The 94,348-nt window shown below is 48.9% G+C and carries 85 protein-coding genes and 2 pseudogenes (1 of these 87 only partly in view); 13 read left to right on the top strand and 74 right to left on the bottom strand.

The window, feature by feature from the left end; all coding sequences use genetic code 11:
• Window positions 1-464: 464 nt before the first annotated feature.
• The 3 genes from EV294_RS19640 to EV294_RS30915 form a co-directional block, all read right to left on the bottom strand.
• Window positions 465-881: a GlcG/HbpS family heme-binding protein gene (locus tag EV294_RS19640; RefSeq protein ID WP_132309803.1), complete on the bottom strand. Its 417-nt coding sequence runs from the start codon at window positions 879-881 to the stop codon at window positions 465-467.
• Window positions 882-922: 41 nt separating this feature from the next.
• A complete protein-coding gene (locus EV294_RS19635) occupies window positions 923-1,993 on the bottom strand; it encodes a sulfite oxidase (RefSeq protein WP_132309801.1) in 1,071 nt (356 codons plus the stop codon).
• Window positions 1,994-2,145: 152 nt separating this feature from the next.
• Entirely contained in the window at window positions 2,146-2,268 is a 123-nt protein-coding gene (locus EV294_RS30915) for a hypothetical protein (protein ID WP_279513593.1), read from the bottom strand.
• A gap of 704 nt (window positions 2,269-2,972) precedes the next feature.
• On the opposite strand from EV294_RS30915, the pseudogene EV294_RS19630 reads away from it, so the two are divergent.
• Window positions 2,973-3,152: pseudogene (locus tag EV294_RS19630) on the top strand (SDR family oxidoreductase); the annotation flags it as partial.
• Between the two features lie 272 nt (window positions 3,153-3,424).
• Here the strand turns inward: EV294_RS19630 and EV294_RS30370 are convergent.
• The 8 genes from EV294_RS30370 to EV294_RS19595 all read right to left on the bottom strand — a co-directional run bounded on the left by EV294_RS30370 (window position 3,425) and on the right by EV294_RS19595 (window position 9,356).
• Entirely contained in the window at window positions 3,425-3,601 is a 177-nt protein-coding gene (locus EV294_RS30370) for a hypothetical protein (protein ID WP_165930745.1), read from the bottom strand.
• A 299-nt stretch (window positions 3,602-3,900) separates the two neighbouring features.
• Window positions 3,901-4,275, bottom strand: coding sequence for a hypothetical protein (locus EV294_RS19625; RefSeq protein WP_132309797.1), 375 nt, complete (start codon window positions 4,273-4,275; stop codon window positions 3,901-3,903).
• 234 nt (window positions 4,276-4,509) lie between these two features.
• Window positions 4,510-4,797, bottom strand: a complete 288-nt coding sequence (locus EV294_RS19620) for a barstar family protein (protein WP_165930744.1) — start codon at window positions 4,795-4,797, stop codon at window positions 4,510-4,512.
• Window positions 4,798-4,942: 145 nt separating this feature from the next.
• Window positions 4,943-5,503, bottom strand: a complete 561-nt coding sequence (locus tag EV294_RS19615) for a class I SAM-dependent methyltransferase (RefSeq protein ID WP_132309793.1) — start codon at window positions 5,501-5,503, stop codon at window positions 4,943-4,945.
• A gap of 327 nt (window positions 5,504-5,830) precedes the next feature.
• Window positions 5,831-6,772, bottom strand: a complete 942-nt coding sequence (locus tag EV294_RS19610) for a hypothetical protein (protein ID WP_132309791.1) — start codon at window positions 6,770-6,772, stop codon at window positions 5,831-5,833.
• A 218-nt stretch (window positions 6,773-6,990) separates the two neighbouring features.
• Window positions 6,991-7,302 (bottom strand): hypothetical protein, encoded by a 312-nt coding sequence (locus EV294_RS19605; RefSeq protein WP_132309789.1) that lies wholly within the window; start codon window positions 7,300-7,302, stop codon window positions 6,991-6,993.
• 781 nt (window positions 7,303-8,083) lie between these two features.
• A complete protein-coding gene (locus EV294_RS19600) occupies window positions 8,084-8,623 on the bottom strand; it encodes an NADPH-dependent FMN reductase (protein WP_132309787.1) in 540 nt (179 codons plus the stop codon).
• Between the two features lie 319 nt (window positions 8,624-8,942).
• Entirely contained in the window at window positions 8,943-9,356 is a 414-nt protein-coding gene (locus tag EV294_RS19595; RefSeq protein WP_132309785.1) for a carboxymuconolactone decarboxylase family protein, read from the bottom strand.
• An 833-nt stretch (window positions 9,357-10,189) separates the two neighbouring features.
• Between EV294_RS19595 and EV294_RS19590 the strand changes: the two genes are divergently transcribed.
• A complete protein-coding gene (locus tag EV294_RS19590) occupies window positions 10,190-10,465 on the top strand; it encodes an MBL fold metallo-hydrolase (protein WP_207918168.1) in 276 nt (91 codons plus the stop codon).
• A gap of 250 nt (window positions 10,466-10,715) precedes the next feature.
• Here EV294_RS19590 and EV294_RS19585 read toward each other — a convergent pair whose 3' ends face one another.
• From EV294_RS19585 to EV294_RS19570, 4 genes are all read right to left on the bottom strand, one after another.
• Entirely contained in the window at window positions 10,716-10,922 is a 207-nt protein-coding gene (locus tag EV294_RS19585) for an SDR family oxidoreductase (RefSeq protein WP_132309783.1), read from the bottom strand.
• Window positions 10,923-10,961: 39 nt separating this feature from the next.
• The gene (locus EV294_RS19580; protein WP_132309781.1) at window positions 10,962-12,026 is read right to left on the bottom strand and encodes an Atu2307/SP_0267 family LLM class monooxygenase; all 1,065 of its coding nucleotides are present in this window, start codon (window positions 12,024-12,026) and stop codon (window positions 10,962-10,964) included.
• Between the two features lie 2 nt (window positions 12,027-12,028).
• Entirely contained in the window at window positions 12,029-12,508 is a 480-nt protein-coding gene (locus EV294_RS19575; protein WP_243711716.1) for a MarR family winged helix-turn-helix transcriptional regulator, read from the bottom strand.
• Between the two features lie 405 nt (window positions 12,509-12,913).
• The gene (locus EV294_RS19570; protein ID WP_132309779.1) at window positions 12,914-13,249 is read right to left on the bottom strand and encodes a hypothetical protein; all 336 of its coding nucleotides are present in this window, start codon (window positions 13,247-13,249) and stop codon (window positions 12,914-12,916) included.
• A gap of 470 nt (window positions 13,250-13,719) precedes the next feature.
• Between EV294_RS19570 and rpmG the strand changes: the two genes are divergently transcribed.
• Window positions 13,720-13,869 (top strand): 50S ribosomal protein L33, encoded by a 150-nt coding sequence (gene rpmG / locus EV294_RS19560; RefSeq protein ID WP_015844858.1) that lies wholly within the window; start codon window positions 13,720-13,722, stop codon window positions 13,867-13,869.
• 207 nt (window positions 13,870-14,076) lie between these two features.
• Here the strand turns inward: rpmG and EV294_RS19555 are convergent, their stop codons facing one another.
• Complete coding sequence (locus EV294_RS19555) at window positions 14,077-15,108, bottom strand: aldo/keto reductase (RefSeq protein ID WP_132309777.1); 1,032 nt, start codon at window positions 15,106-15,108, stop codon at window positions 14,077-14,079.
• A gap of 229 nt (window positions 15,109-15,337) precedes the next feature.
• Here EV294_RS19555 and EV294_RS19550 point away from each other — a divergent pair, with 229 nt between their 5' ends.
• Both EV294_RS19550 and EV294_RS19545 read left to right on the top strand, forming a co-directional pair.
• Window positions 15,338-16,255: an AraC family transcriptional regulator gene (locus EV294_RS19550; protein WP_132309775.1), complete on the top strand. Its 918-nt coding sequence runs from the start codon at window positions 15,338-15,340 to the stop codon at window positions 16,253-16,255.
• Window positions 16,256-16,382: 127 nt separating this feature from the next.
• A complete protein-coding gene (locus tag EV294_RS19545; protein WP_132309773.1) occupies window positions 16,383-17,357 on the top strand; it encodes a tRNA dihydrouridine synthase in 975 nt (324 codons plus the stop codon).
• 248 nt (window positions 17,358-17,605) lie between these two features.
• Here EV294_RS19545 and EV294_RS19540 read toward each other — a convergent pair whose 3' ends face one another.
• The 19 genes from EV294_RS19540 to EV294_RS19445 form a co-directional block, all read right to left on the bottom strand.
• Window positions 17,606-18,001, bottom strand: a complete 396-nt coding sequence (locus EV294_RS19540; protein ID WP_132309771.1) for a hypothetical protein — start codon at window positions 17,999-18,001, stop codon at window positions 17,606-17,608.
• Window positions 18,002-18,292: 291 nt separating this feature from the next.
• Window positions 18,293-20,224 carry a fructose-1,6-bisphosphatase gene (locus tag EV294_RS19535; protein WP_132309769.1) on the bottom strand — a complete coding sequence of 644 codons (1,932 nt, stop codon included), beginning with the start codon at window positions 20,222-20,224 and terminating at the stop codon, window positions 18,293-18,295.
• 204 nt (window positions 20,225-20,428) lie between these two features.
• The gene (locus tag EV294_RS19530; RefSeq protein ID WP_132309767.1) at window positions 20,429-20,935 is read right to left on the bottom strand and encodes a GNAT family N-acetyltransferase; all 507 of its coding nucleotides are present in this window, start codon (window positions 20,933-20,935) and stop codon (window positions 20,429-20,431) included.
• 338 nt (window positions 20,936-21,273) lie between these two features.
• Window positions 21,274-22,455, bottom strand: a complete 1,182-nt coding sequence (locus EV294_RS19525) for an MFS transporter (protein WP_165930742.1) — start codon at window positions 22,453-22,455, stop codon at window positions 21,274-21,276.
• Window positions 22,456-22,496: 41 nt separating this feature from the next.
• Complete coding sequence (locus EV294_RS19520) at window positions 22,497-23,057, bottom strand: NAD(P)H-dependent oxidoreductase (RefSeq protein WP_132309763.1); 561 nt, start codon at window positions 23,055-23,057, stop codon at window positions 22,497-22,499.
• 245 nt (window positions 23,058-23,302) lie between these two features.
• Complete coding sequence (locus EV294_RS19515; RefSeq protein ID WP_207918167.1) at window positions 23,303-23,878, bottom strand: TetR/AcrR family transcriptional regulator; 576 nt, start codon at window positions 23,876-23,878, stop codon at window positions 23,303-23,305.
• A gap of 236 nt (window positions 23,879-24,114) precedes the next feature.
• Window positions 24,115-24,879: a hypothetical protein gene (locus EV294_RS19510; RefSeq protein ID WP_132309759.1), complete on the bottom strand. Its 765-nt coding sequence runs from the start codon at window positions 24,877-24,879 to the stop codon at window positions 24,115-24,117.
• Entirely contained in the window at window positions 24,876-25,598 is a 723-nt protein-coding gene (locus EV294_RS19505) for a hypothetical protein (RefSeq protein WP_132309757.1), read from the bottom strand. Before EV294_RS19505 ends, EV294_RS19510 begins: the two co-directional genes overlap by 4 nt.
• A 396-nt stretch (window positions 25,599-25,994) precedes the next feature.
• Complete coding sequence (locus tag EV294_RS19500; RefSeq protein ID WP_132309755.1) at window positions 25,995-26,390, bottom strand: VOC family protein; 396 nt, start codon at window positions 26,388-26,390, stop codon at window positions 25,995-25,997.
• Between the two features lie 135 nt (window positions 26,391-26,525).
• Complete coding sequence (gene bioC / locus EV294_RS19495; protein WP_132309753.1) at window positions 26,526-27,356, bottom strand: malonyl-ACP O-methyltransferase BioC; 831 nt, start codon at window positions 27,354-27,356, stop codon at window positions 26,526-26,528.
• Window positions 27,319-28,068 (bottom strand): alpha/beta fold hydrolase, encoded by a 750-nt coding sequence (locus EV294_RS19490; protein WP_132309751.1) that lies wholly within the window; start codon window positions 28,066-28,068, stop codon window positions 27,319-27,321. The genes bioC and EV294_RS19490 overlap by 38 nt, the downstream gene beginning before the upstream one ends.
• Window positions 28,065-29,240 carry an 8-amino-7-oxononanoate synthase gene (gene bioF / locus EV294_RS19485; protein ID WP_132309749.1) on the bottom strand — a complete coding sequence of 392 codons (1,176 nt, stop codon included), beginning with the start codon at window positions 29,238-29,240 and terminating at the stop codon, window positions 28,065-28,067. Before bioF ends, EV294_RS19490 begins: the two co-directional genes overlap by 4 nt.
• Before the next feature lie 12 nt (window positions 29,241-29,252).
• A complete protein-coding gene (gene bioB / locus EV294_RS19480) occupies window positions 29,253-30,251 on the bottom strand; it encodes a biotin synthase BioB (RefSeq protein ID WP_132309747.1) in 999 nt (332 codons plus the stop codon).
• 5 nt (window positions 30,252-30,256) lie between these two features.
• Entirely contained in the window at window positions 30,257-31,006 is a 750-nt protein-coding gene (gene bioD, locus EV294_RS19475) for a dethiobiotin synthase (RefSeq protein ID WP_132309745.1), read from the bottom strand.
• A 4-nt stretch (window positions 31,007-31,010) separates the two neighbouring features.
• Complete coding sequence (gene bioA, locus EV294_RS19470; protein WP_132309743.1) at window positions 31,011-32,363, bottom strand: adenosylmethionine--8-amino-7-oxononanoate transaminase; 1,353 nt, start codon at window positions 32,361-32,363, stop codon at window positions 31,011-31,013.
• 248 nt (window positions 32,364-32,611) lie between these two features.
• Window positions 32,612-40,915 carry a glycoside hydrolase family 94 protein gene (locus EV294_RS19465; protein WP_132309741.1) on the bottom strand — a complete coding sequence of 2,768 codons (8,304 nt, stop codon included), beginning with the start codon at window positions 40,913-40,915 and terminating at the stop codon, window positions 32,612-32,614.
• A gap of 250 nt (window positions 40,916-41,165) precedes the next feature.
• Window positions 41,166-42,491, bottom strand: coding sequence for an acetamidase/formamidase family protein (locus EV294_RS19460; protein WP_132309739.1), 1,326 nt, complete (start codon window positions 42,489-42,491; stop codon window positions 41,166-41,168).
• 379 nt (window positions 42,492-42,870) lie between these two features.
• Window positions 42,871-45,948, bottom strand: coding sequence for a DEAD/DEAH box helicase (locus EV294_RS19450; RefSeq protein WP_132309737.1), 3,078 nt, complete (start codon window positions 45,946-45,948; stop codon window positions 42,871-42,873).
• Complete coding sequence (locus tag EV294_RS19445) at window positions 45,945-47,534, bottom strand: hypothetical protein (RefSeq protein WP_165930741.1); 1,590 nt, start codon at window positions 47,532-47,534, stop codon at window positions 45,945-45,947. Before EV294_RS19445 ends, EV294_RS19450 begins: the two co-directional genes overlap by 4 nt.
• 358 nt (window positions 47,535-47,892) lie before the next feature.
• Between EV294_RS19445 and EV294_RS19440 the strand changes: the two genes are divergently transcribed.
• Together EV294_RS19440 and map are read left to right on the top strand one after the other, a co-directional pair.
• Complete coding sequence (locus tag EV294_RS19440; protein WP_132309733.1) at window positions 47,893-48,477, top strand: TetR/AcrR family transcriptional regulator; 585 nt, start codon at window positions 47,893-47,895, stop codon at window positions 48,475-48,477.
• 7 nt (window positions 48,478-48,484) lie between these two features.
• Window positions 48,485-49,231, top strand: a complete 747-nt coding sequence (gene map / locus EV294_RS19435) for a type I methionyl aminopeptidase (RefSeq protein WP_132309731.1) — start codon at window positions 48,485-48,487, stop codon at window positions 49,229-49,231.
• A gap of 210 nt (window positions 49,232-49,441) precedes the next feature.
• Here the strand turns inward: map and EV294_RS19430 are convergent, their stop codons facing one another.
• The 12 genes from EV294_RS19430 to EV294_RS19375 all read right to left on the bottom strand — a co-directional run bounded on the left by EV294_RS19430 (window position 49,442) and on the right by EV294_RS19375 (window position 63,440).
• Window positions 49,442-50,260 (bottom strand): PPK2 family polyphosphate kinase, encoded by an 819-nt coding sequence (locus tag EV294_RS19430; RefSeq protein ID WP_132309729.1) that lies wholly within the window; start codon window positions 50,258-50,260, stop codon window positions 49,442-49,444.
• A gap of 239 nt (window positions 50,261-50,499) precedes the next feature.
• Entirely contained in the window at window positions 50,500-53,712 is a 3,213-nt protein-coding gene (locus tag EV294_RS19425; RefSeq protein WP_132309727.1) for a LamG-like jellyroll fold domain-containing protein, read from the bottom strand.
• Window positions 53,713-53,995: 283 nt separating this feature from the next.
• The gene (locus tag EV294_RS19420; RefSeq protein ID WP_132309725.1) at window positions 53,996-55,984 is read right to left on the bottom strand and encodes an RICIN domain-containing protein; all 1,989 of its coding nucleotides are present in this window, start codon (window positions 55,982-55,984) and stop codon (window positions 53,996-53,998) included.
• Between the two features lie 256 nt (window positions 55,985-56,240).
• Window positions 56,241-57,227 (bottom strand): ABC transporter permease, encoded by a 987-nt coding sequence (locus EV294_RS19415; RefSeq protein ID WP_132309859.1) that lies wholly within the window; start codon window positions 57,225-57,227, stop codon window positions 56,241-56,243.
• Complete coding sequence (locus EV294_RS19410) at window positions 57,220-58,218, bottom strand: ABC transporter ATP-binding protein (RefSeq protein ID WP_243711714.1); 999 nt, start codon at window positions 58,216-58,218, stop codon at window positions 57,220-57,222. The genes EV294_RS19415 and EV294_RS19410 overlap by 8 nt, the downstream gene beginning before the upstream one ends.
• 12 nt (window positions 58,219-58,230) lie before the next feature.
• A complete protein-coding gene (locus tag EV294_RS19405) occupies window positions 58,231-59,052 on the bottom strand; it encodes a GDSL-type esterase/lipase family protein (protein WP_132309721.1) in 822 nt (273 codons plus the stop codon).
• 207 nt (window positions 59,053-59,259) lie between these two features.
• Window positions 59,260-60,258, bottom strand: a complete 999-nt coding sequence (locus EV294_RS19400; RefSeq protein WP_132309719.1) for a type I glyceraldehyde-3-phosphate dehydrogenase — start codon at window positions 60,256-60,258, stop codon at window positions 59,260-59,262.
• Window positions 60,259-60,413: 155 nt separating this feature from the next.
• Window positions 60,414-61,580, bottom strand: a complete 1,167-nt coding sequence (locus tag EV294_RS19395; protein ID WP_132309717.1) for an iron-containing alcohol dehydrogenase — start codon at window positions 61,578-61,580, stop codon at window positions 60,414-60,416.
• A gap of 225 nt (window positions 61,581-61,805) precedes the next feature.
• Window positions 61,806-62,105 carry an ArsR/SmtB family transcription factor gene (locus tag EV294_RS19390; RefSeq protein WP_132309857.1) on the bottom strand — a complete coding sequence of 100 codons (300 nt, stop codon included), beginning with the start codon at window positions 62,103-62,105 and terminating at the stop codon, window positions 61,806-61,808.
• A 66-nt stretch (window positions 62,106-62,171) separates the two neighbouring features.
• Window positions 62,172-62,402: a hypothetical protein gene (locus EV294_RS19385; protein WP_132309715.1), complete on the bottom strand. Its 231-nt coding sequence runs from the start codon at window positions 62,400-62,402 to the stop codon at window positions 62,172-62,174.
• Window positions 62,403-62,511: 109 nt separating this feature from the next.
• Window positions 62,512-63,024: a hypothetical protein gene (locus EV294_RS19380; RefSeq protein ID WP_132309713.1), complete on the bottom strand. Its 513-nt coding sequence runs from the start codon at window positions 63,022-63,024 to the stop codon at window positions 62,512-62,514.
• A gap of 38 nt (window positions 63,025-63,062) precedes the next feature.
• The gene (locus EV294_RS19375) at window positions 63,063-63,440 is read right to left on the bottom strand and encodes an LSm family protein (RefSeq protein WP_132309711.1); all 378 of its coding nucleotides are present in this window, start codon (window positions 63,438-63,440) and stop codon (window positions 63,063-63,065) included.
• Between the two features lie 173 nt (window positions 63,441-63,613).
• On the opposite strand from EV294_RS19375, the gene EV294_RS19370 reads away from it, so the two are divergent.
• The gene (locus tag EV294_RS19370) at window positions 63,614-64,324 is read left to right on the top strand and encodes a class I SAM-dependent methyltransferase (RefSeq protein WP_132309709.1); all 711 of its coding nucleotides are present in this window, start codon (window positions 63,614-63,616) and stop codon (window positions 64,322-64,324) included.
• 4 nt (window positions 64,325-64,328) lie between these two features.
• Here EV294_RS19370 and EV294_RS19365 read toward each other — a convergent pair whose 3' ends face one another.
• Both EV294_RS19365 and EV294_RS19360 read right to left on the bottom strand, forming a co-directional pair.
• Entirely contained in the window at window positions 64,329-64,730 is a 402-nt protein-coding gene (locus EV294_RS19365) for a FixH family protein (protein WP_132309707.1), read from the bottom strand.
• A gap of 280 nt (window positions 64,731-65,010) precedes the next feature.
• Window positions 65,011-66,192, bottom strand: a complete 1,182-nt coding sequence (locus tag EV294_RS19360) for a Ger(x)C family spore germination protein (RefSeq protein WP_132309705.1) — start codon at window positions 66,190-66,192, stop codon at window positions 65,011-65,013.
• A 188-nt stretch (window positions 66,193-66,380) separates the two neighbouring features.
• On the opposite strand from EV294_RS19360, the gene EV294_RS19355 reads away from it, so the two are divergent.
• Entirely contained in the window at window positions 66,381-66,662 is a 282-nt protein-coding gene (locus EV294_RS19355) for an ArsR/SmtB family transcription factor (protein ID WP_132309703.1), read from the top strand.
• An 86-nt stretch (window positions 66,663-66,748) separates the two neighbouring features.
• Window positions 66,749-67,951: an MFS transporter gene (locus EV294_RS19350; protein ID WP_132309701.1), complete on the top strand. Its 1,203-nt coding sequence runs from the start codon at window positions 66,749-66,751 to the stop codon at window positions 67,949-67,951.
• Here EV294_RS19350 and EV294_RS30910 read toward each other — a convergent pair.
• The 9 genes and pseudogenes from EV294_RS30910 to EV294_RS19310 all read right to left on the bottom strand — a co-directional run.
• Window positions 67,941-68,066 carry a hypothetical protein gene (locus EV294_RS30910; protein WP_279513595.1) on the bottom strand — a complete coding sequence of 42 codons (126 nt, stop codon included), beginning with the start codon at window positions 68,064-68,066 and terminating at the stop codon, window positions 67,941-67,943. The two genes, EV294_RS19350 and EV294_RS30910, sit on opposite strands and share 11 nt — an antisense overlap.
• Entirely contained in the window at window positions 68,063-68,614 is a 552-nt protein-coding gene (locus EV294_RS19345; RefSeq protein ID WP_132309855.1) for a VanZ family protein, read from the bottom strand. The genes EV294_RS30910 and EV294_RS19345 overlap by 4 nt, the downstream gene beginning before the upstream one ends.
• Complete coding sequence (locus EV294_RS19340; protein ID WP_132309699.1) at window positions 68,614-69,984, bottom strand: HAMP domain-containing sensor histidine kinase; 1,371 nt, start codon at window positions 69,982-69,984, stop codon at window positions 68,614-68,616. The genes EV294_RS19345 and EV294_RS19340 overlap by 1 nt, the downstream gene beginning before the upstream one ends.
• On the bottom strand, window positions 69,981-70,646 hold the full coding sequence (locus tag EV294_RS19335; RefSeq protein ID WP_132309697.1) for a response regulator transcription factor: 666 nt from the start codon (window positions 70,644-70,646) through the stop codon (window positions 69,981-69,983). The genes EV294_RS19340 and EV294_RS19335 overlap by 4 nt, the downstream gene beginning before the upstream one ends.
• 155 nt (window positions 70,647-70,801) lie before the next feature.
• Window positions 70,802-71,260: a DUF2269 family protein gene (locus tag EV294_RS19330; RefSeq protein WP_132309695.1), complete on the bottom strand. Its 459-nt coding sequence runs from the start codon at window positions 71,258-71,260 to the stop codon at window positions 70,802-70,804.
• Window positions 71,260-72,003, bottom strand: coding sequence for an NAD(P)-dependent oxidoreductase (locus EV294_RS19325; RefSeq protein ID WP_132309693.1), 744 nt, complete (start codon window positions 72,001-72,003; stop codon window positions 71,260-71,262). The genes EV294_RS19330 and EV294_RS19325 overlap by 1 nt, the downstream gene beginning before the upstream one ends.
• 216 nt (window positions 72,004-72,219) lie before the next feature.
• On the bottom strand, window positions 72,220-72,552 hold the full coding sequence (locus EV294_RS19320) for a winged helix-turn-helix transcriptional regulator (protein ID WP_132309691.1): 333 nt from the start codon (window positions 72,550-72,552) through the stop codon (window positions 72,220-72,222).
• Between the two features lie 102 nt (window positions 72,553-72,654).
• A complete protein-coding gene (locus EV294_RS19315; RefSeq protein ID WP_132309689.1) occupies window positions 72,655-73,437 on the bottom strand; it encodes a spermidine synthase in 783 nt (260 codons plus the stop codon).
• A pseudogene (locus EV294_RS19310) lies at window positions 73,421-73,579 on the bottom strand (ATP-binding protein); the annotation flags it as partial. The gene EV294_RS19315 and the pseudogene EV294_RS19310, both read right to left, overlap by 17 nt.
• A 410-nt stretch (window positions 73,580-73,989) precedes the next feature.
• On the opposite strand from EV294_RS19310, the gene EV294_RS19305 reads away from it, so the two are divergent.
• Together EV294_RS19305 and EV294_RS19300 are read left to right on the top strand one after the other, a co-directional pair.
• Window positions 73,990-76,482, top strand: a complete 2,493-nt coding sequence (locus EV294_RS19305; RefSeq protein WP_132309687.1) for a glycoside hydrolase family 27 protein — start codon at window positions 73,990-73,992, stop codon at window positions 76,480-76,482.
• A 229-nt stretch (window positions 76,483-76,711) separates the two neighbouring features.
• Window positions 76,712-77,983, top strand: coding sequence for an ATP-binding protein (locus EV294_RS19300; protein WP_132309685.1), 1,272 nt, complete (start codon window positions 76,712-76,714; stop codon window positions 77,981-77,983).
• A 106-nt stretch (window positions 77,984-78,089) separates the two neighbouring features.
• On the opposite strand, the gene EV294_RS19295 is transcribed toward EV294_RS19300, so the two are convergent.
• The 8 genes from EV294_RS19295 to EV294_RS19260 all read right to left on the bottom strand — a co-directional run bounded on the left by EV294_RS19295 (window position 78,090) and on the right by EV294_RS19260 (window position 86,067).
• Window positions 78,090-78,851, bottom strand: coding sequence for an SDR family NAD(P)-dependent oxidoreductase (locus EV294_RS19295; RefSeq protein ID WP_132309683.1), 762 nt, complete (start codon window positions 78,849-78,851; stop codon window positions 78,090-78,092).
• A gap of 129 nt (window positions 78,852-78,980) precedes the next feature.
• Window positions 78,981-79,655: a YetF domain-containing protein gene (locus EV294_RS19290; protein ID WP_243711712.1), complete on the bottom strand. Its 675-nt coding sequence runs from the start codon at window positions 79,653-79,655 to the stop codon at window positions 78,981-78,983.
• A 124-nt stretch (window positions 79,656-79,779) separates the two neighbouring features.
• Window positions 79,780-80,181 carry a hypothetical protein gene (locus EV294_RS19285; RefSeq protein WP_132309680.1) on the bottom strand — a complete coding sequence of 134 codons (402 nt, stop codon included), beginning with the start codon at window positions 80,179-80,181 and terminating at the stop codon, window positions 79,780-79,782.
• Between the two features lie 107 nt (window positions 80,182-80,288).
• Window positions 80,289-81,095, bottom strand: coding sequence for a hypothetical protein (locus EV294_RS19280; protein WP_132309679.1), 807 nt, complete (start codon window positions 81,093-81,095; stop codon window positions 80,289-80,291).
• Between the two features lie 102 nt (window positions 81,096-81,197).
• Window positions 81,198-82,637: a sensor histidine kinase gene (locus EV294_RS19275; RefSeq protein WP_132309678.1), complete on the bottom strand. Its 1,440-nt coding sequence runs from the start codon at window positions 82,635-82,637 to the stop codon at window positions 81,198-81,200.
• Window positions 82,634-83,293 (bottom strand): response regulator transcription factor, encoded by a 660-nt coding sequence (locus EV294_RS19270; protein WP_132309676.1) that lies wholly within the window; start codon window positions 83,291-83,293, stop codon window positions 82,634-82,636. The genes EV294_RS19275 and EV294_RS19270 overlap by 4 nt, the downstream gene beginning before the upstream one ends.
• Before the next feature lie 210 nt (window positions 83,294-83,503).
• Entirely contained in the window at window positions 83,504-83,698 is a 195-nt protein-coding gene (locus EV294_RS19265) for a DUF2188 domain-containing protein (RefSeq protein ID WP_132309674.1), read from the bottom strand.
• A 71-nt stretch (window positions 83,699-83,769) separates the two neighbouring features.
• Window positions 83,770-86,067, bottom strand: a complete 2,298-nt coding sequence (locus tag EV294_RS19260) for an ATP-dependent DNA helicase (RefSeq protein WP_132309672.1) — start codon at window positions 86,065-86,067, stop codon at window positions 83,770-83,772.
• A gap of 158 nt (window positions 86,068-86,225) precedes the next feature.
• On the opposite strand from EV294_RS19260, the gene EV294_RS19255 reads away from it, so the two are divergent.
• Complete coding sequence (locus tag EV294_RS19255; RefSeq protein WP_132309670.1) at window positions 86,226-86,678, top strand: Dps family protein; 453 nt, start codon at window positions 86,226-86,228, stop codon at window positions 86,676-86,678.
• 52 nt (window positions 86,679-86,730) lie between these two features.
• Here the strand turns inward: EV294_RS19255 and EV294_RS19250 are convergent, their stop codons facing one another.
• The 8 genes from EV294_RS19250 to EV294_RS19220 all read right to left on the bottom strand — a co-directional run.
• A complete protein-coding gene (locus EV294_RS19250) occupies window positions 86,731-86,946 on the bottom strand; it encodes a hypothetical protein (protein WP_132309668.1) in 216 nt (71 codons plus the stop codon).
• 4 nt (window positions 86,947-86,950) lie between these two features.
• The gene (locus EV294_RS19245) at window positions 86,951-87,148 is read right to left on the bottom strand and encodes a WYL domain-containing protein (RefSeq protein ID WP_132309666.1); all 198 of its coding nucleotides are present in this window, start codon (window positions 87,146-87,148) and stop codon (window positions 86,951-86,953) included.
• Between the two features lie 177 nt (window positions 87,149-87,325).
• Entirely contained in the window at window positions 87,326-87,502 is a 177-nt protein-coding gene (locus EV294_RS30365) for a hypothetical protein (RefSeq protein WP_165930740.1), read from the bottom strand.
• A 74-nt stretch (window positions 87,503-87,576) separates the two neighbouring features.
• Window positions 87,577-90,189, bottom strand: a complete 2,613-nt coding sequence (gene ppsA / locus EV294_RS19240) for a phosphoenolpyruvate synthase (protein WP_132309664.1) — start codon at window positions 90,187-90,189, stop codon at window positions 87,577-87,579.
• A gap of 207 nt (window positions 90,190-90,396) precedes the next feature.
• Window positions 90,397-91,089 carry a copper homeostasis protein CutC gene (locus EV294_RS19235; RefSeq protein WP_132309662.1) on the bottom strand — a complete coding sequence of 231 codons (693 nt, stop codon included), beginning with the start codon at window positions 91,087-91,089 and terminating at the stop codon, window positions 90,397-90,399.
• A gap of 25 nt (window positions 91,090-91,114) precedes the next feature.
• Window positions 91,115-92,767, bottom strand: coding sequence for an ATP-binding protein (locus tag EV294_RS19230; protein ID WP_243711711.1), 1,653 nt, complete (start codon window positions 92,765-92,767; stop codon window positions 91,115-91,117).
• A gap of 251 nt (window positions 92,768-93,018) precedes the next feature.
• Entirely contained in the window at window positions 93,019-94,092 is a 1,074-nt protein-coding gene (locus tag EV294_RS19225) for a polysaccharide pyruvyl transferase family protein (RefSeq protein WP_132309660.1), read from the bottom strand.
• 23 nt (window positions 94,093-94,115) lie between these two features.
• Window positions 94,116-94,348 carry the 3' portion of a glycosyltransferase gene (locus tag EV294_RS19220; protein ID WP_132309658.1) on the bottom strand. The gene runs 898 nt beyond the window's last position, so the window shows 233 of its 1,131 coding nt (coding positions 899-1,131); its start codon lies off the right edge, out of view — the gene reads right to left on this strand; the stop codon is at window positions 94,116-94,118.

The raw sequence follows: 94,348 nt of genomic DNA, 5'->3' as shown, positions 1-94,348 counted from the left end.
CTTCACTAATTTTAACTTTTGAATTTCCAATTACTTTAACACAAAATGGTTTGAAAATATCCGTAAATATTTTTAATTGTTACGCTACCCTGCCCGTTAGCTTAATAAATCGTGCATTTCCTGGTGTCAAGGGACTGTTTAGAAGTTCTTGTCCTACTACGGCTTTGTATAGAAGTTCTTGTCTTAAGCTCACGACAAGAACTTCTATACAAAGAATAAAAAAGCCGCTTTATAAGCGACTTCCGTTGTATATATGTTCTTGTCGTCCGACACTTTTAGTGTCATACACTATATTGAACTATTTTCGTTTTGTTTTTTTATAAGTTCCCTGCCTTTTTGCTCGGGGAAGGCGATTTTGTGTAAAAGTTTCTACCATGACGGCCTATGTTAAATTCGAATGTTGAGTTTTGAACAAAGAAAACCCGCTCTTTTGAAAAGGCGGTAAAATTGTCTCTTTTGTACTGCTATTTCATTCCTACTACAGCGGCGAACGCTTGAACGACGGCATTGGCCACTTCCATGTCTTGCTCCATGGTGCCTCCGGCGACGCCGATACCGCCCACGGTCATGCCTTCGTGAACGAGTGGTATACCGCCTGCTAAGATGGTGACTGTCCCTTGGTTTGTCGTGTTGACCCCATAGTGTTGACCGCCGGGAAGCGCCGACTGGGCTAAGTTAGCCGTGGGCATTTGCATGGCTACACTCGTCCAGGCCTTCCCCTTGGAGATTTCGATCCCCGCAATCCGAGCATAGTCCATCCGGTGGAAGGCGACCAAGTTCGCCCCGGCGTCGACGATTGCGATATCGAAGGCGAGTCCCATTTGACGACCTTTCTGTTCCGCAACCTCGAGCAATTGTTTTGCAATCTCCAATGTAAGCAACTCAAACACTCCTTGTTGGTTTGTTTCCTGCAGAATATTATTTACTGAATCACTAAGTTAGGGGCTGTCACATGAGCATTTACGGCGTGGATGGAGTTATTTTGGTAACCTTTTACATTCCATTCAGCCTTTAGCGGTTGAACCTCTCCATGATCGTTCGTTGCCTTGCTCATAATCGTGTATTGACCTGGTTTTTGCGCATCCCACGCAAAAGACCATCTCCTCCATGAATAGGGAACATCAGGATCAAGTATGTTTGCTTCAGTCCAGAGTGCCCCGCCATCTGTGCTAATCTCTACTTTCGTTACAGAATGCTCACCAGCCCAAGCATACCCTTGTACCACGTTGGTGCCAACAGCCAACTCTTCCTCTTCTGTAGGAGATGCTATCGTTGAATTGATTAAAACTGGTGATAACGGTAGTGCATGTTTGTAGTCGTTTGCTTTTTTTAGAATGACATAATCTATACTTTGAAACGGTCCCTTTAATGGCTGGTCTACAACTCTGATCCTATGCAGCCATTTAACAGATGCAACTGCATACCATCCAGGCACAATTAGTCTTATTGGAAAACCATGTTTATCGGAGAGCGGTTCACCATTCATTTCATAAGCCAATAAAGTATCTGGGTGAAGTGCCTTGGCAACAGGAAGACTTCTTTTGAAAAATACCTGTCCATCCATGTCATTTCGGTGGCCGTAATCTAATCCTTCAAAAACAATCTCAGTCGCACTTGGGGATACTCCTGCTTGGTCTAATACATCCTTCAGTCGAACGCCTCCCCAAATGGCGTTGCTTATCGCACCGAGCTTGAATTGGTTACCTTGTGCTTTCCTTTCAAATAACGAACGCTTGTTTCCTGCACATTCTAGTGTTGCGGATAGCGTGACCTTATTCATGCTTTTCAAATCAGCATACGTAAATTTAATTGGTTGATCCACTAATTCTTCAATTGAAAGGTACCAGGTGTTTATATCGATTGTCGGGTATTCAAAATGATTTCTTACGTAAAATAATTGATTCGGTGTAATGGTTTGGAGTTTAGCAACCATGGGAAATTCAAGATTTTCTGATGGGAAATAGGAAACTGGAACCAAATGAATGTCGCGCATGAACAAATCCACCTCTTCGGCTTAATAAACAGAACAGCTCTAAAATTTATTTTTAGCAAAGAAACGTAATTTTAACCATCAAACAAGATTTCGTCATCTTGAGTTACAAAATGAAAATCGTAATTGACGATTACTAAAGCTTAGTAAAACCGTTAAGCTGCCGCGGAACCTTCCTGTCGTCTTTGAATTATCCGGTACGCATCGCCAGTCAGCCGCTCCGGATCGATGCCCTGGCGTTGTCGCGGATCGTCAGCAGCATCCGGCCGTCTTCCCACTTGCATCCGGATCTCCGACGAACGGGGACTCAGCTCCACGCCGTGGGAGAGCGCGTAATCGAGGAGAGGCAAAATATAAAAACGTTTGATTTCTCAAGTTTTTTCTCAAATATGTCCCTCTTTTGTGTGCTTGGACATTCTTCATTGCGGCTGGAGCTTGTGCTGCCTAGGATCACTGCAGTCATCCCTGCCAACCGTCGGGAATGAGATTAAGTTCTTGTCAATTTCGGAAATGGGATCAAGTTCTTGTCATTTGGTTTTGACAAGAACTTGATCCCATAAATATAAAAAGCCGCGAATATCGCGGCCTTTAATGAGATAATGTTCTTGTCACCTGACAATTTGAGTTTAGTGTCATACACTATATTGAACTATTTTCGTTTTGATTTTTTATAAGTTCCCCTTTCTTGCAGTAAATCTGCGGATTAGTGTCGGATGACAAGAACTTGATAACATAAATGACAAGAACTTGATAACATTCCCCACATCATTAATAAAAGCACCATTCAATTTTGAATGGTGCTTTTATCGCGAGCTGCTTTCTGCGTTCAACTAAAGTAATAAAGCTGCCGATTGCATGCCGGGAGCTTTATTCTTTTGGCTATTCAACTATCGTTTCCCTTTAGCTTAATAATGTTTATCTTTTATCCCTTATCTCACGAAGAATGGTTTCAATTTTATCCTTCTTCCTTAACATTAGATCGTTAATCCCTGCATCCTTCCCAGCAGACCAAGTCGCGAATTGGGGAGCTAAAACATCAATGAAGCGAGCGGGTCAGCCTTATGAAGTCGCTCCTGCCTATGTCTATCTGGCATCGGAAGACTCCTCGTACGTCTCGGGTCAATTCTTTCATGTTAACGGTGGTGTCATCATTAACAGTTAACACAAAGCAACGTCCTCCGTGCATTGGCAGTTCACGGGGGACTTCATTTTTAGGCGATAGTAAAGAGGCTTACGATAATTGTATCGTACGGAAGGAAATTCTATCGGGAATGGGGTAAAGTTCTTGTCATAATGATTTGGCAACAACACTATCCCATAAAATAAAAAAGCCGCGATAAACGCGGTCTTTAATGAGATAAAGTTCTAATCATCCGACAGGTATATATACTTAATATCTCTGCCAGGAACCAAAATCAGCCTTCCATTTCTGGTTCATACGCCGTTTATCTCGGTCCCAATGTTCTCCATTACCTCTTTTGCTCGGTCTACAAGACTTGGCTCTTCTGGAGCCTTTATAGTTGCCTTACCGTCCAGAATTATCCTTGCTTCATCACCATTCATTCCGTTTTGACCCTCAGAATGCATAACTTTATTCCCACTCTTTTTCATTTTACACTCCTCTGGTTAGACTTTCTTTGTAGCTGTGTATAAATAACACTTTACTATTATTCCGATAAGCCAATCCCTTATGCGCAAGGATATAATAGGCGCGTCAATGCCACAAAAACCCATTCGTTTTATGAATGGGTTCTTGTGATTTAGTAATTCTCAGGTAGGTTGGTTTCATGCCGTAAAATCCAAACATTGGCGATCTTATCCCCACTAAAACGTCGGACTGCCTTACGCAAAGCTAACTTACTTCAGGATAAACTGCAGTAGAGTCTTATTAATTGAACTATAGTTCCTCGTTAGGTTAATAGAGGATTCTCAAGAATTTCTCCGTCTGGTCCGTATATGGTCACCGGTTTTTCATGCTGATAACCAACTTCGATTGTCTGCAAAGTACCTGTACTTTTACCATCCCAAAATGCAACAAGCATTTCGGCTTCGGACACTACCTGCACATTCGAAAGATAAATTGCACTATTTCCGTTTTCGTTATATTTAGCAGGAAATTGCCTACTAAGAAGCCCACGAAAATGTGCGGTGACATGAGCTACATGATCTACGCCTCTCGTGCCTCGACTAATAACAATCGTATCATCGGATAAGCTCTTTACATATTCCACAACTAAGTTCAATTTTGGATAGTGTCGACTTCCGAATATCGCGATTGTTGTCATTTCGTCACCCCTAATACAAACTCTGTACCTCCGGCTGCCCTCTCGCCGTTAGTTTAATGACCATAGCGTATCCGGTGTCTTGCAGAACTGCCCCACAGACCATCTAAATACGTACCTGGTAGATAGATACCATTAGTCAAGGATTAACGCGATATGTTTGTGATTAGATTTAACTTTGTGCAGCCAATCAAATATGGTCGGTCCTTCGCTATTCTTGGCCAGTCGGAGTTCCTCTTAAACGCGAGGAACATTTGTTGGGTGACACTTTAATAAACGCTCTTCAAGTATTTTTATTGTCTCGGTGTACCCTAAACTTTCCTTCAGAGTGCTGGAACCCTTCCAAATAATTGTAAGAGGTTCATTGTCTTCTATGTCACCAAAACCGCCTCTTAAGATGTCGTTAAAGGCATCTAAATTGCCATTCCATTGATGCTTCCCTGATAACACAATAGCTGAAAACTCTCTACAAAAATCCTCATAACTAGAAATTTTGGTTCCATCAATGATGAATTTCTTACTCATACGATATCCATCCATTTCTAACGCATATTATAAAAAAAATCAGCTACTGCAACCACACTTGAACTAATGTTCCCCGATAGCGTAATCGACATCACCTTTTTCAGCAGCTTTTGCGTTGTTCGTAAAATAAGCTATCCGATTTGGATTAAGACTTCACAGCGTCCACAATGAGGGAAACAAAGCCTAACTTGCCATCTTTATTTCTATGGTCAAATCGTCTAGAACGATATATGAGACCTTTCTTCTCACTCCATTCGTTGTAATGGAATATACCGTTTTCATCGCAATACTCAAGTAAATGAACTTTGAATCCAGCAGTTTCAAACATAGAATACAGTGTTTTATAGGTATGTACAATCTTATGGCTCGCAGCTGGGTGATCAGCAGGACCTGGTCCACCAATTTGCACGCCTCTTTGGTATTCTTCATTCGGGAAATAGCCGTCGGGAACAGCGCAACGAACATATCCACCAGGCTTTAAAAACTCGAAACAAATCTTCGCAGCTTCAATGCCTTCATTAAAATCTAAGTGCTCCCATACGTGCTCCGCTAAAATTGCTGAGATGGTATTCGCCTTGAAACGACCTGCCCACTGATCTCGCTGCAATAAATCCAAATCAGACTCCTGAGTTTGGATCCATTCGGGGTTATTCTTATAATCGCCAGCGCCAATGACCACCCGTATTTCATCATTATGTGTATCCATCAGTTCAGCCCCCTTTAACTTTTACATAATCAGTGTAGCAATATCCAGTGTGGTTATAAATGGAATTAGGTTTCTTGTATATGGAAATTTGTGATTTCGGTTCAACAAATCTGCCCTTTAGCTTAATAAAAAAGGAGCAGCTGCCTTTTTGACAAACTACTCCTGGATGATGATGAACTAACGTTCTCCGATAGCGTAATGATACTTTAGTCTATTGTTTTAAATTCAGTTCAAGAAATCCATTATGTAGAGAAATAATTTCAGTTTCTAAGAAGCTCTCAAGAACACAATCTGCACATGTTAAATCTTCCCGAGGGAGTTGAATCATCAGGAAATTTTAATAAACTTTGTCCCTTCATCTCTGCGGTTTCCGAACAAATCCTTCTCTTTTACAATCATACCGCAGCATTGACCCGAAGGTCCCCAATTAAACTGTATCTTCATGCTGACATAATCAAGATAAAATGTACGCAAATCATTTGGCTTCAGTTGCCGATCTCCAAACCCGAATAGTTGACCGTCTTTCAACTCAACGTTGATATGAAGATTCAATTCCTCATTGTGGTAAACCCCGACATAATTCACAAGTTCCGAATAGGGAACGATCGGATCGGGTATGAACGACCAGCCAAAATGATCCACAATGGTATGATAATAAGATCTCCAATCCCAGTTGGTATTCTCGATCGACAGAGACCATGAACTGCACCTGCTATTCGCAGTTTTAGCAATTTGCGCATATTCCGACAAAAAGTCAAGATGTGATTCTGGATTTGTCAGCCCCCGATTCACATAATAGGGTTCGTGTTTAAATTCCTCAAATTTTTCATTTAGCCTCTTCATCCCTCCTCTAGTGTTTATCATTCGGTTAATCCCAATCATTGGATCGTCCTGATATAAATAAACTAAATGAAATTCAAGATCCGTAAACCGTGCACATATGTTTTCGATGAACCGAATGATCGCTTCCTTGTCTAGATCCATATGGAGTAAATGAAGAATAGGCGCCTGGAATAATACTGACTCCATCACCAAAGTCGTCTTTTTGTCCCTTTGTTCTTCTAAGAACCGATCCCAATTTAATAAATACTGTTTCATCCAAGCTGTGGGGGTAGAAATTGTATCCTCTATCAGAATTGGATGTTGGTATGTAGTTTCATGGAAAAGCTGCGTCGTATTTCCGTTCCGTTCTGACTGCATAGCAAGGAATCTTGCTGTTGAAGATTTTCCCGAACCTGGGATTCCCTCGACAATGATCAACTTCAACATACTCACCCCCAAAAAATTAAAGTTTCCTCAAAAGTCAGTACGATATTTTTCTTCGGCATTTGGTTCCATCCCTTCTCAATTCACTGAATTAATACTTATAAATTATTCAACCAGATATTGGAACTATCCTGCCCTTTACTTCAACAAAGCTGCAGTAGATCCTCCGATCCGCTGCAGCTTTGTTGATTGAACTATAGTTTCCCGATAGCTTAATGGCTTTACCTCATCTGTCCCGTCCCGCCTATGCGATTTCCATTTTCATCGTAGTACGTTACTTTTATCGGTTCTGGCTTTAATTCATTTTTAAGTGGGTTATATCCACCGCTTCCGTACCACTCATGAATCCTGTATTTTTCACTTCGAACAAACCAGTTTTTATAGTCGTAGTAATACACATTTACATCTAAAAACGCACTTACTTCGGCAAGCATTTTTGTGCCATCCCGCTCAACCATCTGCTCCTCGATACTGGCAGTATAAAATATTGAAATGACACATCCCCAAAAACATCCAAAAACAACAGCTGCCAACAGTGCTATCGTCCCGACTGTACGAATCAACACAGCGAACCTTTTCTTGTACATTTGTAGACAAGCTATAAGTCCACAAGAAAATGCGGCAACCAAAAGTAGAAACAGGAAAAAGCATACCGATATTACCCAATGACGATAAGTAAGTCGGAACGCAGCCAGTATTAATGATGAAGCTATAGCGAAGAAAACAACGGCGGCTATTAACAGTAAGGTTATGAGTGTGAACTTAACCCTCGCATTTTGCTTTTTAAACCAGTCGATTGGAACAATAAGTGTTGCTATTGCCTTTACCACCCCTCATACGACATCTTGAACAAAACGCTAAAAACCTTAAATATAATTCCAGTATTTAGACGTATATCTGTGGAGTTTGTTGCGCTATACTGCCCGTTAGTTCAACTCTAGGTCGTCACTTTTTACGGCCAAATTTTGCATCGATTTCTGCACCATTACAATTATGTAAAGAAAGTCGAATTTCCGGACATAACGATGCAATGAATTATGATAAAATGAATTCTAATTTGTATAGTTTGCCAACTACGGGGAAGGTATCTTTTTTATGTCCAATATCGGAAAATGATACAACTTCTTGTCTTTTGGAAAGGACAAGAAGTTGTATCCATAAAATAAAAAAACCGCGTAAAACGCGGAATCTAATGCATATATGTTCTTGTCCTCTTACACCAATGTACCAAAGCTCTTACCTTAACCAAAGTATTACAAAACGAGGTGCCGCAGGAATCTGATCCTGAGGCACTTCGTTTTTTAATATCATCTATTAACGCAAGGTTTTCAAAGCACCGCTCCAAGCTAACACTTGATCGATCATGCCATTTACATTCGCCAGGTGATACTCTGCTGGCTTAAGGACACTTCCGTTCTCGAAATCCGTAAATAAAGATAGTGACGCTTGCGTACGAACGTCCGCCACACACAATTCTCCCAGAATACCTCTCAGATGCTCTGCTGCGCGCGCACCGCCTACAGAACCGTAACCAACAATGCCCGCTGCTTTATCATACCAAGCTTCCCGTGCATAATCTAACGCATTTTTCAAGGAACCTGTCACGCTGTGATTATATTCTTGAACGATAAAAACAAAGCCGTCCAAGCTCGCGATCTTTGCATTCCATGCCGTCGCTTGCTCTGTAGCATCAACCTCACCTAGAAGAGGCAGCTTATAATCCGCAATATCTACAATTTCGTAGTTAGCATCTCCACGTCTGTCGGCAATGTTTTTGACCCATTTGCCAACTTGAGGACTCAAGCGACCTTGACGCGTGCTTCCCAGAATAATACCGATGTTGAGCTTTGACATGGTAACTCCTCCTGAAAATAAGTTAAATAGCTTGTCCTTTTTTCTGCATCATAACATCATCCGGATGACTATTATATCGCTCAAAGTTGACTTTTGTACTGTAGTCGATTTAATTAATAGACTAAGGGGCTTCCGAAACGAAAAAATAGGGCCTCCTAGGTAAGGTGCCTACTTCTTCTATGCCCTTGTCTAATTACGTTTTCGAAAGTTGAGTTTTACAACTTAAAGATACCGCCAAGGACTTTCCAAATAAAAGACATACCTCCACCTCCTTTTCTAGATCGATCGTTCCCATAATAAGTGAGCGATCTTAATTTTGTCAAGGGCTAGAACGCATGTTCGTAAAATTTTTGTACATATGTCTTGCGACGTCTCTCCTCTCGAGAGAAACCTTGATAACATAAATGACAATCCGCGGCTTTGGATATATCCCCATGAACGGCAATGTCCTGCCGGCAAATCCAGAAATAACTGAAGCGACGCGCTCTGCCCCTTCACGACTCCCCTTCAGCCCCTTCATGGCATTAATGGCTTTTGGGAATCCGCCGTACGCGACGGATTGAATGATCACTTCCTCCATTTCCTCGCGAGTCAATCCTGCGTTGGTACCGGCAACAAAATGGATTTTCAACTCCGACTCCAAGTTTAGCACGGACAGCATGGCGATCGTCGCGATTACCCTTTCCCGCATGGTCAGCCCTTCGCGCCCGTAAATATCCTCGAACCATTCCACAACTATGTCTCCTAAGTCGCCGAAATCGAAACGTGGCTTAGAGATGGTTTATCGGAGCCGTCTCATGTGGTGGCAAATCATTTGGGGCTTTCGCTGCTCAGGTTCTTTCAGGCTGCCGAGAAATTCTCTATGGTGCGGAACGGGTATTATTTCTGTCCGCAGCAACAAGTGCTATCTTACCGAACGACAGACCTCCACGAGTGGAGACATTTGCGATAGATACGTTGACAAACGGTTGAAGGAATTTGTATTATGAGAACGATCGGTCTCATTATTGCAGGTGAATCAACGACAAAGAGGAGACAGGGGAGTAACCGTGGCAGTTGGAGAAAATGAAGTCTTTATCGATAGTGTGCGTCAAGTTTTCATACTCATGGCGGCGGCGTTGGCATTCAATACGCGCTGGATTACCCGAACGAATTTCGCGGTCTGATTCTCCAATCCAGTGCTCCTACAATGAGCAAAACCGAACCGTTTATGCAAGCGGTAAACGATTTTGTTGCACAAACCTATGCAAAAGCCAGCCGAACCGATCATAACTTGTCAAGTAGACAGCTATAAAAAGTAATGTTTGTGTGCTTTGAACGTTTCACGGCATTCCACCGAGGAAATGTCTTTTAACTCCCTCTTTCGCTATGAGACAATCGCCTGCGTGTGATACTTCGGCAAATTCCCAGAAACCAACCTAAAAAGGTAATAATCTTGAAGAAAAGGCGGATAATATGGAAGATTAAAGTAGAGGATGCGACCATTCTCCGCCCTCTGAGAGTCGCATTGCAGTTTACAGTGATAGCTATATGATGGAGCAAAAAATAAATTTAAGGATGATCGAAATGTCAAACTTACAATTCGCTGAATTAAGCGTAAAACGTGACAGCCTCACAAGAAATCTGCCAGAAGCAAATGAAGAACTTCAATGGGTTTCCAATACGGCTATCCTTATTTATGGAGAAAAGGATGCAGTTTTAGTCGATACTTTTATTACTATTGAACATAACCATAAATTGCTTGATTGGATAAAGTCAATTAACCGTAATTTAAAATATATCTATATTACGCATGGCCATGGAGATCATTTCTTTGGAATCAAACAAATCAATATCTGTTAGACTTTATTCGTTTGGATAATGAAACAGACACCGCTTTAGATTTATTTCATGCCATGCTTCATCTTTACCCGAACTTAGTGAACCCTGGATCTCTTTGGGGATCTGCTAATGCTGCCAAAGCTTAAACCTTACGAAGTGCTTGCTTTATATGCCCCAAAGTAGTTCAATAGCGCATCAAAGACCAACCTGGTGATCCAAATCCAGGTCGGTCTTTTATTTAATCTTTTTGAATTCACTTGGCTTTTGGATATCACCAAGCTGATGCTCCGCCGTCAACCGCATAGTTAACGCCAGTGATATAGGCTGCTCGATTAGACGACAGAAATGCCGCAAGCTCCACGATCTCTTCAGGTTTACCAAAACGCTTGAGCAGCGTCTTGCTTGTGATTGCATCGCGGGCCGCCTGATTATCACCGATACCGGTAAACACTCTGAACCAACTCGAGTAACCGTACATTTCTCTCCCTATTTTTCTATCTTAATCTATTAATACAATTTACGCTCTTGCTCCTGTCCCTTCAGTCTCCAACTTAGCCACTTCTTCCCGAACGCGAGGAGCCACTTCTGTTCCCAGTAATTCGATTGCCTTCATAACTTCCTCATGCGGCATGGTTCCAACCGGTAAATGCATGAAAAATCGGCTGAAGCCTAGATGTTTGCGCATAAAAAGAATCTTGTTAGCCACTGTTTCCGGATCACCAAGGTATAAGGCCCCCTCTAAGGAACGGGAAACATCGAATTGTGCACGTGTATATGGCGTCCAACCGCGCTCTTTGGCGAAATAATTAAAGGAAGCCTGAGTAGGCGGAAAATATTGATCAACCGCAAGCGAGTTGCTCTCTGCGACATACCCGAGTGAATGTACGGCTATCTGTAGCTTCGACACATCGTGTCCGGCTCGTTCGGCTGCTTTCTTATAAAGCGGCACGAGGGGAGCAAAGTTTAACGGACTCCCACCGATAATGGCTAATACAAGCGGCAGCCCCAGCTGCCCTGCCCTAATTACAGATCCGGCATTACCGCCGCTGCCAAGCCATACAGGCAGTTTACTCTGAACAGGCCGCGGGTAAATTCCCAGATCCTTAAAGGCCGGTCGGAATCCGCCTTTCCAAGTTACCTTTTCCGATTCCCTCAATTTCAATAAAAGCTCTAACTTTTCCTCGAATAACGCATCGTAATCATTTAAGTTATAGCCAAACAAAGGGAAAGCATCAACCATTGACCCACGGCCTGCTATTATTTCGGCTCTCCCATTCGAAATACCGTCAAGCGTTGCAAATTGCTGGAATAAACGGACCGGATCTGCTGCAGAAAGTACGGTAACCGAGCTCGTTAAGCGAATGTTCTTAGTCATTGGAGCTGCAGCCGCCAGAATAACGGCGGTTGCAGAATCTCCAAATTCCTTCCGATGATGCTCGCCAACCCCAAAAACATCCAGCCCAACCTTATCAGCAAGAACGATTTCCTCAACTACCTGACGCAGACGTTCCGCATGACTGATGGTTTCACCTGTTACAACATCAGGTGTTGTCTCCACAAAGGTATCTACCCCTATTTCCATGTTTAGTCCTCCTGTTTCTGATTGTCTGTGTTGTCACGGTTTTTGATGCCGTAGCCGATCTTCTTCATTACATCGATTAACTCGCGCTTCTCCTCGTCGGTCGCGAAAGACAACTGCTTGGAAATAAATTGAGCATGCTTTGGAAAAATATTGTCAAAGCTGCTTCGACCAGCAGCTGTTAAGGAGACATTCGTTTTTCTACGGTCTCCTGGAATAGGAATCCGTTCGACCAACCCCTTTTTTTCAAGCTTGTCCACCACATAGGTGATACTCCCGCTTGGAATAGCAAAGGTATCGCTGATCTTCTGGATTGGATGAGGACCTCTGTTATAGAGAAGCTCTAGAATGCGAAAATTCTCGGTACTAAGCCCGTAGCTTTCGATATCATGCTCCAAGCTCGCGTACAACTCTTTTACCATATTTCTCAATACGCGAATTAGCTTTAGATCAAGTTCCATTCCTTCTGCATCGCGTTCGGACAATCTGCATCCTCCTATCTAGGTGTTCAATTAATTATCCTAACATTATTTATTCTACCTTTAGGATAATTAATTGTCAATCTTATCTGTCTTACCAATTCATTCAGACTTTAGCAGAAAAACCGGATCATTCTCCTTTAGAGAATCGATCCGGTTTTTGCGCGAGTACATATTGATTCTGAAGCGATTCCAGGTACTCATCCTGGTACTGCTTCTCGTCCGGATTAACCGCCAGACCAGGCTAAGTACATCAGCACAATCGGTTCTTCCGCGCCATAACAGAGAGCTTCCCGCAGCTCCTTAGTGCCTGCCCTTTTCTTCAATGAAAACGATAGTCGATCATCCGAGCATCTGCCGTAGTGTTCATTCAGCTATAGCCCTCCCGATAGCTTAATGGTTTTACCTCATCTACTGTCCCGCACCGCCTATGCGATTTCCGTTTTCATCGAAGTACGTAACTGTTATCGGTTCTGGCATTAATTCATGTTTAAGCGGGTTATATCCACCGTCTCCGTACCACTCATGAATCCTATATTTATCACTACGAACAAACCAGTTTTTATAGTCGTAGTAATACACATCTACATCCAAAAACGAACTTACTTCGGCAAGCATTTTTGTGCCATCACGCTCAACCATCTGCTCCTCGATACTGGCAGTATAAAATATTGAAATGAAACACCCCCAAAAACATCCAAAGCCAACAGTTGCCAACAGTGCTATCGTCCCGATCGTACGAATCAACACTCGGAACCTTTTCGTGTACATTTGTAGACAAGCTATAACTCCACAAGAAAATGTTGCAACCAAAAGTAGCAACACGAAAAAGCCTGCCGATATGACCCAATGACGATAAGTAAGTCGGAACGCAGCCAGTATTAATGATGAAGCTATTGCGAAGAAAACTAAGGCGGCTATTAACAGTAAGGTTATAATTGTGAATTTAACCCTCCCATTTTGCTTTTTAAACCAGTCAATTGGAACAATAAGTGTTGCTATTGCCTTTACCACCTTTCATTCGACATTGCCTTTGGAGGTCTGCTTCGAGCGGGTATCGATACAACTCTCTTCTACGTTCCCCGCGCAGCTGGGCATAAATTTGAGTAGTTGATGCTTTTTCATGTCCAAATGAATTAAGGCATATTCTTTATTTCGTGCTGATCACGTGGTTGAAGTCATACATAATATGGTAATGAAGGAAGGTGATAATCATCATGCGAGTGATCATTACTTTAGCATGTACGGAATGCGGTGCCCGTAATTACACGACAATGAAAAACAAGAAAAATAATCCGAGCCGCCTGGAGCTTAGCAAGTACTGTCCTTCTCATAAAAAGATGACGCTTCATCGAGAGACAAGATAAGTGAGAAACGGAGCATACAAAGTGCAGTCTACTCCTGTATGTTTATTTTATTTGTCTCGCCTTAGTTGTTAAAAGACGGAAGTCGGTCATAGTGACCGACTTCCGTTGTACTTATTGAACTATAGTTCTACGTCGCCGCAGCTGAGTGGCTCAGGTTCATATCCTTTACATTCCTTCTTTATAAAGTAAGCTCACGATTCTCTGCTGTCAAAAAAGCGGTCCCAGGCGATCTCTTTTCTGATAGTCAACCATCCAACCTGGATATTCAGGAGGCAGTGTGCTCACTTCGTCAAGTTGCCGAATTTCATCATCCGTCAGTTCTAAATTTGCGGCTTCCAGATTTTCTTCCAACTGTTCCAATCGTTTCGCGCCAACAAGAACAGAGGTTACTACTGGTCTTGTCATCAGCCAAGCAAGCGCCACACTTGCTATACTTGTCCCATGTGCTTCTGCGATCGGTTTTATCTTATCAATGATATTCCAAGCTCGCTCTTTATCTACAATCGGGAAATCAACCGCAGAGCGGCGCGAATCCTCTGCCTTTTGATTGTGTCGATCGTAACGCCCTGACAGCAGACCGCCAGCAAGCGGCCCCCACACCAGAAGTCCCATCTTCTTCGCTTCCATCAAAGGTGCCAGTTCTCGCTCAACATCACGGCTTGCAAGAGAATAATACCCCTGAACCGTTTCAAAACGAGCGAGATTTTTTCGTTCAGAAATACCAAGAGCGTCAGCAATTTTCCAAGCATGCCAGTTCGATACGCCTATATATCGCACCTTCCCCTGTGTTACCAGATCATTCAAAGAACCTAAAGTTTCTTCTATAGGCGTCAAGAAATCATCGGCGTGAATCTGATACAAATCGATATAATCCGTCTTTAATCTCTTTAAACTTGCTTCCACTGCATTCATAATATGTCCTCTTGAAGCACCGACATCGTTACGTCCCATGCCTGTTCGTCCGGCGGCTTTGCTGGCAATTACAACTTCCTCCCGCGCAATACCAAGATTGCGGAAGGATTGTCCAAGAATAATTTCACTTTCGCCTTCTGCATAAATATCAGCAGTATCAAAGAAATTAATTCCGACATCGACACTCTTTTTTATCATCTTGTCGGCTTCTTGCTGCCCAACAGAACCGAGAATTTTATGGGTATCCTTTCCACTCGTGAACGTCATTGTGCCTAACGCAAGTTGTGAAACTATTAGTCCTGTATTTCCAAGCTGCTTATACTTCATTCTGTATATCCTCCTTAATATTGGGTATTTTATAGCATGACTATCATACTGCTTAGCAACCAGCATGTAACTGTCGCTACATCCGTTATTATGTGCCGTCTTCATTTTTATAGATAGTTCAATCGTATTGAATGTCTGCCTAATCCTCCAAATGGAGTTGTTTTCTTATGTACGACGTGCTCTAATGCATATTAAGAAAACCTTTTGATACTAAGGGGTGATTACTACCATGGACAATTATCAGGAAAATGTACAAGAGGTCCTGAACCGCATATTAAATGTAATTCTAAAATTACCTTTACGTACTAACCGATTTCAGACAGTAATTCCCTTCCTTCAAATCTTGACCGAAAAAAGTCCGACTGTTGCATCAAAAGGTCCATTAAAACCGTCTCTCTGCATTATTGTGCAAGGGAAAACGCACATGCAGATTGGAGAAGAAACTATTGAATACAAGCCGGGGAATTTTCTTGCAACAAGCGTAAATTTGCCGGTTACAGGTCAGGTGGTAGAAGCTTCAGTCGATACTCCGTATATGGCGCTTCGGATTGAATTGCCACCTGGAGAAGTCGCCGCTGTCGCAACTGAAGCCGACCTTAAGCTCCAACCAAGATCTGAATCGCATCAAGGCATTTTTGTTGGAAAAACAACACTTGAAGTGGCGGAAGGTTTCGAAAAATTGATTAAACTCTTACAAAACCCCAAAGCCGCAAAGTACCTCGCACCAGCAGTAAAAAGAGAAATTATCTTCTGGCTGCTAGCGGGCGAAGAAGGTGCTGCTTTTTACTTCAGCATGTTATGGCATCAGGAAGCTTCCGAGATAAGCAAGGTGGTCGACTGGGTTACACATAACTTTAATAGTAACATTAACATTAAAGAGCTGGCTAAACTTGGGAATATGAGTGTTTCTAGTCTTCATTACAAATTTAAAGAAGTTACCGGTAAAACACCTTTACAATATCAAAAACAACTTCGTCTTCAAGAGGCGAGAAGGCTTCTGCTTGACGGTGCAAATGTTACCGAAACGGCACTGCAAATGGGCTACCAAAGTTCGACTCAATTCAGCCGCGAGTATAAGAGATTGTTTGGACTCTCACCCGTTCATTATCTCCGATCCCGTAATGATGCCCTTTCGAATCAGATATAATTTATACTTAAAATGAATGATCTATAATTTTTTTTTGCATAAACGAAAAAAAATGATACTATGAATGATGGGTAAAAGACATTACAATAGCCTAACCATTTTAAATGCTGCAAAAGAAGGAGATTATATGAGTAACGAGAATTTTTGGCTTGATTTGCCGAAGCCATTTTTTATATTAGCTCCAATGGAAGATGTCACAGATGTTGTATTCCGTCACGTCGTTAGTACAGCTGCAAAACCGGACGTATTTTTCACGGAATTCACAAGTACAGATAGTTATTGCAACCCTGCAGGAATTGAAAGTACTCGTGGTCGGTTAACGTTCACAGAAGATGAGCAACCGATCGTCGCTCATCTTTGGGGCAATAAGCCGGCATTGTTTGAGCAGATGAGTATCGATATGAAGAAGCTGGGTTTTCGTGGTATCGATATCAACATGGGATGCCCTGTACAAAACGTCGCTTCCAATGGAAAAGGTGCTGGATTAATACGGCATCCTGAAGTTGCGGCAGAAATTATTCAAGCAGCCAAAGCAGGTGGATTACCCGTTAGTGTTAAAACAAGATTGGGTTACTCGGAGGTTGACGAGTGGCGCGGTTGGTTAACACATATTTTGAAGCAAGATATTGCAAATCTTTCTATTCATCTTCGTACAAAAAAAGAAATGAGCAAAGTAGATGCGCACTGGGAACTAATCCCTGAAATAAAAAAATTGCGCGATGAAATTGCTCCAAACACGCTATTAACGATTAATGGAGATATTCCTGACCGCGCAACAGGATTGAAATTAGTGGAACAATACGGCGTTGATGGTGTCATGATTGGCCGCGGTATCTTTACCAATCCATTTGCTTTTGAAAAGGAACCTAAAGAACATAGCGCGAAGGATTTTCTCCATTTACTTCTTTTGCAGTTGGATCTTCACGATAAATATTCAACAGAAACCCAGCCACGTTCATTTAAACCGCTTCTTCGCTTTTTCAAAATCTATGTTCGTGGGTTTAGAGGCGCAAACGAACTAAGAATTCAATTAATGGAAACCAAATCAACTGATGAAGTTCGTCGATTAGTGAATGCTGTCTTACAACAAGAAATTGATTGATACATTTATTTGACAAAAACATCCCGCATGGATTGCGGGATGTTTTTTTGAACATTTGCATGAATATTCTGTCAATAAAGCATAACCGTAGAAACTTACTTTAAAGCATTGTCTATACAGATTTTTATTTCTTCTCTTTTTTGATTTATTTTATCAGTCAAGTACGCATATACACCGATCACGATAATACCAATAACGCTGCCTAATAATGTGTACATCTGTATCAATCCTATCCCCGTTAATATCTATCATGCCGCGATTTCTGATAACCATGCAATTGCTTTTTGTACACCTTCAAATTCATGGTGTTGCAATTTTGTTGAACTTTCTTCAGCAACTTCTTCATTCAAGCCGTTGTTACGTACGGAATTAGTTGGATTAACAGTAGCTGTGTATTGAATGCCAGCGTTCTTTAGTCTAGGCAGCCACTCTTCAGACAACCATTTCATATCGTCTTTCATGACCAGTATATGACTGTTATCAAATAAAGCTTTCTTAGCCTTCTTGATCACGGCTAATTCAATCAATCTATCTAAAGGCTCTCTAAAATCGTCCCCCGTAGCGAAGGAATTCCATCGAATCACAACCGATTCAATTACTTCATCCCAAAAAATATGAGCGTTATTGTAGTAGTGTTGTTCCATCTATATTCTCTCCTTCAACCGTTATTGTCTTTGATAACTACATATTAATATGAAACAAAGTCATATACCAAATTAATATATTTTAGAATATATATAGATGGGGTCTATATTGTGGAAGAATAAAAGACGGAAAACGAGACGAATGAACGAATTTATTTCGGATGGGGACTAAGTTGCAAAATGCTCTGCACCATTACGGTTAGTCGTGACTAACAATAGTGGTGCAGAGCATTTTGCTGGATGCCCAAATTTTTCATTATTGGGAACAACGGACAACCGTACTCTGGATGTTCATTTCATGTAGCGATATTCCAGGAGATTCTTCAAAGTTGAGATTTTTTGCAGCAACTTTTCCCCGACATTGGTTTCCCTTACCAGCTTCCGCTCCAATTCTTTGTCGACTAGCCTTTTTATAGACAATACATCCGTGCCGTTACATAACACATCTTCTTTTGAAATAAATTTCTGATGGGCAACGAGCTGCATGCCAAAAGAATTATATAACAAGGTATATCCGGCTATGCCCGTTGTGGATTGATAAGCTTTGGAAAAACCGCCGTCAATGACAACCATTTTTCCGTTTGCTTTCACGGGGTTCTCTCCGCGAATTTCTTTAACTGGCGTATGTCCGTTAATGATATGTCCATGATCCGGATTCATATCAAACTCCAGCAGGATTTTCCGGCAGATTTCCTCGTTTTCGCGCAAATGGTAATAAGGGTTCTTTCTTTCCTTATAGGCTTCTTTATCTTGGATAAAGTACCGTTCAAAGGTGGTCATTTCTTTCTTACCGAAAAGCGAGGAGCATTCCCCTGTCCAGATGTACCATACCATATCCGTAGCCAGATCATCCGTCTCTTCCGGATGCGCAAAGGCGTAACGCAAATAATATTCAAAAGCGTCCAGCAACCGGCGGCCCGAATACGTCTTGTCTTCAATCTGCATTTCTTCCATGTTTCCTTCTTCATCCAAAGGAATACAGCCGTGAAATAGCAAATTTCCGTTGTATTTTAAATAAAGGCTTCCCTTTTTCATCAGAAAATTCATATGTCTGGCCAGCTTTTCGGAATGCTGAACGGAGAACAGAAGCTTCTCCATCACTTGCTGCTCCTCTTCCAGCAATTGTTCCGGATGCCGTGGATTTACGGTTGCGAAGCAAGTGTTGGCCAAAGAGTAGGTTTTTCCGCCGATTTTGATTTCGGATTTGTCGTAATCGATCTGCTCCAGCAAAAGCCTTTCAGACATATTGAAGTAAGGGCGTCTCTTGATAATCGGAATTTCAAGCTTAAATTGGATCATGGCAATGGCTTGATGAATTTTGGTAATTTGCAGGATTTCCTGCTCTGAACCGTTATGGTTGCTCTGCAGCTTGGGTCTAAAGGCCGGATTGTCGTCATAGTATTTCTCTGCCAGGTTCAGCAGTGGACGAAGATTGATTCCATATACATCCTCGATGATGTCCAGATTGTCATATCTGGCGCAAATCCGGATAATATTAGCAAGGCACACCAAGGAACCCGCATAGGCGCCTATCCATAAGACATCATGGTTTCCCCACTGAATGTCTACAGAATGGTAGTTGATCAGTGTGTCCATAATTTTATCAGGCTCCGGCCCGCGGTCATAGATATCTCCAACCACATGAAGATGGTCAACCACCAGTCGCTGGGTTGTATAAGCCAAGCCGATAATGAGCTTGTCCGCCTGGCCCAAGGAAATGATTTGCCGATAGATTTCCTCATAATAAGGGTCCTTATTGTTGGTTGAATCCGTCTTGTACAGCAGCTCTTCTACAATATATACAAATTGCTCCGGTAGAGCATTACGCAATTTCGAGCGTGTATATTTGGAAGAGGCATAAGAAATGAGCTTAAGCATCCGTTCAATCGTTTGTCTATACCACCGGTTCAAAGCTTGTTTGTCGCACAAGTCCCCTTTAACCAACTGAATTTTATCTTCAGGATAATAAACTAGCGCCGTAAAATCATTGATTTCATGATCCGTCCAATCCTCACGGAACAAAGCTTTGATTTTTTCTTTTACGGTACCCGAACCGTTTCTTAATACATGCTGAAAAGCCTGGAACTCTCCATGCAAATCACTGACAAAATGCTCTGTTCCTTTGGGAAGATTAGAGATCGCTTCAAGGTTGATGATCTCGGTTACTACTTTTTCTTCCGTATCATATTTCTGGGCTAATAAGTCTAGAAACTGTGCATCCAAAACAGATGCCTCCTTCAAAGAAAATGGTGATAGAAGTTCCCTTTAATGCGATTAATAACAGCTAGTATAACTTAAACTTCCCACATTATCCCTTGTTGCTTAAATGTATTTCTTACTGAGGAAACGAGGCTGTATGGTTTGTCGCATCGCCTGTTTCATTTACTTGGCGTAGATCAAATGGTTCCAGCCGGCCGGATGAAATATTTATGATTTTACATATAAGCAAGTAAGTATGTTGCGATTTCTTTTATTCATAAATCTTTTTTCAAGCTTCATCCCAAGTTTTTCAGCTACTTTAATCGAAGCATAGTGGGTTGCAGGCATGTTTGCGCAAATTCGCTTTAGATTTAAATCTTCGAAACCATGCATCATTAAGGCATTTGCAGCCTCATATCCAAAGCCTTGGCCCCAGAAATCGGATTTAACAATGTAACCTAAGTCATTCTCGGGTTGTCCATCTATCTCAAGCTTTAACAACCCTGCATCCCCTATGATTTCACTTGTTTTCTTGAGTTCAACCGCATATCTGCCATATCCGGTTTGGTAATTCTCAATTCCTCTTGTTAGGATCCAATTTTCACTTTGAGAATGATCAAAGGGCTTCGGCCAAAAGCTCATAGTTAGGTCATCGGCAAGTATTTGTTGTAATTCCGGGAGATCCTCTATTGTATACTCCCTTATACGAAGCCTTGCTGTTTCAATCTTCACCATTTAGATACCCACTCCATTCTCGGCTGCTGATTGCTGTTTAAGATTTTTACCGTTACCCACATATTACCACACAACGGAACTGACTTACCCATTAGTTGAGAAACATCAGCAGGGTGTTTGAACAAAAAAGAGTGCCTCTGTACGATGGGATTACGTTATTGGATCAATAACGGAAAGACCTCTGAATGTAAGCTCAGAGGTCTTAGCCGTTGTAACTAATCCGATTTTAACAAGAATCCGAAAGCTTCGCTTGTGATACAGGACACTGCTTCTAACAGCTCAAACAGAGTCATTGGGCAGCGGGAGAACCGTTTTTATTTCGTGGTACAATTATTGCTTTATTCGGTTTGACTGACTATTGAACGGTTATTGATTGTCGAGGTAACCGTAAGAAGGATGAGTACCAAAGCGAAAGATAAGGCTCCCAACCACATCGCGCCAGTTACATTGGTCGTATCGACTACCAAGCCGCCTATTAAAGCTCCCAGGCTGACAGACAATTGATAAACACCGACATAGACCGGACTCATGGCTTCTATAGCAGTCCCGGCAGTTGAATAAACCAATAGCTGCAGGCCTAAGGGAGCCATTCCCCAGGCGATAGCCCAAATAATGAAAGCTATAATTGAAATTACAACGTTATCTCCAAACAGTGAAATGCCCAGTAATGAAATAAGGAAAATAACTGCTGTTCCCACTAACAATCCCTTGAGGCTGCGTCCGGCTATGAAACCAGCGGCAAAATTGCTTATGAAGGAAACAATCCCGTAGAATAACAGTATCGCACTGAGCAGATTTGAATCGATTCCAGTAACCTTTTGGAAAAAAGGTGTTATATAGGTGTAGGCTGCAAACTGACCACTCACCGTGAGAATCGCAATCACAAAGACCGTTATTACTTTCTTTATTTTCAACAGCCCTAAGAAATCTTTTCCACGAACCCCCTGTTCCATCGGAATTCTCGGAAGCAGAATGATCTGGATGATGAAAACAGCGATCGCAAGTATGCATACTACCGCGAAAACGATTCTCAGATCAAAATGTGCGGCCATATAAGATGCTAATGGAACACTTATGACCGTGCCAATCCCAAATCCTCCGAGGACAATCGAGGTTGCTCTTGCTATCTTCTCATGCTGAACTAGTTTTGCTTGTGCAGTCATAGCCACAGCCCAGAATCCTCCAACACTTATTCCAAGGATGGTTCTTGCAATGACTAGCACAAAGAAATGGGTTGTAATCATCGAAAGTACATTAGATACAATTAGCAGCAGCGACAGGCCGAGAACCGCCACCCGTCGATCCAAGCGTCCGATAGCTAACGTAAGAATCGGACCCGCAATGGCCGCCAGTATAGAAGTGGAAGTTACGGTAATTCCTGCAGTACCCTCCGATACATCAAACCTTCGGCTAATTTCATTAAGAAGACCAACTGGCAAAAACTCAGCAAGAGAAATTGAGAAAGCCCCTAATGCAATTGCAATAATAGCAAGCCATGAATTCCTATTCTTATTGCCCAATGTCAAGCATCTCCCTGTTACATATAGACGAATGCAGCGGTTCAATGGACCTTCTTGGCATTCGTGCCTTCCGTTAATGCAACCAAAGGCTTAACCGTCGTAATATGCTGTACATAATCTTTGCTGCTTTGCGCCAAGCGCGTTAAGTCCAACGTGTTATAAGCAAAGTGAGGCAGGTACAAGGCGCTGATATAGTTGGCAAGCGCTTGAACTGGAACCAAAATTTCTTCCAGCGTAAAACGGTTGGAACCGGTCGGCTGATACGCATCCTTAGGCGCGCCATATGAGAACGCCACTCCGATTTCTTTGCCGGCTGTCTTCGTCCCCTCCGGACCGTATGCCCAGTTGTACAGTAACACAACTTCGAACCATTTTTTCAGCAGCGGCGGCGCGCTGTACCAATAAAGCGGGTATTGAAAAATAATTCGATCATGGGCTAAGACTAATTGCTGCTCTCGATGGACATCAATGTTCTCATCCGGATATTCTTTGTACAATTCATGAATCGTGATCTCATTATGCTTTTTCAATTCGTTCACCCATGCTTTATTCCAAACGGATGATTCGATATCCGGGTGGGTAACAATGACTAGTATTTTCATCTGATTCGCTCCATTCATCTAGTAATTTTATTTGTTTTAAAAAAAGCCGCATGCATTTGTTTCCTTAAAGCGATTCTGTACCTACTTGTCGGTACAGAATCGGCAAAAAAAATGTTCGCCAAACATCTGAATACCCTTCTTTCATTAGCGTAGTTTCGTTTTATATTGTACCTACCATTCGGTACAGACAGATCATAACAAAATCGCATAGCATGTGCAATGGAAAAAAACGGAAGCAATTAGGCTCAAGAAAGCCGATATTGCGCGCGAATGATTGCGATGGCGTTCGTGAGGAAGTCGACTTCATTTTGACTTTTCTTTAATAAAATGGCGCCTTCGATCATTGATACGATGGCTCGTGCATGCTTTTTGGCATCCATATCCGACGTTAGATGCCCCCGTGCTTTCAATTCGTTAAGTACGCCTTCGATCGACGAAATCCACCGATCGAATATATAATGAACTTTTAGACGAAACATCTCGTCGTGTTCACTCATCTCGATGGCAAGGTTACCGGCGGGACAACCCGATTTCCCCTCTTCGTCCGTATGGATGGTTAATGTCCTGTCCAACATTTTATTTAGTTTCGTGATAGGTTCAAGGTTGGTTTCGAAAATGCCCTCGAACACATCCCTGTCCCATTCCTGGACCAGATCATCGACGACAGCCAAGCCGAGTTCGCGTTTGGACGAAAAGTAGTGATAAAACTGGCCTTTTCCAATGTGAGCCTCTTCCATAATATCGCTGATCGATGTAGCTTGGTAGCCTTTATAATAAATTATTCTTCTGCTTATATTAATAATGTCTTGGAGTTTCGACATCTCGACACACCCTTTATGATTTCTTTTGTTAGAGCTCATTATCCGTCTTACGGGTTTGAAGAGACAAATGTATTTTATTACAGTTTATAATATTAGAGGCGAGTCTCCCAACAGGTTGAATCAGCGATTTGTGCTGTAAGATAGATTTACCTGTATGAATAATTAATATTCCTGTTAGCCTTCATGATTAAAATATTACTGAAAAAGGATATTAGGAAAATATTATCCGCCTTTCATTAATCAGCCTCTGTGCTTCCCTGTGACTGCACGAAATCCAAATCCGTCTCATTCATAATGTTCATAAACTCCGTATCCTCATCGCCGCTCTTGGAAGAGCTTCTAAGCGGTGGCGCATCTTTGGCGTAGACGGGAACATACCCGACATACAGCCTGGATGGGCGGGAATAGCTATGCGAGAATATGTTGTCCATGACATGATTCTCAGTCTCCTTATTGAGCTTGTCATCCTCTCGCATGATGCCTGCCCAATCCTCAGGAAATGCCATCGCTCCGTACGGATGTTCCGTTACGTTAACGGGCTCTTCCATTTGCACACGCGGAATATAATAATTCGCTCGGTCCGACACACCGGCATTTCGATCACGAATGAGGTAGAAGCGGAATTCCTCCACTTTCTCGATTGGATTGATATTCCAAACGACATAACGGCTTGATGGATCAGAGTGATCGGTGACTCTTACTTCCGGTCTTCCGCTCATGTCCACTCTGGACACCCTCCACTTCCGTTTCTCCCACTTCAGAAACCCCATCCCGTAATCACCTTCGCTGGAAACAAAAGGAACAAAAATAAGCCTCTCGCCCAGTTTAAGTCTGTCGAGTACAACTTCTGCGCCGGCTTCCGAATCGTATTCGTTTAACGCCGCTGTAATTTCATCCGCATTCGGAAACGGCTTTGGCTTACCGTTATAGGTACGGAAGAAAATGATCACCGCAGCCACGATTATAAGGACTAGAAGTATCAGAAGTCTTCTTCCTCTCATTGTCCTCCACCCCACTTTAACATTGGCTTCTCAGATCGGTAGTAGTAATAACGATCCTGTGTAGCGAGCAACAATCCCATTCCGTCGGCTTCCAAGTAAACGACCGCATGCAGACCGCTCCCCCAGCGAGCTTCTGCTCCGAGCAGCGCGTAAGGAAACCGTTCTTGGCGGTAATAAGCACCGTCCTCGCGTACCGATTCATAATGCCATTCCAGCGTATCCGACATATCGGCAGCCGTTACTTCACCCAGCGTATTCGCGAATAGCTTTTCTTCGAAGGTTGCCTCCCTTGCTGACGGATGTATGGCAACGAGCTTCGCTTTCTCCAGATGGGCCAAGTAAGTAGATGGATCATTTCTGTCGTATAAAGAACCTTGTATGAATCCGGCAAGCAGTGCCATCGCCAGAAATAAGTAGTTTGCCGCGAAGCCAATCCAAGCAAATTTACGATAGTCCGGCCAAGAACGATTTCGTAAAAAGAGATACAGGACCCAGAGGCCAAGTGGCAACAGTGCGATATTCACGTTCTGTCCGAGCAAAGGGATTTTGAATGAAAACGAAAATAAGCCGGCGAGTGCAGCGAGCAGCACCTTCCAGATCGGGAGCTTCCTCTCTTGCTTTCTGCTTTGACGAATTAGCAGACCAATCACTGCCAGCCAACCAAGCAATCCTGAAGCTACATCCACCACATTCCACGAATAAAGCCAGTTTAATTGCATGTCATCACCTCAATTTCTCGTTAAAAAAGTTCAGTAAGTATATGTATGTGCTTCGCCGGTTACTATACTGGTGTACCCAGGCTTTAATTGGGCTGCGACTTCTTCTACCTTGTTATCAGTGAAAACAACTGTAGCGAAATCGATCTTTATTCATGGAACTCCCCCTAGTTTATTCCAATTGCTTCTGAAAATAAGACGTAATAACATTTCATTTGTTGCGATTTATTTGCAAATAGATGTAATACTGCCAGTTTTCGTTGGCTCTAATAGTAAATAGGCCTCGAACGGCACAATATGATTGGATTCCACTCTACTGTTCCGTGGGCCAATGGCTTTTGCAAAGCAAAAAAAGGGCAGCAAATTAAGGCTGCCCTTTCTTAGTCATCTATTTATTCATTACAGCACCTGAGCGATCTCCCACACATGCCCGTCCGGATCGGCAAAACAAGCCGTCCGCCGTCCCCATGGACGCGTTATCGGTCCATTCATTAACTTAACGCCTTGCGCTTCCAGTTCATCGCATACCCGGTCGACGTCTGGCACTTGAATCGTGAATTGAAAGCGCGCGCCATCCCCGCGGCTGCCCACCTGCGCGGGCTCAATCAACTCGCGGGCATTCGATTGATCTAACAGATTGATACTTGTATTACCGTAATCAAACACCGCGCAGTTTTCATCTTCATAAATAATGTCAAGTTTGAACGTCTCTTGGTAGAATGCCTTCGACCGCTGCAAATCTTCCACAAACAATGTGATTTCGGTAATTTTGTTCGCCCAGTCTACTGTCGCCATTTCATCCGCACCCCGATTTTCAAATTTTTACAATTCTAGTCTGATCATACGAAGTGCCCGTTCCATTGTCAATGTCAAGGCGGAGGCTGCGTTTGTCGCTTCCTTTCTAAACCGGCTGCAGTGGGTAAGAATGGTTCATTTTGCTTTTATCAAAAGCCATTCGTACGTAGCAGCGACACCGTCCTTCGTGCTGAACTTCTCCTCATAAACGTTATACATTTCAGAGAACAATTTCCGGGTGCTTAGCCCGCCTGTTTGGACTGCTTTAGAATGACTGGCACCCATTGCTTTTATGGATTGAAGGAAATCTCTTGGCGAGGCATACGTTTCCTTCTGAGTCTCCTGCTGGCAGTAGATAGTAGAAAATCCGGCTACTTTAAGAACTTCGTTCCATTGTATTGGTGATAGAAAGGATAATCCGTGGCGCTGCGGCTCAAGTCTATTTGCATGATAAACTTCAGCAAATGCTTGATGAAGCTCTTGAAACGTTTCTTGCCCGAATGTCGTGAATACCAGCGCCCCACCCTTTCGAAGGATCCTATTCAGGTGAATAAGCGTTGGCCTTGGATGACCTAGCCATTGAAAGCACGCATTGGAAACAATGAGATCGAAGGAATCTGATGGAGCTTCGGCAGCCCACGTCTCCGCATCGGCTTGAAGAAACCGTATGTCCGCCGATTGTCTTGAATGCAAGCGCTGCTTCGCAGCTTTGATCATTGCGGGTGATAGATCTAACGCCGTAATCGAGGCGTGAGGCCACCGGTTCAGCAAAAGTTCAGTCAAATAGCCCGTACCGCTGCCGACTTCCAGTATTGTTGGTTCCGCTGCATGTCCCATGCTACTCCACTCTATGAGCGACTTTGCAAGTTGATCTGCCATAATACGCTGTACATCGGCATGAAAGTCATAGGAACCCTCTGCGCTTCGGTTAAATTGACGTTGAATTGCCGTCGTTCGATTGTTCATGCCACCAACTCCTGAATCGTTTTGCAATTTCCTCTTCCCTCCCCAGAAACGGTACATGACCGCTAGAAGGAATCGAATCTAGTCTAGCCTGAGTCAGTAATGAAGCAAGCTCCAATGCTGCTCCATACGGGCATATTTCATCTTCCGTGCCATGAACCAAATAAACCGGACAACGAATAAGGTTCAATCGAGACAGGACTTCCTCTTCCCGTAAAACTTGCAACCCGGCGATTAATGCCCGATCCGACCATATACCGTGAGGAGGGAGAAGCTGATCCATCTTCGTCTCTCGTTCCATTTCTGTAAACAGCATTCGTCGAAACCTTGTTTCCACCGCTTCCCGTTCTTTCACGAGTCCTGCACTCATCTGCCTTACATAGGCATCCGCCCATCCGCGGTCGGATTCTCCCCTGGGACGAGTAAATTGAGCAGTTGCCGCAAATAACAAAAGGCCGTCCGTTAATCCCATGGCTGCAAGTCTTAATGCCAACATACCGCCAAGGGACCAGCCTCCGATTAACAAGGGACGCTTTATTTTTTTTGCCGCTGTCTCAGTAAGAAAGATCATTTTCTCCTGTGTATCCGCTTCGCAATAATTAACGGTCATATGATGATACTCCGGTAACGCCTCGCGCAAACTGTCGAATACGGAATCCGCTATACTCCATCCGGTCAACCACAAGATAGTACAGTTGTTATAAAATACAGTCATCGCAGCACCCCCATTTGATGACCGATGGCGCGAATGCAGTTAACGGCATTAATCAGTTCTTTTTCCGAATGTACGGCTGATAACGAAAATCGAAGGCGGGCTGTGCCGTCAGGAACGGTCGGTGGACGAATGGCAACCGCTGCGATCCCTTTCGCTTCAAGCTCACGGCTGAAACGCAAAACAGCATCATTATTACCCACGATTAGCGGTATGATTGGAGAGTCGCCATCGCCGATTATGAAACCGGATTGACGAAGCGAAGAACGAAATAATCGGGTTGCTTCGAACAATTTCTCCCGGCGCCACTGTTCCGAAATGACCAATTCTAATGCCTTGGAAATTCCGGCCACGAGAGAAGGCGGCAAAGCCGTCGAATAGATAAGCGTCCTGGCATGATTAACCAGCCACCGAATCAAGGTACGACTGCCGCATACATAAGCGCCATAAACGCCAAATGATTTGCTGAACGTCCCCATATGGATATCGACTTGATCCTGCAGTCCGAGATCATGGCTTAATCCCTCGCCTCGTCTTCCGTAAATCCCCCCGCTATGCGCTTCGTCCACCATGAGCATCGCGCCGAACTGTTGTTTTAGAGCAACGAGTTCGCGTAAGTCAGCTTTATCGCCATCCATGGAAAAGACCGTATCCGTTACAATCAGCTTTCGCCGGCGATCGCGGTATTTGCTTAATAATGACCGCAGATGTTCCATGTCATTATGACGGTACCGAACATGCTCCGCACGGCTAAGGATGACTCCGTCTACGATGCTTGCATGGTTTAAACGATCGCTAAAAACGACATCTCCGCGGCCAACTAGCGAATCAATTACTCCCGTGTTAGCCATAAAACCGTTCGCGAAAACGAGCCCAGCCTCACAGCTCTGCCACTCCGCCAGCTTTTGCTCTAGCCGGCCGTAGAGCGACCGGTTGCCGGTAACTAGACGCGAAGCCCCTGAGCCGGCGCCTTCGAATAGAAGGGCTTCCCTCATGGCCTCGATAATCGCCGGATGGTCTGCGAGCCCAAGATAATTATTAGAGGAAAGATTAAGCAATGCTCGGTCGCCGCGCACCGTGTAACCGGGAGTTTCAAGGTTGATATCGTTGTTATGCATAGAACGCTCCAATGATGCATCTGACAATAATTGAAGTTTCTTTTCCATCCATTCCATGGTGTCACCGCCTTACAGTGCGTTCAACTCGATTTCGAAGCCCAAATCTTCAATGATTTGGTGATCGGCCGACACTTCTTGGCCAGCCGTCGTTAAATAGTCGCCAACAAACAAGGAATTTGCGGCGTACAACGACAAAGGCTGCAAGGTTCGTAAATTTACCTCGCGGCCGCCTGCTACCCGGATCTCTTTGGATGGACAAATCAATCGGAATAAGGCTAATACCTTTAAAGCTTTCATCGAGGAGGTGCGGCCTGCATGCTCCAGAGGAGTCCCCGGTATGGCGTTTAAGAAATTGATCGGGATCGAATCCGCGCCGAGCTCACGTAGCGCAAAAGCCATTTCAACGATTTCCTGGTTCGTCTCGCCCATGCCGACAATAACGCCGGAGCAAGGCGACATACCGTATGTTTTTACCTTCTCAACGGTTTCGACACGCTGATCATAAGTATGGGTTGTGGTGATTGAAGGGTAGTTGGCTTTGCTTGTATTGAGGTTATGGTTGTAACGATGAACACCGGCCTCGGCAAGCCGTTTGGCTTGATCATCTTTGAGAATGCCCAGGCATGCGCAAATTTTCAGCGGCAGCGTCGCCCGAATTTCTTGAACGGCGTCAACGACTTGGTTAAGCTCCTTTTCCGTTGGTCCTCTCCCGGCTGCTACGATGCAATAGGTCCCGGCCTTGCGAGCCATAGCCTCCCTTGCACCGGCAAGCAGCGTTTCTTTATCGAGCATCGTATATTTACGGACGGGCGCCGTCGACACAATCGATTGCGAACAATAGCCGCAGTCCTCGGGGCAAAGGCCGCTTTTAGCGTTAATGATCATGTTCAGCTTCACTTTTTTTCCGTAAAAATGTCTTCTGACCTTAAATGCGGCATCCATGATCTGAAGCACTTCCTCATCGTCGGCATCGAGTATGGAGAGCCCCTCCTCTCTAGTCAGGAGCTCACCGTTAAGCGCTTTGGAGGCAAGAACTTGCCACTTCGTAGTTGCCAAAATGTTGTCCATCTCAATCATCCTTCCATGCATTGGAATGCTATTGCGTCTCTGATAGGCGCGAGCTCAACACTTTCTTGAAAAATAGGTATCAACGCTTCCGGCTTCACTGCATGATGCAAACGGGGCAATTTCCCCAGGACCTTAAGTCCGCTGTACCTTTCAATAAGCACTGCGTTAGTTTCAATGCTTGGATCATTAATCATCTCGGTGTTCTCGATATCGTTCATAATGACGCCAATGATATGAATTCCGAGCTGCTGAAGATAGGAAACGGTTAAAAGCGTGTGGTTAATCGTACCAAGTCCAGATCGGGCTACGATCAACGCCGGTATTCGGAGCTGCGCAATGAAATCTGCCACGAAGGCATCTTCGGTGAGCGGTACCGCTGCGCCGCCGGCACCTTCCACGATTAAAGCTTGATAACGATGAAAGAGCGGTTCTCCCGCGGCGATAAGCTCTCTTAACGTGAGCGTTACTCCAGACTGCCTGGCAGCGAGCATCGGAGTTAGCGGGGCTTCGAATGAATAAGGAGCAACGACTTCAGGTCGTTCCTCAATCCCCGCAAGACGCAATAGTCTTTCGGCATCGGTCATTCCGCTGCCGATCCTTTCACCGGATTGCACGGGCTTCCATACCCCAACGTTCAGCCCTTCGGCACGAAGCGTTGCGGCAATAGCAGCCGTTACGATTGTTTTTCCGACTCCGGTATCCGTGCCCGTCACGAATAAACCGGATAGAGCTCTTTTAGCAATAGCTTTGTTCATCCGTTTAACCACCTTCTGTGACGTCAATAATGGATTTCGCCAAAATATCGGTCATCGCATCCAGCTCGGTTTCCGTACTGGCAAGCGGAGGTATAAAGACCATCACATTGCCAAGCGGCCTTGTCAGCATCCCAAGCTCCCTGGCCCGCTCGGCAGCGCGAACGCCTATTCTTTCCTTCCACTCATAGGGCTCGCGTGAAGCCTTGTTTCGGACGAGTTCAATGCCTACCATCAGCCCCTTTTGCCGAATATCCCCGACATGCGGCCGGTCCTTGAGCTTTGCGAATTTTTGCTCGACAAATGCTGCCTTTGCTCCTATCCCTTCAATCATCTTGTTCTCTTCCATAAGCTTTAAGCTAGCCAAAGCAACGGCGCAGCCAAGCGGGTTGCCCGTGAAGGAATGCCCATGGAAAAAAGTCTTTTGCTCTTCATAGTCGGCGTAAAAGGCTTGATAGACTTCATCCGTTGCAAGCGTCGCTGCCACTGGCAAATAGCCTCCGGTAAGTCCTTTTCCGATTACCATCAAATCCGGACTTACATCTTCCAATTCACAAGCAAACATAGCGCCTGTCCGGCCAAATCCGGTTGCCACCTCGTCGGCTATCAACAGCACGTCATGCTTTCGGCACAACGCAGCCATCTCGCGCAGACAGCTTGGCGGCATCGTAACGATGCCGCCGGCACCTTGAACGATCGGCTCCACGATAAGCGCCGCAATTTCTTCCGCGCGTGTCTCCAGCAGATTGCGAAGGGTGGTTAACGTTGCTTCCAATGCCATCTTCTCGCCGCCTTCGCAGCGATAAGCGTAAGGATAGGGAATGATATGCGAAGGGAATAACATAGGACGGAAAACTTCGTGATAGAGCGGAATCGCGCCGACGCTCACAGCCCCGATCGTATCCCCGTGGTACGCCTGATTCATTGTGATGAAAGCCTTTTTATTTTTAACTCCTTTATTCTGCCAGTATTGAAACGCCATTTTTATTGCGATCTCAACTCCGGTTGCTCCGGAATCAGAGTAAAAAACTTTATTTAAACCTTTCGGCGTTATACCCGCCAGCTTCTCTGCCAGTTCTATTGCGGGTCTATTAGCCATTCCGAGCAAGGTTGAATGAGCAACCCGGCTTAACTGATCCGTAATCGCCTGATTTAACTCCGGCACGTTATGGCCATGTACATTAAGCCAGACGGATGAGAACCCGTCATAATAAGCACGTCCTTGCACGTCGTACAGTCTGATTCCTTCGCCGCGTTCAATGATAAGAGGGTCAGAGGATAGGTAATCTTTCATCTGAGTAAAAGGATTCCACAAAAAATCCTTGTTTAGATGAGCAAGTCTTTCGTAATCTGATAGCATTGTGTTCACCAACTTTATTTTTAATTGTTAACCTAACTACTAGTAAGAAGGTTAACAATTAGTTATACTAGCAGATCAATAATTCGGTGTAAAGGGAGTAAAAGTACAGTTTAGAGTTCATTTTGAGACACTTATGTGCTGTAATGCGTCAAGATCGCCCGGATATACAAAAAGGGCCGCAAGTTTGCGGCCCCTTCGTTACATCGTTCGTTGTGGTGCAGGCATTTTTCATGTTCCCTGCAAGCGAGCTATAAAGTCAGTTCGATCACGTGCTCCAATTGGTCGTCCTCCAGCGTGATAAACGGACTTTCGCCAATAAGATTCAAGCTGAGATCGGCTTCTTTTCCGTCGATTCGCAATGCCGTACAGCCGCCGGATTTGCCCGACGGATTGCGGACGGTGATCCGGTAGGCTGTGCGCTTGTACGTATACGTAACGGTAAATTCCGGCCATTCCGCTGGGATGCAAGGCTGGATCAGCAGCTTTTGTCCTCTTCTCCTCAGCCCTAAAATCCACTCAGTGCCCGCTTGATACATCCAGCCCGCAGCACCGGTGTACCACGTCCAGCCCGCATGTCCGCGATGCGGGTGTTCCGTATAGACGTCAGCCGTCATGGCATAAGGCTCCCCGACGTAAGTGCGGGCGTCAAACGACGATTTTGTGTGGGTGATGGGGTTGAACATATGGAATAGCTCGAACGCCTTGTCCCCGTCCCCGAGTATGCTCCACGCAACAATGCTCCAGATGACGCCATGCGTATACTGGCCCCCATTCTCCCGAATGCCTGGCGGATAGGCTTGGATATAGCCCGGGCTGGGCTTGGTCTTGTCAAACGGCGGCGTCAGAATTTGCGCTATGGCAAGATGCCTGTTGACCAGCTCCCGGTCGAAGGAGAGCATCGCCTGCTGCGCGCGCTCCTTCGGCGCCATGCCGGAGATGACCGACCAGGATTGGGCGATGGCGTCGATGCGGCATTCCGCGTTGCGGACGGATCCTAGCCATTCGCCGGCGTCGTTGAACGCGCGGCGGTACCAATTTCCGTCCCAGGCTGCCTCCTGCATATCCTTCTCCAGCTTGCTTCGCGCGTTCAAGTACCGTTCCGCGCGTCCCTGTTCGCCATACCTTTCGCAGATTCCGGCAATGCCGCGCAGGACTTCGCCCAGGAACCAGCCCAGCCATACGCTTTCGCCGCGTCCAAGAGGACCGATATTGCTCATTCCGTCATTCCAATCACCGATGCCCATGAGCGGCAGCCCGTGTTCGCCGAAGCGAAGCGCCCGATCAATCGCGCGGAAGCAGTGTTCGAGTATCGTACCGTTCTCCTCCGACACAACCGTCTCCTCGTAACGTTCGTGCTCGTCCTCCTTTAGCAGCTCACTCTGCAGGAAGGGGGCTATTTCCGTTAGTATGCTTTCATCCTCCGTATGCTCCAGATAACGGACAACTGCATACGGCAGCCAGAGCAGATCGTCCGAAAATCTCGTACGGATACCGCGGTGCGTTTCTTCGTGCCACCAATGCTGCACGTCCCCTTCGCGGTACTGATGCGAGGCATGTCGAATGATCTGCGCCCTCGTCATTTCCGGGCGGGCGTGAAGCATGGATAAGGAATCCTGAAGCTGATCGCGGAACCCGAAGGCCCCTCCCGCCTGATAGAATGCCGTACGCGCCCACATCCGGCAAGCCAGCGATTGATAGAGCAGCCAGTTGTTCAGCATAATATCCATTTCGGCCGAAGGCGTATCAACTTGGATTGTGCCGTTCACGTCTTTCCAGAAGTCTCGCGCATCCTGATAAGCCTGTTCGCATGCGTCCGCTACACCGTACTGTTGGGCAAGCTGAGCCGCGGATTCGCGGGAATCGCCGCAGCCAAGCAAGATATAGACGACGCCTTCCTCGCCGGGTTCGAGCGATACGATGCCTTGAACCGCTCCGCAGGCATCATGCACCGGTCCCGTCTCCCCCGAAAGATGGGCATTGCGCATTGCTGCAGGATTTTCGTAGTCGCCTTCCCTCCCGATAAACGAAAGCCGGCTTCCCGTCCAAGACTGGCTCGGCTCTGATGTCCGCGGATGCATGGCAAGGAACGGTGTCGCGTTGCGGAACGTGTCCTGATAGCTGTTCCGCGCAAGCAGGATATGATGCTTAGGATCCCATTCCGTGACGATGTTGGAGGCGTTATCCTCGCGATTCACTCCGATCACCCACTCGGCGTAGTACGTCACGGATAACTTCCGAGCTTCGCTTGTATCATTACTCAAGCGGAGCCTGATGATCTTAACGGGATCCTGTAGAGGGACAAACACCGTCATCTCATGCCGCAGACCGTGACTCTCGTGCTCGTAGCGCGAATAGCCTTGTCCATGCGATACCGTATACACCGCTTTCGACTCCAGCTTTCGGGATGGCGTCATGCCCCAGTATTCGCCGCTCCATTCATCCCGTATATACACAGCTTCGCCAGGCGGATCCAGGGCGGGATCATTGGACCATGGCGTCAGTTTGCATTCCCTGCTGTTGCTCCACCAGGTTTGGCCGGTGTACAGCTCCGAGGCCAGGAAGCCGAATTTCTCGTTCGCAATCACGTTGATCCACGGCGCGGGCAGATGCTGCCCATTGCGCAGCACGATCCGGTACTCGCCGCCATCCGCCGAGAAACCTCCATACCCGTTGAAGAACAGACCCTCGCTCTCGGTGCGCGAAGGGCTGTCGGAATAGAGGTCTGGCGTCGCAACGGGCGCCAGTTCGGGAACTTGCCCGGCGCGTGCGAAATCACGAGGTTGGAGCTGGGCTCTCAGGCTTGGTCCTCCGGCATGCAGCAGCAGCCGCGCAGCGGCGAACAACAGAACCTTGTCCTCGTGGGATTGCTCGGATGCCGCGACGATATGCACGCCTGCGCCATTGTTTGGATTATGCACGTTCAGCTCGATCATCCGTTGCAGCGCATCGCGGAGCTCCTGCTGATAGCCGCCTGGGGACTCGTTCCAGATGACGAGATCGAAGCTCAATCCTTTCCGGCGCAAATATTCGTAGCCGATTAGGAGTTTATTCATGAACGGCAGGCTCGACGTTTCGGCGATGCTCGCCAATACGATCGGTCTGTCTCCGGAGACGCCATGCGCCCATAGACCCGGCTGCCCTTTCTTATTCTCGGCGATGCTTTCCTCCTGCTCTGGCCGGAGCGGCGATGCGAACAGGACTCTTCCGGCCAGCAGCTGGTAAGCGGACGCATCCTGTTCGCTCATGTGGAAATGCTGCAGATCGATTTGGCTTCGTGTCCAAGCCATTTGGAATGAACGTTCTGCCTGTGGGGCCGACGAAAGCTGCGAAACGATTACTAGCGCCTGCTCCTTGCTCTCGGCGGCGCCGGTTACGGCTGTCAGGCTGATCTGCCTGCCGGGTGCTATATGCACTCGCCTGCGCATGATAAACGCCGGATCGGCGACAGCACCGAAGGTGCCTGCAAGCCGAGCGGTTAGTCCGCGCGGATTGGCAAGCGTAAGCCCTCTGCCAATGAAGGCCGCGCGGTCGGTTTCGAATTCAATTCCTCCATGTTCCTCGTCAACTTGCAGCGTGTGGAATGCCCATAACGGCGCCTCGTCATCATTGCGCGGGCGTTTGCGGGCCAGCAGGCACTGCGCTTCCGAAGCGAACTCCGTTTCGACGAAAAGCTTGGTGAAGGAAGGATGAGCCTTGTCCGCGTCGTGCCTCGCCATGGCCAGCTCCATATACGTCGTTACTTCGATAATTCGGGCCTCCTGCGTCGCGTTGGTCAACGTCAGCCGGCGCAGCTCCGCATTATGCTCGGTCGATACGGTCACTTCCAGCTTGGTCAATAGCCCGTCATCCTCCCGTAGGAACGTCGTCCGCTCCTTCCTAAACTGCACGCTCGATTGATCCGCTTTCTTGCGGCATGGCAGATAAGACGGGGACCAGCAGACATTCTTCTCCACGTCCCGAACATAGATGAAGCTTCCCCAAGGAGCCATCACCGGATCTTCCCGCCAGCGCGTCAGATCCAGCCCGTTATACCGGATGAAGCCGCTGCCGGTTTCCGTCAGGACTGTCGTTATCGAACCGTTCCCGTGTACGTTCGCCTCGGGTAAAGGCGCCGGCACTTCCGAGAATTCGCGCAGCGTGTCATTCTGCGGCAGCTTGGTCTCGCCGCCGCTTCTCGATCTTCCCGGCAGCTCCCGATTGAGGAGGGCCGACTTGGGCGGGATCCGCTCGATCAGCAGCAACTCGGCTGCCTGAACGCGTTTATCGGCATGAAAATAATCGATCATGCAGGACGGGACAAGCATGTTGACCAGCGTAAGCAGGCTCATGCCTTGGTGATGCGCCATGAAGCTGCGGATAATCTTGTAAGATTCTCCCTGCGGCATACGGCGGGCGGTGAAGTCGATCGCCTCGTAATAGCCGTATTGTCCCCGCATGCCGAGCTGATCCAAGCGCTTCAAATTTCGCAAGCCTTCGCGCAGCGCGAACGGAAGCGCCATGATCGTGGCGTATGGCGCTACGACCGTGTCTTCCTCGAGCCCGCGCTTGAAACCTAGCCCAGGCACGCCAAAGGCGCGGTATTGATAATTCAGCTGATAGTCGAACGCGTAATAGCCTGATTCCGATATGCCGAAAGGCACGCTGAGTCCTTCGGCGTAATCGATCTGCCGCTGCACGACGCCTCGGTAAGTACTGTCCCATACCGTTCCAGGATACGTTCGCATAATCAACCAAGGCATCATGTATTCAAACATCGTGCCGGACCAGGAGATCAGCGTCGCTTGGCCACCCTGCTTCTTGGCCGTGCGGCCAAGCGCCAGCCAGTGGGAGACCGAGATTTGACCGAGCGCGATGGCTACGAAGCTCGTTTGCCTGGCCTCCGATGCGAGCAAATCGTAGAGAATCGTTTCCCGTTGACCCGAATCGGCATGGTAACCAAGCACGAACAGCTTAGCCTTGTCGTCGTAGAGCTGTCGGAAATCCGTTGAGACGATTAACCGTTCCAAGCGGTCGACAAGCTCATATCCTTGGCCTATCCAAGCCGTTGTCTCGTGCGGCTGCTCATCTTGCTTGGCATGCCGGTCTTCTTGCCGCGCGTCGTAGATTTCCTCCGGATGGATACGATCCAGTTCGATGGCAAATTCCGTGCTGTAGGCGGCTGCTGCTAATCGAGCTTGCCCCCGCTGCCGGGAACCTTTGCCCCACCCGTCCTCTTGAAGCCAGCGAAGCAGCCCCTGCTTGACCGTCATCAGGCTGGCCACGAAATTACCCGAGTCGACCGTGGAGACATAGGCAGGTCGAAGCAGCTCCAGCGTCGAGGTGTCGTACCAATTGTACAAATGTCCGTTCCACTTCTCCATCCGCTCAATCACGCCGACCGTACGCTCGAGCCGTTCCACCAGCATCGGCGTTGTGATGAAATTAAGCTCCCTCGCGGCTATGGCTGCCGTTAGCAGGAACCCGATATTGGTGGGTGAAGTTCGGTGCGCTACACCGTTCGGAGGCTCGATCTGCACGTTGTCCGGCGGAAGGAAGTGATCCTCTTTCCCCGCAAAGTCCTCGTAAAACTGCCAAATTTCCTTCGCCAAAGTGCGCAGCTGCTCCGCGTCGGCCGCTTCGAGCGGCTTCTCCGGTTTGAGAACGGGTTGATCCAGCCAGCGTACCGCAATCGGAGCAAGCGCCCAGAAGAGGCAAAGGGCCAATCCGAACCACATAAGGGGGCTGCTCGGCTGCAGGACTGCCGCGGCCGCAAACAGCAAGATCAGCAAGTAGCCCCCTCTGTCCCCGAGAATCATGCGGCGCTTCGTTTGAATTTGGCTGCGTTCCGTCTGCGAGAAGCTGGTCCATTCGAGCATCCCTCGCTTGCTGATTCCCATGCGGTAGACCGTCTTGAAGATGGCATCCAGCAACACGGCAGTCTGAAACGGTAGCGTCCAGAATTCAATGCCGACCAGCATCAATGTCGACAACACGTACTTTGGATGCATACCTGCCGGATTCATGTTGGCTAGCTGCCTGATTAAGGGCAGCAGCAACGTGAGGAACAATAGCCCCAGCCAGCGCGCCGGATAACCAGGCAAAACGGTTATAGCAAGCGCGAACAGCACGAACAGCGCGATTGGCAGCAGGCTGCGCCGCAAATTGTCGATGATTTGCCAACGGGTAAGCATAGACAGATCAATCGGCTGAAGCTCCCCGTGCCGGTCGCAAAGCTTAGGACGGAGCCAGCACAGCAGCTGCCAGTCCCCTCGAACCCATCGATGCATCCGTTTTTGGAAAGATAGAAAGGTGGAAGGATGCTCCTCGATCAACTCGATGTCGGACACGAGCGCTGCCCGCAGAAATCCGCCTTCGAGCAAATCGTGGCTTAGCACGGTATTATCCGGGATGCGCTCGCCAAGCAATTGAGCGAACACGTTGACGTCGAAAATCCCTTTCCCCGTAAAGATGCCGGTACCGAACGCGTCTTGGTAAGGATCGGAGACGGTAAAAGCATACGGGTCAATACCCGGGTCGGACCAGAAATGAGCCAGCCGGGAACGCATGGCCGATGCGTGGCTGGTGCCGATGCGCGGCTGCAGGACGCCGTATCCTTCCACTACCCTTGTACCCGACTTATTTAAGCGAGGCCGGTTATAGGGTAGATGCATCGTACCGATCAGCCGCTGCGCGCTTCCGATCGGAAGCTGGGTGTCGGCATCCAAGGTGATGATATACCGAATGCGGGGCAGCACCTTGCGGTCGCCGTGCAATACCTTATAGCTGGTATCTCCGCTGCCGCGTAACAATTCCACGAACTCGACCAGCTTTCCCCTTTTTCGCTCCCAGCCCATGAACGTGCCTTCCCCGGGATTCCATTGTCTTGCTCGCTGGTAGTAATGGAAGGTTGTGCCGCTGTCCCCGTACATGCGGTTCAAGCTGTCGATACGGGCTTTGACCGCGGCGATAAGCGGTTCGTCCGAAGCAAGGCTTTCTTCTCTCGCATCGGCGAAATCTCCCAGCAGCGCGTAATGAATATTCGAGTCCCGATTGCCTAAATAGTGGACCTCAAGCCGATCGGCAAGCTCTTCCGCCTCTTGGATCGTCGACCATATAGCCGGTATGACGACCATCGTCGCAGCTTCGGCCGCAATCCCGCTCGAATAGTCGAACCGCAACAGGGGCTTGGCCCGACAGATGCGCTCGATTCCGAAGTTCAATCCCGTCATGACCCACTCGCTAACGGGGAACAGAAGAGCAAGGCATACTGCCGCAATGCCGGCGCTTGATAAGGTGTGCCAATCGATGACCCAAGCCGCCGCGGCGACCAGCAGCAGCACGAACAGTGCCAGCAGAGAGGAGAAATAATTCATGGACGCGCTTCTGGCCAAACCTTTTGCCGGCATGTTCCTCACTTTGCTGCACTGCTTCAACGTTTGCATCAAGCGGTTAACGCCTGCCTGCTCGAAGAGGTAATACGCTGCGAATGCTTGACGCATTAGCTCTTCCTGCGGATGCTCTTGACCCGTAACTTTATTCTCTATCCGTACCGGACGGGCAGGCTCTTTTTCATATTCCTGCTTGGCAAGCGCGAGCGAATGCGACGCGACGAGACTCTCGGGCACTCGCAGGCGTCTCGCCAAATTCGCGATCCGATTTAAGATCTCGTTCCTGCTGGATGTATCCAGGCGGGGGTAAATCCCCGTTACATCCTCGCGCATGGTGCGATCGAGCAGACTGATCGCCTCGAACAGATCCTCCCAGTTCCTGCGCTCGTTGCTGCGGAGGCTCGTAATGAGATTGCCTGCTTTTACCTGATAAGCGACCTGAAGCTTGGCTTCATACGTGACGATTCGGTCAAGATCGTCGGAGCCGTTCTCGTACGTGCAAACGAGCCATTCGCGTACGGCAGCCGAATCGCCAGACCATTCCCGCAAATGGCTGATGAGATGCGCGGCCCATGGACCGGACAACGGCTGGGTCTGTCCTGCTTGCTCAAGCGCCATGCCAATCGTTTCGGCGTTTAGGCTAGTCGGTTCAATCTGATTTAGCAGCCTCTGAACTTGACTGCATACTTCCCGCCTATCCCGAACCAACGCCATGGATTCGGCGATCTTCCCGATAAGCGAGACCTTGAGCATGATCGGAATAAACCGGGTCTCGGCCAGCGTCAGCACGGAAATTTCCTGATAAGCGCCTAGGAATGCCAGAAGCGTCCCCTCGTCCAGTATGCCGTCCACTTGATCCAGATACGCCAAACAAAGCGCATGGATACGCAACCGTTCTTCGCCGCGCAGCCGGGGCAGACGGATGAGCGATGACTCTGACAGATGCATCTTCACGTTCAGCGCTTGTTCCTCGATGAATTCCGCATTGTCCAGCAGCCATTCCTCGGCTTGCTGACCGCAGCCGACCGGTTCGTCCTGAAGCAAAGCGACGAAAGCTCGGATGCTGGCGATGTCGGCGTCGAATTGTTTTTTTATATAACCGGACCTTCCGGCCGCGGCCTTGATCTGTTGCTGGAGCGCGAGCTCGTGCGCGCGCTCGTTGAGTTGTTCCGTTAGGGTAGGCATAGATGGTTCCTCCGGAGAAAATAGGTTAAAATGCAGCGAACGTGATTTTTCGTCCGGCTTGTTTATAAACTTGGACCATCTAATTATTTCCATCTTCAAGGGGTTTTATATAATCTTCCTTCCAACTTTTTCGCCAACGACAATAAACCAGATGCCTCATAGAGATGGCATCTGGCACTTTTCTTCAACGAAATGTCATATTGTTACAAGGATTAACTTAATCCGGAAAGAGTAAATCGAGGCAGCACATCTAAATAATTTCATCAGAAAAATTGTCATTGTTATATTGTTCCTCCACGATTTCAGCAAGCTTCGCCTGTTCCAGATAAATCCTTGGCGCTCGGAAGGTTACGGTGACGACGCCCGGATGGCGGGCGATTTCAATGGAACCGGTAATCGTGGCGCGGTTCATAATTTCAGGTACCGTCACGTTAAACAGCTTGGCGGCGCGGGAGAGTCCGTTATCGGTAGCCGCATTCAAATTCGGGCCTGAGCCCACGATTGACAGTGGAAGTGAGTCTTCGACTTCCTTCATGCCCCATCGGGCAGCAAGCACGGCAGCCGAGCGCTTCTCGGAGGCGGAAAGAGGCTTGGCCGTGTACGGCAGATCTTCCTTGTTCGGCAGCAATATTGGCCCCTCAAGCCGAACGTTTTTCAGTACCTTGACCTGAAGGTGTACGATTGCAGAGACGTCTGCCGTATGGCCGGCAATTTCGCCATCACCCTGCATGGCATGCACGTCGCCCAAGTAAATGCCGCCGCCGGGTACCTTGACCGGACATATCAATGTAGCGCCAGCGCGAACGCGGCTGTTGTCCAGGTGACCATCCGTGCTGTGTTCGTCCAGCTCCTCCTGCGTTAATGCATACGCATGCGGTGCGCCGATTAGGAATGAGCCGAAATCGCCGGCATTGTGCGAATCCGGTATCGCCTTGGATGGCGTTGTACCCAACTGGCCGATAAATGGCCGCATACGCGAGACAACGCCAACTAGATCATGCGGAGCAAACGTGACGATCGGATTTTGTATGGATCCGTCAGGTATTTGCATATAATGATGCCCTTCCCGGGCGATTTTCTCGGCGGCTTCCTTGGAGACCGTAACTCCAACCTGCCCTCGATCGTCGAAGGTCATCGTATAGGCATTCGTGAAATGGAAGGGCGTAATATCGGCCCCGCATGATGCGCATCGGACGGCTTCTTGTCCGATGCCTTCGATGACGCTATCAGGATTTAATGTCCCGCAAGAAGGACATTTTCCGGCAACGAAAGGATCTCCAAGGAAGCGGCCTTCAATCGGCTTGTCATTCCCCGAAGCTGTCGCAATCGAGGTGACTTGAATCGATATAATTTTAATGACGATCGCATCTCCAACTTCCGCACCTTCCACGAATATCGGCGTCGTTACCTCATGGCCGCCTTTAAGTCCGGGCGTAATCATCGGGCCCCAGCACCCTGGCGCGGTATTGGCAACGATGTATCCGCCGTCTCTCAGTGGCCCTAACATCGGTTTAGCCGGGTCCAATACGCCATCAGTGAAGGTGTTCACAAACAAAGTGTCAACGGCTTTCTTCATTGGCTTTATATCTCCCCTATCTATTAAAAGATTGGTTGAGCTTATAGGTAACGGAAGAATGGATGCGTTTTCATTTCCCCTCCGTGAGCTTATTCTAATCGGAGTAGCGACGGGATACAATGCCCACTTTTTGGAGATCAGAGTTCACTATAGAAAGGACAGGAATGAGCTTGGTTATACCGGGCTCATTCCCCTTTCCGCGACTTCAAAGCATGCAGCGAATCCTTCGGCGAACAATTGCTCCGGATTAGTTTCTTCTTCATTACCGCCTAATTCCTTTGTATACCTCAAACCACATTCAGCTTGTTATCACTGGAAACGGCAAAACGTAACGTCACTCCTGCTTAGCTTAAAACAGGAGCTCCGTTCGCGCCTCGCGCTATTCCGACCAGTCGCGCCGCAGCGTGAACAGGTCGCGCAGCGCATCCGTTGACAGCTCTGTGATCCAGCCTTCCGAGCTCGTGATGACGTCATCGCTCAGCTGCTGTTTGCTCTCGAGCATCTCGTCGATCCGCTCCTCCAGCGTGCCGAGCGAGATGAACTTGTGCACCTGCACGTCGCGCGTCTGGCCCATCCGGTAGGCGCGGTCCGTCGCCTGGTTTTCCACGGCGGGGTTCCACCAGCGGTCGAAATGGAATACATGGTTCGCCGCGGTCAGATTGAGCCCGACGCCGCCGGCTTTGATCGACAGGATGAACACGTTCGGCTGCTCCGCGGCCGGCTGCTCCCGGGACTGGAACTGCTCGATCATTCTGTCGCGAGCCGTCTTGGAGGTGCCGCCGTGCAGGTACAGTACGCGCTCCCCCAGCTCACGGCTTAGCACTCGCTGCAGCATCTCTCCCATTCCGATGAATTGCGTGAAGATGAGGCAGCGTTCTCCCTCCTCGCGAAGCTCCTTCACGAGGTCGAGCAGCCGTTCGAGCTTGGCAGAGCGGCTGATAAGCATCGCCGATTCGGCAGCCGCCTCGCGTTCGTCCTCCGGCACAGGCACGGCTTCTTTCGTCAGCAGCACAGGGTGGTCGCACAGCTGCTTCAACCGTGTCAGCGCCGAGAGGATTGCGCCTTTGCGCTGAATGCCCTCCAGCTTCTTGACCTCGTCCATCAGTTCCTTTACGATCTGCTCGTAGAGCGCGCTCTGTTCGCCTGTGAGATGGATGTAAGTCTTCATTTCGTTCTTCTCCGGCAGGTCCAGCATGATGTTAGGATCCTTCTTCTTGCGCCGGAGCATAAACGGCTTCACGAGCCGCTGCAGCTCTTGCGTCCGTTTCTCGTCGCGCTCACGCTCGATCGCCTGGCCGAATCGCTCGGCAAATGTGCGGGCGGTACCGAGATAGCCCGGATTGGTAAAATCGTAGATCGACCATAGCTCCGCAAGCTTATTCTCGATCGGCGTGCCCGTCAGCGCGATGCGGTGCCGAGCGGGAAAGCTCTTGACCGCCATGGATTGCTTCGTGCCGGCATTCTTGATGTTCTGCGCCTCATCGAGGCAGATCGCAGACCACGTATAGCCGCCAAGCAGCTCTTGGTCCAGCGTCGAAGTCGCGTACGAGGTCAGCACGAGATCGGCCTCCGCCGCTTCCTCGTAGAACGCATCGCCGCCGAGCCGTTTGCTGCCGTAATGGAGCATGATGCGCAGAGAAGGCGCGAATCGGCGCGCCTCCTTCTGCCAGTTGCCAAGCACCGAGGTGGGGCAGATCAGCAAGGCGGGACGGCGTCCTCCGCTTGCGGCAGCTTCCTCTGCGACGTGCAGTAAGTAGGTAATAAACTGAATGGTCTTGCCGAGCCCCATATCGTCGGCAAGGACGGCGCCAAGCCCGAGTCGGCGCAGAAACGCCAGCCAGGAGAAGCCGGCTTGCTGATAACTGCGCAGCTCCGCGCGGAGCGTCGATGGCACGGGAATCGTCGGCCAGTCTGTCTGCTGCGTTAGCTGCGCGATGACGGACGTCAAATGCTCGTTCAGCTCAAGGTCCATCTCCAGCTCGCCTTCGTTCCTGATGCCCTCCTCGTCGGCACTTTCCCCCTTGTTGCCCATAGTCTCCGGGGCAAAGAAGCTGCGGCTGCGGCGCAGATGCAGCTGCAGGACATCTTGGAAGGACAGGCCCTGCCGCGGATCGACGCCCGCCATCGTCTTGCGGATTTGCGCGAGCAAGGCGGGATCGAGCGGCACCCATTGGCCCCGAAATTGCACGAGCCGCTCGCCGCGGGCTACCAGCTCCCGAAACTCCGTCTCGTTCAGGTCAATATCGCCAATGGACACGCGCCAGTCGAATTCGATAAGCGCGTCGAGGCCGAAGAAGGAACGGCTGCCGCCTTTGCGCTCTGCTTCTCCTTCGCCGGGGCGCACCTTGGCGCGCAATCGAGGCTTCTTGCGGCTTGCCTCCTCCCACCAGGCCGGTAGCAACACCTGCCAGCCTGCCGCCAGCAATCGCTGGCTGTCCGCAGTCAGGAACCGCCAAGCGTCTTCGTCGGACAACGGTGCGTTCAGTACGTTCGAAGGGCTTCCGGCCAGTCGGTCCGCCGGCAGGCTCGCGCGAAGATGCGCAAGCCAGGACGCGGAGCGCTCGCGCACATGAATCGTCCATCCGAAAGGCCATGTCCCGGAGGCTTCTCCGTCCGCGGTTAACCGAATCGGCACCAGCTTCGCCGGTTCGAGCTTGTCCTGCAGCAGGAGCGCGAGGTGCCAGCCGCTGGTTTCGGCATCCTCCGGCTCCAGCAGCTGCAGGAGCGGCCGGAACGGCAGCGTGTCTGCCTTCCAGCCGCTCGCGACAAGCCAGCCGCGCTCGTCGAGGCCCGCGACCGCCGCGGCTCGGTCGCCTGCGAACAGCATCGGGAAGTCGCGGCGCAGGTCGCCGGCTGCTTCCTCCGTGCCGTAATGCCGATGAAATACCACCGCGGAGAAGGCGGCGCCGAGGCCGGCCAGGAAAGCGGCGTCCGCTGCTTCCCTGCCCTGGGCTTCTTCGTCCCAATCTGCCTCTCCGATTGGTTCGCCGTCGTCCCGTCCGGCAAACCGGCCGCCGGCCTCCAGGGCGCGCATCATTCGGCGCGACTTCGCGTCAAACGCAGCCTCGTCCCATGTCCACCTCAGCTTACCGGCCTTGTAAGCTTCGAAACTCGGGATGAACTTCCGCTCCGCGACGATGCGCTCCAGCGTTGGCGCAACCTCGGCGAGCCGAGCGGCATCCCCTTCCAGCCGCCAGTTCACGTGCATTGGCAGCAATTCGGGCTTGGCGAAGAACGGTACGACCATCTCCGCCGGCAGCACGACGAGCTCCAGCTCGTCCCGCAGCTTCTCGATCTCAAGCTCCGTGCCATAGAAAGACGGCTCATGCCAGGCAAACAGCCGCTGCTTGACAAGCAACCCCGGCACGTAGCCGGACGAGTCAGCGCCATAGATCAGAGCGTCGCCTTGTTCGGTCAGGCTTGCTTGAATCGTAAGCGTATCGGCGTACGCATTCATGACAACAGTCCTCCTTTGCGCAGTTCTTCCTGAAGCGCCCGCAGACGGCTGTTCTTGACCGCGAACGCGGTGATGAACTGTTCCCACCGCTCGCCTTTCTTTAACCGCGAATAGAGCTTGGCAAGCCTCTTCAGCAGCTTCGTCGCCGCCTTGTAGCCGTCGCGGTTCTTCTGCAGCACATACCGTTCCACCGCCTGATGGTAGAATGGCAGCAGCATCTCCGGCGCTTCCTTCTCGACCGGTTTCAGCGCGGTAACGCGGAACGACAGCGGGTCCTGGCCCATGCACATCTGCAGGTCGATCCACCGGTCCCACCTGCCGTGTGCCGCCAGCGCGTCCTCGTAGACGGTACGCGAGTACGGCAACATCTCCTGTAGAGTAAGCCACATCGTCGCCTCCGCCTCCGGCAGCTGCGCTACGACGGCAGCCCAATAGTTGCCATAAGGCGCGAGGTCTTCGCTGCGGGAGCTGCCGAGCAGCGGTCCCGTCTCCGCGAGCCAGTCGCGCAGCCGTGCCCATTGTTCCGAGCGCTCGAGAACGCCGAATAGCGGCGTGAGATGCTCCGGCTTCAGATTGACCCCGTCACGGACGATCATCGACCGAGCTTCCGTGTCGCGAGCCAAGTAAAGCAGAAGGAGACATTGCGCGAGCTTCCAAGGCTGGCGCGACAAGGACGTACCAAGCGCGGCTTCCGCCGCCTGCAGCTTGCGAAGCTCCTTCTCGTAAAGCGCGGCACTTCCGGCTGAGTCCGGGCTCAGCCAGTGCAGCCACAGCGAAGCATGAAGTGCCGCGAAGCAGCCGAGCGACTTCTCTTCGGTCATCATGCGTGTCCGAAGAAAATCCGCCGTCCCCATTAGATGGTGCCAATATAAGGAACTGTCGTCAGCCAGAGCAAGCTTGTCCTCGAGCAGGTTCCGTGCCTGGTCAAGCAGCCCATCCAGCGCGATCTTCGTATGGTAGCCCATGAACAGGCGCGATTGGCGCCAGTCCGCCTGATTCGGCTTGACGACCAGTTCCAGCACGAATAACAGAGCATGCAGGGTGAACAGCTGCTCAAGCGCCCAGGGCAGCTCAGGCCGCATCGCCTGCAGGTCGGCGAGCAGCTCACCAGCCTCTTGTGCTGTACGGATGTTCGGGTGCACCGCTCCGAGGCGCTTCTCGAACCGCTCGTGCCACTTGGCAACGGAGAATTCTGTGAGCTCCGTCTCCGTCAAGGTCGGACGGACAGGCTGAGCGGTTGCCGGCACGGCGAATCGGTTTGCGCCTTCTTCGCTGGCGTTTCTCTCCAAGGACGGTGCTTCCGCTGCTGCTCTTGCAGTACCTGTGCGGGTACCGCCTCGTCCAGCGTCCGGTTTGCCGATGGCTGGCGCGCTCTTCAAGGCGCTGCGCGCATTGGCGAGCGCCTGGATCGGCCGGCCGCACAGCTCCGCGTAGCGCATCAGCGTTGCAGCCATATGCGTACAGGCGCGGTTCGCGGAGCAAGCGCATTCGCTTGCCGCGAGGTCGTCCAGATCGACGGCGACGTCGTACATCCGGTTATCTTTAACGCGCGCGTCGACGTGCACGCCGTCATCTCGGAGCGCCAATTCCTCGACCCTTCCCTGTTTATAATATTGAAAGCCCCGTATGATCGTCAGTTCGTCGAAGCGCGCAGCGACGCCCTCCAGCAGCCGTCGCCACGCGCCGTCATCCAGCATATAGTCTATATCCATAATCCGTTACTCCCGTTTTACATCGTCATGTATTCTTAAAACTTCGATCTCTATTATACCAGCTATTTCGCCCGTAAAACCCGAACACGTTTTAAATTTGACGCGAAGAACCATTCATTACGCGGTTCTTTATGTTATCGAACACCAACAAATCTTTTGCATTTTTTTTCCCCGTGCGTTATTATTTTTACATTGACAAATTTGCAGGTCTATAAAAGGAGGCTAACCCGGTATGTGCCCCCGTACCAAAGAACAAAATGAGCTGATACGCATACAGCGCAGAGAACAGATTCTGGACGTCGCCGCACGCTCCTACTTCCGCACGGGCGGAAGCTTTGATATTCGCGACGTTGCCCGCGAGGCAGGGCTCGGTTACGGCACCGTATACCATTATTACCCTAACCGGCATTTATTGATAGAAGACGTTTTAGAAAGCGGATTCGAGCGATGCGAGCAAGTGATCTCGGAATGGACGGACGTCAGCGGCAGTTCCCCGGATGACTCGCAGTTGTTGGCGTATTGCAAAGCGCTTATCCGGTTGTGGCAGTCGGACCCTCGCGCATATCTTGTGTACAAAATGGCGGCGGAACATTATGCCGGCTTGCCGGAAAGAGATCGACACCAGGCCAAAAGAAAATTCACGGAACGGCTGTACGTTCCACTGCGATCAATCGCACGGTGCGAAGACGACAGCGTCGACCATATGCTTGCCGTGCTGGTCGGTTGCTGCGGACTGCACTACTATGCGGGCAATTCCGACCTGGACGTCGATCGAATCGCCCGACTCGCTATGCAAGCAATTTCGAAGGAGTCCTGATCCGAATATGGTCATTCTAAAAAGCAAGCTTGAAATCGAGGCTATCCGCAAGGCATGCCAAGTGGTGGCTGAATGCCACCGCGCAATCGCCCCTCTTATTCAACCGGGTATTACAACCAACGAGATTGATCGCATATTCGAGGAAATGATGCTGAAGTACGGCGCAAAGCCATATCAGAAAGGCTATAAGGGCTACCCTTATGCGACCTGTGCCTCCGCAAACGATGTAATCGCTCATGGCTTCCCAAGCAATAAGCCACTTGAGGAAGGCGATATCGTAACGATTGATACGGTTGCTGAGCTCGATGGCTGGCTCGGCGATTCAGCCTGGAGTTATGCGGTCGGGCAGATCTCCCAGACGGCCGAGAAGCTGATGCGTGTCACGAAGGAATGTCTTGACCTGGGCATTGGGCAGGCGCAGCCCGGCAATCGACTCGGCGACGTGACGAGCGCGATTCAGCGGCATGCGGAAGCCCACGGTTTCGGCGTCGTGCGCGATCTTCTCGCCCACGGCATCGGCCGCGACCTGCACGAAGAGCCGACTTATATGCATGTCGGCAAGCCTGGCAAAGGCCACCGTATCAAGGAAGGTATGGTGTTCACGATTGAGCCTATGATCACGGAAGGCACCTACTTCATGACAATCGATCCGGACGGATGGACCGCACGGACGTTGGACAACAAGCTGGCCGCCCAATACGAGCATACGATCGCCATCACGGCTGAAGGTCCGCAAATTCTGACCGCTCAATAGCAAAAAAGAAGTCGACCCGCGAGAAGGGTCGACTTCTTTTTTAACACAAAATTCCCTATACCGTCACTACCAAAGCTTATCCCTATATAAATACCCAGCCGTCTTTATTCAATGCCTCACGCAAAAGAAAAACAATAGCCACAACGATCACAACAAACGAGAGGTTTAGGATAATCAAGGCATCGAGAGCATTTATCGCTTTCTATCCGATCAAGCGTTGGATTCTAGCTGCTCCATAAACCTTTTTGTGTCAATGTCAGGTTCTGGATAAGAAAGCTCCAATTTCTCTAACGAACTTAAAATAATCCGGAGCACCAAGTAATCGCGGAACCAGCGTTCGTTGGCCGGGACGATATGCCAGGGTGCATGATTGGTTGCCGTATGCCGGAAGACATCTTCGTATGCGTCAATGTATGAATCCCAGTAGTGCCGCTCATTGAGATCGCTGGCATCGAATTTCCATATCTTCTCCGGGTTGCTAAGCCGCTCGCGGATTTTCTCAAGCTGAAATTCAGGTGAAATGTGCAAGAAGATTTTGATCAGCATGACGCCATTGTTCGTTAGTAGCTTCTCGAAATGCCGGATATGCTTCATCCGCGCTGCCGCTTCCTCGTCTTGTATCAAGCCATGCACCCGGGTAACGAGCACATCCTCATAATAAGAACGGTTGAATGCGGTAATATAGCCTTTGGCAGGGACAACCTTATGCGTCCTCCATAAGAAGTCATGGGCTGACTCTTCAGGCGTCGGTTTCTTGAAGCTTTCCGCACGGAAGCCCTGGGGATTCAGGTTGGACAGGACTTTCTTGATAACGCCGTCCTTCCCGCTGCAATCCATCCCTTGGAACAAAACGAGTACACCGTTCGTCTTCGAGGCAAACAACTTGTCCTGCAGATTGCGAAGCTTCCGTTCCATGTGTTCAAACTCATCTTGAATGTCTTCCTTACTTGCGATGCCGCCCGTATCGTTCGGATCGATGCGGCTTAGACCTCGCTTGTCCGCTTTAGTCAGCCGATAGTTTTTCAACATGGGAAACGCCTCCTCAGACACTTCATTATCTCTCGACAATTATTCGAGTGAATACGATCAAAATCCTTTCCTTTGACCAATTTTCCGCTTCAATTAATTGAGACAGCCCATTACAAATAGCTAGAGGCTATCCCATCGTCAAATTAATGACTAATGAGACAGCCCCTTTCATTTGAAGGTTACTGCTTTACCTGCCGCGAAGCGCGGTGCAGTTTTTGTTTTAAGCCCCATTCTCTTTCTTAATGATAAAGATTCTGAATTTGAGCGTCTGAAAATGCCTTCTTAGCCAAATAAACCTCGTCAATTAAACCATTCCAATTCGAATTGTTTGACGATGGCGATTTATGCGCGCCCAATCGGAAATTACCCGCCGCCGATTCGGCAGTTACCGTTGCTGCGGTTGTATCAAACACGCCATTAATATACAGCTTGATCGTGCTGCCGCTTTTAACCAAAGCGACATGCGTCCAGGTACCTATTGGGATCGTTCCGGTAGAAGTTGTATTCACGCCGCCCAGGAATGATTTTAACGTGCCGGTATTGACATCGCGATACAGAATGCTGCGCCCGCCGCTGCCTTCCTGTGCAAATATCGTTTGATTTGAACCTGCTGCCGAAGCCTGATCGAGCTTAACCCATGCCGCCACGGTAAAATCCGTAGACGCCGGATCGAAGAAATTCGGAACGCTTAAATAGTAATCGCCGTAAGACCCGGACAGACGAAGGGCGCTGCCCTCCTTGCCATTGATATCAAAGGATGCGCTTCCGCCGGATGTTAATAGGGATACCGTGTTATTGTTGCCTGAATTATCGGAAGCCACCGCGGATCCGACGTTTTCATTCATACTGTAATAAATGGTGCCGTCATACATATTGGAAATCTGAGCCGAGGCTAGAGCCTTTTGTGACAGTTGTATGTCGTCGATGGATCCGTTCCAGTTCGCGCTGGTTGCAGACGGAGCTTTATGCGCTCCCACACGGAACTTGCCGGTGGAGGTCTCCGTCGTTACACTAGCCGTTTTATCGAGAGCTCCGTTAATATACAACTGGATCGTCCCGCCGTTTTTGACTAAGGCCACATGCGTCCATGTTCCAACGGGGATGGTACCGTTTGAGGTCGTGGTAACGCCTCCCAGATACGAATTCAGTTTCCCCGTATTAACATCGCGATACAGTATACTGCGGCCGGACGCTCCTTCCTGGGCGAAAATCGTTTGGTTCGATCCCGGCCCGGATGGCTGATCAAGCTTAACCCAAGCCGCTATTGTAAAATTGGTCGCTCCCGGATCGAAGAAATTCGGAATGCTTATATAGTAATCCCCGAATGCATTAGTTCCGGATGGAGCCAAATGAAGCGCGCCGTTAACTTTACCGTTTGACTCCCAGGTTACGTTGCCGCCATTGGAAGAGATGACAGCCGTATTGTTGTTTCCGGAAGAATCCGAAGCTGTGGAGCCCGATGTTTCGTCCAATTTGTAATGGGCCGTTCCTATATAAGCCGGTTTACTCACCGTGCCGCTTAATTTGATAGCCGTCATCGTGTGCGCCGGGAATGTGTAAGTAAAGGTATTGCCCGGTACCGAAATCGTCGATTCTTCATTAACAACGGTTGGCGCCTCGCCCGGCAGGTTATATTGGTCCAGTGCAATACCTTCGCCAAGCTTCCATACCGTAGCCGTCGATCCCGGCTCATAATTGGCAATATTTATAGTGGATGTATAATCGGTTGCCGGGGCTTCATTCAGAACAAGAAGATACAAGTTGCCGTCGGCATCCTTCGTCGCTACGCTGTTCAAGGAATTTTGATTGTAAGTTGCATTATTGCCTCCCGAGAATGCGTAGGTTGGCATATTGACGATGGCCGGAGCGTTTAATGCCGTTGTTCCTGTCATATTGGTCAACAGTTTAAACATCTCGGCCGACACGTTAGGGGTAAAATTGTACGGGCTGCCCGGCGTGTTGTTATTATTGAATATCGCCATATTGCCGATGCCCAGATTATCCTCCTGGAACCAGGTATCGATAAGGCTATGTTTTTCGGCAATGGGAATGCCCATTTGCATATATTTCATCAGCGTCTTTCCGATATAAAGCGCATCGCCGAGCCCTAGCAAATAGTGCGGGTATCCGTTCAGCTTGGCGGTCAGCCCATATTCGGACGGGAAAACGATACCGCCGGACAGCGGTTCATTTTTCAACCTTTGCTGCAAACTCGAGACCCAGCCAACGGTCACGTTAACCTGTCCCATCGTCCCCGCGTAGTAGTCTGTCAAATTGGCATTGCTCGTTACGCCAAACCCCCAGTACGGATGGGTTGTCATTCCGTCGTAAGGCACATTCGCATTGCGGAAAGCGGCAATGGCCTCATTGTCGGCTATATTACTGATTACTTTAATGGTAGGATCAACGTTTTTCATAGCCGTATAATAGTCTTTATAACCGTACTTAAAGGCGCTATAAGTAATGGTGACGGTTGCGCCGGCGGGCGGAATTTGGCCATTCATGCCATCCCCGAACGTGATTCGTCCGGTATTATAATCGATTTGATAGACCTGATCGGACGGACCATATCCCGCGAAGGAAGTCACTCTTGTCCAGGGAGCGCCGGCAACATAGAGTGTATCCGTTCCAGCCGTCGGTGGACCATACGGAGCATAAACTTCTTGTCCAGCAACGCCAGTGCTTTTATAAGCGCCTTGTTTCATAAAGCTCCAATCGGCTTTAAGCACGACCGTCTGCTTCGTGAAATTAACGACGCTGCCGTTAACGTAAGCATCCCGGTAATCCGTCCCGGATGGAATACCGTTTAACCAATACATTTGCGGACCTGGTCCCGTCTCATTGCCGATCTCAAAATAAGTGATATTATAAGGAGCAGGATGTCCATTGCTTATTCGTAATTGGACATAAGGATTGTTCGTGTCCGTACCGTTCAGATATTGAACCAGGTTAGCCGCATCCGTCGGATCGCCATTCCCCATGCCATACATATAAGTAAGCTCGGTCCCCGTATTCTCCGTGAATTTTAATGCCTCATCCAGATTAAAATTAACGGACATCACACTTTGATCCATACCGTGAACCTGCGAAAGTCCGCTATCTGGATTCGTCCCGTTGCCATTGCCCACGGCGCGCTGCCACTTAAATAAATTGGCGACCGTACCGCCGGGATAACGCATGGCTTTTATTCCGGCATCGTTGTAGCTGTCATAAAAATCGGGATAAACCTCTTTATTTACCGGATCGTACATCCCTCTTCCATCGAAATAGTAGCGTGAATTCGCGCCAAATAACAAAGGCGATACGCTTGTTGCGGATGAGTTGGCATCGAGTAAAATGACAGGATTCGTGTCTGTGTTGGCATGAACAGAGGCGGTCGGAATCAGCGTGCTGGCCAAAGCTAGAATGCTTAAAAAACTTATTGCCCGATTTTTCAAACCTTTACTTGTCACTTCTCTTCCTCCTTAGAAAATATAGTATTCTTAACCACGATTCGAATTAATGCAAATAAATAAATATCACCTCGCTGTCCTAGATGTGAAGGTTACCTATATATTTTAAAATGAAAGCGCTTACTGAAATTAGCAAATAATTCTGGTTTTTTGGTCAAAAAATCGGTAGTTTTAAAACTAGTTGCAACTATTCCTTTCCTGTAAGACGGCAAGCCGATCAACAACAAAAAAAAGAGATGGAGCGATATCACTCCATCCCTTCGATTCCTTATCGTTTACGGACTTACGGGTTCAGGACAGCGAAGCTCCAGTTCTGGTTCATAGAGCCGGAATCTGACCATTGCAGATTTATCCCGCCATCTGCCGTGCTGCCAGCGCTAATTCCAAGCATTTTACCGCTATTTACATTTTTCAGCTTGTAGTAGCCGCCGCCTGCATCAACCAATTGCCACAATTGGCTGGTTGAACCGCTCGAGGTATTAATAATGTTTACCGCACCGTCCGCTGTCGATGCACCATTGATGTCCATGTATTTGCCGCTGTTTACGTTTTTGATTTTATAGAAGCCGTTTGTATACTCAAACTGCCAGGATTGGCTTGGTGCGCCTGAATAAGTGCGCTGCTCTATACTCGTGCCGTCTGCCATTGCATCACCAACCGTACCAAGGGTTTTACCACTGTTTCGGTTTGTTATGGAATACGTTTTGGTCAAATCGATCGGAGCAACCGTATCGAAGCGCCAGGTTTGGTTCGCGGAACCCGATTGCGTCCATTGAATAACCGGAGCACCGTCGGTCGTCGCGCCTGCGCTAATGCAAAGATATTTTCCGCTGCTGCGGTTAATAACAGAATAATTACCACTGCCAGCATCAATAAGCTGCCATTGCTGGCTAGTGCTGCTGCTTGCTGGCAGCTGTACGCCTTGTGCACCGTCCGCCGTAGATGCCCCAGAAATATCGATGTACTTACCGCTGTTGATATTTAAAATTTTATAATAGCCGGATCCGGCATCAACAAATTTCCATGATTGGCTTACCGCTCCTGTATAAGAGCGCTGCTCGAGCGTCGCACCGTCTGTTGTCGCATTGCTCGTAACGCCAAGTGCCTTACCCGAATTTCCATTCACAAGTGCATAAGTTAAGCTCGTGTCAACTTGGCCGGCGGGTGCAGCCGAGCTCCATGTTCCGGCAGCTGGATCGATGTACCATTGAGAGTAGCCGTTAATGACAGGGTTTCCATTGCTGTCGAAGGTCAATGGATACCATTGGTTACGACCAACACCAGTGCTTCCGCCGCTGAAATTATTCCAACGGTCTCCGATGTACATGTATACTGTACCTTGTGTTCCTTGAATGGGAAGAACTTGATCGATTTGCGTGTCGAAAGAGTTGGTTGAAGATGGACTTGTCGCACAAACATAAGGAGTCGTCCATGTTCCGGACATGCTTGTCGACGAGTAACACCAGGTTTGGCTTGATTTCCAACCGTTGGTTGTAGAAGCCATCATGATGTATTTCGATCCCGTTTTAAACAAGGTTGTCGCTTCTTTGTAAGGGCCTGTGGAAGCAAACGTCTTTGTAACGGAATCAATGCTCATGAAGTCTGAGCTCAGCTTGCTAATTTGAAGACCTGCATTCGTAATGTTGTTATAGTCGATTGTGTAAGTAATGTAAGTGCTGCCGTCGGAATCAGTAAAGATGGATCCAAGGTCGCCCATTTTCCATCCGCCTGGTTGTGAAATATATTTCTCGTAAGTAAATGGTCCTGCTGCTGAATCGCTGGTGAAGATCGTAATTTTATTGCGATTTCCGTCTCCGCTGCCCCATTCAGCGAACATGACGTATTTGTTTATCACGCTATTGTACATAACAAACGGTCTTCCCACCCATTGCGTGCTTGCAAAGCGAACTGTTGTCGTATCACCGATCGCATCTAGCTTTGCGTTAATGGAAGAGAAATCGACTATGCCCTGATGCGATGTCCAATTAACAAGGTCAGTCGACGTATATACGTTGATTTTTTTCACACCGGAAGTCGAAAAATCCATGCCATACCAGTAGAACGTATTTCCTTCTTTCACGACCCAGCCGCCTTGCGCCCAAATCGGATTGCCATCGGTATCGTACTTCGTTGTATTATTTACGATTTGCGATGACGCGGCATTCGCCTGCTGTGCAAAGATAAATGCCGACATGAGAATTAGAACGGACAACAATAACGATAAGATTCTTTTAGGTACATTAAACAAAGACAAACCTTGGGCATTCGTCACGGAGGGGTCACCTCTCCTTGCTGATGTAATTTACTATATGAAGCGCTTTCATATGCATAAAGTATACATCTGCCGTCGGGATCTGCCTATCATAGCGAATCAACGAAATCTAAACCTTATCAATAAAATATACTCGCTTCATAGGAAAACCTGAGGATTCAGGTTGGACAGCACCTCCTTGATGACACCGTCCTTCCCGCATAATCCATTATTTGGAGCAAAATCCGTTCACTCGACGCAACTCATCCCGTGGGTTCTAATTCAAGATGTCCTGTTTCGTAAAGACGGAGAACGAAACGGCAAGGGAAGCAATCCCCCAACAGGCCAAAATGACAAGAGAGAAGCCAAGCGTCATGCCCGTAATCGGCGGCGGCGAGCCCGCCAGATAATCCGTCAGCTGCAGATTTACGGAGAAAATGAATTTGGCGCTGTGCCAGGAAGAAGACATGCTCGATAAGATCGTTCCGGAGATGACGGCCGCCATCATCGTCACGATGCTCGCGGCCGTGCTGCGCACGAGCACGGATACCATCAGCGCGAGCAAAGCCACGGTCATGGACGACACCCAGATCAGCCCGGCTTCCATCAGCAAGTAAAGCCATTGCGGAATCGCGTGCACAAAGCTGCTTTCGACCGAAGATCCCTTGATTACAAAGCCTGTAAATACGGGGATTTCCCATCCGTAATAACCAAATACCGCACCGGATATTAAATAACAGAGAACGGCGCTGACCACTATGATTAATGCTACGTAGAGGCTAAGCGCCACGAGTTTGCTGAACAGGATCTTCCATCGGCGTACGGGCCTCGTGAGCAGCATTTTGATCGTGCCCGACGTGCGCTCGCCCGATACGATGTCTGACGCAAGGGCAAGCACGAGCAGCGGGAAGAACAGCGTGACCGCGTTCGACAGGAAGCTTCGGGTGAACGTGACGCCGTCCGGCGAGTTCGGATTGACATCGTGATCCAGGTAGTATTGCAGCTGCTGCACGGCGATCCGCCGCGAATGCTTCCATTCCTCCGGGATCCTGTCGCTGGAGAGCATGTTTTGGTATTCGTTGATTTGCTGGATGAGCTGATTGCGCCAATCCTTGAAATTCTTCTTATTCGTCTCTGTGATCCGAAACTGCGCGTATGTAAAGATCGGAATGAGGATCAGCAGCACGAGCACGATGACGAAAAACCGCTTTTTCTTCCAGATCTTAAGCGTCTCGTTTTGTATGAGCGGGAGCAGTCTATCCAATGCTTTCACCATCCGTCATCCGTAAAAATAACTGCTCCAGCGTAGGCGCGATGCTGTGCACCGCCACGATGCCGATGCCGGCGAGCACCGCCTTCTCGACCAAGGACGCGATCCGCTCCGGGTTCATCGCCGTGATGAGCGCCTCCCTCATTCCCGCCAGCAAGCTTTCGTCGATCCGATGCTCGTCAAGCACGAGTTCGACGTCGCCCTCGCCCGCGAGCAGGCGCCGCCCCGCCTCCGGCTGCTCGAATTGCCAGACGACGTAATTGTCCGCGCCGTGAAGCAGTTCGTCCACCGTGCCGACGGCCAGCACCTTGCCATGGCTAATGATCGCGACGCGGTCGCACATCAGCTGGATCTCGCTCAGCAGGTGGCTCGAAATAAACAGGCTCATCCCCTGATTCGCCAGCATGCGCACGAATTCCCGCAGCTCCTTGATGCCTTTCGGATCAAGCCCGTTTGTCGGTTCGTCGAGAATGAGCAGCTTCGGCCGGCCGAGCAGCGCCTGCGCGATGCCAAGCCTCTGCCGCATGCCAAGCGAATACGTTTTTACTTTATCGTGGATGCGGGCATCGAGACCGACTATAGCAACGACCTCGCGAATTCGCGCGTTATCGATGCCGCGCTGCATGCGCGCGAAATGCTCGAGATTTTCCCAGCCCGTCAGGTAGGAATAGGCTTCGGGATTTTCGACGATGCAGCCGACGTGGCGCAGCGCCTCTTCGGGATGGCGGCCGATGTCTTCGCCGCAAATCAGAATCTCGCCGGAAGACGGCTTGATCAGATCGACGAGCATGCGGATCATCGTTGTTTTGCCGGCGCCGTTCGGCCCGAGAAACCCGAAAATTTCGCCGGCGCGGACTTCGAACGTGACGTCCTTGATGATTGGTTTCCCGCTGATTTGTTTCTTAACGTTGCGGACGGTCAGTACGGCTTCTTCATGTGCCGACTGCCTCGCCTCCTCCTGTCTCTTCCGACTCGCGAGTTGCATGCGCATTCCCTCCTATTCCAATGACTGAACGATTCGGGCGGCGATTTGCGCGTACCCGTCATGATTGGGATGAAAATGATCCGACGACAAGTACCGGCCGATTGCGTTCTCGAAAAGATCAAACGTCGGTACCATAGACATGTTGGGGTACCGGTGAAGAAGCGCGTACGTCCGTTCGTTCCATTGTTGGATGTGGAGCGATCCGTCCCGAAATTCCGGAATATCGTAGAACGGATTATACAAGCCGACGTACACGACACGCGCATCGGGATTGATCGCGTGCAGCCGCTTCACAATCTGAGCCAGCCGGTTCAAGCTCTGCGGCAGGTCAGCCTTGAGCTTGTCCAGGTTCATTTCGCCCGCAGCCTTACCCGGGCTTGATGCGGTCTGGAAAAGATCGTTTCCGCCGATGGTGAAGACGATCACGTTCGCCTGCTTGAGAGCGAAGCTGTAGCTCTTATCGGTTTTTAACAGCTGCTCCAGCTGCTTGGTTTTCAATCCGTTGATAGCCAAATTGTTATTGAGCCGTACGGACACGCCCGGGTGATTCTGTTTCAACAGCGCGACGACCTGCTTGACGTAACCTTCGCCTGAAGCGTCGCCGGTTCCTTTCGTCAGCGAGTCTCCGATAGCCGTGATCGCAATATCCTTGCTTTCGCTCAGCTTGCCACCCGCCGGCAGCGCCGGCATGTCCGCGTTTCCCGCGAATGTCTGGCCTTTCGGATAAAGCAAATCCTTGACGGCCAAGCCAAACCCGGCGACAAGCAGCAGAGTCGACAAAACGGCGGAAATGCCAATGATCATCCATAAGTTTCTGGAGGATATCGTTCTCATCTGGGAGGTCTCTCCTCGATCGTTTGAAATCAATGCCTTTCGCAAGTGCTTTTTCTTTTATAAAGTAATGCTTTCCAAGTTCATTTGCAAATTACACCCATTTTTAGATAAAAGAAACAGCTTTGTTCTTTGGAACAATCGATTCGACACAAATCGTTAAGAGCCGCACAGATGAGCGGCTCTTAACGTCTATGGCGCTTGGCTCCATTATTTGCTCGACAAGAATTCGGCAACCTCCGCCAAACGCGTAGCGAAACCCCATTCATTGTCGTACCATGTTGCGACGGAGAGCAGTTCTCCTTCCACATGCGTGAGCGGAAGATCGATGATGGACGTATGCGGGTCGCCTACGATACGCGACGATGCCCATTCTCCTTCGAGTACGTCCATGACGCCTTTTAAATCGCCTTCTCGCGAAGCACGTCGGAACATATCGTTTACTTCCTGCACCGAGCACGGCTTCTCCGTAATCAAGTTTAGCTCGGCGATGCTTCCCGTGCGAGTCGGTATGCGATAAGCCTTGCCCGTGATCTGAAGGTCTGGCCAAATAAACTTGAGAGCCTTTGCCGCTCCAGACGAAGACGGGATGATGTTCTCGGCCGCAGCCCAGGAGTCACGCCGGTCTCGCATCGGCTGATCCGTCAACGATTGCGTGTTGGTATAGGAATGAACGGTCGAGAACAGACCGAATTTGATCCCGTAGTTTTCTTTGACCAGCTTAATGACGGCTGCCAAGGCGTTAGTCGTGCAGCTGGCCATGCTAATAATCCGGTGCTTGCCGGGATCGAAGCTGTCGAGGTTGATGCCCTTGAGCAGCACCGCGTCGCAATCGTCGAGGGACTTGCTTGGTCCGCTGATCAGAACGCGCTTCGCCCCCCTGTCCAAATGCACTTGCGCAACGGAACGGACGACGGCTCGGCCCGTGCAGTCGACGACAAGATCCACGCCAAGCGACTTCCAGTCCGGTACTTCGTTTGAGGAATTGATATAAAGTATTTCCCGTCCGCCTATGACCATCGCGCCTTCTTTGGCCGATACGTCCTCGTGCCAACGCTTATAGTTCGAGTCCACTTCAAAAAGAGCGGCAAGCGTGCCTTCGTCCTTGATGTCGGATATCGAGACCGGAACGAAGAGTTTGTCCTGAAGCGCCACGCGCAACAGTTGCCTGCCGATGCGGCCGAATCCGAAAATCGCAATTTTACCCATTTTTCACAGCCTCCAGTTGCATTGTCAATTGTTTACGCTCATAGTGTACGCAATTTGACCGCTATCATAAATTTTCAGCAGCATTATTTCCAGCCTGTTCACAATCTGAGTCAAATAAAATAGGGCTGTCTCAAAGCGAGACAGCCCATCGTTTATTATAAAGAATTTCTCAAAATTTTTCTGACATCATCTTTCGTCAGAGGAACATAGCTGCCTATTTGGTCGGCGAGCATAGCTCTTTCCGTCATCAGCTCGATTTCCTTGTCATCGATGCCATAGTCCGAAAGTTTTGTTGGCGCTCCAATGGAAGCCCACAATTCCCTGAGAGACTGAATCGCTTCCGCTGCCAATTGAGCATCCGTTTTCCCCGCCCGGTCCAAATGGAATACGCGAACGCCTAGCTGTGCAACTTTCTCCGGACGTACGGCAGCTACATGCTCCATCCAATGCGGGGCAATGATCGCGATTCCCCCGCCATGCGGGATATCAAGGACAGCCGATACGGCATGCTCGATAAGATGAGTCGCCCAATCCGGGTTAACGCCCATTCCCGTTAGTCCGTTTAAGGCCAATGTTCCGTTTAATAACATGACTTCGCGATATTCGTAATTGTGCAAATCATTCACGAGCTTTGGCGCGGTCTCCGCAACGCTAAGCAGAATCGCTTCACCAATTCGTTCCTGAAGAGGCGCATTGTTCGAAGCATGGAAATACTGTTCGAATACATGGGCCATAATATCAACTGTGCCATAGATCGTTTGGTCCCTAGGTACGGAGAAAGTAAGCTCGGGATCCAGGATACTGAATTTGGGAAGCACGTATGGGGAGTTGAAAAATGCTTTCGTTTTCGTTTCCCAATTCGTAATAACGGAATTGCCATTCATCTCCGATCCCGTTCCCGCTATCGTTACAACGGTTCCGATCGGAACGGAATTAGAAGGTGCTTTCGCTTGACCGATCACAATGTCCCATACGTCGCCCTCGTACGGCACGCCTGCCGCAATCGCTTTGGCAGAATCCATGACGCTGCCGCCGCCTACTGCAAGAATAAAGTCAAGCTGGTTATCTCTGATAAGGTTAATTCCTTTTTTGACAGTCGTAAGCCGCGGGTTCGGTTCAACGCCTTCCAGTTCAATGACAAAGGCCTCGATGTCTCTCAGTTCCCGCATCACCTGATCGTACAGCCCGTTTCTCTTTATGCTGCCGCCTCCGTACACAAGCAAAATGCGTTTGCCGTAAGCAGGAATTTCCTTTTTCAAGCTGCTTACTTGCCCTTTTCCAAACAAAATTTTAGTCTGATTATGAAATTCAAAGTTTTCCATGTTGTTCTACCTCTTTCGATTGGGATTATTAAGCGTGACAAACTCCGTGATAAGCAACCCAAGCACTCCTAATGTTAAGTGACTCACCACTTGAGTTTTATATATTTATATATTGCAAATCATTAATATAAAAGGGTAAATCAAAATTGCATAATTTGCAAATTGTTAATATGTTTGCTTTAATAAAAACTGAATTCGAGGCAAGAATTCAGTTTTGTATTTTTATCATTTCTTAAGGAATTGGCCAATGTCGTTAATTGCCTCTTCATTCCTTCTGTAGTAAGTCCATTTTCCTATCCGTGTAGCATGGACCAATCCCGCTCTCTGAAGCATGGAGAGATATTGCGAAGCAGTAGACTGGTTCATATTTAGTTTTTCGGTGATTTGACTTACGCATACCCCAACCGTATCAAGGTCAGCTCCTTCCTGGGGAGAAAAATGGGTTGTTGGGTCCTTCAGCCATTCTAAAATTTGAATACGCGCTTCATTGGAGAGTGCTTTAAAAATATCAATTGGGTTGCTCATGCGATCATTATATATTGCAAATTCACAATATGTCAAATTGAATGCTTCAGCCATCGCTTGAGCAGTTTATTTAGGCTTTGACTTTGATCGGACATCCTCTTTATACAATAACACGGTTAGAATGATCGCCAGCAAACAAGCAGCTCCCGCTATTCCTGCAGTTACGATGATTTCTTTCGTGCTCCCGTAGAAACCATATAGCAATAACCCGTACAAGATACACAGTATCAGGGTAATGACACAAAGCACTACGATGACTGCGTAAACGGCAGAAGACTTTTTTTGCGGATTGGACATTGAATTGCCTCCTGCAAATTCCATATATTATGACTGATCTCCGTATTATAGCAAAAATAAAGTTAGCCCACCGGGGATCCCCGGCGGGCTAATTCAACGCGATTTAGCATTAGATTTTGAACATCCCCATTAATGGCATAATCGTCTTCACCATATTAAGACCGACTTGGAATTTCGGCAGCATTTGTTGAATGGAACCGAAAAAACCGCTATTCTGTTCCCCGCCTGCCGGCCCCGGCCCAGACTGGCCATCCGTATTCTTCTGGTTGGCAGGACTCCCCGCCAAAGAAAAGACTGAAGGGCCGGATGACATGGGCTTGAATAGACCGGTTGCCATCGAACCAAAGGAATTTAGCGCGCCGATCCCCCCAATCAAGGTATCCAGCAGACCCGAAACTTGGGCTTCCGGTTTTTTGGAACGATCGGAACGATTTACTCTCCCGCAGTTCCTGGACTCGGAAAGGATTAGCCGATGGTCCTGAATGGCTTGAACCGTTCCGACATAACAGCTGCCGTCATTTAACAATACGCAAACGGGTTGACCGACTAAACGTTTAGCCTTTTTGACCGCTTGAACTCTTGCCTCTGGCTCTCTTTTAATAGGCGCTTTCCTGGATGCCAATAGCGATTCCTCTTTTCGCAATTTGTGTGGCAAATCAATCAAATAAAGAAGAAAGGCAAAATGAAAAGGGAAGCTATGAATGCAAACGGAAAAAAGAAACAATCGCCGCCGAAGCCGCCGCAACCTCCACCGTAACCTCCACCGTAACCGTCGTATCCATAGCCGTATCCGTCATAATAGCCGGACAGTCTTGCTTTATGCTTGGAGCGAGTTTGTTTCTTCGAATGCTTTCCGCTCCGAACGGACGACAGGGATAGCGGCTTCCTGTCAAACGTACAGTCCTCCACGATTAACTTGCCGTTTTTTACACCTTTTATCGTTCCGATAAAATGCCGTCCGTCATGCGTAACCGCACTTACCCTCCGTCCGATGTACGGATGGATCGTCTTATAGCTAACCGGATAAACCTCCTGCATAATCCCATTCCTCCCAACCTGATGCGTGTATACCTTAGACTATGAAAAAATCTACTAATAGGTTTGTACGATTGTCTTCTATTCGAAAAAAAAAGAGAAGCGCGAAGCCGCGCAAGAATGGGTGCAGTGATGAAGGAGGTTATGCATAGAATATCGCAAGAGGTGAGAAGGCGATGGATTACCATACATTGTTAGCCGGACTCGGCGAAGGAAGCGCGCATCCCGGTGGCTTCCAAGCGACCAAAGAATTAATCGGACAGATCGGCTTCCCGCGCGGCACGAAGGTGCTGGAGGCAGGATGCGGAACCGGCCGGACTGCGTGCTATTTAGCCAGCCTGGGCTGCAACGTGACAGCCATAGACCGGAACGAGGATATGATTAGAAAAGCGTCTTATCGTGCGAAGTCTAGCAATTTGCCCGTCCGCATCGTACAGGCGGATGCTACTTCCATGCCTTTTCCGGACGAGACGTTTGATGCCGTTTTTACGGAGTCGGTTACGGCATTTACCCCGGGAAGCACCGCTTTGCGCGAATATTGGCGAGTGCTAAAGCCGGCAGGAGTCCTTTACGATCGCGAGCTGGCATTTTCCGTTAAATTAACAACGGCGCAAAAGGAAAAACTCGGGTCGTTTTACGGGCTTCATCATATGCGAACCGTTCCGGAATGGCTGAAGCTGTTAAGCAGATCAAGGTTTTCTAAATACTCCGTCTCTTCTTTCTCGCAGATGAAACAAACGGCTATCGATAACGACCCTTTACGGATTATCAATCACGAGCTATTCGCGAAACCGGCTATAGTCGCCATGATGATGAAAAACGAACGTCTAATGAGCAGCTTCTCGAGCATGATGGGCAGTATCGTAATGACGGCTTGGAAAGCCTGACCAATTAGAGCTCAAGGTTAAACCTTCTCTCATGATTGTCTTTCTTCAGCGAAACAATCGCTTTCCAATCACCGTTCATTGGCAGATAGACCTTGGTATAGTATATGCCATGCCCGGTCCTCTCCATTTCGTCTTTCATTTTATGATTCATCCCTTGCATGGACATGGAAAGATTGATTCGCACACGGTCGACATCAACCAAATTGCCGGCTGAATCTTTAATTTGCAATTCGTATGCATGCGCGGTGGTGTCGCCGGTGTTTGGCGTATCCTTAATCGAGATCGTCAGATCATCCAGAAACGGACTGGATGACGGCTTTGTTCCAAGACTGCAACCCGCCATGAGGATGATAAACATCGCGAGAATTGCCGCTGTGTACGGTTTTATTCGTTTATTTTTCATCATGATTTACACCCTTGGCAATAACCTCGACATGAATCGTTCAAGTTAATCCCTCGCTTCTAGTATTTGAAAACAGTCTAGCACGGGAACCATCTACTAAAAAGAGCAATATGAATACAAGGCATGTCAATAATTTGAACAGATTTCGAACGAATCATACGAAACGCTGCCAAAGAAAGTTTGGCAGCGTTTTGCATGATTATTTGTTGATTGCTTAAAACGTACTTGTTCTATGCGTGTCCGCGCACCAGCGCGCAGATCGGTATTGCTGAATGAGCGAACATTAGCGATCTTTTCTACCCAGGTTCTCGCTGCTCATGCCGAATCGGAACAAGTTGGCTTCTCCGGTTACTTCGAATTTTAATGTGGGGAATATCTCGTTCCAGTCTTTTCGGTATTTGGTGTTCCATATATGCGGATAAGCCCGATATACATGCAAACCAAATCCGATGGCATCACTATTGCTTTGCTGCATTTTATGAATGGCCAGATTGATATTATCGGCCACGTGCCGAGCAATGTTCCGCTCAATTCGATTCCGTTGCTCCGGATCGTCATAATTTCGTGCCAGATTTCGATCTTCATTAACGCTCACCTTCACGGAAGAGTGGATGCGGTACGTCAATTCATTATTCTTGACAATTGGCGTAATGCTTGTTGACGCATGACTAATCGTTACCGTTAGATAACTTCCGTCTACAATAACGGTCTCGTCATAATTACGGATGGATTGATTCAGAAGCCTGAAACCTAAGGCCGCATCCCTTTCCAATTTCCCTGTCATTCGCCCATCATGAAACAGAACAAAACTTTCGCTCCGGATGTCTTCGGATTCCTGTCCCTTTATTTCGGTTTTCACCTTCTGTAAATAAGGGAAATAGGCATCTTGACCTACGGTGACCAGTTTAGAGATAATCTCCATTAGGTTGATATGAGTGCTTGTTTCCGATTGCAATTGCTCCCTCATCGATTCTGCGGAAAAACGTTCAAGGCGTGTATCGGCTTCAAGCAGGTCAAGGGCTCGGCCCTCGGAAACAGCTATAAACGTGGAGAATCTCTTCTCGGGCGTACGGGTAATTGCGTCAATAACCAAATCGATCCCTTCCGTTCTTGCAAGTTCCTCGCCAATGATGATTACTCGCCGGTGGCCAAAGAACAGATGCCGCGGCAAGCGGTATTGCAGCTTCGACACGGCCTCGCTCACTGTTTTGCCCGTCTCCGTCTTAATGGTGTAGGGCTTCTGCCCGCCGGAGCCGCCCCCGCCCCCGCTGTTCGCGGTCCCCATATTTCCGGTAAGAGGAATAAGCACGCTGATACGAATAAGGTCGCCTTCCTTATCTGCCCCACCTGCCAATACAAACGCAACGTCATTGATTTCACGGCGATCCCAGCAGCCAATCAGCATAAGAAGCGCTCCCAGACATAAAGCAAGGGACAAGATTCGGCGTAAACGGTTTATTTTCATGGCTGTATGTATGATCCTCCTTGCTGGCATTCAACCACGCTTTATACATGGTTATACTTGCCTAAAGTTTCGAAATTATCAGGGCCGCTTAAGAGTCCCGCTCGTTTTGCCCATTTACAACGACTTCCGTGTTGTGTTATTCTTATTTCCACAGTTTTCGAAATATAAATTAAAGGCGGTGAGAACCCATGGTCGAGGATAACGAGGAAGTTAAGCAAGCCGTGAAAGTCTATAAAGCACTCGGGGAGCCGACCCGGATCAAAATAGCGATGCTTCTTACGGAAGAAATGAATCTCTGCTGCTCCGATATCAGCAATAAGCTTGAGTCCGTTGCCGGTTCCACGCTGTCGCATCACTTGAAGCAGCTTACGGAATGCGGATTGCTCACGCTGCGCAAAGACGGCACGTACATTTATTACAGCGTTAATAAAGAAGTCGCGCGGAAATATGCCCCGTATCTTCTGGGGTAGCCGCATTTTTTTTGAGGAATATTTCGATAAATCTAGAAATATAAAAACATTAAACAAAGAGATAGATGGAGAAGGAGATGGAACGTTTGTCTTATCAAGCGAAAATTTATATGCTGGCTTTGGTCAGCTTTCTTGTCGGCACGTCCGAATTCATTATTGCGGGCATTCTGGATAAAGTATCCGACGATATCGGCGTCTCAGTCGCAGCCGCGGGTCAGTTAATCACCGTGTTCTCGCTTGCTTACGGGTTCGGTACCCCCTTCCTAATGGCTGCTGCCGCAAAAGTAGACCGCAAAAAGCTGATGATCTACGCGCTTGCTGTATTCATTGCCGGCAATGCCGCGGCTTATTTGTTCTCCGGCTTTGGCGCTCTCCTCGTTTCCCGCGTAATCGTGGCGCTCAGCAGCGGCGTATTCGTCGTCACGGCGCTTACGGTCGCCGCGAAGCTGGCACCGGCGGAGAAGCAAGGCAGCGCCATCGCCACGCTTGTCATGGGCTTCAGTACGGCACTGATCGTCGGCGTACCGCTCGGTCGTCTGATTGCTTCCGCTTATGATTGGAAGGTGGTCTTTGGAGGCATCGGTCTGCTCGGACTGCTGGCACTGCTGCTCATCGCCTTCGCGATTCCTAAAACGGACGGCGAACAGCCTGTACCGCTGCGCGACCAGCTGAGGCTGTTCAGAAATCCGAAAATTGCCGTCGCCCTTGGCATTACATTCTTCTGGCTCGGCGGCTATTCCATCACCTACACGTATATTTCCCCTTTTCTCCTAGATATTACGGGCATGAGCGAAAGATTCGTCAGCATCGCGCTGCTTGCGTTCGGCATCGCTAGTCTGATCGGCTCCAAGCTTGGCGGCTTCGGCACGGATCGTTGGGGTTTCAAGCGCACGCTGGTGACGGGGATGCTGCTTCACGCAGCGTGGCTGATCGTGATCTCGTTCGCCGCCCATTCACCGGGGCTGATGTTTCCGCTGCTCATGCTGTGGTCCTTCTCCGCTTGGTCGTCCGGCCCTACTCAACAGTACCATCTGATCTCGCTGGCGCCGGAAGCAACCAGCATTATGCTTAGCCTGAACAGCTCCATCATACAGTTGGCTATGGCTGCCGGCGCAGGAATCGGCGGCGTAGTCGTGGAAGGCGCATCGCTGACCGCTGTCACCTGGATCGGTGCCGCCGGCGTTGCCGTCGCCGCGGTTATGTCGGCTTCCGCCTTCGGCTATTTCCGCTTCGGCGCGGCGTCCCGAGCGGCGACTAAAGAGGCTAGCCCCGAAAATATTAGCGCGTAAGCCTTCTATCCCTGCCAAGGGCAAGCGCCCAGCGCGCCCGCCCCGCTAGAAAAAAGAAGCCCGCAGCTACCGCTTTCACAAGCGGGCTGCAGGCTTCTTTTTGCAATTTACTCAAAGTTTCATTCTTATCATGAACAAGAAATAATAGATAACCGGCAAGCCTATGACAACAGACAGAACGGTAATGGCACTCCGCGCTCTCTTTTCATTCCGCACGATAAACAGCATAGCCTTATACGCTATAATTCCTATCCATCCGCCAAGACTATTTAGAATGACATCGTCAATATCCGCTATGCCGATGCCTAATGCTCCTTGAATAATTTCAACCATTAAACTCGCAATAAATAGAAACAACAGTAGGCTTGTAACTCTTTTATCGTTCTTGAATAAGGAAATATATACGCCAAGAGGAATAAATAAAAAGATGTTGCCTGCCACGTTGCCAAAGGCGAAAGTTCTTGCGTTCGCGGAATGGCCGGCGAGGAATTCGCTTATGCTGTAAAACGGAATGAAATTGATTGATCTTACGATAGTCCTGTGGCTGTCAAATATCTCGGGAATCGAAACCCGCGATAAGAAAAATATTTTAAGCAACAAAAGGCTGTAACAGATAAAAACACCGTATAAAAAAACGGATTCTATTCGTTCTCGCGTCCTCATCATATCTCCTTTATACCGTCCTTCGTTACCGCCGGCAAGTTCATCCAGAACAGAACGCCCTCCGGCGTGTTTTCCAAAGCAAAATCAATGTTCATTGCATCCAACGTTTTGCGGACAATGGCCAATCCCAAGCCGCTTCGTTCGTTTTTCCGGCTACGCGCCTTATCCTCTCGATAGAACGGCTCAAATAGCTTCGGAAGAACGGTATCGTCAATCCTCACGTTTTTGTTCAATACGCAAAGTCGGTAATGGCCAAGGGCAGGATCGCTATAGATCCGGATCTCGCCGCCGTCCGGCGTGTTCTGAACCGCATTTAATAGAATATTGGAAAGCGCCTTTTCCAACATGTTAGGGTCGGCAAGACAAGTCTGCCCATCAGGAATATCCGTCACGATATGCTGTCCTCTTGCTTCTGATAAGGCATGATAATCCATTAATCTGCCGGATACCGTTTGCCTAACGTCCAGTTGTTCGGGAACGGGCACGATTTTCCCGTCGTCCAGCCTGACGATCTCCAGGATATCGGAAATCATTTTACTCTGTGCGTCCATCATCTTCAGGCATTCGCGCAGGTATTTGGGATGGTTCTTGTAATCTCCTATATTCGCCAGCATTCCTTCCAGCAAGACGCTGGTTGCCGCGACAGGCGTTTTGAGCTCGTGGGAAGCCGCCGAGAAGAAATAGCGCTGCGTTTCCTCCAGCTCGCGTTCCCTTAAGATTTCATTCTCTAATCGGGAGATCGTTATTTTCAGCCTGTCGTACATGGAATGTACGTCGCGGGCTAATAGGCCAAGCTCATCGTTGCGATCCGGAAGTGGCGGTACTTCTTCGAGATTGGCCATTTTGGCCGTATTATCCGCCAAGGTCTTGATAGGTTTCGTCATTTGCCGGGCAAAGACGAATGCGCCTATGACGCAGACGGCAAGCATGGCAGACAACATAACAAGCACGCGCGCAATCAGGTTGCCGTATTTCAAGGAAAATACGTCGTCATTGAAAACATGAAGCACATAACCATTGCCGAGATAAACGATAAAAGCAGATTTTTCGCCGACGGCGTTCTTGCCGGCCAAACTGCCGGATGAATGCGTCTCGGGCGTTACGTAAACGACCGTACTGCGTTCGTCCGTAATATAGAATCGAAACGTTTGGTTTCGGTCATGGAATTGATTGGCGATCTCGGTGATGTCGGCATCCCCATGCGAACGGTCTATTAATTGCTTGTAGGTGCTGCTGATTTTTTGCAATTGCAATCCCGAGTAGTAGGTCATAAGCTGAGACGAGAACAGGGCTGCCGTCGCGCCAACCAGCAATGCCGAGAAAATGATGGTGTAAAGAAATACTTTGATGAAAATTCCGCTCCTCTTCAAAGCGTTTCTTCCTCCAATCGGTATCCTACGCCTCGAGTCGTTTTGATGATGTTCTTTGGAAGCTTTGCCCGCAAGTTTTTGATATGGGTATGGACGGTACTGCCGTCGCCGTCAAAATCATAGCCCCATACGCGAGATAAGATGATTTCATGAGATATCGTCCTTCCCTTGTTCTGAACAAGCAGCAGGAGAATCTCAAATTCTTTAAGCGTCAACGCCAGTTCTACGCCGCCGTATATAGCTTTGAAATCACCCGGCAGCAGCGTCAGCTTGCTGCAACGTATTTCTTTTGCCAACGCGCCGCTTCGCCGGAGCAGCGCTTCCACGCGTTTCAACAGGAGCTGAATCTTGAACGGCTTTGTCACATAATCGTCCGCTTCCGCGTCAAACGCCTTGATTTGGTTTGCGTCATCCGATAAGGCGGTCATCATCAGGATAGGCGTATTATTGAGCTTGCGAAACTCGCGTAAGAGCTCATGGCCGTTCATGCCGGGAAGCATGATGTCGAGAATGACCAGCTGGTAACTATGACGATAGAAATATTCGTAAGCCTCCTGCCCGTCTTTGCAAGCATCTACTTGATAGCCGGCTTCGCTTAGAAAGGCTTTGACGGTATTGCATATGTGCTCGTCATCCTCGACCAGTAAAATTCGTATGTCCACAAGTATTCCTCCCGCGAGCAAGATAGCATGGCAATCTGTAGTTTGACTGTAGTTTTATGATTTTCCCAAAAATAAAGAAAGCCGCAGTTCATGCGACTTCCATTGTATAGATGTTCTTGTCGTCAGGCAATCCGTGTTTCCTGCCATTTATCTGATTAAAAGGGCTTAACGACCATAAGGCTCAATATGGCAATCATCAGCAGCTGCGCTGCCGTCTCTATGGGGATGAGCTTTTTTATAAGCAAAGCGATCTCCGCGGGAATTTTATCATCTTGGTTTTGATTTTCAGCTATGATCTTTACGATTTTTTTCGTGCGCGGCTCGATCCATCCGTCAATGATGACGACCATAAGCAGTGCCAACAGGATGGATGCATTCAGCCACCATTGAGTTAACCCCATCTTGGTTATAATCATAAGCCAGATCCCGGTTACAATGAGCACGGCACCGCCAATTTTAGGCATAAGGGCAAGTTTTGTGGTTACGCTGAAAGCAAAGTGCAGTTGGCTGAGGGTTCTAGCGGATCTTCGAATGATAGGCAGCACGAACGATGGGCCGATTATGGCGATCGATGCCAAGATATGAAAAACGAGAAGGGTTTCAAACAATCGCATTATACTCCTTCTCCTCCGTTCAAAGTCACCTTGCTTTGATAGGCTAGACCAACTCTTTTTCTACTGAACTCGCCCCCTGGATCAAGATGGTCCAACATGCATTTTGCAACATCGTTATACGCAACATTCAATTCGTGAAGGCGGCTGAACAAGTGACCCGCGATAGCTGCCTCGGAATATCCCTTGATCGTCTCCGCAATAGGTATGGGTAAAATTTCCGTTGTTGGTTGCAGATGAACCGAATCGGGATGCTCGTTCGAATCCATCATGGTTCCCGGACACATGACGGACCAATCGAGCCGGGTCTGCCGCAGCCTTTCGAAATTCCGGTTATGATTGATAAACTCGGGCGGGAAGCCTGGTAAATGGTTGCCGATAAGATCGGTGTAGGGAATATCGAGCAGGCCGGCTCCCCCCATTAACCATACCCGTCCGGAAAAAGCAGGCTGCTGTTCGCACTGGGTAATAATGTTATCGACGATTTGAACAAACTCTTCCCCTTGGCCTGCATGGCCGGCTGCAAGAATAGCCGCATCTTGATGCGCGAGCGCCTCGCTAACGCTTACCGGATCCATCATATTGCCCGCGATTACCTTCACATGCCTTGCGGAATGCTCGCCTAGTTGATCGGAAAGCTTCCCGGGGTTTCGCACGAAAGCGGTCATTTCATGCCCCATTTGCATCCCTTGCAACAATACTCTTTTCCCTGTATTCCCCGTCGCTCCAAAAACAATAATTTTCAATGTTCTCTCCTCCTCTTAATGGGTCCCAATATTTGGTTGACTCAAGCTTATCATCGCTTCAAAACAATGTTAAGAACCCACTTTAAAGTAGGATACTTACTTAAAAGTAAGCATGACAGAGTTCCGAGATGGGACCGCAAAAAAACTGCCCGGAATCCCGTGGCAGCTTTTGCTGGAGTTGATTTAATTCGTGTACAGGTTGGTAAAAAAACGTGTTTACGACGCCGACTCTTCGTATTTCCGATTATTGTGATTTTCTCCCCAAGCACACATAACCTCTGCTACAGGGATCAATGTTTTGCCATACTCACTAAGAGAATATTCTACTTTGGGAGGGACGGTTGGGTAAACCGTTCTATCGACTATGCCTTCTTGTTCCAAATCCCGGAGATGCTGTGAAAGCATCTTTTGCGAAGCATCGGGTATAAGCTTCTCCAGATCGTTGAATCTTTTTTTGGATTCCATCAAATTCCATAAAATCATGGGCTTCCATTTGCCGCCTAGAACATGAATAATGGTTTCTACCGGACATTCACGCTGATGAATCATGAATACCTCATCCCCTTACTTTTAAGCAAGCGTATTCTCAATAATTGAACCTACCAAAATTTTACGTTAGCGTTGCAATCAAGTCAATCGCAGAAACCAACTTTACTCCTTACTTCTTTCGTCGTTACCAAGTAAACATTCAGTCTCCAGAATGATATGGCCGGGAGCGGGCTCGAACGGGACGAAGCCCGCCATTTCCCGTGTCCGGAATTCAATTGGGCGATTCCTTCCTGCTAGCAATATATTCCTTACCTCGGTCGCCCGGTCCGCTTGCAGCATAAAAGCCGATACGCAGGAAAATGACTCCCGCAGCGTTGCGTGAAGGGCACCGATCAGCCGGTCCCCAGGGCCTTTGCCAGTCACGTTCAGCACGATCATCCCTCCGGCGTCGAGCTTGTCCGCCGCTGTCGCAAAGAAACGGTCCGTCGTTAAATGCCGGGGTACGCCTCTATCCGTGAAGGCATCCACGACGATGCCGTCGTACGTCTCCGTTTCCTCGCCTTCCATAATTAAACGGCCGTCGCCTGGAACGACGGATTCCCCGGCGGACCCAAAAAATCGTTCGCTTGCCAGGATGATCCGCTCGTCAAGCTCAGCCGTCTTAAACCGTGCGCCACGGCAATGCCGGGCAATCGTCCCGATCCCATGTCCAATCTGAAATACGCGCTCCAGCCGCGGATGATTATGCTGCAGCAGATGAATAATCGCCTGCGGGTATTCGAACACGATCCGCTCCGGATAGTCTAAATCGAGCGCTCCCTGGATGGCCGAGTCCGAAAATTGCAGCACGCGGAAGTTCCCCTTCTTTCCGAAGAGCTCGTTTACATCGCCTACGACAAATTCATCGCGACCTTCTTCGGAAGCTGCTTCATAAAGCACGCGCATGAGCCTTCCTCCTTTCGATTCGCAACGTCCCCTTATGATTCTGGATGATCCTCATCGAGACTAGTAATCCCAATCCTGTTTCTGATTCTTTCGTAGCGAAAAAAGGATTGCCAATCTCGTTAATGTCGTCATGCGGGATTCCACTGCCTGTATCATACTTTTCTTATTTGAACATTGTACAGGTTCGTTTGCCATTCAAACAACCTAGTAACGTGAGTTTACAGTTGTACCAAGTTTCTCTTCTCGCAGACCTCGTTTGAAGGCTTTGCTAGCATTTAAAGCTCGCTTACGACTTCATTCAATCGGTCGATCTTCCGAGATCCTGACATCGTTGCGCAATGCAAAGCCATTCCGATTGGGAATTTCTCGAATGTTCCCCTCTCTCAACGAAATCAGGAAAATTGTACCTGTAAGCGCTTAACTGTACCTTGTCCGAAAGTCGTCGAAGCTACTATGATCGGAGCAAAGAAAGCGCTATCTTGCTTGATGTCCCCTCAATCGGCGGGATTCGCTTTTTTGATTATATCCTATCCATGCAAAGGAGCAGAATTCATGAAAGCAAAGCTCGTAAAGAGGATCGGCGCAAAAATGGTTGCATCGGTCAAACCGGCAGGCGGGATTGTCTTGGGACTCGCCTTGCTTCTGACGGTTGTCTTCGGAGGTTACGGCTTCCTGCAGCCGCGCTTCGCGGAAGCGGCAAATAACGGATTAGCGCAAAAGCCCCTAATGGGCTGGAGCAGCTACAGCATGCAGGTGTATTCCGGCAATGGCGCTTGGATCACGGCGGCGCAAATTAAAGCACAGTCAGACGCCATGCATCAGAAGCTGCAATCGCACGGGTATGAGTACATTAACGTGGATGCGGGTTGGAATGGCGGCCTTGACGGTTACGGGCGGCCCGTGCCGAGCGCCACGCTTTATCCGAACGGATTGACCGACGTCATCAATTACGTGCATGCCAACGGACAGAAGTTCGGCCTGTATTTCATTCCGGGACTTTCCCCTCAAGCGTACAACGCCGATCTTCCGATCTACGGCGCGCCGGGCTGCTCGATGCAGGACATTGCCGTCCAACCGCTCACTACCGCGGATTATTGGGGGTTGGATTACAAAATCGACTTCAGTAACGCATGCGCGCAAAAGTACATTGATTCAATCGTGGATCTGATCGATTCATGGGGCGTCGACTTCGTGAAATTCGACAGCGTTACCCCAGGTTCCGGGCATAACGATACTTCGATCGACGCCCGCGGCGACGTGGCTGCCTGGTCGCAGGCATTAAGCTCGCGCGGGATCTGGTTCGAAATCTCGTGGGCGCTCGACCACAATTACGTCGATACGTGGAAGCAATACGCCAACGGGTGGCGCGTCGATTGGGACGTTGAATGCTACTGCGTTAATACGGCGCTGACGAGCTGGCCGAACATCGCAAGGCTGTTCCCGGATGCCGCTGTCTGGTGGCGGGACGCTGGCCCGGGCGGCTGGAACGACTTCGACTCGCTTAATGTCGGCAACGGCGCGATGGACGGTTTGACGCAGGACGAACGGCAGACGGCGATGTCCCTGTGGGCGATGTCCTCGGCACAGCTGTATACGGGCAACGATTTGACCAACCTTGACGCTTTTGGCCTGTCGCTATTGACGAACGATGAAGTGATCGCCGTCAACCAAGCGGGCAGGCCGGCTCATCCCGTATCCACCGCATCCAATCAGCAAGTCTGGTATGCCAACAACGGCGACGGAACGTATACGGTAGGATTGTTTAATCTTGGCGCCTCGGCGGCGACGGTGACGGTTAACTGGAACGACATTGGCCTGAACGGCGCGGGGACGGTACGCGATTTGTGGAGCCACAGCGAACTCGGTACGTTTAATGCGGGATACAGCTCCGTTAATTTGCCGTCTCATGCATCGCGGCTATTCAAAGTGACAGCTGCCGGCGGCTCCATGACCGCTAATGACGATGATACGGGCGTTAAATATACGGGTGCTTGGCAGCGCAGCTACAACCGCGGACTCGGGGATTATCAGGACGACGTGCATTTTACTCAGACGAATAACGATGCGTTTGAATATACCTTCCGGGGCACCGGATTTGACTTGATCACCGAAAAATCTCCCGATCAAGGTAATGTAGATGTCTATATCGACAACGTATTAAAAGGAACGGTCAATACCTATAACAGCGTGAGGCAGTCGCAGCAAACCGTGTACAGCATTAGCGGACTGACGAACGGCACGCATACGGTGAAAGTTGTCAAGAAATCCGGCACCTACATGCTGTTTGACAAGCTTCGTTTCTACGTGGCTTCGCCGCTCCCGGTGAACGATACGGATCCGGCCATCACGTATACCGGCGCTTGGTCGCTAAACAGTGCACGAGGCTTCGGCGACTATCAGGATGATGTCCACTTCACGCAGACTAACAACGATTCCGTACAATACACGTTTAACGGCACAGGCATCGACCTCGTGACGGAGAAGGACTCGTCCCAAGGCGACGTCGATATCTACATCGACAATGTTTTCAAGCAAACCGTGAATACCTATAGTCCCTCGCGCCTCGTGCAGCAAACCGTGTACAGCATCAGTGGGCTTCCGAGCGGTACTCATACAATTAAAGCCGTGAAAAAATCCGGCACTTACATGCTGCTTGACCAGTTCAAAATCAAAAGCCCGCGCATTCAGTACAACGACACTGACCCTGCCATTGTCTACACCGGCTCTTGGTCGCTGAACAGCAACCGCGGTTTCGGCGATTATAATAATGACGTGCATTTCACCCAGACGAACAACGATTCTTTACAATTTACGTTCTCCGGTACGGGCGTCGAGCTCATTACGGAGAAAGACGCGTCCCAGGGTAATGTCGACATCTATATTGACAACGTCTTCCAGACCACGGTCAACACGTCGAGTACCGCCCGGCAGGTTAATCAAGTCGTTTACCAGACAACGGGCTTAGCAAGCGGAAGCCATACGCTCAAAGCCGTGAAGAAATCCGGTACGTACATGCTGCTTGATTCCATTCGGGTTTCGCCTTAATTAAACCGTTCTATAGCTTAATAAGGCTGCCGGGCTTAGCGGCAGCCTTTTTTGCATCAAGTGAAATTCTAATCTAGTTAAAGTGCATATGATTTATTTGTTTGAAAAAAACAACAAACCAAACCAACGAGCATGGCATATTATTCATATAAAATTAACTCCCCGGTTTGAAGGAAATGACAGTTCTTTTCTCGAAAACAATGGCTAGCACTCACGAAAGGAACAGCTCATGATCTCTCATTCCGACTTTATCCTCAACGCTTTTATCATTTTCCTGCCTTTGATTTTCTACAGACCCTTCTATAAACGTAAGCATCCGTTTTTCGTTTACGTTTTATTTTTGATTCCCCTTATCATTACAATGACGTTTCCGGTCATAATCCTCGACTCGGTGCTCGATTTTAGAGCCATTCCGCTTGTCATCGGTTCACTCTACGGCGGCATTTATACGACACTGCTCTTATTTGGCAGCATGCTGGCGTATAGGCAGCTGTTAGGCGGCATCGAACTATTTCATTACTTCCTCTCCCTGCTGCCGACAATTGGCGTATTGTTATTTCTATTTAAAATGTACGAAAAAGCCGGCGCCAAGCAAAGAATGCTGCTTGTTTGCGGAGTTTGTTTCTTTATGCGCGTATCGGTCGTCAATTTGTACGCCCTGTTCGAAGGCAAGGAAACCTTCTTTATGTCTTCGTTTGTTCCAAGCCTGCCTATTATCCTCGTGCAGTGCATCATGGCGGTTATGCTGGTGTTTATGATTGAGATGATTCGCACGCAAAATCGGATGCAAGAGGAAATTATCCAAGCGGAGAAAATGAAGGTCGTCAGCGAAATCGCGGCATCCGTTGCGCATGAGGTACGCAACCCGTTAACGTCCGTGCGCGGCTTCATCCAGCTGTTGTCCGATCCTGGGCTAAACGAAAGTAAGCGTAAAGAGTTCTCCGCTATTACGCTTGAGGAGCTGGACCGGGCGGAAGCGATTATTTCCGATTACTTATCGCTCGCCAAGCCACAGATTGAGAGACTCGAGCCAATTGAACTGGATCAGGCGCTCTCCAAGTCAGCTCAAATTTTAAGTTCCTACGCGAATATGCAGAACGTCGAGATCGTGACGGACTTAAAGGTACACGCGACGGTGTACGGCAGCACATCCAAGTTCAGGCAAGCCATTATCAATATCGGTAAAAACGCGATCGAGGCGATGCCCGACGGGGGGAAGCTTACCATGACTTACACGGTCAACGAGCCGAATAAAACCGTCACCATCTCGATTGCCGATACCGGCATCGGCATGAACGAGGAACAGCTCAAACGGCTTGGGGCACCCTATTATACGACCAAAGACAAAGGCACCGGTCTCGGAACGATGGTCCTCTTCAGCGTCATTCGGGGCATGAACGGCAAGATTGAGGTGCGCAGCAAAGAAGGCGTCGGTACCGCGTATTTCATCACATTGCCATTAACGCAGCCTGAAAGTCAGACATCGGCCAATCTGGTCTGAACACTTTCTCAGATTTCATCACCTCTGGCCCTCTATAAGCCTATAATTAAAAAAGACCATAAAAAAACAGCCGATCTCTTTAGATCGACTGCATTTAAATACGATTTTATATCGTCGGCATGACATTGCCGCCGCTAACGGGGATATAGGCCCCGGTGATATAGCTCGACAAATCCGAGGCAAGGAATGCGACCGCATTCGCAATCTCCTGGTCGGTGCCGCGTCTCTTTAGTGGAACGTTCTTGATGTAATTATCGCTTTCATCCATGCCGTTCGTACGCTCGCGCTCGCTGATTGTCCAGCCTGGAGCAATTTGATTGACCGTTATTTGATGTTCGCCAACTTCCTTGGCGAGCACGCGGTAAACGCCGTCCATGCCCCTTTTTCCGGCTACATAAGCCGATTGCGTCGGGAAGTTCTGCATTGAACATTCCGTGTTGATGCCGATGAAACGGCCGGACTTCTTCTCGATCATGGCAGGAATGAACGCTTTTGCTAAATACACGCTTTGCATGACGCAGGACTCGAATTGGCTCGCATAGTCCTCGGCCGGCTGCTGCAGTACGGAAGTCCATTTGTACTGAACGACCGCATTTGCCACTACGATATCCGCCTGACCCAAGCTCGATACGACGGATTGTTGCAGCGCAGCGATAGAATCCTGCTTCGTCACGTCCGCTTTAATCGCAACCGCGCGTCTTCCTATCGCTTCGATACTGCTCTTTAGTTCGGCCGCTTTTGCTTCGTTACTATGATAATGCAAGGCGATGTCTGCTCCGCACTCCGCGAGGGTACGCGCGATGACTCGGCCAAGCTCGCCGGTCGCCCCCGTCACCAAAGCTACTTTTCCAGAAAGATCGATTCTCATGTCTCCGCTCTCCTTGTCCGTTAACTTTCGCATTCGATAATAGTATTCTTTGTTAGAGTAGAAATGCCTTCTTTGTCTACTTCATTTCACCATAAATCGCACGGTTATGTCCATTTGAAAGGATAGATTTTACCCTATAGACTTTTTCAACTGGAAATGCATGCCCTCCTCCTCCGACCATTCGGCGTAATAGACGGCTTGGATGCGGTCAATGCCTTGTTCTTTCAACTGAGCCAGCAACCATTCCTCGCTGCGTCCAATATCCCGAAGCTCGCCGCGCTGCAGCTTGCCTTGTTCGATAAGAATACGCGGAAGTCCGGTAGATGGCACCGGTACACCTAGTTCTTCCCGAGTTGGGGGCTCTTGGCCGGGCTTCTTCATCACGCTAAGGCTTCCGTTGGGTTCAAATACCGCAAACGCAACCTCGCGAACGGTGAAGACTCCCTGCTCTCTCAGAAGCATCCCGACCTGATGCATATCCAGACGGTTCCGTTTCATTGCCTTAACGTCTATTACGCCGTCGCGAATGATGATATCAGGTCTGCCGTTTAGCGGTATGGATAAAGCGGGGATAAGCTGAACCGCCTTCTCCAAGGCTAGCGATAACGCCATCCATAATGCGAGGGCGTATAAGAGCATCGAGAAATGCGCATCGCGGTCATAGACCGTATTTCCCACAAGCTCGCTTAACATTAGCGACGAGACGAAGTCGAACGGCGTCAGCTGGGAAATCTCCTTCTTGCCGAGCAGCTTGGTCATGAACCACAGGCCAAAGAAACCCGTGATGAGCTTCACTGATATCATTCCGTAATCCATAGCAAATCACACTCGCATTCTATTTAACGTGAATTTTTAGATATATACCCTGCGCATGAAATCGTGAAGCGGATTCAACAAAAAAATGCCGCGATATACGCGGCATCAGATATTACGGAGCTGCTATTATTTTATAAGCTTTCAACGCATAGCTGTTGTCGGGGCCGTCATTTTTTAACAAGAGCTGTATGCGTTCTCCGTCAGGCCTGCTCAGCTCTACTTCTATTTCAAAGTATTGCGCCCCGTGAATGGCATCAACAGGGAGGGTGCGGCTGCCGTTCTTTTTTATCGTAAAATGTTCATTGATCGAAATGATCCTCTCTCCATTAAATTGAGGATATCTTTCGTTATAAATTTGCTGAAGCGAGCTCTTTATCACGGGGTTTAGTTCCTGCAACATCGCTTTCTCAAGTGCATCTAATTTAGGATTCGGATCAGCATTTGCATATGACCTTGAAGACAGAATCAGAAAACAAACGAGAGGGACAATTATTATAATGCGTTGAATGCTCATGGTTACTCCTCTCCTATACGTCAAATACTCAGGTAAAGTATCTCTTAATATCTGGAAAAAAATACATCCAAGAAAGCCCTCACCTTTACGGCGAGGGCTTAACGGCATTATTTGGCGAATGCTTCGGCACCGGTTTTGACCGGGGTAGGCGTTACCCCGTCTTCATGGAAGATGGAGCTGTCATTTGCAACGTATTTGTATTCGTTCGTATCGGAACTGAAGAGCTTGAATGTACCCGTGGAATCTTCATAAAGCTCTTCTTTCGCCGGAAGGCCGGATTCCTGATCGAGATACACAACGTACTGCATATTAGCTTGCGTATTGTCATCGATATAGGATTGATAGCTGTCCATAATCTTATTCAAGGTCTTTCCATCCGCAGCTTGTTCAGTGCCAACGGAAGTCCAGTAGCTGGCTTTGTAATTATTCTTCACCCCGCTAAAAGCGAGATTCTTTTGGTCCAATTTTTCGAAAGCCGTAGGATCATCCGATCTTTGAAGCGTTTTTGCACTTAACGGTTTACCGTCCTTGTCCCGTTGAATGACGACCAATTCGTTAAAGCCGTTAAGATAGTAAGTGCTTTGATAACGCACCAGCTGATGCTCGGACGAGTATTCCATGAGATCCGATCTGAAATCCTTCGTTTGCGGATCAAACCAGTGCTCCAAGGTAAAGTTCTGACTGCCGTCGGTTCTCGAATAAGTATCCTTGCTGTATTCGATAGTACCTTGGGTTATATCCGCGACGACCGGCGATTCAGCTGGCGCGGATGCCGTAATGACCGTGTTTTTCGGAATCGCGTCGCTCCCGTTTGCCGCGAATGCGGTAATGGTGCCGAAGCTTCCGATCACAAGCGCCGATGCCAAGATTGTGCCGGTTATTTTTTTGTTTTTGACTGTTTCAAGAAGTTTCATGTTATTCCCTCCGGATATGTGATTTGCGTTTGGAGTGCGCAGTTCCTACTTGCAACTTCATTATAAAAGCGTCATATTTCCAAACTATCGGCAAGTTGTAAATTAGTTGTTTAATCCGGGAAGGACGATTTGGACAATGGTTCCTTCGTTCGGGCGGCTATGAATATGGATTTCTCCCTTGTGAAGACGGACGATTTCGGAGCTAATCGCAAGCCCTAAGCCGGCGCCATGATACGTATGCGGGCGGATCGGATCCCCTTTAAAAAAAGGCTCAAGCACTTTCGCCATATCTTTGTCGGGTATTCCGATGCCCTCATCCTGCACTTCGATGACATATCGGAAATCTTCCTTACGATACCCGCGGATCCCCATGCTGCTTCCGGCCTTTGATGCCTTAATGGAATTGTCGATCAAATTGGTGATGAGAATATGAATCAAATCTTTTTCCATCCGCAAACGAATGGGTTCCACAGCCATGGATAGGTGAATCTGACCTTTTTCCAGCTGCGGTCTCATGAATTGCAAAGTAGCTTCCAGAACCGGCCCCATCTCCTCAACGGTCATGCGGGGCTGATGATTTTCGACAAGGATGAGGTCCATAAGCTTGAAAGCCAGGCTTTCAAGCCGTTTCCCTTCTCCGTAAATATAATTGAGAGATTTATAAAATACCTCTTCGTTATAAGTTGTTGCTCTTAGAAAGTCGGCATACCCGATAATGGATGTCAGAGGCGTCTTTAACTCATGCGTTAAATAATGAATAAAACGTTGCTTATTCCTTGCGGTCATTTCCAAGGCGTTTACCTTCTCTTCGATCGCCCCGGCCATTATGTTGAACTGTTCGGACAGCAAGCCGATTTCATCCTTCGATAACACGCTGACACGATGCGAATATTGGCCGGAAGCAATCGTTTGCGCGGATTTGGCGAGCATGCGGACGGAACGAGTCAGAAACCGGATTATACCGTACAAACCGGCTGCCAGGACGATGGCAATCACGATATTGAGCTTGAAGAAATTTCGGATTTGCGCGTTCTTGTCCTCGTAAATGTCGGTTAAGTCCTGAATGTACGTGAGCTTGAAGTTTTGGCCGTTCAACTGGATTAAGCCCGTGGCAAACAAAACGCTTTTGTGGCCAACGGCGCGAATCATGTATTTGGTATCCGACGGATCATTAACCTCCAGCTCGGGTCTCTGTTCGGAGATGTTGTCGAAGTAATTGGTATATACCGTTTGACCGCCGCCATCTTTAATTTCTATGGATACCTTGTCCGGGTCGTAAGAGCTTAAATATTTCGTTGCGTTGCGCTGCAAGAAATCGCCCGCATCGTCCTTGGCGGTATTCAAAAGCTGATTCAAGTTGTTGATATACAACCAGTTCGCCTCGATCTGATCGGACAGCATACGCCGGTCGGCCAACCCCCTGTCGACCTCTCTCACCAGGTTTTGATTAAAATTATGCTTGATGAGGTAAAAGGAAGAGGCGTTAAACAGTACCTCGAATAACAAGAACGTGCACCAGAAAACCTTCAGCCAGAGCTTCATGAGATAACCTCAAGCCGGTATCCGAATTTATAGACGGTTTTAATCCGTTCTTCCCAGCCCAGTTTTTTTCGAATCTTTTGAATATGGATGTCGACGGTTCTTGTCTCGCCGCTATACTCATAGTCCCAGACAAGCTCGAGAATTTTTTCGCGGGAAAGAGCTTTGTTGCGGTTATTAATAAGGAGGAGAAGAAGCTCGTACTCCTTCATGGTCAATTCAACGAGTACGCCTTCCTTCTTGACCATTCGCTCCTCCAAATGAATTTCGAGGCCGCCGACGTTTAAGCTGTCGTTTTTCCTCCCGAAACGGCGAAGGACCGCTTCGATCCTGGCGAGCAGCTCCATCGCTTCAAATGGCTTGACGATATAGTCATCCGCTCCCATTTTTAATCCTCTTACCTTATCGACAAGAGCATTGCGAGCCGTAAGAAAGATAACCGGTACTTCAATTCGCTTGAATCGCTCCAATAGCTCGTACCCCTCCATATCGGGAAGGGAGATGTCCAGCAGCACCAGATCCGGAGCGAATTCCGCCAATAGGTTTTCAGCTTCTTGTCCGCAATATGCCTGCCGGCAGCCATAGCCGGCTAATTCAAGATTCAGCTTAATCAGATCGGAAATTGCCGGGTCATCTTCAATGATGATAATATGCTCCATTCCATACCTCCAGATATTAAGGCCTACCCTATTATGATAGACGAAAAAGGTAGAGTAACTTATCTCCAAGTTGTAAATTAGTTGTAATTTTAATTGTAGCATGCACGAATTTGGAGTTCTCTTAGTAAATTGTTCCCTCCCAGTGCGGGCCGGACAAAAAAAAAGCCGCTTCACTTAGCGGCTAATCCATAAATTTATGCGATTAAATCATCAATGGCCTTTTTTGCGGATTTGCTTATCGTGATGCTCTCCCCATTCCTTGGCTTTCGCGGTTGCGATGGAAATCGCTCGGCCTTCGGAATAGCCATCCTTCAGCAGCTCGTTAGCTATATCTATCGCTTTGTTGCGGATTGGAGCCATGAAGTTTTTGAGAGACTCCGGATAGTCGTCTTTGTTCCAGGGCATGTCCATTCCTCCTTTAACGTTGCTGCCTTTTTCTTAGACCGCTCGGACGGATTTGAAACATCAGCTGCCGCTTAGTTCCTGCTCCATTCGGGAGGCAAAAGCCTGGCATACTGCGGCTGCGCATAACGGTCGTCGATGAGCAATAGCGTCCCCCGGTCGTTCTCGGAACGAATGAGCCGACCGCCGGCCTGCAGCACTTTATTCATGCCAGGAAACACATAGGCATACTCGAATCCGTTCTTCCCTTGGCGGTCGAAATAGTCTTTGATAATGTTCCTTTCCAGCCCGACCTGTGGCAATCCTACCCCAACGATAGCCACGCCTGTAAGACGGTCCCCCACCAAATCGATGCCTTCCGAGAAAATGCCTCCCATAACGGCGAAGCCGACCAGCGCGCTTTTATTTCCCGGCGCAAAGGCTGCCAAAAAGGCATCCCGCTCCTCCTCGGACATAGAAGGCGTTTGGACGATCGCCGTAAATGCCTTCGTCCCTTCGGATGATTGCGACCGCTCCATAAACCGTTCGTACGCGCCATTCATATAGGCATAAGACGGGAAAAACACAAAAATATTGCCTCGATGCCGCTCAACCATGGAATGCAATAATCCGGCAACCCGATCCAAGGTCCGTTCGCGATCCTGGTAGCGGGTCGACAGCCGTTCGATTCGGACATCTAGCTGCTCGGGCGAGAACGGAGACGGAATAGCGACGGCGTAATCCGTTTCTGCATCCCCGCCAAGCATGTCCATAAAGTAATGAAGCGGAGATAACGTAGCGGAAAACAGAATCTGCGCCTTGTAGCCTTTGGCGTATAGCCGAAGCAGATGCGACGGATCAAGGCAAAACAGCTTCAGGCGAACGTCATTCCTGTCCTTCTCGGCGTAGGTGACATACCGCTCGTCGTACAGCTTGGCTATGCGCAAGAACTGTTGAGCTCCGAAATAGACGTCCAGCAATAAGGGATCTTGGTCCCCTAGCGCCAACTGCTCTTCTGCCGCTTGGGCAAGGGCTTCCAGCTGTTCAAGCAATTGCTCCGGAAGGTAGCGCTCCATGTTCCTGCCGGTTGCGTCTTCTTCCATCGATTTGCGCAAAGCGATAAAATACTGGTTTACTGCTTTCGCCGAGTTGTACACAAGCGGACGGACGGTTTTGCTTGCGCGCTGCAGAGCAAGAAAATCGGCCTTCCGAAGCTCCGCGGAATACATTTCGCGAGCCCGGTCGACAAGGTTATGCGCTTCGTCAACCAATAATGCCGTCTTCCGTTTCTGCTCCTCAAACAGTCTCTTCAGGTTTACGCGCGGATCGAAAATATAATTATAATCGCAGATGACCGCATCCGCCGCATAAGCGGCATCAAGCGAAAATTCGAACGGGCAGACATGGTGCTTATAAGCATACCGCTCAATGACTTCGCGCGTCATGGACGTCTCGTTGCCCAGCATATCCAGGATGGCGCCGTTTATGCGGTCATAATAACCCTTTGCGAATTCGCAGTACTCGGGAGAACAGCGTACCTCGTCTTTCAAGCATACCTTATCTTTTGCCGTCAACGTAACGGTATGGAGATGAAGGCCGCCTTCGCCTAGCATCTTAAGCGCCTCTTCGGCAGCGGTGCGCGTTGTCGTGCGGGCTGTCAAATAAAAGAGCCGCTGCAGTCGTTCTTCCCCGATTGCTTTTACTGCCGGAAACAGCGTTGACATGGTCTTGCCTATTCCGGTTGGCGCCTTCGCAAACAGCATGCGCCCATCCACGATCGTCTGGTACACGGAAGCAGCCAGTTTGCGCTGGCCTTCACGATACGACGGAAAAGGGAAAGCCAATTTCTTGATGCTGGCATCCCGTTTTTCCGCATGAGCATTTTTCATTGCGGCATACGGATAATACCGGTTAACCGTATCGAGCAGAAATCGTTCGAGCTCCGCAAAGGTCATCGAACGCACGAAGCGCCGGCATTCGCCGGTATCTATATGCATGTAGGTCAATTGAACGTTGATCGCGTCAAGCACCCGCTCCTTCGCGACCATATAGGCATAACAGTATGCCTGCGCCCAATGAACGGGGCTCGTCTCCTCCATAAGGCGGGGCAGCCTGCCGGAAGAGGATTTGATCTCGTCGATCGTCAGCCCGCCATCCGTTTGCAGCAAGCCGTCGCAACGGCCGTCGATAACAAACAGCATTTCCCGGCAAGCGATTTCCGCCGATACGTATACCTCTTTGGCATCCTGCTCGCCATATTGCTTTTGAATATGCTGATGCGCTTTCGTTCCTTCCGTAAGCGCGACGGCAGATCTAAAAGCCGTATCGATATCCCCGCTCCGATATGCGTATTCAACAAGCGCACGCACGGATAGTTGCACGGTTTTTGTCATAGCCTCTCCACGCCCTTCGCCGTTTGCGATTTCCTATTGAATCGACTATACCAAACGGATGTTCGCGAGTAAATAGAACGCTGTTGTTTCAATGCCTGTTTTTCTGTTTATTAAATAACCAGAATTCATATATTAAACTCGAGAGGAATGAATGAACCATGACTACAAAAACAACGAAAACCGTCCAACAACACTTGAACCGCCAGATCGCGAACTGGAGTGTTCTCTATACGAAGCTTCACAACTATCACTGGTATGTTAAAGGCTCGCAGTTCTTTACGCTGCACGTAAAATTCCAGGAGCTCTATGAGGAAGCGGCGCTGCATGTCGACGAAATCGCGGAGCGTCTGCTTGCGGTAAAAGGCCAGCCGATCGCTACGATGAGCGACCATTTGAAGGAATCCGCCATTAAGGAAGCCAGCGGCAAGGAAACGGCCGAACAGATGGTAGACCAGCTTATTAAAGACTTCTCGCTCGTTATTGACGAGCTTAAGGAAGGAATGGAGGACGCCGAGGAAGACGGCGACGAAACAACGGCGGACATGCTGCTTGCCATCCATGCCAAGCTCGAAAAACATGTTTGGATGCTTAGCGCGTTTAACGGCAAATAAAAAGCTTGCCGGAATATCGACAGCCCGCTCACAAGAAGCGGGCTGTTCGTATTTAACGCGATTGCAGCCATCCGGGAATAACCCGCGCGTAATCCATCGAATCTTCCCATTCGATGAACCGTTCCTCGCGCAAATTCTCGAGGGCCTTTCGGATTTGGCCAACTTCCCTTTGTGCGAAACGCGCTAGTTCCGGAATAGAAATACGCGTATTCTGATGGCCGTTTCGATTATATAGAATTCTGAGCAGCTTCCGCTCCGTATCGTTCAACAGGTTAAGCCCCTTCTTTCTTTCGCGCGATCTCAATATCAACGATTCCACCGAGATTAAAAATACGAATGGCTTGCGCCTGGAAGCAATACGCCTTCAGCCGTCCAGCCTTAACCGATATCACGCGTACATCGCGTATGCTTACCTCGCGCTTCCGATCCACATAAATCAGCTGTACCACTTTGCCGATAAATCTCTCCAATCGCTATCACCCCGCCAGGAACGTTTGTTCTTATTTATTATATACCAAACATATGTTCTAGATGCAAGCCCCCCAGCAAATTGGAATTATTTTCACGCTCCTTTTAAGCAGCGAACCCGCCCGCAACAAAAAACAGCAGCCAAACCGGCTGCTGTTCCTTGTTATTTTTCTCGAGGGCTATAATTCCTTATCGCTCAAGAACTCATTTTGAATTTCATCGCCATTGGGATTGCTATTTTTAATTTGGCTTAGACGCCCATTGCGGTTCTCGCCGCCATGTACGCTATTTTGCCGTTGATCATTATTATCGGTATGATCATGTTGGTTATGGTTGTAGTTTTTGTTGTTTGACATTTTCCGGTATCACCCTTTCTGCAAAAAGCTAAATCTAGATTGTGTATTTCCGATCAGATTTATGCAAATTGGATTCATCCCAAGATCTCGATATACCCTTCCGTTCCGTTCACTCTGATTCGTTGTCCGTCTTTGATCAAAGTTGTGGCATTCTCTACGGCTACAACAGCGGGCAGCCCGTACTCCCGCGCGATAACCGCTCCGTGCGTCATCAGTCCGCCCACTTCCGTGACCAGACCCTTGATGGATACGAATAAAGGGGTCCAGCTGGGATCCGTAAAAGAAGTGACTAGAATATCCCCATCCTCCAAATTTGCTTCTTCCATGTTCAGGATGACGCGTGCCCGGCCCTCTATAAGTCCGGAGGACACCGCTAACCCCGCGATAGCCTCGGCCGGCAGATTTTCGCGCCGGTATTCACCTATTATCATTTCGCCGTCAGATGTCATCACGCGTGGCGGAGTCAGCTTTTCATACCGCTTATAATCGTCTTTACGCTTGCTGATGAGCCGGTAATCCAGTTGATTTGTCCGTATTACCTCTTTAAGCTCTTCAAAATCCAGATAATAAACATCTTCTTTTTCTTGAATGACGTTCTTTTCCACGAGTTTTTCGGCTTCCTTCAGAATTGCCAGTTTATATACGAAATAGCGGCTAACCATTCCGTATTTCGGGTATTCCCGGTAACCGGCATAATTCCGGATCTGGTCAATCCTTTGCTTGGTTTCGCTCGCTTTAAGCTCGCCATCCGGCAATTGCCTGAGCCGTTCCAATATCTCTTGTTCCTTAGCCAGAGCTTCCTGCCGTCCTTGCTCGAATTTGCGGCTGCTGGCATTTGGCCCAAAGTTTTTAATGTTCGTAATAATGACGGGAATAAGAGCAGCCGGATTCTCGCTCCAACGGGTTCTGGTGATATCGATTTCTCCGGGACACCGCATGCCGTATTTGCCGAGATAATCATGGATGGCGCTTAGAGCCGGCCTCCCTCCCTCAACATGGACCAGTCCATCCCAATCATCTTTATTCCGCTGTAAATATTCAATGACTTGCGGATATGGACGTATGACGTCCGCGACATCCATAAGCGCCAGTCCCATCTCCGAGGTAATATTGTTCGGTACCGATTGGGAAAGCGTATCCGCCGCGTTTTTTTCGCCTAACCACTCGTAAAGCTTCTCATTAATCCAGGTTAAGGCATTCATAGACGCCATAATGACTTGAATGCTTTGCGGGTTAAATAGAACCTTCCTCAGCTGCTGGATATCTTCCACGATAAAATCGAATAAATCCGCGCCGGATTTCGTCCGGATCGTTTGCTTTAACTCTTCAATTGAGGCTTCGCTATTTTTAATCAAAATGGGAACCACGCCGGGTTCAAGCTGCGATTCTGTTTGCGTATTTGCAGGCGACGCGGCTTTTTGGCTTTGGCCGGGATGGGGTTCGCAAGTTTCGACCGATACGGGCCGGATATAGTCTCCACGCTTGATTACCTTTGTTAAAGCGTCCTTGATGAGCGGTTCGGATTGTCCGATTGTGTTTAATAGCCTTTCTCTGCTATCCGGCGAAGCAAGCATTCGGGTAACATCAACAAACAACCTTCCGCCTGCTTTGCGCATTGGCGCGGGAGTCGTTAACAGGTAAAAAGACAAGCCTAACGGTTTGATCGGATCCGTCATCATTTGTTGGTGGCCAACGGAGACGTAAACATGATTTTCTTGATCATTGGCTTCAGGGATCGGATACAGCGTAGTGATGGGGCGGCTCTGAACGATATGGAATGTCTCTTCCGCCAGACACCATTCGATATCCTGCGGGCAGCCGAAATAGGCTTCAATCCGTCTGCCGATCCGCGCTAATTGCAGGATTTGTTCTTCCGTAAGGACCTGTTGCTTCTGCCGGTGAGGGTCGATGGACTGCGTCTCGGTTCCGCCATTCTCTTGGCTGTATATTGCGATTTTTTTGGCTGCGATCCGCTTGTCGACGACCTTTTCCTCTTGCACTTTGTAGCAATCGGCGGATACCACACCGGAGACCAGCGCTTCTCCAAGCCCAAATCCGGCATCAATGGACAGAACCTTGCGATTCGCCGTAACGGGATCCGCGGTAAACATGATTCCGGAGGCGTAAGGGAAAACCATCTTCTGAATGATAACGGATAAATGAACCTGACTGTGGTCAAATCCGTTCTGCATCCGGTAGATAACCGCGCGTTCCGTGAACAAGGAGGCCCAGCACTTGCTGATATGCGCAAAGATCGCTTCTTTGCCGACAATATTGAGATATGTGTCCTGTTGTCCGGCAAAAGAGGCATGCGGCAGATCTTCCGCCGTTGCGCTGGACCGTACGGCAAAGGCGCACTCCTCGCCAAACGGAATGAGGTAATGAGTAACGGCTGCCACAACCTCCCCGGGAATTTCAATCCGCCTAATCGTCTGGCGTATATCGCTGCTGATTTCGCGAATGAGATCCCGATCCCCGGGCGTCAGCGCCGCTAACCGGTTCACCAGAGCATGAAACGCTTCATTCGGTTCAGTGGCTTTGCGAAATCCTTCCGTGGTTACGCAGAAGCCCTCGGGTACGCTTATGCCATTCATTTTTGATAATTCGCCCAGATTAAATCCTTTTCCGCCTACAAGCGAAAGCTCCGCATGATCCATTTCCTTAAACCCTAGAACCAATTCATTCATTCCACATCTCTCCTGCTCCTAAATTTGAGAAAAACATTTGACAAGATTCGAATCGGCATGATACAATTAAACTGTAAGATAAGATATTTATGTCTAGTTGCTAAAAGACAGTTGTGAATCGATTATATCATCGTATATGTTTGCGTGCAATATAAAGAACCTGAGCCGTTTGCCCAGGTTCTTTTTGTTTTTCATATAGAAGCCGCTTCATCTGATCTGTCGTAAGTCGTCGGCAAGCCGCCGAAGCGCGGAAGGTTGAATTGGCGCCAGGTTGGACTTATTATACCGGACTGCCGATCCGAAATGCACTTCCCCTACTCCGGTCCGAGCAATAAACGCTGCAATGCCTTCCGTTGTAAGACCGCTTCCAGCCAAAATCGTCAAATGGCTTTTCTTGGCGGCCGCAACAAGCTCGGCCATCTCCTTCACCGATTCCATCGCCGGTCTTGGCCCGGCAGAAGTTAAGATGCGGGTAATTTGCGGATACTTCATTAGGGTTTGAAGTCCTTCATGCTGATCTGCCAGCTCGTCAAACGCACGGTGAAAGGTCACTTGCAATCCGCCCGTTAGCGGCAAAAGCCGGCCCAGCGCCTGCTCGTCTATTTTCCCTGCCGGCGTTAAAGCGCCTAGCACAAGGCCTGCCGCACCGGCTCGCACAATCGCTTTTATTTCCGAAGCCATCGTATCGATATCATGCTCCGCGAATACGAAGGAGCGGCTGTGCGGACGTACCATGACAAATACCGGTATCCGGACTGCTTGCACCACCCGCTCCACTAGACCGATGCCCGGCGTTAGCCCGCCTTCCGTTATCGCCGTAATTAGCTCAAGTCGATCCGCCCCGTTTGCTTCCGCCGTCAAGGCGTCGTCCATGCAGGTAGCAATGACCTCCAATTTCATAATTAAGCTTCCTTTCTCCGGATGATTATTGGACAGTCCGTTCTTGTGATGGATTATAAACCGGCAGCCTGATTTCAATCTTCGTACCAATATCAACCTTGCTGTCATAAACGATACGGCCGTGATATTGCTTGATGATTTTGTGGCTGATCATGAGTCCTAGCCCCGTTCCCTTCTCCTTCAAGCTGTAAAAGGGCTGCCCCAAACGGGGAAGATGCTCTTCCGGAATGCCGCAGCCTTGATCCCGAATGACGATAAGGCAGTCGCCTGCCGACTCCATTTGTATGCGGATTTGAATTTCCCCTCCGTTGGCCATGGATTCGATCGCGTTTTTTAAAATATTGAGAAACACCTGCTTTAATTGGTGCTTGGCGCAAGCAACCGGAAAATAATCCCCTTCGTACCGGCGTACGAATTCGATATTGTTTAACAGCGCCTGCGGCGTCAGAAATTCGAGCGTTTGCTCGATAACGTCTTTAACGTTCGCTACGGTATACATCGCAGCCTGCGGCTTGGCCATTGAGAGAAGCTCGCTTGTAATGATTTCGATGCGTTCCAGCTCGTCCCGCAGTAAATCGCCGTATTTCAAGGAAGGGTTCTCGATTTTATATAATTGGAGAAATCCTTTGAGCGTAGTCAGCGGATTGCGAATTTCATGGGCGACGCCCGCCGCCAATTCTCCTACAATCGAGAGCTTCTCGGATTGCAGCAGAAACTCCTCTGCTTTTTTGCGCTCGGAGATATCCCGGCTGATAATAACGATATGCTCGATCCGGCCATCCTTGCCCTCAACCGGCTTGCATAACGAATCAAAGGGAATTAGTCGGCCGTCCAGATGCCGGAACCGAATTTCCATCGAGAGCGAATTTTTCTGCTCCAACAGCTTTTTTACGGTCTGATTAAATACCTTCGCATCCTCGGTGCTAATAATCCGGTCCAGCTCCGCGCGATTTAAGGTCAGCCCCGAATACCCCAGCACAAACGAATGGGACGGCGAGAAGTACCTTATCGAGTGGTCGGGATCCATGACCACAATGAGGTCGGACGTATTTTCCGCGATTAACCGGTATTGGTATTCGCTTTCGCGTAGCGACAATTCCATTTCGTTGCGTTCGGCTACGGTACGGCGCAGACGCTCGTGGGATTCAATCAACAGTCCGCCCAACAACACGCCCAATATGACAAAACAGACATACTGCAAATGAAAGAGCGGCTCGTTCACCATAATCCGGAAGGTAAGCACCACGCATGCGTACAGCACAATATAGGCGCCCGAAAATATGATGCTTCTCTTGAAAGGCGGCAGCTGCCGGCGGGAGAAGTAAACGTGCAGGACAGAAAAGGCGAGCATAATGAAGGTCCATCCTTCGATGGCCGGCATCCAATTGCCGCTTGAGAGCAATCGGACGGACAACGCGAATAATCCGGTGATGATGCCCGGAATGGGACCGAGATAAGCGAACATCAAGATGACGGGAGAATAGCGGATATCATAGACGTATCCCTGTTGTTTTACCGCTAATAAAACGAGGATGACTGAAACAATGCCCGCATAGAGACCACCCCATAGCGGATGCTTCAGCGGCTTGGAATGGATAAACGAACGGATTATGAAGGGTATGCTAACCAACAGCGAAAATATGGATAGATTCACAATGTAATCAATCAGAAACAACAATAATCACCTACGCCTCGTAGTCTTGCTATAACGCTTTTCTTCTAACCGGCTGCGTTTAAACCTACTGCGTAAATGAATACTATACCAACGTTAGAAATCCCTGTTAATTTCTCATAAAAGTTTTATATTCTTTGGCAACAACCGATTTCCGTTCCCCGGAAACACTATATAGACGCTGTAAAGTAAAAATAGTTGCGACATAAGAAAAGAGATTGCCCTTGTCATTTACGGACAATCTCCTTACGATCGCGTTAGAACAACTTCTCCTGAAACGGTTTAACGAGTGACTGATAAGCCGCTTGGCGCCCCTTTTCCAGCTTGCTGGCATACCCTTCCCGCCAAGCCATGGCGGCTTGAGCCTTCTGCGTCAGCTTGGAGGCCAATTGCGGGTCATCCGAGGCAACGATCCAATCGGACAAATCTAGGCCATTCATCAGATCGAAGCTTTTGAAGCGGTAACCGATGCACACGAAAGGGACGTTCGCTGCCGCAGATAACAAATTGGCATGCAGCTTGAGATTGATCGTCGCTTCGAACCCCGACAGCAGCCGCACATAATCCGCAGCCGAATAGACTTTGGAATCAAACGTAATGCGTTCGTCTTGGCCAAGCTTTCGGTACAGGCTTGCGAGCGCCTTTTCGTCCGGTCCCCATACCGAGTACAAATGAAGCTTGTATCCCAGCGCAAGAAGTGAACGGCCCGTTTCCGCTAGCTGATCCTCTGCCTTACCCTCGTTGCCTCCGTATATCCGGTTATATGAGGTTCCCCAGTTGATGCCTATCGTGCGAATGTCCCCTCGCGGTCCTTCGGATAGTCGCTTATCGGTTAGGGGCTTCAGCGCATTCATCAACATGGCGGAATCGCCGCTGATTTCCAGATGCTTCGGCCGAGCGCCAAGCGATTCAATATAATCCCGAGTCCAGGGTCCCCGAACGCCGCAATAGACGCTATGCTCCAGGATTTCTTTGAGCTTTTGGCGATACGTCTCGCTTTCCATGGCTGCCTCCGGCTTCGGCCTCTCGTCCAACGTCGGGATCCATTTATGAAGACGATCATGGCCGCTCCCCCAGATGACAATCGTTTTGCCGAGCTCGAACGCCTCATGCACCAATTCGACATAACCGGGTACAAGGAGCGAGCCTCCGCCGAGAACGATCGTATCGTATTGGCTTACCTTCTTCCATTCCACGGCCGGAAGCGAAGGGATAACTTGATACTCCTCCTCCTTCAGATGGGTGTCCGCCAATGTCTTAAACATCTCCCACATCCACTCATCCCCAAGATTATTAAAGCCAATCCATCCTAAATATAATACCTTGCGCATTTGTGGCTATCACTCCATTCCTATCAGGTACTTGCCAGCAAGGAGCCGTACAGCTGTTTCATCTGAAGCGCTTTGCTTTGAATGTCAAAATTCGCCCTCGCCCACTCTTGCCCCTGGCGGCCTATACTCACCAGATTGCCGTCTGATGCGAGCGCTCCGCGGATGGCCTCCGCGATCAACTGCTCGGTTGGCCGTTCCTTGGAGTTATGGTCACCGAAATAATACTGCCATGCCTCGTCGTAAACTGGCCGATCCA

Source organism: Paenibacillus sp. BK033, from assembly GCF_004345425.1.
GTDB lineage: Bacteria > Bacillota > Bacilli > Paenibacillales > Paenibacillaceae > Pristimantibacillus.
Note: the sequence above shows the minus strand (reverse complement) of the source record. Positions and strands in the feature narration are given on the sequence as shown.

Coding starts and splice junctions, on each gene's coding strand:
- EV294_RS19530 (WP_132309767.1), bottom strand. CDS start 20,935: ATGGTGAAGATTGAAACAGCAAGGCTTCGTATAAGGGAGTATACAATA.
- EV294_RS19550 (WP_132309775.1), top strand. CDS start 15,338: ATGGACAATTATCAGGAAAATGTACAAGAGGTCCTGAACCGCATATTA.
- EV294_RS19490 (WP_132309751.1), bottom strand. CDS start 28,068: ATGACTGTATTTTATAACAACTGTACTATCTTGTGGTTGACCGGATGG.
- EV294_RS19225 (WP_132309660.1), bottom strand. CDS start 94,092: ATGCGCAAGGTATTATATTTAGGATGGATTGGCTTTAATAATCTTGGG.
- EV294_RS19520 (WP_132309763.1), bottom strand. CDS start 23,057: ATGAAAATACTAGTCATTGTTACCCACCCGGATATCGAATCATCCGTT.
- EV294_RS19610 (WP_132309791.1), bottom strand. CDS start 6,772: ATGTTGAAGTTGATCATTGTCGAGGGAATCCCAGGTTCGGGAAAATCT.
- EV294_RS19515 (WP_207918167.1), bottom strand. CDS start 23,878: ATGTCGAAACTCCAAGACATTATTAATATAAGCAGAAGAATAATTTAT.
- EV294_RS19410 (WP_243711714.1), bottom strand. CDS start 58,218: ATGCAACTCGCGAGTCGGAAGAGACAGGAGGAGGCGAGGCAGTCGGCA.
- bioD (WP_132309745.1), bottom strand. CDS start 31,006: ATGAACAAAGCTATTGCTAAAAGAGCTCTATCCGGTTTATTCGTGACG.
- EV294_RS19360 (WP_132309705.1), bottom strand. CDS start 66,192: ATGAAAATAAACCGTTTACGCCGAATCTTGTCCCTTGCTTTATGTCTG.
- ppsA (WP_132309664.1), bottom strand. CDS start 90,189: ATGAATGAATTGGTTCTAGGGTTTAAGGAAATGGATCATGCGGAGCTT.
- EV294_RS19235 (WP_132309662.1), bottom strand. CDS start 91,089: ATGAAATTGGAGGTCATTGCTACCTGCATGGACGACGCCTTGACGGCG.
- EV294_RS19555 (WP_132309777.1), bottom strand. CDS start 15,108: ATGAAGTATAAGCAGCTTGGAAATACAGGACTAATAGTTTCACAACTT.
- EV294_RS19355 (WP_132309703.1), top strand. CDS start 66,381: ATGGTCGAGGATAACGAGGAAGTTAAGCAAGCCGTGAAAGTCTATAAA.
- EV294_RS19590 (WP_207918168.1), top strand. CDS start 10,190: ATGTCAAACTTACAATTCGCTGAATTAAGCGTAAAACGTGACAGCCTC.
- EV294_RS19620 (WP_165930744.1), bottom strand. CDS start 4,797: ATGAGTAAGAAATTCATCATTGATGGAACCAAAATTTCTAGTTATGAG.
- EV294_RS19510 (WP_132309759.1), bottom strand. CDS start 24,879: ATGAGAGGAAGAAGACTTCTGATACTTCTAGTCCTTATAATCGTGGCT.
- bioA (WP_132309743.1), bottom strand. CDS start 32,363: ATGCTATCAGATTACGAAAGACTTGCTCATCTAAACAAGGATTTTTTG.
- EV294_RS19275 (WP_132309678.1), bottom strand. CDS start 82,637: ATGAAGCTCTGGCTGAAGGTTTTCTGGTGCACGTTCTTGTTATTCGAG.
- EV294_RS19345 (WP_132309855.1), bottom strand. CDS start 68,614: ATGAGGACGCGAGAACGAATAGAATCCGTTTTTTTATACGGTGTTTTT.
- EV294_RS19465 (WP_132309741.1), bottom strand. CDS start 40,915: ATGCCTACCCTAACGGAACAACTCAACGAGCGCGCGCACGAGCTCGCG.
- map (WP_132309731.1), top strand. CDS start 48,485: ATGGTCATTCTAAAAAGCAAGCTTGAAATCGAGGCTATCCGCAAGGCA.
- EV294_RS19265 (WP_132309674.1), bottom strand. CDS start 83,698: ATGCCCTGGAACAAAGACGACTATCCGGAGTCTCTCAAAAACTTCATG.
- EV294_RS19405 (WP_132309721.1), bottom strand. CDS start 59,052: ATGAGAACGATATCCTCCAGAAACTTATGGATGATCATTGGCATTTCC.
- EV294_RS19500 (WP_132309755.1), bottom strand. CDS start 26,390: ATGGCGACAGTAGACTGGGCGAACAAAATTACCGAAATCACATTGTTT.
- EV294_RS19260 (WP_132309672.1), bottom strand. CDS start 86,067: ATGACAAAAACCGTGCAACTATCCGTGCGTGCGCTTGTTGAATACGCA.
- EV294_RS19430 (WP_132309729.1), bottom strand. CDS start 50,260: ATGTTGAAAAACTATCGGCTGACTAAAGCGGACAAGCGAGGTCTAAGC.
- EV294_RS19585 (WP_132309783.1), bottom strand. CDS start 10,922: ATGTACGGTTACTCGAGTTGGTTCAGAGTGTTTACCGGTATCGGTGAT.
- EV294_RS19400 (WP_132309719.1), bottom strand. CDS start 60,258: ATGGGTAAAATTGCGATTTTCGGATTCGGCCGCATCGGCAGGCAACTG.
- EV294_RS19370 (WP_132309709.1), top strand. CDS start 63,614: ATGGATTACCATACATTGTTAGCCGGACTCGGCGAAGGAAGCGCGCAT.
- EV294_RS19375 (WP_132309711.1), bottom strand. CDS start 63,440: ATGCAGGAGGTTTATCCGGTTAGCTATAAGACGATCCATCCGTACATC.
- EV294_RS19365 (WP_132309707.1), bottom strand. CDS start 64,730: ATGATGAAAAATAAACGAATAAAACCGTACACAGCGGCAATTCTCGCG.
- EV294_RS19460 (WP_132309739.1), bottom strand. CDS start 42,491: ATGAAGAAAGCCGTTGACACTTTGTTTGTGAACACCTTCACTGATGGC.
- EV294_RS19290 (WP_243711712.1), bottom strand. CDS start 79,655: ATGATATCAGTGAAGCTCATCACGGGTTTCTTTGGCCTGTGGTTCATG.
- EV294_RS19320 (WP_132309691.1), bottom strand. CDS start 72,552: ATGATTCATCAGCGTGAATGTCCGGTAGAAACCATTATTCATGTTCTA.
- bioF (WP_132309749.1), bottom strand. CDS start 29,240: ATGGAATGGATGGAAAAGAAACTTCAATTATTGTCAGATGCATCATTG.
- EV294_RS19635 (WP_132309801.1), bottom strand. CDS start 1,993: ATGCGCGACATTCATTTGGTTCCAGTTTCCTATTTCCCATCAGAAAAT.
- EV294_RS19285 (WP_132309680.1), bottom strand. CDS start 80,181: ATGAGCATTCAACGCATTATAATAATTGTCCCTCTCGTTTGTTTTCTG.
- EV294_RS19315 (WP_132309689.1), bottom strand. CDS start 73,437: ATGCGCGTGCTTTATGAAGCAGCTTCCGAAGAAGGTCGCGATGAATTT.
- EV294_RS19505 (WP_132309757.1), bottom strand. CDS start 25,598: ATGCAATTAAACTGGCTTTATTCGTGGAATGTGGTGGATGTAGCTTCA.
- EV294_RS19440 (WP_132309733.1), top strand. CDS start 47,893: ATGTGCCCCCGTACCAAAGAACAAAATGAGCTGATACGCATACAGCGC.
- EV294_RS19390 (WP_132309857.1), bottom strand. CDS start 62,105: ATGAGCAACCCAATTGATATTTTTAAAGCACTCTCCAATGAAGCGCGT.
- EV294_RS19280 (WP_132309679.1), bottom strand. CDS start 81,095: ATGAAACTTCTTGAAACAGTCAAAAACAAAAAAATAACCGGCACAATC.
- EV294_RS19300 (WP_132309685.1), top strand. CDS start 76,712: ATGATCTCTCATTCCGACTTTATCCTCAACGCTTTTATCATTTTCCTG.
- EV294_RS19255 (WP_132309670.1), top strand. CDS start 86,226: ATGACTACAAAAACAACGAAAACCGTCCAACAACACTTGAACCGCCAG.
- rpmG (WP_015844858.1), top strand. CDS start 13,720: ATGCGAGTGATCATTACTTTAGCATGTACGGAATGCGGTGCCCGTAAT.
- EV294_RS30370 (WP_165930745.1), bottom strand. CDS start 3,601: ATGAAAAAGAGTGGGAATAAAGTTATGCATTCTGAGGGTCAAAACGGA.
- EV294_RS19625 (WP_132309797.1), bottom strand. CDS start 4,275: ATGACAACAATCGCGATATTCGGAAGTCGACACTATCCAAAATTGAAC.
- EV294_RS19450 (WP_132309737.1), bottom strand. CDS start 45,948: ATGAATGCGTACGCCGATACGCTTACGATTCAAGCAAGCCTGACCGAA.
- EV294_RS19385 (WP_132309715.1), bottom strand. CDS start 62,402: ATGTCCAATCCGCAAAAAAAGTCTTCTGCCGTTTACGCAGTCATCGTA.
- EV294_RS19600 (WP_132309787.1), bottom strand. CDS start 8,623: ATGTCAAAGCTCAACATCGGTATTATTCTGGGAAGCACGCGTCAAGGT.
- bioB (WP_132309747.1), bottom strand. CDS start 30,251: ATGGACAACATTTTGGCAACTACGAAGTGGCAAGTTCTTGCCTCCAAA.
- EV294_RS19395 (WP_132309717.1), bottom strand. CDS start 61,580: ATGGAAAACTTTGAATTTCATAATCAGACTAAAATTTTGTTTGGAAAA.
- EV294_RS19305 (WP_132309687.1), top strand. CDS start 73,990: ATGAAAGCAAAGCTCGTAAAGAGGATCGGCGCAAAAATGGTTGCATCG.
- EV294_RS19540 (WP_132309771.1), bottom strand. CDS start 18,001: ATGGAACAACACTACTACAATAACGCTCATATTTTTTGGGATGAAGTA.
- bioC (WP_132309753.1), bottom strand. CDS start 27,356: ATGAACAATCGAACGACGGCAATTCAACGTCAATTTAACCGAAGCGCA.
- EV294_RS19295 (WP_132309683.1), bottom strand. CDS start 78,851: ATGAGAATCGATCTTTCTGGAAAAGTAGCTTTGGTGACGGGGGCGACC.
- EV294_RS19615 (WP_132309793.1), bottom strand. CDS start 5,503: ATGGATACACATAATGATGAAATACGGGTGGTCATTGGCGCTGGCGAT.
- EV294_RS19545 (WP_132309773.1), top strand. CDS start 16,383: ATGAGTAACGAGAATTTTTGGCTTGATTTGCCGAAGCCATTTTTTATA.
- EV294_RS19270 (WP_132309676.1), bottom strand. CDS start 83,293: ATGGAGCATATTATCATCATTGAAGATGACCCGGCAATTTCCGATCTG.
- EV294_RS19330 (WP_132309695.1), bottom strand. CDS start 71,260: ATGCGATTGTTTGAAACCCTTCTCGTTTTTCATATCTTGGCATCGATC.
- EV294_RS19580 (WP_132309781.1), bottom strand. CDS start 12,026: ATGGAAATAGGGGTAGATACCTTTGTGGAGACAACACCTGATGTTGTA.
- EV294_RS30365 (WP_165930740.1), bottom strand. CDS start 87,502: ATGTCAAACAACAAAAACTACAACCATAACCAACATGATCATACCGAT.